The 113,369-nt window shown below is 63.6% G+C and carries 102 protein-coding genes (1 of these 102 running past the window's edge); 48 read left to right on the top strand and 54 right to left on the bottom strand.

The features are described 5' to 3' along the window. The 3 genes from ACVOLL_RS09360 to ACVOLL_RS09350 all read right to left on the bottom strand — a co-directional run. Positions 1-911: the 5' portion of a DcaP family trimeric outer membrane transporter gene (locus ACVOLL_RS09360; protein ID WP_481512654.1), read on the bottom strand. The gene continues 511 nt to the left of window position 1, outside the view; the window shows 911 of its 1,422 coding nt (coding positions 1-911); its start codon is at positions 909-911; its stop codon lies beyond the left edge, outside the window. A gap of 210 nt (positions 912-1,121) precedes the next feature. Further along, on the bottom strand, positions 1,122-2,243 hold the full coding sequence (locus ACVOLL_RS09355; protein WP_481512653.1) for a metallophosphoesterase: 1,122 nt from the start codon (positions 2,241-2,243) through the stop codon (positions 1,122-1,124). Between the two features lie 97 nt (positions 2,244-2,340). Continuing rightward, positions 2,341-3,774 carry a GGDEF domain-containing protein gene (locus ACVOLL_RS09350; RefSeq protein WP_481512652.1) on the bottom strand — a complete coding sequence of 478 codons (1,434 nt, stop codon included), beginning with the start codon at positions 3,772-3,774 and terminating at the stop codon, positions 2,341-2,343. Between the two features lie 139 nt (positions 3,775-3,913). Between ACVOLL_RS09350 and ACVOLL_RS09345 the strand changes: the two genes are divergently transcribed. The 3 genes from ACVOLL_RS09345 to ACVOLL_RS09335 all read left to right on the top strand — a co-directional run bounded on the left by ACVOLL_RS09345 (position 3,914) and on the right by ACVOLL_RS09335 (position 6,616). Continuing rightward, the gene (locus ACVOLL_RS09345; RefSeq protein WP_481512651.1) at positions 3,914-4,711 is read left to right on the top strand and encodes a prolipoprotein diacylglyceryl transferase family protein; all 798 of its coding nucleotides are present in this window, start codon (positions 3,914-3,916) and stop codon (positions 4,709-4,711) included. Between the two features lie 24 nt (positions 4,712-4,735). Beyond that, the gene (gene dsbG / locus ACVOLL_RS09340; RefSeq protein ID WP_481507609.1) at positions 4,736-5,542 is read left to right on the top strand and encodes a thiol:disulfide interchange protein DsbG; all 807 of its coding nucleotides are present in this window, start codon (positions 4,736-4,738) and stop codon (positions 5,540-5,542) included. A gap of 93 nt (positions 5,543-5,635) precedes the next feature. After that, a complete protein-coding gene (locus tag ACVOLL_RS09335) occupies positions 5,636-6,616 on the top strand; it encodes a cation diffusion facilitator family transporter (RefSeq protein WP_481512650.1) in 981 nt (326 codons plus the stop codon). A gap of 242 nt (positions 6,617-6,858) precedes the next feature. Here ACVOLL_RS09335 and ACVOLL_RS09330 read toward each other — a convergent pair whose 3' ends face one another. Continuing rightward, a complete protein-coding gene (locus tag ACVOLL_RS09330) occupies positions 6,859-8,922 on the bottom strand; it encodes a 3-hydroxyacyl-CoA dehydrogenase NAD-binding domain-containing protein (protein ID WP_481512649.1) in 2,064 nt (687 codons plus the stop codon). Positions 8,923-9,158: 236 nt separating this feature from the next. Between ACVOLL_RS09330 and rpoE the strand changes: the two genes are divergently transcribed. The 9 genes from rpoE (at position 9,159) to recO (ending at position 18,125) form a co-directional block, all read left to right on the top strand. Then, on the top strand, positions 9,159-9,779 hold the full coding sequence (gene rpoE / locus ACVOLL_RS09325) for an RNA polymerase sigma factor RpoE (RefSeq protein ID WP_313170618.1): 621 nt from the start codon (positions 9,159-9,161) through the stop codon (positions 9,777-9,779). Beyond that, positions 9,776-10,672 carry a sigma-E factor negative regulatory protein gene (locus ACVOLL_RS09320; RefSeq protein WP_481512648.1) on the top strand — a complete coding sequence of 299 codons (897 nt, stop codon included), beginning with the start codon at positions 9,776-9,778 and terminating at the stop codon, positions 10,670-10,672. The genes rpoE and ACVOLL_RS09320 overlap by 4 nt, the downstream gene beginning before the upstream one ends. 128 nt (positions 10,673-10,800) lie before the next feature. Then, positions 10,801-12,321, top strand: a complete 1,521-nt coding sequence (locus ACVOLL_RS09315) for a DegQ family serine endoprotease (protein WP_481512647.1) — start codon at positions 10,801-10,803, stop codon at positions 12,319-12,321. 159 nt (positions 12,322-12,480) lie between these two features. After that, complete coding sequence (gene lepA / locus ACVOLL_RS09310) at positions 12,481-14,271, top strand: translation elongation factor 4 (RefSeq protein WP_282269647.1); 1,791 nt, start codon at positions 12,481-12,483, stop codon at positions 14,269-14,271. A gap of 111 nt (positions 14,272-14,382) precedes the next feature. Beyond that, positions 14,383-15,186 (top strand): signal peptidase I, encoded by an 804-nt coding sequence (lepB, locus tag ACVOLL_RS09305; protein WP_481508334.1) that lies wholly within the window; start codon positions 14,383-14,385, stop codon positions 15,184-15,186. Positions 15,187-15,215: 29 nt separating this feature from the next. Continuing rightward, positions 15,216-15,593 (top strand): DUF4845 domain-containing protein, encoded by a 378-nt coding sequence (locus ACVOLL_RS09300; protein WP_481512646.1) that lies wholly within the window; start codon positions 15,216-15,218, stop codon positions 15,591-15,593. Further along, on the top strand, positions 15,586-16,260 hold the full coding sequence (rnc, locus tag ACVOLL_RS09295) for a ribonuclease III (protein WP_481512645.1): 675 nt from the start codon (positions 15,586-15,588) through the stop codon (positions 16,258-16,260). The genes ACVOLL_RS09300 and rnc overlap by 8 nt, the downstream gene beginning before the upstream one ends. Beyond that, complete coding sequence (era, locus tag ACVOLL_RS09290; protein WP_481512644.1) at positions 16,257-17,159, top strand: GTPase Era; 903 nt, start codon at positions 16,257-16,259, stop codon at positions 17,157-17,159. Before rnc ends, era begins: the two co-directional genes overlap by 4 nt. Positions 17,160-17,402: 243 nt before the next feature. Continuing rightward, positions 17,403-18,125, top strand: a complete 723-nt coding sequence (gene recO / locus ACVOLL_RS09285; protein WP_481512643.1) for a DNA repair protein RecO — start codon at positions 17,403-17,405, stop codon at positions 18,123-18,125. Positions 18,126-18,244: 119 nt separating this feature from the next. Here recO and ACVOLL_RS09280 read toward each other — a convergent pair whose 3' ends face one another. Next, positions 18,245-18,958 (bottom strand): Hpt domain-containing response regulator, encoded by a 714-nt coding sequence (locus ACVOLL_RS09280; protein WP_481512642.1) that lies wholly within the window; start codon positions 18,956-18,958, stop codon positions 18,245-18,247. Positions 18,959-19,083: 125 nt separating this feature from the next. Here ACVOLL_RS09280 and rlmD point away from each other — a divergent pair, with 125 nt between their 5' ends. The 9 genes from rlmD (at position 19,084) to ACVOLL_RS09235 (ending at position 27,547) form a co-directional block, all read left to right on the top strand. Further along, complete coding sequence (gene rlmD / locus ACVOLL_RS09275; RefSeq protein WP_481512641.1) at positions 19,084-20,424, top strand: 23S rRNA (uracil(1939)-C(5))-methyltransferase RlmD; 1,341 nt, start codon at positions 19,084-19,086, stop codon at positions 20,422-20,424. A gap of 3 nt (positions 20,425-20,427) precedes the next feature. Further along, on the top strand, positions 20,428-20,913 hold the full coding sequence (locus tag ACVOLL_RS09270; protein ID WP_481512640.1) for a CYTH domain-containing protein: 486 nt from the start codon (positions 20,428-20,430) through the stop codon (positions 20,911-20,913). Between the two features lie 138 nt (positions 20,914-21,051). Continuing rightward, entirely contained in the window at positions 21,052-21,747 is a 696-nt protein-coding gene (locus ACVOLL_RS09265; protein ID WP_481512639.1) for a DsbA family oxidoreductase, read from the top strand. A 79-nt stretch (positions 21,748-21,826) separates the two neighbouring features. Beyond that, a complete protein-coding gene (gene nagZ / locus ACVOLL_RS09260) occupies positions 21,827-22,834 on the top strand; it encodes a beta-N-acetylhexosaminidase (protein ID WP_481512638.1) in 1,008 nt (335 codons plus the stop codon). Continuing rightward, complete coding sequence (locus ACVOLL_RS09255) at positions 22,834-23,385, top strand: hypoxanthine-guanine phosphoribosyltransferase (RefSeq protein WP_481512637.1); 552 nt, start codon at positions 22,834-22,836, stop codon at positions 23,383-23,385. The genes nagZ and ACVOLL_RS09255 overlap by 1 nt, the downstream gene beginning before the upstream one ends. Positions 23,386-23,486: 101 nt before the next feature. Then, positions 23,487-24,233 carry an S-methyl-5'-thioinosine phosphorylase gene (locus ACVOLL_RS09250; protein ID WP_481512636.1) on the top strand — a complete coding sequence of 249 codons (747 nt, stop codon included), beginning with the start codon at positions 23,487-23,489 and terminating at the stop codon, positions 24,231-24,233. A gap of 90 nt (positions 24,234-24,323) precedes the next feature. Further along, the gene (cspE, locus tag ACVOLL_RS09245) at positions 24,324-24,530 is read left to right on the top strand and encodes a transcription antiterminator/RNA stability regulator CspE (RefSeq protein WP_481512635.1); all 207 of its coding nucleotides are present in this window, start codon (positions 24,324-24,326) and stop codon (positions 24,528-24,530) included. 75 nt (positions 24,531-24,605) lie between these two features. Then, complete coding sequence (locus ACVOLL_RS09240) at positions 24,606-25,844, top strand: FAD-dependent oxidoreductase (protein ID WP_481512634.1); 1,239 nt, start codon at positions 24,606-24,608, stop codon at positions 25,842-25,844. Positions 25,845-25,906: 62 nt separating this feature from the next. Next, the gene (locus ACVOLL_RS09235) at positions 25,907-27,547 is read left to right on the top strand and encodes an acyl-CoA dehydrogenase family protein (RefSeq protein WP_481512633.1); all 1,641 of its coding nucleotides are present in this window, start codon (positions 25,907-25,909) and stop codon (positions 27,545-27,547) included. Here the strand turns inward: ACVOLL_RS09235 and ACVOLL_RS09230 are convergent, their stop codons facing one another. From ACVOLL_RS09230 to ACVOLL_RS09215, 4 genes are all read right to left on the bottom strand, one after another. After that, positions 27,548-29,245: a diguanylate cyclase gene (locus tag ACVOLL_RS09230; protein ID WP_481512632.1), complete on the bottom strand. Its 1,698-nt coding sequence runs from the start codon at positions 29,243-29,245 to the stop codon at positions 27,548-27,550. A 159-nt stretch (positions 29,246-29,404) separates the two neighbouring features. After that, positions 29,405-29,800 carry a hypothetical protein gene (locus ACVOLL_RS09225; protein WP_481512631.1) on the bottom strand — a complete coding sequence of 132 codons (396 nt, stop codon included), beginning with the start codon at positions 29,798-29,800 and terminating at the stop codon, positions 29,405-29,407. 342 nt (positions 29,801-30,142) lie between these two features. Further along, complete coding sequence (locus ACVOLL_RS09220) at positions 30,143-30,484, bottom strand: hypothetical protein (RefSeq protein WP_481512630.1); 342 nt, start codon at positions 30,482-30,484, stop codon at positions 30,143-30,145. Positions 30,485-30,605: 121 nt separating this feature from the next. Then, the gene (locus ACVOLL_RS09215) at positions 30,606-31,781 is read right to left on the bottom strand and encodes a thiolase family protein (RefSeq protein ID WP_481512629.1); all 1,176 of its coding nucleotides are present in this window, start codon (positions 31,779-31,781) and stop codon (positions 30,606-30,608) included. Between the two features lie 192 nt (positions 31,782-31,973). Here ACVOLL_RS09215 and ACVOLL_RS09210 point away from each other — a divergent pair, with 192 nt between their 5' ends. Beyond that, on the top strand, positions 31,974-34,823 hold the full coding sequence (locus ACVOLL_RS09210; protein WP_481512661.1) for a S8 family serine peptidase: 2,850 nt from the start codon (positions 31,974-31,976) through the stop codon (positions 34,821-34,823). Positions 34,824-34,902: 79 nt separating this feature from the next. On the opposite strand, the gene ACVOLL_RS09205 is transcribed toward ACVOLL_RS09210, so the two are convergent. Further along, positions 34,903-36,000 carry a Glu/Leu/Phe/Val dehydrogenase dimerization domain-containing protein gene (locus tag ACVOLL_RS09205; RefSeq protein ID WP_481512628.1) on the bottom strand — a complete coding sequence of 366 codons (1,098 nt, stop codon included), beginning with the start codon at positions 35,998-36,000 and terminating at the stop codon, positions 34,903-34,905. 303 nt (positions 36,001-36,303) lie between these two features. On the opposite strand from ACVOLL_RS09205, the gene ACVOLL_RS09200 reads away from it, so the two are divergent. After that, complete coding sequence (locus ACVOLL_RS09200; protein WP_481512627.1) at positions 36,304-39,819, top strand: methylmalonyl-CoA mutase family protein; 3,516 nt, start codon at positions 36,304-36,306, stop codon at positions 39,817-39,819. Between the two features lie 270 nt (positions 39,820-40,089). Continuing rightward, positions 40,090-41,130 (top strand): S66 peptidase family protein, encoded by a 1,041-nt coding sequence (locus ACVOLL_RS09195; protein ID WP_481512626.1) that lies wholly within the window; start codon positions 40,090-40,092, stop codon positions 41,128-41,130. Between the two features lie 49 nt (positions 41,131-41,179). Here ACVOLL_RS09195 and ACVOLL_RS09190 read toward each other — a convergent pair whose 3' ends face one another. Then, on the bottom strand, positions 41,180-42,154 hold the full coding sequence (locus ACVOLL_RS09190) for a hypothetical protein (protein ID WP_481512625.1): 975 nt from the start codon (positions 42,152-42,154) through the stop codon (positions 41,180-41,182). 270 nt (positions 42,155-42,424) lie between these two features. Here ACVOLL_RS09190 and ACVOLL_RS09185 point away from each other — a divergent pair, with 270 nt between their 5' ends. Together ACVOLL_RS09185 and ACVOLL_RS09180 are read left to right on the top strand one after the other, a co-directional pair. Further along, on the top strand, positions 42,425-43,375 hold the full coding sequence (locus ACVOLL_RS09185; protein ID WP_481512624.1) for an MBL fold metallo-hydrolase: 951 nt from the start codon (positions 42,425-42,427) through the stop codon (positions 43,373-43,375). A 48-nt stretch (positions 43,376-43,423) separates the two neighbouring features. Further along, positions 43,424-43,774, top strand: coding sequence for a hypothetical protein (locus tag ACVOLL_RS09180; protein ID WP_481512623.1), 351 nt, complete (start codon positions 43,424-43,426; stop codon positions 43,772-43,774). A gap of 168 nt (positions 43,775-43,942) precedes the next feature. On the opposite strand, the gene ACVOLL_RS09175 is transcribed toward ACVOLL_RS09180, so the two are convergent. Further along, positions 43,943-44,833: a diguanylate cyclase domain-containing protein gene (locus tag ACVOLL_RS09175; protein ID WP_481512622.1), complete on the bottom strand. Its 891-nt coding sequence runs from the start codon at positions 44,831-44,833 to the stop codon at positions 43,943-43,945. A gap of 368 nt (positions 44,834-45,201) precedes the next feature. Here ACVOLL_RS09175 and ACVOLL_RS09170 point away from each other — a divergent pair, with 368 nt between their 5' ends. The 3 genes from ACVOLL_RS09170 (at position 45,202) to ACVOLL_RS09160 (ending at position 48,164) form a co-directional block, all read left to right on the top strand. Next, a complete protein-coding gene (locus ACVOLL_RS09170) occupies positions 45,202-46,086 on the top strand; it encodes an acyltransferase (protein ID WP_481512621.1) in 885 nt (294 codons plus the stop codon). 176 nt (positions 46,087-46,262) lie between these two features. Then, positions 46,263-47,186, top strand: coding sequence for a M14 family metallopeptidase (locus tag ACVOLL_RS09165; RefSeq protein WP_481512620.1), 924 nt, complete (start codon positions 46,263-46,265; stop codon positions 47,184-47,186). 225 nt (positions 47,187-47,411) lie between these two features. Beyond that, positions 47,412-48,164 carry a transporter gene (locus ACVOLL_RS09160; RefSeq protein ID WP_481512619.1) on the top strand — a complete coding sequence of 251 codons (753 nt, stop codon included), beginning with the start codon at positions 47,412-47,414 and terminating at the stop codon, positions 48,162-48,164. Positions 48,165-48,173: 9 nt separating this feature from the next. On the opposite strand, the gene phaZ7 is transcribed toward ACVOLL_RS09160, so the two are convergent. Next, on the bottom strand, positions 48,174-49,313 hold the full coding sequence (gene phaZ7 / locus ACVOLL_RS09155) for an extracellular native short-chain-length polyhydroxyalkanoate depolymerase PhaZ7 (protein ID WP_481512618.1): 1,140 nt from the start codon (positions 49,311-49,313) through the stop codon (positions 48,174-48,176). 106 nt (positions 49,314-49,419) lie between these two features. Further along, a complete protein-coding gene (locus ACVOLL_RS09150) occupies positions 49,420-50,325 on the bottom strand; it encodes a LysR family transcriptional regulator ArgP (protein WP_481512617.1) in 906 nt (301 codons plus the stop codon). A 135-nt stretch (positions 50,326-50,460) separates the two neighbouring features. Here ACVOLL_RS09150 and ACVOLL_RS09145 point away from each other — a divergent pair, with 135 nt between their 5' ends. Next, positions 50,461-51,096 carry a LysE/ArgO family amino acid transporter gene (locus ACVOLL_RS09145; RefSeq protein WP_481508366.1) on the top strand — a complete coding sequence of 212 codons (636 nt, stop codon included), beginning with the start codon at positions 50,461-50,463 and terminating at the stop codon, positions 51,094-51,096. Positions 51,097-51,168: 72 nt separating this feature from the next. Here ACVOLL_RS09145 and ACVOLL_RS09140 read toward each other — a convergent pair whose 3' ends face one another. Further along, positions 51,169-53,904 (bottom strand): bifunctional diguanylate cyclase/phosphodiesterase, encoded by a 2,736-nt coding sequence (locus tag ACVOLL_RS09140; RefSeq protein WP_481512616.1) that lies wholly within the window; start codon positions 53,902-53,904, stop codon positions 51,169-51,171. Between the two features lie 291 nt (positions 53,905-54,195). Next, the gene (locus ACVOLL_RS09135; protein WP_481512615.1) at positions 54,196-55,014 is read right to left on the bottom strand and encodes a carboxylesterase family protein; all 819 of its coding nucleotides are present in this window, start codon (positions 55,012-55,014) and stop codon (positions 54,196-54,198) included. Positions 55,015-55,099: 85 nt separating this feature from the next. Here ACVOLL_RS09135 and ACVOLL_RS09130 point away from each other — a divergent pair, with 85 nt between their 5' ends. Next, positions 55,100-55,390 carry a hypothetical protein gene (locus ACVOLL_RS09130; RefSeq protein WP_481512614.1) on the top strand — a complete coding sequence of 97 codons (291 nt, stop codon included), beginning with the start codon at positions 55,100-55,102 and terminating at the stop codon, positions 55,388-55,390. Positions 55,391-55,497: 107 nt separating this feature from the next. Here the strand turns inward: ACVOLL_RS09130 and ACVOLL_RS09125 are convergent, their stop codons facing one another. From ACVOLL_RS09125 to ACVOLL_RS09055, 15 genes are all read right to left on the bottom strand, one after another. Beyond that, a complete protein-coding gene (locus tag ACVOLL_RS09125) occupies positions 55,498-56,436 on the bottom strand; it encodes a SphA family protein (RefSeq protein ID WP_481512613.1) in 939 nt (312 codons plus the stop codon). An 88-nt stretch (positions 56,437-56,524) separates the two neighbouring features. After that, positions 56,525-57,829, bottom strand: a complete 1,305-nt coding sequence (locus ACVOLL_RS09120; protein WP_481512612.1) for an MFS transporter — start codon at positions 57,827-57,829, stop codon at positions 56,525-56,527. Positions 57,830-58,096: 267 nt separating this feature from the next. Next, positions 58,097-59,815 (bottom strand): thiamine pyrophosphate-binding protein, encoded by a 1,719-nt coding sequence (locus ACVOLL_RS09115; RefSeq protein ID WP_481512611.1) that lies wholly within the window; start codon positions 59,813-59,815, stop codon positions 58,097-58,099. Further along, positions 59,812-61,296, bottom strand: a complete 1,485-nt coding sequence (locus ACVOLL_RS09110) for an aldehyde dehydrogenase (RefSeq protein ID WP_481512610.1) — start codon at positions 61,294-61,296, stop codon at positions 59,812-59,814. The genes ACVOLL_RS09115 and ACVOLL_RS09110 overlap by 4 nt, the downstream gene beginning before the upstream one ends. Further along, a complete protein-coding gene (locus ACVOLL_RS09105) occupies positions 61,293-62,099 on the bottom strand; it encodes an aspartate dehydrogenase (RefSeq protein ID WP_481512609.1) in 807 nt (268 codons plus the stop codon). Before ACVOLL_RS09105 ends, ACVOLL_RS09110 begins: the two co-directional genes overlap by 4 nt. A 97-nt stretch (positions 62,100-62,196) precedes the next feature. Continuing rightward, complete coding sequence (locus ACVOLL_RS09100; protein WP_481512608.1) at positions 62,197-62,991, bottom strand: SDR family oxidoreductase; 795 nt, start codon at positions 62,989-62,991, stop codon at positions 62,197-62,199. Further along, a complete protein-coding gene (locus ACVOLL_RS09095) occupies positions 62,988-63,851 on the bottom strand; it encodes an alpha/beta fold hydrolase (protein WP_481512607.1) in 864 nt (287 codons plus the stop codon). Before ACVOLL_RS09095 ends, ACVOLL_RS09100 begins: the two co-directional genes overlap by 4 nt. A gap of 11 nt (positions 63,852-63,862) precedes the next feature. Then, positions 63,863-64,387 (bottom strand): cupin domain-containing protein, encoded by a 525-nt coding sequence (locus ACVOLL_RS09090; protein ID WP_481512606.1) that lies wholly within the window; start codon positions 64,385-64,387, stop codon positions 63,863-63,865. A gap of 150 nt (positions 64,388-64,537) precedes the next feature. Then, complete coding sequence (locus tag ACVOLL_RS09085; RefSeq protein WP_481512605.1) at positions 64,538-65,743, bottom strand: NAD(P)/FAD-dependent oxidoreductase; 1,206 nt, start codon at positions 65,741-65,743, stop codon at positions 64,538-64,540. Beyond that, positions 65,740-66,693, bottom strand: coding sequence for a VOC family protein (locus ACVOLL_RS09080; protein ID WP_481512604.1), 954 nt, complete (start codon positions 66,691-66,693; stop codon positions 65,740-65,742). Before ACVOLL_RS09080 ends, ACVOLL_RS09085 begins: the two co-directional genes overlap by 4 nt. 97 nt (positions 66,694-66,790) lie before the next feature. Then, positions 66,791-67,585, bottom strand: coding sequence for an IclR family transcriptional regulator (locus tag ACVOLL_RS09075; protein WP_481512603.1), 795 nt, complete (start codon positions 67,583-67,585; stop codon positions 66,791-66,793). Positions 67,586-67,598: 13 nt separating this feature from the next. Beyond that, positions 67,599-68,363, bottom strand: a complete 765-nt coding sequence (locus tag ACVOLL_RS09070) for an SDR family oxidoreductase (protein ID WP_481512602.1) — start codon at positions 68,361-68,363, stop codon at positions 67,599-67,601. Continuing rightward, positions 68,360-69,406, bottom strand: a complete 1,047-nt coding sequence (locus tag ACVOLL_RS09065) for a Rieske 2Fe-2S domain-containing protein (protein WP_481512601.1) — start codon at positions 69,404-69,406, stop codon at positions 68,360-68,362. The genes ACVOLL_RS09070 and ACVOLL_RS09065 overlap by 4 nt, the downstream gene beginning before the upstream one ends. A 40-nt stretch (positions 69,407-69,446) precedes the next feature. Beyond that, positions 69,447-69,755: a recombinase-like helix-turn-helix domain-containing protein gene (locus ACVOLL_RS09060; protein ID WP_481512600.1), complete on the bottom strand. Its 309-nt coding sequence runs from the start codon at positions 69,753-69,755 to the stop codon at positions 69,447-69,449. After that, entirely contained in the window at positions 69,752-70,090 is a 339-nt protein-coding gene (locus tag ACVOLL_RS09055) for a Rieske (2Fe-2S) protein (protein WP_481512599.1), read from the bottom strand. The genes ACVOLL_RS09060 and ACVOLL_RS09055 overlap by 4 nt, the downstream gene beginning before the upstream one ends. 637 nt (positions 70,091-70,727) lie before the next feature. On the opposite strand from ACVOLL_RS09055, the gene ACVOLL_RS09050 reads away from it, so the two are divergent. Next, a complete protein-coding gene (locus ACVOLL_RS09050; protein ID WP_481512598.1) occupies positions 70,728-71,786 on the top strand; it encodes an HDOD domain-containing protein in 1,059 nt (352 codons plus the stop codon). A gap of 88 nt (positions 71,787-71,874) precedes the next feature. Here ACVOLL_RS09050 and ACVOLL_RS09045 read toward each other — a convergent pair whose 3' ends face one another. Further along, on the bottom strand, positions 71,875-73,446 hold the full coding sequence (locus ACVOLL_RS09045) for a phospholipase D family protein (RefSeq protein ID WP_481512597.1): 1,572 nt from the start codon (positions 73,444-73,446) through the stop codon (positions 71,875-71,877). A gap of 123 nt (positions 73,447-73,569) precedes the next feature. On the opposite strand from ACVOLL_RS09045, the gene sstT reads away from it, so the two are divergent. The 3 genes from sstT to ACVOLL_RS09030 are packed head-to-tail and all read left to right on the top strand — an operon-like array spanning position 73,570 to position 75,802. Beyond that, complete coding sequence (sstT, locus tag ACVOLL_RS09040; RefSeq protein ID WP_481512596.1) at positions 73,570-74,775, top strand: serine/threonine transporter SstT; 1,206 nt, start codon at positions 73,570-73,572, stop codon at positions 74,773-74,775. Continuing rightward, on the top strand, positions 74,775-75,503 hold the full coding sequence (locus ACVOLL_RS09035; protein WP_481512595.1) for an AzlC family ABC transporter permease: 729 nt from the start codon (positions 74,775-74,777) through the stop codon (positions 75,501-75,503). The genes sstT and ACVOLL_RS09035 overlap by 1 nt, the downstream gene beginning before the upstream one ends. After that, the gene (locus ACVOLL_RS09030; protein WP_481512594.1) at positions 75,500-75,802 is read left to right on the top strand and encodes an AzlD domain-containing protein; all 303 of its coding nucleotides are present in this window, start codon (positions 75,500-75,502) and stop codon (positions 75,800-75,802) included. Before ACVOLL_RS09035 ends, ACVOLL_RS09030 begins: the two co-directional genes overlap by 4 nt. Before the next feature lie 183 nt (positions 75,803-75,985). Here the strand turns inward: ACVOLL_RS09030 and ACVOLL_RS09025 are convergent, their stop codons facing one another. Next, positions 75,986-76,696 carry an rRNA pseudouridine synthase gene (locus tag ACVOLL_RS09025; protein ID WP_481512593.1) on the bottom strand — a complete coding sequence of 237 codons (711 nt, stop codon included), beginning with the start codon at positions 76,694-76,696 and terminating at the stop codon, positions 75,986-75,988. Between the two features lie 67 nt (positions 76,697-76,763). Continuing rightward, positions 76,764-77,261, bottom strand: coding sequence for a M48 metallopeptidase family protein (locus tag ACVOLL_RS09020; protein ID WP_481512660.1), 498 nt, complete (start codon positions 77,259-77,261; stop codon positions 76,764-76,766). Positions 77,262-77,330: 69 nt separating this feature from the next. Here ACVOLL_RS09020 and ACVOLL_RS09015 point away from each other — a divergent pair, with 69 nt between their 5' ends. Next, entirely contained in the window at positions 77,331-77,885 is a 555-nt protein-coding gene (locus tag ACVOLL_RS09015; protein WP_481512592.1) for a DUF2058 domain-containing protein, read from the top strand. 161 nt (positions 77,886-78,046) lie between these two features. After that, a complete protein-coding gene (locus tag ACVOLL_RS09010) occupies positions 78,047-78,310 on the top strand; it encodes a DksA/TraR family C4-type zinc finger protein (RefSeq protein ID WP_282265397.1) in 264 nt (87 codons plus the stop codon). Positions 78,311-78,586: 276 nt separating this feature from the next. Here the strand turns inward: ACVOLL_RS09010 and ACVOLL_RS09005 are convergent, their stop codons facing one another. From ACVOLL_RS09005 to ACVOLL_RS08995, 3 genes are all read right to left on the bottom strand, one after another. After that, positions 78,587-79,105 (bottom strand): GNAT family N-acetyltransferase, encoded by a 519-nt coding sequence (locus ACVOLL_RS09005; RefSeq protein WP_481512591.1) that lies wholly within the window; start codon positions 79,103-79,105, stop codon positions 78,587-78,589. 92 nt (positions 79,106-79,197) lie between these two features. After that, positions 79,198-80,457: a sugar transporter gene (locus ACVOLL_RS09000; protein WP_481512590.1), complete on the bottom strand. Its 1,260-nt coding sequence runs from the start codon at positions 80,455-80,457 to the stop codon at positions 79,198-79,200. Positions 80,458-80,900: 443 nt separating this feature from the next. Then, positions 80,901-81,482, bottom strand: coding sequence for a mechanosensitive ion channel domain-containing protein (locus tag ACVOLL_RS08995; protein WP_481512589.1), 582 nt, complete (start codon positions 81,480-81,482; stop codon positions 80,901-80,903). Positions 81,483-81,719: 237 nt separating this feature from the next. Here ACVOLL_RS08995 and ACVOLL_RS08990 point away from each other — a divergent pair, with 237 nt between their 5' ends. Genes ACVOLL_RS08990 through ACVOLL_RS08980 form a run of 3 tightly spaced genes read left to right on the top strand, consistent with a single transcriptional unit; the run spans position 81,720 to position 83,745 of the window. Further along, complete coding sequence (locus tag ACVOLL_RS08990) at positions 81,720-82,292, top strand: RNA polymerase sigma factor (RefSeq protein WP_481512659.1); 573 nt, start codon at positions 81,720-81,722, stop codon at positions 82,290-82,292. Then, positions 82,292-82,843, top strand: a complete 552-nt coding sequence (locus ACVOLL_RS08985) for a hypothetical protein (protein WP_481512588.1) — start codon at positions 82,292-82,294, stop codon at positions 82,841-82,843. Before ACVOLL_RS08990 ends, ACVOLL_RS08985 begins: the two co-directional genes overlap by 1 nt. An 11-nt stretch (positions 82,844-82,854) precedes the next feature. After that, on the top strand, positions 82,855-83,745 hold the full coding sequence (locus ACVOLL_RS08980) for a DUF4097 family beta strand repeat-containing protein (protein WP_481512587.1): 891 nt from the start codon (positions 82,855-82,857) through the stop codon (positions 83,743-83,745). Positions 83,746-83,878: 133 nt separating this feature from the next. On the opposite strand, the gene ACVOLL_RS08975 is transcribed toward ACVOLL_RS08980, so the two are convergent. Continuing rightward, a complete protein-coding gene (locus tag ACVOLL_RS08975; protein WP_481512586.1) occupies positions 83,879-85,267 on the bottom strand; it encodes an Hsp70 family protein in 1,389 nt (462 codons plus the stop codon). 358 nt (positions 85,268-85,625) lie between these two features. Here ACVOLL_RS08975 and ACVOLL_RS08970 point away from each other — a divergent pair, with 358 nt between their 5' ends. After that, positions 85,626-85,958, top strand: a complete 333-nt coding sequence (locus ACVOLL_RS08970) for a zinc ribbon domain-containing protein YjdM (protein WP_481512585.1) — start codon at positions 85,626-85,628, stop codon at positions 85,956-85,958. A 38-nt stretch (positions 85,959-85,996) separates the two neighbouring features. On the opposite strand, the gene ACVOLL_RS08965 is transcribed toward ACVOLL_RS08970, so the two are convergent. Beyond that, positions 85,997-87,097: a tetratricopeptide repeat protein gene (locus tag ACVOLL_RS08965; RefSeq protein ID WP_481512584.1), complete on the bottom strand. Its 1,101-nt coding sequence runs from the start codon at positions 87,095-87,097 to the stop codon at positions 85,997-85,999. 276 nt (positions 87,098-87,373) lie between these two features. Here ACVOLL_RS08965 and thpR point away from each other — a divergent pair, with 276 nt between their 5' ends. From thpR to ACVOLL_RS08945, 4 genes are all read left to right on the top strand, one after another. Continuing rightward, the gene (thpR, locus tag ACVOLL_RS08960; protein ID WP_481512583.1) at positions 87,374-87,961 is read left to right on the top strand and encodes an RNA 2',3'-cyclic phosphodiesterase; all 588 of its coding nucleotides are present in this window, start codon (positions 87,374-87,376) and stop codon (positions 87,959-87,961) included. A gap of 97 nt (positions 87,962-88,058) precedes the next feature. After that, positions 88,059-88,658 (top strand): HD domain-containing protein, encoded by a 600-nt coding sequence (locus ACVOLL_RS08955; protein WP_481512582.1) that lies wholly within the window; start codon positions 88,059-88,061, stop codon positions 88,656-88,658. A gap of 62 nt (positions 88,659-88,720) precedes the next feature. Next, on the top strand, positions 88,721-88,918 hold the full coding sequence (locus ACVOLL_RS08950) for an oxidoreductase-like domain-containing protein (RefSeq protein ID WP_481512581.1): 198 nt from the start codon (positions 88,721-88,723) through the stop codon (positions 88,916-88,918). Between the two features lie 69 nt (positions 88,919-88,987). After that, positions 88,988-90,328, top strand: coding sequence for a virulence factor family protein (locus tag ACVOLL_RS08945; protein ID WP_481512580.1), 1,341 nt, complete (start codon positions 88,988-88,990; stop codon positions 90,326-90,328). A gap of 93 nt (positions 90,329-90,421) precedes the next feature. On the opposite strand, the gene mprF is transcribed toward ACVOLL_RS08945, so the two are convergent. Further along, on the bottom strand, positions 90,422-92,974 hold the full coding sequence (gene mprF / locus ACVOLL_RS08940) for a bifunctional lysylphosphatidylglycerol flippase/synthetase MprF (RefSeq protein WP_481512579.1): 2,553 nt from the start codon (positions 92,972-92,974) through the stop codon (positions 90,422-90,424). Positions 92,975-93,135: 161 nt separating this feature from the next. Here mprF and ACVOLL_RS08935 point away from each other — a divergent pair, with 161 nt between their 5' ends. From ACVOLL_RS08935 to ACVOLL_RS08925, 3 genes are all read left to right on the top strand, one after another. After that, positions 93,136-93,825: a DUF998 domain-containing protein gene (locus tag ACVOLL_RS08935; protein ID WP_481512578.1), complete on the top strand. Its 690-nt coding sequence runs from the start codon at positions 93,136-93,138 to the stop codon at positions 93,823-93,825. Continuing rightward, positions 93,825-94,172: a RidA family protein gene (locus ACVOLL_RS08930; protein ID WP_303749463.1), complete on the top strand. Its 348-nt coding sequence runs from the start codon at positions 93,825-93,827 to the stop codon at positions 94,170-94,172. Before ACVOLL_RS08935 ends, ACVOLL_RS08930 begins: the two co-directional genes overlap by 1 nt. 101 nt (positions 94,173-94,273) lie before the next feature. Next, entirely contained in the window at positions 94,274-94,798 is a 525-nt protein-coding gene (locus ACVOLL_RS08925) for a hypothetical protein (protein ID WP_481512577.1), read from the top strand. A 154-nt stretch (positions 94,799-94,952) separates the two neighbouring features. Here ACVOLL_RS08925 and rnfB read toward each other — a convergent pair whose 3' ends face one another. The 14 genes from rnfB to trxA all read right to left on the bottom strand — a co-directional run bounded on the left by rnfB (position 94,953) and on the right by trxA (position 113,129). Then, positions 94,953-95,441 (bottom strand): Rnf electron transport complex subunit RnfB, encoded by a 489-nt coding sequence (gene rnfB, locus ACVOLL_RS08920; protein ID WP_481512576.1) that lies wholly within the window; start codon positions 95,439-95,441, stop codon positions 94,953-94,955. Positions 95,442-95,496: 55 nt separating this feature from the next. Beyond that, positions 95,497-96,087, bottom strand: coding sequence for an HAD family hydrolase (locus ACVOLL_RS08915; protein ID WP_481512575.1), 591 nt, complete (start codon positions 96,085-96,087; stop codon positions 95,497-95,499). A gap of 169 nt (positions 96,088-96,256) precedes the next feature. Next, a complete protein-coding gene (metG, locus tag ACVOLL_RS08910) occupies positions 96,257-98,335 on the bottom strand; it encodes a methionine--tRNA ligase (protein ID WP_481512574.1) in 2,079 nt (692 codons plus the stop codon). A 218-nt stretch (positions 98,336-98,553) separates the two neighbouring features. Then, the gene (locus tag ACVOLL_RS08905) at positions 98,554-99,000 is read right to left on the bottom strand and encodes a DUF2147 domain-containing protein (RefSeq protein WP_057627123.1); all 447 of its coding nucleotides are present in this window, start codon (positions 98,998-99,000) and stop codon (positions 98,554-98,556) included. 230 nt (positions 99,001-99,230) lie between these two features. Further along, positions 99,231-102,812: an ABC transporter permease/M1 family aminopeptidase gene (locus ACVOLL_RS08900; RefSeq protein ID WP_481512573.1), complete on the bottom strand. Its 3,582-nt coding sequence runs from the start codon at positions 102,810-102,812 to the stop codon at positions 99,231-99,233. A gap of 11 nt (positions 102,813-102,823) precedes the next feature. Further along, positions 102,824-103,717: an ABC transporter ATP-binding protein gene (locus ACVOLL_RS08895; RefSeq protein ID WP_481512572.1), complete on the bottom strand. Its 894-nt coding sequence runs from the start codon at positions 103,715-103,717 to the stop codon at positions 102,824-102,826. Positions 103,718-103,990: 273 nt separating this feature from the next. Then, the gene (gene gloA2, locus ACVOLL_RS08890) at positions 103,991-104,386 is read right to left on the bottom strand and encodes an SMU1112c/YaeR family gloxylase I-like metalloprotein (RefSeq protein WP_481512571.1); all 396 of its coding nucleotides are present in this window, start codon (positions 104,384-104,386) and stop codon (positions 103,991-103,993) included. Then, entirely contained in the window at positions 104,383-105,453 is a 1,071-nt protein-coding gene (locus tag ACVOLL_RS08885; RefSeq protein WP_481512570.1) for a serine hydrolase domain-containing protein, read from the bottom strand. Before ACVOLL_RS08885 ends, gloA2 begins: the two co-directional genes overlap by 4 nt. A gap of 20 nt (positions 105,454-105,473) precedes the next feature. Continuing rightward, complete coding sequence (locus ACVOLL_RS08880; RefSeq protein ID WP_481512569.1) at positions 105,474-107,375, bottom strand: DUF885 domain-containing protein; 1,902 nt, start codon at positions 107,373-107,375, stop codon at positions 105,474-105,476. Positions 107,376-107,521: 146 nt separating this feature from the next. Further along, complete coding sequence (locus ACVOLL_RS08875) at positions 107,522-108,199, bottom strand: DUF502 domain-containing protein (RefSeq protein ID WP_481512568.1); 678 nt, start codon at positions 108,197-108,199, stop codon at positions 107,522-107,524. Between the two features lie 91 nt (positions 108,200-108,290). Further along, a complete protein-coding gene (locus ACVOLL_RS08870) occupies positions 108,291-108,752 on the bottom strand; it encodes a DUF4442 domain-containing protein (protein ID WP_481512567.1) in 462 nt (153 codons plus the stop codon). A gap of 58 nt (positions 108,753-108,810) precedes the next feature. Beyond that, positions 108,811-110,454, bottom strand: coding sequence for a CHASE2 domain-containing protein (locus ACVOLL_RS08865; RefSeq protein WP_481512566.1), 1,644 nt, complete (start codon positions 110,452-110,454; stop codon positions 108,811-108,813). Then, positions 110,451-112,103, bottom strand: a complete 1,653-nt coding sequence (locus ACVOLL_RS08860; protein ID WP_481512565.1) for a FecR family protein — start codon at positions 112,101-112,103, stop codon at positions 110,451-110,453. Before ACVOLL_RS08860 ends, ACVOLL_RS08865 begins: the two co-directional genes overlap by 4 nt. Positions 112,104-112,265: 162 nt before the next feature. Next, positions 112,266-113,129: a thioredoxin gene (trxA, locus tag ACVOLL_RS08855; protein ID WP_481512564.1), complete on the bottom strand. Its 864-nt coding sequence runs from the start codon at positions 113,127-113,129 to the stop codon at positions 112,266-112,268. Between the last annotated feature and the right edge of the window lie 240 nt (positions 113,130-113,369).

Genomic DNA, 113,369 nt, shown 5'->3' with positions numbered 1-113,369 from the left:
TCGCGCTCCATGCGTGCGACCAGGCTGACGTCGGGCAGGTGCTCTGTCTTGCTGTCGTTGTCGCCGGTGTTGGCTAGCTGCGAATCGGGGTTCTCAGCCGCCACGGTCAAACTGTTGCCCTTGCCCAGCGCGAAGCTGTGGTGGATGCCGGCGACCAATAGATAACCGGCCGCACCGGGACCGGCGAAGTCCAAGGTGTCTGGCAGCGAATCGGCATCCATGAAGGTGGAATAGCCATAGCCGGCATAGGTATTGCCCAGTTGGCCGTAGGCGTGGCGCAGGCGGAACTCGTAGCTGTCGCTGCTGCCGAAGAAGTCGTTCTCCAGGTAGAAGCGCAGCTTGCCGTGTGTGGTGGGGCGCCGTGCTTCGAAGCTGAAGCGGGTCTGTTTGGCGTGCATGCCGAAATGCGAGACATCGCGGTGCGGGCTGTCGACAGGAATCGAGGATGTGATGAACTGCTCGGTATCACCGGCGGCGCGCCGATCTGCAATGGCGTCTAGTTTTGCGTAGCCGCCGAGTCGGATCATTGTCTCGGTGCCTGGGATTGCGATGAATCCTTTCAGTTCCGGGTCGGTCGGCGAAGGCGCGTTGTCCAGACGTGAGGCAGCAGTTGAAGGATCAGCGACCGAATCACGCGCCGGGAGTATGGTCTGTGCGGTGATTGCTTTGCCGGTGCCGGTAGCTGCCGTATCCAGGTGGGAAGTCGCGGCGGGCGGTGGCCGAAGCGGTGGAGGTTTCGGGGCGGGACTTGCTTGTCCTTGCTCCAGTGCATCCAACCGCGCGTTGAGCGTTTGCAGATGCTGCTGTGCCTGCGCGATCTCCGCCCGCAATGCGGCAACGGAGTCCTGCGCGCCTGCTGCGCCGGGTAGCAGCGCAAGTGGCAGCAATGTGGCCAGCGTCAGTGGTTTCATCGCCTGTTCCGTGGAGAAGAAAGCGCCACTCACGGCCGGGACAGATCCCCGCCGCGATTCACCTTGTCGCTTGCGTGGCGACACGCTGACTGCCCCCTCAGGCCTGCGTGAAACCTGCCTATTTACCATCGTTGAAATCAGGTTATGACTACGTGAATTTAGGATGAAACCTAGTGTCATAAACAGTGATTTCTGATAGCTGAAAGGGCTTCAGTCTTCGCGATCCAGCTGGCCTGTTTCCAGCGGCACCCGCGTGCCATCCAGCAACCCGCGGCTGAGCTTGCCGTTCTCGATGAACAGCAACTCACCGCTCTCGCCGTCCTTGATGCTGCTGTCGATGGCGATGATGCGATCGCCGTGGAAGCTGGTGACGTGTGGCATCGAGGTATGTCCTACGACGATGCGCTTGAGTCCGAGCTGGTCGAGCACGCCTTGCACACCGGCGGTATCCAGCTGGCCGTTGAAATAGCCGCGGTACCAGATGGGGCTGGTCTTGCCGTCGTATAGTGGTGCGGTGGCCGGGTCTGCTTTCACTTCTGCCTTGGGCCGGCCCAACGAGGCCTGATACGCGGCGTTGGTGGTTGTTGGATCGAGTGCGAGTTGCAGTGCCTCGGGTGAGATGCCGCCATGCAGGAACAAGGTATCGCCGATGCGCAGCAGCACCGGGCGCGTGCGCAGCCACTGCCCGATCACCGAATCGGCACCATACAGTTGCGGATAGCTGCGGCCGAGCAGCTGGGCGCTGCGCAGGTACTTGGGATTGACGTAACGCAGGTCGTCGTACAGCACCATGGTTTCGTGGTTGCCGAGCACGAAGTGGACTGCGCCACCAGCCTGCGCGGCCTGCTGCTGCAGGCTGTAGAGCAGCCAGAATGCTTCGGTGACCTGCGGGCCACGGTCGAATACATCGCCGGCAATGACCAGCGTGTCCTGACCCAGTGCCCAGTTGTCGTCGCCGTCGATCACGCTGTTGGCGCGCAGCAAGCGGCGCAGCAGATCGTACTGGCCATGGATGTCGGAGACGGCGACGATGCGCGGCACCGCGGGCAGTACGGCACTAGCCGGCGTGGCGAGTGGAGCCATGTGCAGCGGGTGCGGGTAGCCGCACTCTGATGCGATGACAGGGGCGATATCGCGCCTAGCCTTCAACTTCCGCGAAACCACCCGGTCGTCACAGATCCATTGCGCTTGCAGTCGCTTGCCATCGCGGAACACATAGGGACCATCGGCTTGCACATGCTCGGCTGGCTGCGGAACCTCGCGGGCGCTGGCATCCAGCACGGGCAGGGCGCTGCACAGCAGCAGGATGAGCAGGGCGCGGATGATGGGCATGGCAGGCTTCCGAAGACGGGTGGCCGGGTGCACCCGTCTGCAGACTATGCCGTCGCCGCCGCCGCGGCATGTGCTATCGGTTGGTGCTGTCTGCCGCTCAGTCGCGGCGCAATGCGTTGCGGCCCGGTGCGCTGGGCAAGGCATCGCTGCCCAGTACAACGCGATTGCGGCCCTGCTTCTTGGCCTGGTACATGGCGGCGTCGGCGCGTGCCATCACCCGCTCGTAGTCCGGGTGGCCGTCATACAGGGCGACGCCGATGCTGGCGCTGATGGGCAGGAGCTGGCCATCTGCGAGGGTGACCGGCGTATCGACCAGGCGCCGACACAGGCCATCGGCGATCACCATGGCCTGGCGTTCCTCCACCGCCACCAGCACGACCACGAATTCTTCGCCGCCGTAGCGGAATACGTAGTCGCTGCCACGGGTGAACTGGCTGAGGATGCCGGCGACATGTTGCAGGGCGCGATCACCGGCTTCGTGGCCGTGCTCGTCGTTGATGGCCTTGAAGTGATCCAGGTCCAGCAGCAGCACGGCAAAGCTGTCGCCGGACTTTTCCGCCAGCTCGATTTCGCGGCGCAGCACGGTGGGCAGGAAACGGCGGTTGAGCAGGTTGGTCAAGGCATCGCAGCCGGCATCCAGTTCACCGATGCGCTCGAACAACATGCCAAGCAAGGTGCGGATCTGGCTGACCTTGGAGCGCACGTCCTGCAGTTGCGCCGAGCGCGCGGCCGGGTCGCTGTCCTGCTGCAGGGTGTGTTGCAGTAGCTGGTCGACTTCGTGGATCAGGCCGGAGATCTGTCGTGTCTCCGAGCTTTCGCCAAAGCTGGGAATGCCCTTGTGGTTGAACCAAAGACCGAACTCAGAACGTGCCAGGGTCTGGAAGCTGCCCAGATCGCCCTGTGCCGCAAGGGCGTAGAGGAGGGTGTTTTCCCAATCCAGCAACAGCGCACGCTGGCGTTCGCGCTCGGTGCCAACGTTCTGCACCAGCGAGAACAGCCGGTAGGCGGCATCCGTGCGTGAGGAACGTTCCCGTGCGTTGGAATAGGCCAGTGTCATACCCTCCAGCGCGATGTCGAACGATGCGGTGAGGCTGGCAATGGCGGCATGTGCGGCCTCGCCATGCCCGGCCTGCTCGCCGATCAGCTGGAACAGGCGTTGCTTCAGCACGCGGGTGCCACGGGTAACCAGGTCTACCGGGATGCCCACGCGTGCATGCACATCGCCGATGACGCGTTGGTTGGCGATCAGTTGCTGGACGTCCGCGGGCGTGGCGCGCAGCAGGTCCTTGACCCAGCGCTGCATGGCCGGCTGCAGTCGTACCCGCACCTGGTCATGTGACATCGAGCGTGAGGCACGCGCGTCGTTCATCATGACCTTGTAAAAATGCGCGGCCAGTTCAGCGGCATGCGCGTCGGCCAGGCTCGCGAGGATCTGGCTCGCCTCGACACCGGCGGCGTCGAGGCTGTGTTTCCAGGCATCTGCGAGCGCGCTGCTGTCGGTGTCTGGGGGTGGTGCGGGGACGATGTTCATACGTACGACCGGTAAAGTGCCAAGAGGCAGCCGACTATTATCGGCAGCAACAACAGGTTTTTGAGGACGTTGTGTTGATGGCTGGATTCACTGTTTGTTCAAGTTCACTTGTGCTGGGCACCACTATCGGGATGGCGGAATGGTCAGCGCTGGCCCGTTTCCGTTGATGGCGCTGGTTGCCCTGTTGGCGCTGGCGATTGGCTGGTTCTTCGCGCGCGCATTGGCACCAGCTGCCGATGGAATGCGCAGCCGTGCCGGTGCGGTGGTTCTGGATGCGTTTCTGCTGGGCTTGCTGGGCGCACGTATGGGGCATGTGGCGATGCATGCTGGCGACTATCTCGCGCAGCCGCTGTCCATCATCCGTCTGGGTGATGGCGGCTATTCGATCTGGGCCGGCCTGCTGGTCGCCGCCGCCTACGCGCTGTGGAAGACCCGCCAACGCATCCTGCGCAAGCCGGTGCTGCTGGGTCTGGCCGCTGGCGCGGCGTTCTGGGCAATTGGCGGGATGGCATTGTTCGCATTGCAGCGATCGTCCATTCCGTTGCCGGATGCGGTGCTGGTTGACATGCAGGACAAGCCTGCGCCGCTGGCTGCATTTGCCGGCAAGCCAACCGTGATCAATCTGTGGGCGACTTGGTGTGGCCCGTGTCGCCGCGAAATGCCGGTGCTGGCGCAGGCGCAGCAGGCGCATCCGCAGGTACAGTTCGTGTTCGCCAATCAGGGCGAGACCCGCGATGAAGTCGCTGACTATCTGCGCGCCGAGAACATGCAGTTGGGCAACGTGCTGCTGGATGCCGAGTCGCAGGTGATGCAGCAAACCGGCGCGCGTGCATTGCCGACAACGCTGTTCTTTGGCGCCGATGGCCGGTTGCGCAATGTGCACATGGGCGAGCTGTCGCGCGCCACCTTGGAAGCGCGTCTGCGCGAAATGCAATAACCCCTTTACTGAAAGAGACATACGATGATGCGTTCCCGTTCGATGTTGCTGTTGTTGTCCGCCATGACGCTGACGCCGTTGGCCTGCGCGCAGACCGCCACCGCCCCGGCGGCTACTGCGGCCAAGCCGGCCGCGGCCAATGAGCCGGCGGTAGTGAAGACCCTGCGTTCGCAGGGCGTGGAGTTCATGGGCACGTTCGAGACGCCGGTTGGACTGACCGGCTATGCCGGCGTCGCTGGCCAGCGTCCGCTGGGCGTGTATGTGTCCAAGGATGGTGAGTACGCGGTGGTTGGTACCCTGGTCAACGCCAAGGGTGAGGATGTCAGCGCCGCCAAGCTCAAGGAGCTGGTGTCGGGACCGATGGGCCAACAGGCCTGGGCCAAGGTGGAAGCCAGCCATTGGGTGCGCGATGGCAAGGCCGATGCGCCGCGTGTCATCTATTCCTTCAGCGACCCGAACTGCCCGTACTGCAACCGCTTCTGGGAAGCAGCGCAGCCGTGGGTGGCCGCAGGCAAGGTGCAGATCCGGCAGATTCTGGTCGGTGTGATCCGCGAGGACAGTGCCAACAAGGCCGCCGCGATTCTGGGCGCAGCCTCGCCGGAGCAGGCGCTGATCCAGAACGAGCGAGATTTCGCCAAGGGCGGCATCAAGCCGCTGGCGACGGTGCCGGCGGCGGTGCAGGCCAAGCTGCGTGCCAATGAGGCCTTGATGCTGGATCTGGGCTTCCAGGGCACGCCGGGTATCCTGTTCAAGGATGCCGACGGCACGGTGCAGATGCGTTCGGGCATGCCGCAGGGCGATGACATGCAGACGGTGCTCGGCCCGCGCTGATCACTGAACCGGCCGGCGGCGATGTAATAGTCTCCGCCGCCACTGGCTGACTAAGCTGGCCCCCGCTTTAAGGAGCTAGTAGAGGAGCCAGCCATGAGTCACGACCACAACCATCTGCCCAGCGAAATCCGCCACGAAAAACCACTGTGGTGGGCGCTGGGCCTGACCACCGCCTATCTGGTGGTGGAAGTCATTGGCGCGTTCTGGACCAACAGCCTGGCGCTGTTGTCCGATGCCGCGCACATGGCGACTGATGCCATCGGGCTGATGATCGCCTTGACCGCCGTTCGCCTGAGCCGGCGTCCGCCCGACGCCAAGCGCACCTACGGCTATGCGCGGTTGGAAGCGCTTGGTGCGGTAGCCAATGGCCTGCTGCTGTTCGGCGTAGGCATCTACATCCTGTTCGAGGCCGTGCAGCGCTTCCAGCAGCCGCAGGCGATCGCCTCCACGGGCATGATGTGGGTGGCCGCGTTTGGACTGGTGGTGAACCTGATCGCGATGCGCCTGCTCAGCGCGGGCAGCGGCGAGAGCTTGAACGTCAAAGGCGCCTACCTGGAAGTGTGGAGCGACATGCTCGGCTCGGTGGCAGTGATTGCCGGCGGCCTGATCATCCACTTCACCGGTTGGACCCTGGTGGATCCGATCCTGGCCGTGCTGATCGGCCTGTGGGTGCTGCCGCGCACCTGGGTGCTGCTACGCGATGCGATCAACGTGTTGCTGGAAGGTGTGCCCAAGGGCGTGGTGTTGGCCGATATCGAGGCGGCGCTACGTGGCCATGCCGGTGTAGCCGGTATCCATGATCTGCATGTATGGGCGCTGGCATCGAGCACGCCGGCCTTGACCGTGCACGTGGTGATGCAGGATGGCCTGGCGCCGGATGTACTGCGTCGACAGCTGGCGGACCTGCTGCACGAGCGGTTTGATATCGACCATGTGACGGTGCAGGTTGAAGCGGATCACTGCGGCGATGATTGTGCCGACAAGAAGGCGGCTGGCGGTGACCACGATCACGATCATGAAGGTCATGCTCATGGGCCGGATGATCAAGGTCACCATGGGCATGTGCACCGCTAGATGTCCGGTGGCTTTTCGGCATTGTAGGAGCGGCGTAAGCCGCGAAGCTGAGGCTGCTGAAATCACCGGAATCACGGCAATCTGATTGATCTGTGGCTTCACGGCTTACGCCGCTCCTACAGAGTGGGGGCTCAGGTATTTTCTGTAAGGCCACTGCCGAGCATGGCTCGGCACTACAGAACAGATTGAACGAAAAACGGAGCCTTTCGGCTCCGTTTTTCATTCAATCAACCATCAAAAATTCAAACCACCGGCTCACGCAGTTCCGGCATCTCCCAGCCCTTGCGCGGTGCGAAGCGGTCGCCATGGCGTGCCTGCAAAGTCTTCAGTTTCTCAACCAATACGTCTACACCAGTCGCACGGATATGCTGGATCGGGCCGCCGCGGAACGGGGCGAAACCGGTGCCGAAGATCACCCCTGCATCAAGCAGGTCGGCATCGGCGACAACGCCGTCGTGCAGGCAGGCCACGGCCTCGTTGAGCAGCGGCAGGATCAAGCGGTCTTCCAGATCCGACGGCGGCTGGTAGTCCTTGGCCACTTCCGGCTTCACCGCGCGACCGTTCTCCCACTTGTAGATGCCCTGGCCGTCCTTCTTGCCGCGCTTGTTCGGCTCGACGGTCGCCAGTGCGGCCGGGATCTGCAGGCCGAGGAAGGGGGCCAACTCCTTGCCCACGCCTGCGGCCACGTCCAGGCCAACCGTATCCAGCAACTCGATCGGGCCCATCGGCATGCCGAACTTGACCGCCACCTTGTCGATCACCGGGCCGGGGATGCCTTCGGCATACGCGGTGGCGGCTTCCAGCATGTACGGGAACAGTACGCGGTTGACCAGGAAGCCGGGCGTGCCGGCCACCGGCACCGGGAACTTGCCCAATGCCTTGCAGAACGCAGCCAGACGCTTCTCGGTTTCCGGCGCCATGCCGTCGTGGTGGATGATCTCCACCAGCGGCATCTGCGCGACCGGATTGAAGTAATGCAGGCCGGCAAACTGTGCCGGACGCTGGATGTGATCACGCAGCTCGATCAGCGGGATCGAGGAGGTGTTGGTGGTCAGCAGCGCATCGGCCTTCATCTTCGGCTCCAGCGTCTGGTACAGCGCACGCTTGGCTTCCGGGTTCTCGATGATGGCTTCGATCACCAGGTCGGCATCGGCAACGCCGTCACCGGCCAGATCGGCCTTCAGTCGTGCGGCCACTTCCGGGCGCTTGCTCTCATCGCGCACCTTTTTGTCGAACAGCGCCTGCGCGCGGGTCATGGCCGGGTCGATGAAACGCTGCTCGCGGTCCTGCAGGGTCACGTTGAAGCCCTTGTAGGCCGCCCAGGCAGCAATATCGCCGCCCATCACGCCGGCACCGACCACGTGCACATGCTTGATGCCCGAGTCCTTGCCGCCCAGGCCCTTGAGCCGTTCGGTCAGGAAGAAGATGCGGATCAGGTTGCGCGCGGTCGGGCTGCTGGCCAGCTTGACCACGGCGCGGCGCTCGGCGTCCAGGCGCTTCTGGATCGGGCTGCCGCCGGTACGCTCCCAGGTGCTGATCAGCGCGTAGGGCGCCGGGTACTGGTCCTTCTTGGCCTTGCGCGCGACCTGCTTGGCCATCTGCGGGGCGAGGATCTTGCGGGCCAGGAAGGTATTGGTGGCCCAGGCAGTGGCGCGCTGCTTGAACGGGCGGGTCACCCCGGTCTGCAGCAGCGCGATGGCCGCATCGACCAGCACCGCCGGGGCGGCGACCTTGTCCACCAGGCCGATTGCACGCGCGGCCGAGGCCGACAAAGTGCGGCCGGTCAGCATCATGTCCATCGCCGCCGGCGCACCGACCAGCTGTGGCAGGCGTGCACTGCCGCCCCAGCCCGGGAAGATGCCCAGCTGGGTCTCGGGCAGGCCGATGCGGGTGGATTGATCGTTGGAGGCCACGCGGTAGCGGCAGGCCAGCGCCAGCTCGGTGCCACCGCCCAGGCAGTGGCCGTGGATCGCTGCGACGGTCGGGCAGGGCAGTTCGGCCAGCTTCTGGTAGACGCTCTGGCCGCGGCGAATGGCGTCATTGACGGTGCCGCGGCGGTCGAACTCCTGGAATTCCTTCAGGTCGGCGCCAGCGATGAAGCCGGCCGCCTTGGTCGAGCGCACCACCACGCCCTTGGGCGGGTCGATGGCCAGGCGCTCGACGATGTCGCCCAGTTCCAGCAGCACGTCCTGCGACATGGCATTGACCGGGCTGTCCTTGCGGTCGAGGCTGAGCACTGCCACGCCATCCTCGCGCAGCTCGGTTTGCCAATGATTGAAGCGGAGCCCGTCGAAGCCTGAGAGCATGGGACGTTCCATCCGGTTGTGTATGGAGAAGACCGCTATGATCCAGAGGTTGTTTCCCTGCCGTCAAATCCCAATGTCTGGAATTGCGTTGGGCTTATCTGGTCAGCGCCCCTGCAGGTTAGCCGAACGGGAGTTAAAAGCTGGTGCGGTGCCGCTGGGACAGGGTGCTGAACTTTTGCCGCGAACAGCGGTCTTAATGCCCGACGTCGGTTGGGCTGACAGGAGTGCGGCCCGTTATGGCCGAGGTTGAAACACCGCAGGAGCTGGACCTGGAACTGGTCCGGCGTGTGCAGCGCGGCGAAAGCGCAGCGTTCGATGTGTTGGTACGCAAGTACCAGCATCGGATCATCGCGTTGATCGGGCGCTACATCGCCGACTGGAGTGAGTGTCAGGACGTGGCCCAGGACACTTTCGTGCGCGCTTACCGTGCGCTCGGGAATTTCCGTGGCGACGCCCAGTTCTATACCTGGTTGCATCGGATCGCAGTGAATACCGCAAAAAACTATCTGGCAGCACACAACCGGCGCCCCCCCACCGACGACATCGAGATCGGTGACGCCGAGCAGTTCGACAGTGGGGTCCGCTTGCGCGACAACGACACGCCCGAGCGTGAGTTGATGCGCCAGGAACTGGAACAGACCGTGATGAAGGCGGTTGATGCGTTGCCCGAAGAGCTGCGCTCAGCCATTACGTTGCGAGAGGTGGAAGGCATGAGTTACGAGGATATCGCGCAGAAAATGGGATGCCCGATCGGCACGGTGCGGTCGCGGATCTTCCGTGCCCGCGAGGCCATCGACGCACAGTTGCGTCCCTTGCTGGATACCCCCAGCGCTACCCGTGAACGGAGTCGCGTATGAACCCGCAAGACCGTAACCCGGTGTCGGCCGGTGCTGCGCCGGACAAATTTGAACTGCACTATCGCCAGCAGCTGTCGGCGCTGGTGGATGGCGAGCTGGCTGCCGATGAGGCGCGCTTCATGCTGCGTCGGCTGGAACACGACAGCGAGCTTTCGGCCTGCCAGGAGCGCTGGCAGGTCCTGGGTGATGTGATGCGCGGCCAGGCCTGTGCACCGGCGCCCCTGGATTTCAGTGCACGGGTCCGTCAAGCGGTGGACGCCGATGCTCGCCAGAATGGACCGGTGCTTGCCGCGCCCGCCCCACAACGCGCAGCCCGAACTGGCTGGCGGCGTTGGGGCGGCGGTGCCGCTCTGGCTGCCTCGGTGGCTGCGGTGGCCTTGTTCATGGCCCGTGAGCAGTTGCCGGAAACGAATGCACCCACCCCGGTCATCGCGACCACGGCGGAAGTTGCTCCGGCACCTGTGCTGCCCTCGGCACCCACCACAGCTGATGCTGGCAATGTTGCCGGTTTGGTTGCAGCGGCGCCTGCGGTCGCCGCAGCGGTGACCCGTCGTCAGGACGCCAGCGCCCGCCGCGGCAGCGCGACCCGCACCCAGCAGGCAGCGCGGGCTGGTACTGCCCGTATGGCCGAGCCGCAGCGGGCGATTGCCTCCGCTCCGGTACTGCCGGCGACCCCGGCGCTGCGCCCGGACCCGTTTGCCACCGGCAATGGTGTACTGCATGCGCGGCCGTGGCCACGCTCGTCGGTGGCACCGTCGCTGTCGCAGGGGGCGCTTAACGCAAGTTTCCCTGCACAAGAGCAGGGCGGGGCGACGTTCTACCCGTTTGAACCACGCATGCCGGCACAGGGCGCCGACGATGCCGAGTCGCGCAGGCTGTTGCCGCGTCAGTGAGTGTTGCTTGCCGGTCGTCCGCCTCTGGGCGACCGGTTCTCCCCGGATTCCAGGTTTGTGCGCTGTGGTTGGGCGTACCGGGCTTGGCTGTTTTTACCCGCTTTGACTGAATTGGAGGCTCGAAGCTGATGACCCCACGTATCCAAAACAAGGTGTTTGGCCTGCTGGCGATGACCCTGCCGCTGGTCGCCTGTGCGCAGAGCCCGGCCCCGAATACCCCGGCCGAACAGGTCGCTGCTACCCGTGCCGCGCCCGCGCCGCAGTTGGTGCAGGGCCTGCCTGACTTCACCCAGCTGGTCGACCAGGTCGGCCCGGGCGTGGTCAAGGTCGATACCGTGATCGGCGCGCGGCGCAATCCGCGCGCTGCCCAGCAGGGCCCGGACATGGACCAGATGCCGGAGTTCTTCCGCCGCTTCTTCGGTCCGGATTTCCAGATGCCGGGGCCGGGCCAGCAAGGGCCGGACAGCGGCCCGCGTGGGCGCAGCATGGGTTCGGGCTTCATCATCTCCAATGATGGCTATGTGCTGACCAACCACCACGTCATCGACGGTGCCGAGTCGGTCAAGATCACCTTGAGTGATCGCCGCGAGTTCACCGCCAAGGTGGTCGGCAGCGATGCCCAGTACGACGTGGCGTTGCTGAAGGTCGAAGGCCGCAACCTGCCGACCGTGCGGGTGGGCGACTCCAATACGCTCAAGCCGGGCCAGTGGGTGGTAGCGATCGGCTCGCCGTTTGGCCTGGACCATTCGGTTACCGCCGGCATCGTCAGTGCGCTTGGCCGCAATACCGGTGGTAACGAGCAGCGCTATGTGCCGTTCATCCAGACCGACGTGGCGATCAACCAGGGCAACTCCGGCGGTCCTTTGCTGAATACGCGCGGTGAAGTGGTCGGCATCAACTCCCAGATTTTCTCCGCCTCTGGCGGCTACATGGGTATCAGTTTCGCGATCCCGATTGATCTGGCGATGAATGCGGTCGAGCAGATCAAGAAGACCGGCAAGGTCAGCCGCGGCCAGTTGGGTGTGATGGTCGGTGCGGTTACTGCCGATGCCGCCGAAGGCCTGAAGCTGCCGGATAGCCGTGGTGCGCTGGTCAATGAGATGGTGGCCGATAGTGCTGCCGCCAAGGCCGGGATCGAGGTGGGCGATGTTATCCGCTCGGTCAATGGCACCCAGATCAATGATGCCAGCGAGCTGCCGCCGATGATTGGTGCGATGGCGCCGGGCAGCAGGGTGCGGATGGGGATCATCCGTGAAGGCAAGCCGCGTGAGATCACTGTGACCCTGAATGAGCTGGCTGAGGATGCGGCGCGGCCGGGCAACACTGCCGCCGCTGGCGATGATGCCAAGCCGCAGGCCGGTGCCAACGCCTTGCTGGGGCTGGAAGTGGCCGATCTGACCGCCGCCGAGCGTCGTCAGCTCGGCCTGGAGTCGGGCGAAGGCGTGCGTATCACCGGCGTCAACAGCCGGTCCGGCCGTGAGGCGCGTCTGGCCCCGGGCATGGTGGTGTTGCAGGTCGGGCGCGCCCCGGTGGGTAGCGTTGCCGCCCTGAACCGGGAGCTGGCTGGCTACAAGAAGGGAGACGTGGTCATGCTGCTGGTCCGCGCCGGCGCCAACAGCGCCTTCGTCCCGGTTCGCGCTGGCGAATAAGTCCGTCAGGCCTTGTGATAGCAACGGGAGCCGCCTTCGGGCGGCTCCTTTCGTTCAGCTGCCGGCCAAACCCTGTGCGGGGCTTGGCTCCGGCATGCGATAATGGCCCGTTATCCTGACGACGCAGCGCCGCCGCCGCCACCTATGTCACATGATTCGATGCGGATGATCCGCAACTTCTCCATCATTGCCCACGTTGACCACGGTAAGTCCACCCTGGCCGACCGCATCATCCAGTTGTGTGGCGGCTTGACCGCGCGCGAAATGGAAGCGCAGGTCCTGGACAACAACCCGATCGAGCGTGAGCGTGGCATCACGATCAAGTCGCAGTCGGTGTCGGTGCCGTATACGGCCCGCAACGGCCAGACCTACTTCCTGAACTTCATCGACACCCCCGGCCACGTCGACTTCTCCTATGAAGTCAGCCGCTCGCTGGCCGCCTGCGAAGGCGCGCTGCTGGTGGTCGATGCGGCCCAGGGCGTGGAAGCGCAGTCGGTTGCCAACTGCTACACGGCCATCGAGCAGGGCCTGGAAGTGGTGCCGGTGCTGAACAAGATCGACCTGCCCACCGCCGACATCGACCGTGCCAAGGCCGAGATCGAGGCGGTGATCGGCATCGATGCCTCCGACGCGGTTGCGGTCAGCGCCAAGACCGGCCTGAACATGGAGGAGGTGCTGGAAGCCATCGTGCACCGCATCCCGCCGCCGGCCGACCGTGGCAGTGACAAGCTGCAGGCGCTGATCATCGACTCCTGGTTCGACAACTACCTGGGCGTGGTCTCGCTGGTGCGCGTGATGCAGGGCCAGATCAAGGCCGGCGACAAGATCCAGGTCATGTCCACCGGTCGTTGGCATCTGGTCGACAAGGTCGGCGTCTTCACCCCCAAGCGTAAGGAAATGCCTGCGCTGCGTGCCGGTGAAGTGGGTTGGATCAACGCCAGCATCAAGGACGTGCACGGTGCGCCGGTCGGCGACACCCTGACCCTGCAGGCCGATCCGGCTTCCGAGCCGCTGCCCGGCTTCCAGGAAATGCAGCCGCGCGTGTTCGCCGGCCTGTTCCCGGTCGATGCCGAGGACTACCCTGACCTGCGCGAAGCCCTCGACAAGCTGCGCCTGAACGACGCCGCGCTGCGCTTCGAGCCGGAAAGCTCCGAGGCGATGGGCTTCGGCTTCCGTTGCGGCTTCCTCGGCATGCTGCACATGGAAATCGTGCAGGAACGCCTGGAGCGCGAGTACAACCTCGACCTGATCAGCACCGCACCGACGGTGATCTACGAGGTGCTCAAGAGCGACGGGACCATCGTGATGATGGACAACCCGGCCAAGCTGCCACCGGTCAACCAGGTGGAAGAAATCCGCGAGCCGATCATCCGCGCCAACATCCTCACCCCCGAGGAATACATCGGCAGCATCATCAAGCTGTGCGAAGAGAAGCGCGGCAGCCAGATCGGCATCAACTACATGGGCAGCCAGGTGCAGATCAGCTATGAGCTGCCGATGGCCGAAGTGGTGCTGGACTTCTTCGACAAGCTCAAGTCGGTCAGCCGTGGCTACGCCTCGCTTGAGTACCACTTCGTGCGCTTCGATGCCGGCCCGTTCGTGCGCCTGGACGTGCTGATCAACGGTGACAAGGTTGACGCCCTGTCGCTGATCGCCCACCGCAGCCATGCCGATCGCCGTGGCCGCGAGCTGTGCGAGAAGATGAAGGACCTGATTCCCCGGCAGATGTTCGACGTGGCCATCCAGGCCGCGATCGGCGCGCAGATCATCGCCCGTACCACGGTCAAGGCCATGCGCAAGAACGTGCTGGCCAAGTGCTATGGTGGCGACGTTTCGCGTAAGAAGAAGCTGTTGGAGAAGCAGAAGGAAGGCAAGAAGCGCATGAAGCAGGTGGGCCGCGTGGAGATCCCACAGGAAGCCTTCCTTGCTGTGCTGCAGATGGACAAGTAACAGTTATTGGGGATTCGGGATGCGGCATTCGGGATTCGCCAGAGCGGCATGCGCTTTGGCTGTTGCGAATATCCAATCCCGAATCCCGAATCTCATTCCGAAGGAACATGAATGAAATGGTTTGAAATCATCCTGGTTGTGCTGACTCTGGGCTCGGGCCTGGTGGTGCTGCTGGACAAGCTGTACCTGCGCAAGCGCCGTGCCGAGAAGGCCAGCCTGCTGGACAGCGAAGAGCCGGCGGTAGTGGATTACTCGCGCGCGTTCTTCCCGGTGCTGGCGGTGGTGTTGATCCTGCGCAGCTTCGTGGCCGAGCCGTACAAGATCCCCTCCAGCTCGATGATGCCCAACCTGTTGATCGGCGATTTCATCCTGGTCAACAAGTTCTCCTACGGCTTCCGTCTGCCGATCACCAATACCAAGATCATCCCGGTGGCCGAGCCCAAGCGCGGTGACGTGGTGGTGTTCAAGCCGCCGCATGCACCGGACCAGAACTGGATCAAGCGCGTGATCGGCCTGCCGGGCGACCGCATCGGCTTCCACGGTGACACCTTGTCGATCAACGGCGTGCCGATGGTCTACGAAGACCGTGGCGAGTACGTTGGCAAGGGCCCGGGCGCGGAAATGACTGGCGCCTCGCTGTTGACCGAGCAGCTGCCGGGTCGCAGTCACACCGTGCTGGAATTGCTGGGTCGTGCCGACCCGCGGGGCCAGGGCGACTGGGTGGTGCCGGAAGGTCAGTACTTCGTGATGGGTGACAATCGCGACAACAGCGAGGACAGTCGCTTCTGGACCCAGACCCACTTCCTGCCGGAAGAGAATCTGCGTGGCAAGGCGTTCCTGATCTGGCTGAACTGTGAAGGCTGGTTCTGCAAGGGTAGTTTCGAACCGTCGCGTATCGGGGCGGGCATTCAGTGAGTGGACAACGCGTGTCTGGGGAGATCGCAATGAAGCACAAGCAAGCAGGTATGACGCTGACCTCGTTTCTCGTGGTATTGGCGGTAGTGGGCTTTGCGCTGTTTATCGGCATGAAGCTGTTCCCGATGTACCAGGAGTATTACTCCGTGCGCTCGGCGCTCAAGAGCATCGCTGCAGAGCCCGGGTCGGGCAGTCTCGAGCCAGCCAAGGTGCAGGAGTTGTTCTTCAAGCGCATGGACATGAACTATGCCGACGACGTGAAGCCGGGTGACCTGAAGATCGAACGCACTGACGGTGGTCTGCGTATGGTTGTCAGTTACGAAGTGCGTCGCGAAATGATCGGCAACCTCGATGTGGTGGGCAAGTTCAACGCATCCCAGGATTTGAACCGGACCGGTAGTGAATAGAACGTTCCAACGGGGTGACCTGATCGGTCACTCATTCAAGGATCAGGGTTTGCTGAAGCAGGCCCTGACCCATCGCAGTGCCGGTGCGCCGCACAACGAGCGCCTGGAGTTCCTTGGCGACAGCATCGTCAACATGCTGATCGCCGAAGCACTTTTCACACGCTGGCCGAAGGCTGACGAAGGCGCGCTCACGCGTGCCCGCTCGGCCTTGGTTTGCGAGGCTGCGCTGGCGGTTATCGCACGCGCCTTGGAGCTGGGCGACCGCTTGACGCTGGGTCCAGGCGAAATGAAGTCCGGCGGCCATCGCCGCGACTCGATCCTCGCCGACACCTTCGAGGCCGTGGTTGCCGCCATTTACCTGGACGCCGGTTTCGAAGCCTGCCGCGAGCGGATAATGCCGTGGTTCGAGGCCTCGCTGTCGGCGGTGCCGGTGGGCAAGCCCGAGAAAGACCCCAAGACACGCCTGCAGGAATGGTTGCAGGCCCGGCAGAAGACCCTGCCGGTATACGAGCTGGTATCGGAGACCGGCGACGACCACGCCAAGCACTTCCATGTGCGCTGTTGCGTGGCTGACCCTGCCGTAAGTACCGAAGGCGAAGGCACTTCGCGACGGCTGGCCGAACAACAGGCGGCAGCCGCCGCAATAGAGCAATTGGATTCCAAGTGAACGACACCTCCTCTCATCGCTGTGGCAGCGTCGCGGTCATTGGCCGCCCCAACGTTGGCAAATCGACCCTGACCAACGCCCTGGTCGGCGCCAAGGTCAGCATTGTCTCCAACCGTCCGCAGACCACCCGCCACCGGCTGCTTGGCATCGCCACCTACCCGGAAGGGCAGCTGGTGCTGGTTGATACCCCCGGCCTGCATCGCCAGCAGAAGCGCGCGATGAACCGGGTGATGAACCGCGCTGCGCGTGCCTCGCTGGAAGGCGTGGACGTTGGTCTGCTGGTGATCGAAGCCGGTCGCTGGGACGAAGAAGACACCCTCGCGTTCAACGTGCTGAGCGATGCAGGCGTGCCGGTGGTACTGATCGTCAATAAGGTTGACCGGATGAAGGACAAGGGTGCGCTGCTGCCGTTCCTGCAGGAGATCACCGTCGGTCGTGAATTCGCCGCAGTTCATCCGATCTCGGCGCTGAAGCGCAATGGTCTGGACGCGCTGGTGCGTGACCTTATCGGTTTGGTGCCGGAAGGCCCGCCCATGTTCGGCGAAGATGAAATCACCGACCGCAGCCAGCGCTTCCTCGCCGGTGAGCTGGTCCGCGAGCAGTTGATGCGCCAGCTTGGCGAAGAACTGCCGTACGCCACCACCGTGGAAATCGAACGCTTTGCCGAAGATGGTGCACTGCTGCGTATCGGCGCGGTGATCTGGGTCGAGCGCGAAGGCCAGAAGGCGATTGTCATTGGCAAGGGTGGCACCCGCCTGAAGGAAATCGGCGCCAAGGCGCGTCTGCAGATGGAGCGTCTGTTCGGTGCCAAGGTGTTCCTGGAAACCTGGGTGCGCGTACGTGAAGGCTGGTCCGATGACGAGGCCGCACTGAAGGCCTTCGGTTACGGCGAGCAGTAAGCTTTTCAGCCGGGAATCGGGAGTGGGGAATCGGGAATGGAAACTGCCTGGTTCTGCCGCGATTTGCGATTTCCGGCTGTTTTCTGGCCGCTTGACAGGTCAGGTTGTGCGATGAAGAGCGATGCTGCGACGACGATAAGTCGTCGCGTTAGCCGGCCGCCAGGGAGCCTGACGAAGGCCGGCTGGATCACGGTCGCGGGCTGTTCCGACTCCCGATTCTCCATTCCCGATTCCCAGCCTTAGATGCGCATCGAAGACCAGCCCGCTTACGTGCTGCATGCCCGGCCTTGGCGCGAGACCAGCCTGCTGGTCGAGGTGCTGAGTCTGGAGCATGGCCGCCTCGGCCTGCTTGCGCGTGGTGTGCAGGGGCCGAAGAAGCAGGCGTTGCGTGCAGCCTTGCAGCCACTGCAGGCGATTCGCTTTGACGCGCAGCAAACCGGTGAGTTGGCGCAACTGCGCCGCGCCGAAAGCCAGGACGTGGCGCCGCGTCTACACGGCCACGCGATGCTGGCCGGCTTCTATATCAACGAACTGGTGATGCGCTTGACGCCGCGGCAGGACCCGTTGCCGGAGCTGTACGTGGCTTACGGAGAGTTGCGCGGGCAGCTTGATCAGGCCGATACGTTGGCTTGGTCACTGCGGCGCTTCGAGCGTGACCTGCTTGACGCATTGGGCTTTGGCTTCGACTGGAGTTGTGGCGCCGATGGCGAGCCGATCGATCCGGCAGCGCGTTATCGTCTGGATCCGCTGCAGGGGCCGCTTCGTCTGTTGAGTGAGCGCAACAATGAGCGGCGCGCGCTGGCCACCGGCAGCGCGTTGCTGGCATTGGCCGAGGATCAACAGCCCGACAGCAGCGATGTCGCCAGCCTGCGTCTGCAGATGCGTGCAGTGCTGCTGCACCATCTTGGTGGTCGTGGGCTCAAATCCTGGGAAATGCTGGGCGAACTGGCCCGTTCGCAGCCGTAGTGCCGAGCCATGCTCGGCAGCGGCCGCATGCAGAATCCAACCATGTAGTGCCGAGCCATGCTCGGCAGAGGCTCTACCGGGGAAGCCTGTTGCCGAGCATGGCTCGGCACTACATCTGATCAGCGCAGCAGGGCGCTGACAGCGCTGCCGAATTGTTGCCGCGCCTGCATCGATGCCGGATCGTGATTCAGCTGACGCACTGCAACCGCCAAGCGCGAGGCACCAACAAAACCACAGCTGGCCTGCAGTTTGTGCAGCTGTGCATGCAGGGCTTTGTCGTCATGTTCTTCAAGTGCATGGCTGACCGCATCGCGGGTGCCGGGTAACTCGGACAGGAACAGTTCGCGCAGTGCACGTACATGCGCCTGCTGCCCGTTCAAGGCATTCATTGCGGCGGATTCGTCCCAATCCAGGGCGGCCTCGGCAATGTTGCCATCGGTTTTTGCCGTGGACTTGCTCAGCGCACGGCGCACGCTTTTGAGCAGCGCATCGCGACTGATCGGTTTGACCAGGGTTTCGTGGAAACCGGCCTGCTGCAGCGTCGTCTGTATTTCCTGGCTGGTATCTGCGGTATGCGCCAGTGCAATGGTGTGCGGATGGCGTTCACGCAGGCTACGCAGCAGGTTGGCACCGTTGCCGTCAGGCAGGTTCACATCAAGCAACCACAGGTCGTAGGTTCCGCTCTGTGCCAAGCGCAGCGCGCTGGCGCATGATTCGGCGATATCGACCTTGGCCGGTAGCGATTCCAGTACAAACTGGAAGAAGCCCTGGCTGGTCATGTCGTCCTCGACCAACAACAGGCGCGGCAGGTTTCCTTGGTGATGCGTATTCATCTGCTGCCTCCATGTCAGCTACACCCCGCATATTAGCGATGGCGCGGCGATCTGCAAGCCATCGGGGGTGTTCATGTTGAGCATCTGCGACAATGGCCGCCCTTTTGCCCGCAGCCTGTTGCCACGTGGCCCGATCCAGATCCCCCCGCATAGACAAGACCCCGTTCCAGACCGACATCCTCGACCTGAGCCATGACGGCCGTGGCGTTGCCCGGCGCGAAGGCGAGGGTGGCAAGGTCACCTTCATCAGCGGCGCGCTGCCGCAGGAAACGGTGATGGCCGAGCAGACCGGCAAAAGCCGTCATTTCGATGAAGCCAAGACGGTTGAAGTGCTCAAGGCGTCGCCGCACCGCGTCGAGCCGCGCTGCCCGCATTTCGGCGTGTGTGCTGGTTGCGTGCTGCAGCACCTGGAAGAGTCGCAGCAGATCGTGGCCAAGCAGCAGGTGCTGACCGACAACCTGACCCGCATCGGCCACGTCAGCCCGGGCGAGGTGTTGCCGGCGCTGGTGGGCGACAGCTGGGGCTATCGCCGCAAGGGCCGCTTCTCGGTACGCCGCGTCGAGAAGAAGGACAAGACGCTGGTTGGCTTCCGCGAACTGGATCCGCGCTTTGTCGCCGATCTGTCGCAGTGCCTGACGGTGATCCCGGAGATCGGCAGCAAGGTGGGCGTACTGTCCACCTTCATCGAGACGCTGGACGGCAAGCGCGACATCCCACAGATCGAATTCATCGCTGGTGATGCGGCCATCGCCCTGACCGTGCGCCATCTGCAGCCGCTCAGTGACGCTGACAAGCAGGCATGGATCGCATTCGGGCAGGAGCATGGCTTTGCCATCTACCTGCAGTCCGGCGGCCTGCACACCGTGGCGCCGCTGTGGCCGGCCGAAGGCGTCGCGCTGTCGTTCGCGCTGCCGCAGTGGGATGTGGAGCTGGCGTTCCGTCCGCTGGACTTCATCCAGGTCAATGCCAAGCTCAACCAGCAGATGATCGCGCATGCGCTGACCTTGCTGGACCCACAGCCGGATGAGCGAGTGCTCGACTTGTTCTGTGGACTGGGCAACTTCACCCTGCCGCTGGCGCGCAGCGTGCGCGAAGTGGTGGGCGTGGAAGGCGAGGCCGGACTGGTCGCACGCGCCAAGGAAAACGCCGAGCGCAATGGCCTGGCCAACGCCGAGTTTTACGCCGCCGACCTGACTTTGGATCAAAGCGAAGCACCGTGGATGAAGCAGGGCTTTGACAAGCTGCTGCTCGACCCGCCGCGTTCGGGTGCGATCGATGTGCTCAAGCAGTTGCCGCTGGAGCAGTTCAAGCGCATCGTCTATGTGAGCTGCCACCCGGGTTCGCTGGCACGCGATGCCGGTTACCTGGTCAACGAGCGTGGCTTCACCCTGGTCTCGGCCGGTGCGATGGACATGTTCCCGCACACCGCGCACGTTGAGAGCATTGCCGTATTCGAGAAGAGGTAAGCGGTGGGTATCGAGATCGAACGCAAGTTCCTCGTCACCAGCGATGGCTGGCGTGCTGCTGCGCACGCCGTCATCCCCATGGCGCAGGGCTATATCAACGATACGGCGGCGATGGACAGTGGCGCGCAGAAGGCTTCGGTGCGGGTCCGCATCCAGGGCGAAGATGCTTACCTGAACATCAAGTCGCGCGAGCTCGGCCACACCCGTCAGGAGTTTGAGTACCCGGTGCCGGTGAACGAGGCGCGTGAGCTGCTGGCGCTGTGCGTTGGCGGCCTGATCGACAAGCGCCGGCATCTGGTCCAGCACGGCGGGCTGCTGTGGGAAGTTGATGAGTTCCTCGGCGACAACGCCGGACTGGTAGTGGCCGAAGTGGAGCTGGAGAGCGCCGATCAGGTGTTCGCCAAGCCCGATTGGGCCGGTACCGAAGTGACCGACGAGTTGCGTTATTACAATCTGGCCTTGGCATCGAAACCGTACAGCCAGTGGTGAAGTGCCCGTAGTGCCGAGCCATGCTCGGCAGAGGCTTCACAAGCAAACCCGGTAGTGCCGAGCCCTGCTCGGCAGAGGCATTACCGGTAAAGCTTCAGCCGAGCATGGCTCGGCACTACATTGATATTAGGAACCCTCATGCGCATCGATATCTGGTCCGACGTGGTCTGCCCTTGGTGCTGGATTGGCAAGCACCGCTTCCAGCGCGGTCTTGAGTTGCTGGGCGCCGACGCGCCTGAGATCGAGGTGCGCTGGCATCCGTTCCTGCTTGATCCGGACGCCGGTACCACCCCGGTGCCGTTGTTGGAGGCCTACGCTGCCAAGTTCGGCGGCGCTGAACGCACCAAGCAGATGCTGGCGCAGACCCAGAGCGCAGCCCAGGCCGAAGGCCTGCCGATGGATTTCGGCAAGGGCCAGGTCAAGGTCAGCACCTTGCTGGCGCACCGGCTGATGTGGCTGGCAGGTCAGTACGGGGTGCAGGAGCAGGTCGGTGAGGCGTTGTTCCGTGCGCACTTCGCCGAAGGCCGCAACCTGGCCGATCCACAGGTGCTGATTGCTGCCGCCGCGGCGGGCGAGATCCCGGCCGAGCGCGTGCAGGCGATGCTGGCCTCGGACGAAGGTCTGGCCCAGGTCCAGGCCGGCATCGGCCAGGCCCAGGCGCTGGGTATCCAGTCGGTGCCGACCTTCGTGATCAACGGCCAGTACGCGGTGCAGGGCGGACAGCCGGCAGAAGTGTTTGCCGACGTATTGCGGAAGATCGCCGCCGAGCAGGCGCCGCAGGGCGCTGCCAGCCCGGATGAACAGGCCTGTGGCCCGGATGGCTGCAGCGTCTGAACGCAGGCTCTGACGCGGCGAGCGCCATCTGCGACAATATTCCGCTACGCCGCAGTCTGCGGTGGATTGGAGTCCTTGCATGCTTTTGATCGGCGTTGCCGGCACCGAACTGACTGCCCAGGAGCGTGACTGGCTGCAGCACGACGCCGTGGCCGGGGTGGTGCTGTTCAAGCGCAACTTCGCTTCGCGGGCGCAGGTAGTCGAGCTGACCGCGGCGATCCGCGCTGCCACCGCACGCCTGCTGTTGATCAGCGTGGACCAGGAAGGCGGGCGGGTGCAGCGCTTCCGCGAGGGCTATGCAGATCTGCCGCCGCTGGAAGGCTTCGGCAAGCTGTATGCGAGCGACCCGGACGGCGCCCTGGCCCTGGCCGAGCAGCACGCTTGGCTGATGGCCAGTGAAATCCGCGCCAGCGGCCTGGACCTGAGCTTCGCTCCGGTGGTGGACGTGGGCCATGGCAACCTGGCCATCGGCAACCGTGCCTTTGGCGAAGACCCGCAGGTCGTCGCCGCCTTGACCGCTGCCTATGTGCGCGGCATGCATTCGGTCGGCATGGCCGCCACGCTCAAGCATTTCCCCGGCCATGGCACGGTCCGTGAGGACACCCATGTGGACACCGCGGTCGACCCGCGGCCTCTGGCCGAAATTGAAGCCCACGACCTGATACCGTTCCGGGCCGGCATCGCTGCTGGCGCCGATGCGGTGATGATGGCGCACGTCATCTACCCGCAGGTGGCGCCGGAACCGGCAGGCTACTCGCCGCGCTGGATCAACCAGATCCTGCGTGAGCAGATGGGCTTCCGGGGCGTCGTGTTCTCCGACGACATCGGCATGGCGGCCTCCTTCGCCGCCGGTGGGGTCAAGGCCCGCGTCGATGCGCACCTGGATGCCGGCTGCGACGTGGTGCTGGTCTGCCACCCTGAGCTGGTCGAAGAATCACTGCAGGCCGTGACCGGCCGCAGCTTGAATACCGCCGCCCTGTTGAGCCTGATCGGCCGCGGGGCGATGGGCTGGGGCGGCCTGCTGGCCGATGCCCGCCATACTGATACCCGTAATCATCTGTTTGAAAACCTTGGAAGAACCGCCTGATGTCCAAACTCACTCTTGAACAAGCCGTGGCCCAGGCCGACCTGCTGGTCGACCGTCCCACCATCGACACCGCCATCGCCGGCATCGCCGACGCCATCGCGCGTGACTACAAGGGCGAAGTGCCGGTGTTCATCTCGATCATGAACGGTGCGCTGCCGTTCGCCGGCCAACTGGCATTGGAACTGGGCGCGCGCGGTCAGGACGCGCAGTTCGACTACATGCAGGCCTCGCGCTATCACGGCGAGACCGGCGGCGAGCTGGTCTGGAAGCACCGCCCGGTGTCGGCCCTGTTCGGCCGCCGGGTGATTCTGGTCGACGACATCCTGGATGAAGGCTTCACCCTGCAGGGCGTGCGCGAATGGTGCCTGGAGCAGGGCGCAACCGACGTGCGCATCGCCGTGCTGACGGTCAAGCAGCACGACCGTGCGCTGCCGGGCGTCAAGGCCGACTATGCCGGCATCGACCTGCCGGACCGCTTCGTGTTCGGCTTCGGCATGGACGTCAACGAATCGCTGCGTTCGCTGCCGGCCATCTACGCAATGAAGCAGTAATACCGGCGGCCGATGCTTGCCATCGGCTTTCGGTCTGATCGCGGCTGGGCCACGCCAAGGGCGTGGCTTGCGCGTGCCCAACGAGAACATCAGGAATGAGCATGGAACCTATCGCCCTGGCCGTTATTGGCGGCACCGGCGTGTACAAGCTGGCCGCGCTGGACGATGTCCAGACCCACGAGGTGGAAACCGCCTACGGCGCCCCTTCCGGCCCGGTCCGGGTTGGCCTGTTGAACGGCCAGCGCGTGGCGTTTCTGGCCCGGCATGGCGAAGGCCATTCGATCCCGCCGCACAAGATCAACTACCGCGCCAACCTGGCCGCGCTCAAGCAGCTGGGCGCAACCCGGGTGCTGGCCTTGAACACGGTGGGCGGCATTGGTGAGGACTTCGGCCCGCGCGTACTGGCCTGCCCGGACCAGCTGATCGACTACACCTGGGGTCGGATTTCCACCCTCAGCGAGGAAGAGGGCAGCGAGGTCCTGCATGTGGATTTCGGCCATCCCTACACCCCGTCGTTCCGCGCCAAGGTGCTGGCGGCGGCCAAGGCCAAGGGCGTGGCGATGCAGGATGGCGGCTGCTACGGGGCCACCCAGGGCCCGCGTCTGGAAACCAATGCCGAAATCGCCCGGATGCGCCGTGATGGCTGCGATCTGGTCGGCATGACCGGCATGCCCGAGGCCGGGCTGGCGCGCGAGTTGGGGCTGGAATACGCCTGCCTGGCGATTGTTGCCAATTGGGCGGCTGGCTGCGGCGACGCCGCGGAGATCACCATGGCCGAGGTTTTGGCCAATGTGGAAGCAGCTTCGTCTGGTTTGCCGACTTTGGTGGGTGAATTGGCGCGGGGGTGATTGTCATCCCGGCTTAAGGTTTGCATACTCCGCCAGTACGCCTCATTCAGCGTGCATCAATCCATTCATCGAACAAGGTCTCGCATCACCATGCCGAACGGTACCGTCAAGTGGTTCAACGACGCCAAGGGATTTGGCTTCATCTCACCGGAGGACGGCAGCGCCGATGTCTTCGCGCACTTCTCTGCGATCAATTCCAAGGGCTTCCGCAGCCTGCAGGAAGGCCAGCGCGTCAGCTATGACGTGACCCAGGGCCCGAAGGGTGCCCAGGCTTCGAACATCATGCCGGTCGAGTGATCGACCCGCCTGTGCGGAAAAGCCCCGCCTAGGCGGGGTTTTTTTTGGGCTGTGGTCGGCCAGGGAGGGACTGTAATGATCAAGACACTGGATATCGCCATCGTTGGCTACGGCACCGCCGGGCAGGCGCTGGCGGTGCTGCTGTCGCGCGACGGGCACCGGGTGCAGGTGTTCGAGCAGGCCGCAACGCCGGGCCCCGTAGGTGCGGGTTTCCTGCTGCAGCCCAGTGGTTTGCAGACGCTGTGGCAGATGCAGCTGATGCCGCAGGTGCTGGAGCACGGCGCGGTGGTGCGCCGCCTGTACGGCGAGACGCCTTGCGGGCGCGCGGTGATGGACATGACCTACGCCGGGCTGGACGCACGCCTATGTGGTGTGGGCATGCAGCGCGGGGCATTGTTCTCGCTGCTGGATGCGGCCTGGGATGCGGGCCCGTCGCTGCACGTGGATAGCCGCATCAGCGCCATCGACGACACGCTGCAGCGCGTACAGGACCAGCACGGGCATTGGCATGGACCGTTTGATCTGGTGATCGCCACTGATGGTTCGGGTTCCGGCCTGCGCGCGCAGGTGCAGGGCACCAAGCTGGATCGCGTTTACCCCTGGGGCGCGCTGTGGTGCCTGTTGCCGCGCGGTGATTGGCAGCATGGCGACGAGCTCCGCCAGCGCTATGTGGCCGCGCGCAAAATGATAGGTCTGTTGCCGGTGGGCAGCCGCCCCGGCGACAGCGAGCAGCGCCTGAGCTTCTTCTGGAGCCTGCCGCGCGATGGCTTCCAGGCCTGGGAGCGTGACGGACTGGAGCCGTGGCTGGATGAGATCGCCACGCTATGGCCGGAAGCGCGCGAGCGCCTGGCCGGGGTCAGCGTGCAGACGCAGCTGGCCCGCGCCAGCTACCGCGATGCGGTGATGGACCGCTGGTACCGCGGCCGCCTGGTGTTGGCCGGTGACGCGGCGCACTCGATGAGCCCGCAGCTGGGGCAGGGCGTCAACATGGCATTGATGGATGCGATGGCACTGCGCGATGCCTTGCGCGCGGAGCAGAGCATTGATGCCGCATTGGCGCGTTACCAGCACCAGCGCAAGGCGCATGTATGGCTGTACCAGTTCTGGAGCCGCTGGCTGACGCCGATCTTCCAATCCGATCACGATTGGATCGCCAATGGCCGGGACCTGCTGTTCAAGCCCATGGGGCGTATGCCTGGCGGGCGCGGGCATATGCTGCGTGTGCTCAGTGGCACCCAGCACGGCCTGTTTGGCAAGTTGGCGCTGCAGGATGAATTCATTGCAGCGCTGGCCGAGGTCGCGCAGAAGCGCTGAGCAGTGCGCGGGCAGCGCGCGCTTGCGGCAGAATCAAGGGCGGTCCTCCCCGAGTCGCCGCCATGCTGCCGCAGCCGCCTCCGTTTGAAACCCACGTCGTCGACAACCAGCCGCCGCCGTTCGCCGAGCGTGATCTGTGGCAGGACGATCTGGCCTTGCAGCAGTGTGTGCAACGCGAAGGCGCGCAAGCCTTCGCGGAGGCAGTGCAGCACTACGGGGTACTGGCCGGTGGCGAGCTGTACCGGATCGGCTTTGATGCCAACCGCCAGCGACCGCTGTTGCGTACCCACGATGCGCACGGCAACCGGATCGACACAGTTGATTTCCATCCTGCCTACCATCGGCTCATGGCCACGGCGAAAACCCGTGGCGTGGCCGGGTTGTCCTGGCGTTCGGCGCAGCCCGGCGCGCATGTGGCGCGCGCAGCGCTGAGCTATCTGCATCACCAGGCCGAAGCTGGCACCAGTTGCCCGCTGACCATGACCCATGCCGCCGTGCCGGTGCTGCGCCAGGAGCCTGCGCTGGCCGAATGGGCCAACAAGGCAGCAGCGCCGTTCTATGACGCGCGCGATCTGCCCATCGGTGACAAGCCGGGCATCACCGTCGGCATGGGCATGACCGAGAAGCAGGGCGGCTCCGATGTGCGCAGCAACACGACCATGGCGACACCGTTGGCGGGCGAGGGCGAGTACAGCCTGATTGGGCACAAATGGTTTTTCTCCGCGCCGATGTCCGATGGCTGGCTGGTGCTGGCGCAGGCACCTGGTGGATTGAGCTGCTTTTTGATGCCGCGGCGACTGGCCTGCGGGCGACGCAACAACTTCCATCTGATGCGCCTGAAGGACAAGCTCGGCGACTGGGCCAATGCCTCCAGCGAGGTGGAGTTCTGCGGCGCCTGGGCGCGCCGTGTTGGCGAAGAAGGACGCGGCGTGGCCACCATCATCGAGATGGTGATGCTGACCCGGCTGGATTGCATGCTGGGCTCGGCCGCGCAGATGCGCATGGCCTTGGCGCAGGCGCTGCATCATGCGCGGCACCGGCGCAGCTTTGGCAAGTTCCTGGTCGAGCATCCGTTGATGGCGAATGTGCTGAGTGATCTTGCAATCGAATCGGAGGCTGCGACTACCTTGGCGATGCGCGTGGCGCGCGCCGTCGATGGCGCGCCGCAGGATGCACATGAAGCTGCCTTCGCACGGATCGGCACGGCCATCGGCAAGTTCTGGATATGCAAGCGTGCAGCAGGCTTCGTCAACGAAGCGCAGGAATGCCTGGGCGGTGCTGGTTATGTGGAAGAGTCGATGTTGCCGCGGTTGTACCGGCAGGCGCCGCTGAACTCGATCTGGGAAGGCAGCGGTAACGTGCAGTGCCTGGATGTGCTGCGTGCCTTGCAGCGCGAGCCAGAAACGCGTGTGGCCTTGCTGGCCGAGCTGCAGCAGGTCGCGGGCCGCAACGATGGCTATGATCGCGCACTGTCGGCGGTATCGGGCCAGTTGCAAGGGGCCGAATTCGCCCAAGCCGATGCGCGCACGCTGGTCAGCGATATAGCGGTGTTGTTGCAGGCAGCGGCGTTGCTGCGCGCAGACAGCCCGCTGGCAGCGTTGTATGTGCAATCACGCCTGCCGCGTGCGGCCGGCGTCTACGGCGTGCTGCAGGCAACAGCGCCGTTTGCGGGCATTTTGACGCGCGCCTTGCCGCAGGCCTGATCAGCCGGCGCCATCCAATGCCGGGTCGAAACGCAGCACCTGGTTGCGGCCGCTGCGCTTGGCCCGGTACAGCGCGGCATCGGCCTTGCGCAGGAGAGTGAGGCCAGCCACGCCATCAACCGGATACGTCGCCACGCCCAGCGAGATGGTGATCGGCGGCAGCGTCTTGCCGGAGAACGGCACGCTCATCTGCGACAGGGCAAGACGCAGCTCCTCGGCCTGACGCAGGGCATTGCTGCTGTCCGACTCGGGCAGGATCACAGTGAACTCTTCGCCGCCATAACGGCATGCGATGTCCTCCCCGCGCAGGCGCGAGCCCAGCAGCTGGCCGATGGCGGCCAGCAAGGCATCGCCGCCGCCGTGACCGTGGGTATCGTTGAACTGCTTGAAGTGATCCACATCCAGCATGATGACCGACAGCGGGAAGTCGCGGCGACCGCAGCGGGCGATTTCCCGGGTCAGCGATTCCTCCAGATAGCGGCGGTTGTACAGGCCGGTCAGCGGGTCGCGGATCGATTGCAGGCGCAGTGACTCGCGCAGGCGCAGATTGCTCAACGCAAGCGACAGCTGCTCCACTGCTGATTCGGCGATGTTCAAGCGTGGCAGCGGGCCGGGGCCGGCACCGGAAAGAAATAGAAAACCAATCTGCGCACCTTGTGCCGACATCGGAATGCAGGCGGTGGCTACGGATTGGCCATGTTCTGGTCGGCTGATATGCGGGCAGCTGGCATCACGCAACAGGTCATCGATGACATGCGGTTGCCCACGCCGTATCGCCCAGCAATCGCTGGGTGGCAGAAATGCGCTGGTTTCCACCAGCGGCTTGCCCCAGCTGACGATGTTCTCGACGCGATCATTGGAGGCGCGCAGCAGATAGACCGAGCCGGCGACATTGGGCATCAATGCTTCCAGCGTACGCGCGCTGATCTCCAGGGCTTCCTCCGGGTTGGCACAGCTCTGCAGCAGGCCGGTATAGCGGCCCAGGGTCTGCAGGTCGGCGCTGGAGCGTTCGATCTGCTCCAGGTTGCCGGCCAGTTGTTGAGTAGCGCTGGCTGCGCGCTTCTCGGCGCGGCTGCGGCGGCGCAGCTCGGACAGCAGGATGCCGTAGACCGATGCGACCACAGCCAAGCCAAAGGGGATGCCGGCAAAGGCAAGCCCTAGTAGCAGGTCCGCACTGCGGCGTGAGCTGGCGGCGCGATCCACCAGCCGGTCGTGTTCTTCCTCGACCATGGTCCGCACCTGTTCGCGGATGGCGCTGGTGGTGCGGAATGCGCTCTGGTTGATTGCCGCACGTGCGGCGTCCAGGCCTTGGCCGTCATAGATATCCACGACATGCTGGATCTGCTGCAGGCGCCGGTTGACCAGCTCATTGAGCTTGATTGCATTGCGTGCCTGGTCGGGGTTGTCGGGGATCGACCTGGACAAGCTGCTCAACAAAAGTGGCAGCCGTTCCACGCTCACCTGGTAGTCAAGCAGATAGGCCTGGCTGCCGGTCAGCAGGTAACCGCGCTCGGCCGATTCGGCATCCAGCACCATCGACTGGATCTCATCAATCCGGCTGATGACTTCGTGGGTATGGGCGACCAGCCGTGCATCGGCGATGAACCTGCGCGCGCCGACGAATACACCGACGCCAATGGCGACGAACACCAGCGCCGAGAATATCAGCGCGAATTTACTACCTGTGTGTTTCCGCATTCCGCCCTTGACTGCATGATCGAGGTGATACGCACGTGCTGCCGCGCGCGTGATCACATGCCTGCCCGGATTGCGTGCATCCGGCCCCCTGTGGCATCACGCATCCAGCGCGAGCGTCACGCAGCGGCCATCGGCATGGCCGCTGCGTGACGAAGTCTATCAATGCTTGGCGGCGTCCGCTTTTTCTCGCGCTTGCTTGGCTGCATCGTGGGCGTGGTCGGCAACCTTCTGTGCCGCGTTCGCGGTAGCGGCGCTGGCATCGGCGGCGGCGTCCTTGGCTGCAACGGAGGCGTCGTCGGCAGCCTTGGTGGTGGCGTCGGCGGCTTTGTCCAGTGCCTGTTGTGATTCGGCGGCGGCACTACGGGTGGCAGCGGCAGCTTGGTTGGCGGCGTCGCGGGTCGCATCTGCGGCGGATTCGGCTGCGTTCTTGGCTGCGTCGGCGGCATGGTCTGCAGCAGCGGCTGCGTCCTGCTTGGCCTGCTCGGCGTTACGGTCATTGCAGCCAGCCAACGCCAGCACCAGGCCTGCGGTCAGTACGGGGACAAACAGCTTCATTGCACTCTCCTTAGTTGGACCAATGTGGTCACCCTAGAGGGCGGCGTATTCAGATCACGTCAAGACCAGATCACACGGGGGATGCGCTCAAGGAGCTCAGGGCCTTGGCATGGTCAGCGCGGTGATGGGTGGCTGCGCCGCCCGTATCCGCTCATCCCGGCTTGCAGGTAGCCGCAGGAGGCATGCTTGCGGATCAGCGTGTTGTGCTCAGTGCGTAGGGCAGTAGGGGCGGGTTGAGGCTTGTTTGCAGCAATCCGTGGCATTGCTGGAGCAAAGGCCGCCCATAAGAAAAGCCGCTGGCGAACCAGCGGCTTTTCAAGACCAGCTTGGAAGCAGAAGTTATTACTTCTTGGCTTCTTCAGCAGCGTCCTTGGCCTGTGCAGCAACGTCTTCAGCAGCCTTGGCAGCGTCGGTAGCGGTGGCAGCAGCAGCGTCGGTGGTGGCAGCAGCAGCGGCGCCAGCAGCCTGGCCAGCAGCGTCAGCAGCGGTGGCGGCGGTGTCGGCAGCAGCCTGGGCAGCGTCAGCGGTAGCAGCGCCAGCGGTGGCAGCAGCGTCAGCAGCGCCCTGGGCTTCGGTTGCAGCGGTGTCAGCGGCAGCGGCGGCGTCAGCAGCCTGCTCCTGCTTCGAGCAGGCGGTCAGGGCCAGACCCAGGGTCATTGCGATCAGCAGCTTGTTGATGCTCATTTGTGAATCCTCGTCGTGAAATTAGGCAACGCGCCATTGCGCGCCGGGAACATGATGACAAGCCCATTTTGACTGTCAAGCGGTCCCGCATTCAGGTTTGGAAATATCTGAAATTTTCCAATTAAATCAATTCAATGGCGATGGCAGTTGCTTCGCCGCCGCCGATGCAGAGCGACGCAACGCCACGCTTGAGGCCGCGTGTGCGCAAGGCGTTTACCAGCGTAACCACCAAGCGGGCGCCAGAAGCACCGATGGGATGGCCCAATGCGCAGGCACCACCATTGACGTTGATCTTGGCGTGTGGAATGCCCAGTTCACGAATCGGCGCCATCGCCACCACGGCGAACGCTTCGTTGATCTCGAACAGGTCGACGTCGGCGATGGCCCAGCCAGCCTTTTCAAGGACCTTGCTGATCGCTCCGATCGGTGCGGTGGTGAACCATTCCGGTTCCTGCGAGTGGGTGGCATGGGCGGCAATGCGGGCCAGCGGCTGCACGCCGCGTTTGGCAGCATCGTCGGCGGACAGCAGTACCAGCGCGGCGGCGCCGTCGGAAATGCTGGAAGAACTGGCGGCGGTGACGCTGCCATCCTTCTTGAAGGCCGGGCGCAGGGTCGGGATCTTGCTGATGTCCGACTTGCCCGGCTGTTCGTCCTGGTTGAACTCGACCTCGCCCTTGCGGGTGGCAACCTTCACCGCAACGATTTCGTCGTTGAACGCGCCATTGGCCTGGGCGGCCTGCGCGCGGGTCACCGATTCAATCGCGTAGGCGTCCTGCTCTTCACGGGTGAAGCCGAACTTGGCCACGGTGGCCTCGGCGAACACGCCCATGGACTGGCCGTCATAGGGATTGGTCAGGCCGTCCCATGCCATGTGGTCCACTGCCTGGAAGTTTCCGTAGCGGTTGCCGGTACGCGAGTTGGGCAGCATGTGCGGGGCGTTGGACATGGACTCCATGCCGCCGGCAACCACGATGCTGGCCGAGCCGGCCTTGATCAGGTCATGGCCGAGCATGATGGCTTTCATGCCGGAGCCGCAGACCTTGTTAAGCGTGGTGGCACCGGTGCTGGTCGGCAGGCCGGCGGCGAGCGCGGCCTGGCGGGCGGGCGCCTGACCAAGGTTGGCCGGCAGCACGCAGCCCATGATGACCTCGGACACGTCCGTGGCGGGGATGCCGGACTGCGCCATGGCGGCGCTGATGGCAGTGGCGCCCAGGGTCGGGGTGGGGACGCCGTTGAACTGGCCAAGGAAGGAGCCAATGGCGGTACGCTTGGCGGCGGCGATGACGATGTCAGACATGAGCAATCTCGGTTATACCTTGCGGCAATTATCGAACGCCTGCGGGATCTGGCACATTGGACCAACGGCACATCCCCACAGGCAGTGGATTGTCGTTGCAGTATAGAAGGTAGCCGGAGCGCTACCGGGATCAGGTAATACCTGAATTGGCAAATCATCCACAGGAAGGGGAGCAAGGGAATGAGTAGTGCAATGGTGAGCAGCAATCTGGTGCGCGGCGTGTTGGCCAGTTCATTGGCGCTGGCGTTGGCAGCCTGCGGCAGTGGTAGTGGGCCCAAATCCGATCCGCCGCCGGTGACCCCGCCGGTCACTCCGCCGCCGACCACACCTCCAGTTACCCCGCCGGTGACCCCGCAGCCTGCGTTTGATGCGCATCTGGCATTGACCAATACGCCGGCTGCGCAGGCCATGGGCCTGACCGGTGCGGGATATCGCATCGGCGTGATCGACTCCGGGGTGATGCGTAACCATCCGGCGCTGGCCGGGCGGGTGCTGGTCAACCGAAACTACGTCAGTTCGACCCAGAACAATCTGTCGGTGGACGATGTGGTTGGGCATGGCACCACCGTGGCGCAGTTGGCCGCTGGGGCACCCACTGGGCAATGGCCGGGCGGCATCGCGCCGGGCGCGCAGATACTGTCGGCGCGCATCATTGCCGACAAAGCACCAACCGATGATGGCTCCGGCAAGGGCAACGAGGTGACCGGCGCGCTGGGTATGGCCTCGATCCATGCGGACCTGATCCGCGATGGCATGCGCATCATGAATAATTCCTGGGGCGGCTTGTACTGGACCCGGCCGAACGTAACGGCGGAGATTGCCAACGAGTACCGTCCTTTCATCAACAACAACGATGGGCTGGTGGTGTTCGCCACCGGTAACGAATCAAAGTCCAATCCTTCCGACATGGCCGCGTTGCCGAGCAAGGCTGGCGACCCTGGCAGCTATCCGGCGGCCGACCTGGAGCGTGGCTGGTTGGCAGTTGCGGCCCTGGATACGGCCAAGCCGACGGCGTTGGCGTCCTATTCCAACGCCTGCGGCGTTGCCAAGAATTACTGTCTGGTGGCACCGGGTACCGCAGCGTTTGTTGGCCATAACAGCACGGCCAACAACCTGTCGTATTACTACGGCAGTGGCACCTCCTATGCGGCGCCCCTGGTATCGGGCGCGGCAGCGCTGGTGTGGCAGGCGTTCCCCTACTTCAACAATGACCTGGTCCGGCAGACCCTGCTGGGGACTGCGACCGACCTGGGTGAAGCCGGGCCGGATGCGGTGTTCGGCTATGGCCTGCTCAATGTCGGCAAGGCGGTGAAGGGGCCGGGCAAGGCTGATTGGGGGGATATCAAGGTCAATGTGAGTCAGCTCGGGCTCAATTCGGTATGGAGCAATCCGATCAGCGGTGCCGGCGGCCTGGTGAAATCCGGCAGCGGATCGTTGGGCTTGTCGGCTGCCAATACCTATGCCGGTGCCACCCGTATCCAGCAGGGCACGCTTGCGCTGCGTGACGGCGGCTCAATCCGTTCGAATGTCAGCATCGATGCGCAGTCCAATCCTTCGGCTGCGGCACTGCAGTTCATGGCGGGCACCACACGCGTGGTGGGCAACGTGGACAATGGTGCCAGCGTGATCGTGCTCAGCAATGAGGGCTCGGCAACGATCGAGGGCAACTATGTGCAGCGCCCGGGCGCACGCTTGATGGTTGCGCTCGGTTCCAATGCCTTGCAGGTCACAGGAACCGCGAGCCTGGATGGCGGGGTGATGGTCAGTGGCGCGGTCACCGGTTACGTGCCGCAGGACGGCCGGCGGCAGGACCTGTTGCATGCAGGTGGCGGTGTCAGCGGACAGTTTGCTACGCCGGCTACTGGTGGTACAGGCGTCACCCTGGTGGACGTCAAGTATGGCTATGACGCCAACAATGCCTGGCTGCAGCTGGATCGGGTAAGTGTCACTGCGATGGCAACTACGGCGAGCGTCGGCTTGCGCGCAATGTCGGCAGCGCAGCGGGTGGAGCAGGCGTTCGAACTGCTGGATACCGATGCCGGTCTGCAGGCCACGGCGTTCGGCTCGGCAGCGGCATCGGTGCAGGGCGTTGGCGGTGGCTTTGCCGGCTTGGCCCAGAGCCTGGAGAGTCTGTCCGGGCAAGCCCATGCCACCGCCACGGCGATGACTTTCGACAGCATCGACATGAGCCGGCGCGCCCTTTCCAGCCAGTTTGCCGAAGGCGGTACGCGGCCGGCGGCCAGTGGCGTGTGGATGCGCAACCTCGGTGGCGGTGGGCAGGGCGGTTATCTGGGCAGTGACTACAGCGTTGGCGGTTGGATGATGGGCGGCGAAACCGCGTTGTCAGGCAATGCCGTGCTGGGCTTCGCGTTCGGCGAAACCCGTGCCAATACCAGTGGCGGTCCAGCTCAGGATCGCGGCCGCGACCGCCAGACCCAGTCGCAGCTCTACGCTGGTTGGCAGCGCGGTGATGCCTATGTGCTGGGCCAGGCCGGGTTCGGCCAGTACCAGCGTGAGCTGGATCGCGGTTTGTTGCTGGGTTCCGAGCGCGCCGGGGTGCACGCGCGTTACAGCGGTAACTTCCTGTCCAGCAGCATCGAGACCGGTTATCGGCTCGGCCATGGCAAGGCGCAGCTGACACCGTATCTGGGCGCGGATTACACGCGTATCGAAGGTGGCGCGTTCAACGAGCAGGGCGGCTATGGCTTCGGCCTGCGCGCCGATGACTGGAGCAGCAGTCGCGTGCAGGCCTTGGCCGGCTTGCGCGGCCAGTACCTGTGGAAGCGGGTGGCATTCAATGGTTATGCCGAATGGCAGCAGGCATTGGGTGGCAATGGCCTGAGCCTGGATGCCAGCTTTGTCGGCGTGGACGCCTGGGCACCGATTGCCGGCTTGCAGCCGTCGCGTTCAGGCGGCTTGTTTGGCTTGTCGGTGGAGTCGTGGCTGGCCCGCAATACCCGCTTGTCGCTGGGCTATGACCAGCGCTTCGGCCCGCGTGGTGACAACCGGCAGGTATCCCTGCGTCTGCAGCAGGCGTTCTGATCTGGCAGCCGTTGTAGATGGATGAAAAGCAGAAGGCGGGCGAGATGATCGCCCGCCTTCTGTGTTTTTGCCGCCGGGCTTACTCGCCGCGCAAGCGGTTCATGCGCGGGGTTGCGCGGCCCATCGGCATCTTCAGCTTGCCGATCGCTTCCAGCCGGCTTTCGGCGATGCGGTCGGCCGCGCGCTGCGGCGACACGTCATCGCGCTCGGACTGGTCGAAGATCTTGCCGAGGTTGTGATAGATGCTGCGGATCAGGCGCATCGCGCGCTCACGGTTGTAGCCGTCGATCTCCAACGACACATTCATCACGCCACCGGCATTGACTGCATAGTCCGGTGCCCACAGCACGCCGCGTTTGTACAGCTCATCGCCCACGGCATGGCTGGCCAGCTGGTTGTTGGCGGTGCCGCAGATGACCTTGGCCTTGAGCCGCTCCAGCGTGCTCATGTCGATGGCGCCTTCCATCGCGCAGGGCGCGAACACGTCGGCGGCGACGTCGTAGATGGCATCGGGCTTGACCGCCTCGCAACCGTATTCAGCGACGGCCTTCTGCACCAGCACCGGGTCCAGGTCGGTGACGTAAAGCTTGGCGCCGCGCTCGCGCAGCAGCTTCACCAGTTCCATGCCGATATGGCCCAGACCCTGCACGGCGATGCTGAGTTTGCCGATTTCCTCGTGGCCGAACTTGCGCTTGACCGAGGCCATCAGCGCCTGCAATGCGCCATAAGCGGTAAACGGAGCCGGGTCGCCGGAGCCGCCATGGACCTGGTGCACGCCGGTGACGAAGCCGGTTTCCAGATAGATGTTTTCCATGTCGTTGACGTCGGTGCCGACGTCCTCGGCGGTGATGTAGCGGCCAGCCAGTGCCTCGACCTGACGGCCGAAGGCGCGGAACAGCACTTCACTTTTGGCGGTCTTGGGGTCGCCGATGATCACTGCCTTGCCGCCACCCACATTCAGCCCGGCCAGGGCGTTCTTGTAGGTCATGGTGCGGCTCAGGCGCAGGACGTCGCGCAGCGCGTCATCGGTGTTGGCGTAGGGGCGCATGCGCACACCGCCCAGGGCCGGCCCTAGGGTGGTGTTGTGGATGGCGATGATGGCTTTCAGGCCGGCATCGCGGTTCTGGCAGAACAGGACCTGCTCATGGCCGGAGGTCTCGAGGGTGTCGAACAACATGCAGGCTCCGATGGCGTGTTTGCCACAACGTCAGTGATCGTGTGGCCAAATGGCTGGCCGGAAAACAAAAAATGCGACTTCGTCGGGGCAATGACGGGTCGCGGATGCGCCATTCTAATCCATTCCCGCTAGGGGAGTGTTCAGGCTGGGCTACCCGCGTTGGCACCTCACTTTGCCGGAAACGGTGGCCAGTGGAGCTATCGATAGCGCAAACCGGCAAAAGGTCACGCTGCGCTGCAACCTGACCTGCGGGGGCAGCGGTTCTATGATCGGTTGCAATAGAAACCGGATGTTGCACGGCCCATGAGTACCCCCGCCTCCCAGCTCCCGCAAGCGCAGCCTGAAACCACCCCGCTGCGCTTCGTCACCGCCGCCAGCCTGTTCGATGGCCACGATGCGGCGATCAACATCATGCGCCGCCTTATCCAGGCGCAGGGCGCGGAGGTGATCCACCTCGGCCACAACCGCAGTGTGGAGGATGTAGTGCGCGCGGCATTGCAGGAGGACGCTGATGCCATCGCGCTGTCGTCCTACCAGGGCGGGCACGTGGAGTACTTCAAATACATGGTCGACATGCTGCGCGAACGCGGCGCGGGCCATATCAAGGTATTCGGCGGTGGTGGCGGCACCATCACCCCGGAGGAAATCCGTGAGCTGCAGGCCTATGGCGTGGAGCGTATCTACCACCCCAACGACGGCATGAAGATGGGGCTGGTGGAGATGATCGAGGATGTGGTGGCGCGTGCTGGCAAGGCCCGCGAAGCTGCTGCCCGTGAAGTGCACGCACAGGCACCTTCGATCGAGGATGAGATCGGCATTGGTCGGGTGCTCTCGCAGCTGGAGGACGGCAATCACGGTGAGGCCGAGCTCGGCTCACTGCGCAAGCAGTGGCAGCTGGCTGCCGGCAAGACGCCGGTGATCGGCATTACCGGCACCGGTGGCGCCGGCAAGTCCTCGGTCACCGACGAACTGCTCAACCGCTTCCTGGCGAGTTTCCCGCAGATGCGCATCGCGGTGATTTCAGTCGACCCTACCCGTCGCCGCACTGGCGGTGCATTGCTGGGTGACCGCATCCGCATGAATTCGCTGCGTTCCAAACGCGTCTACATGCGTTCGATGGCGACCCGTCGCCAGCATGCAGCGATCAATACCGTGCTGCGCGATTGCATTGGCTTCCTGAAGTCGCTGCACTTCGATCTGGTGATCGTCGAGACCGCCGGCATCGGCCAGAGTGATTCGGAGATCGTCGATCTGGTCGACTTCCCGATGTACGTGATGACCAGTGACTTCGGCGCACCCAGCCAGCTGGAAAAGATCGACATGCTCGATTACGCCGAGCTGGTGGTGCTGAACAAGTTCGACAAGCGCGGTGCCGAAGACGCGCTGCGCGATGTACGCAAACAATGGAAGCGCAACCGCGTCGCCTTCACCATGAAGGACGAGGACGTGCCGGTATACCCGACCATTGCCAGCCAGTTCAATGATCCGGGCATCAGCTGGATGTTCGCCAACCTGTGCCGTCTGCTGCGCGAGAGGGCCAAGGCAGACGCTGGCCTGCAGCCGCAGATCGACACCACTCTGAAGGAACCGCGTGCCACGGTGCTGATCCCGGGCAGTCGCGTGCGCTACCTGGCCGAGATTGCCGAGCAGGGCCGCGGCATCAATGCCCGCATCGAATCGCAGGCAGAAGTGGCCGAGCGTGCACAGAGCCTTTGGCAGGCGCTGAAGGAGCTGGGGGATGCAGCGCAGCCGGGTGCCTTGGACCTGTACGCAGGTGATGCGCTCACCGATGCAGGCGTCGACAACAGCATCCGCACCCTGCGTCAGCGTTACAACGACGCGGTGCAGTCGCTGGATTCGGAGGCCCTGCGCCTGCTGCGTGAGTGGCCGGCACGGCTGAAGTCGATCACCGATCCGGTCAACGAGTACCAGGTGCGCGGCAAGACCATCCGCGTCGAGAACTACCGCGAATCGCTCAGCCACCAGCAGATCCCCAAGATCGCCGCGCCCACTTACCGCAGCTGGGGCGAGCTGCTGGTGTTCCTGCAGAAGGAAAACCTGCCGGGTTCCTACCCGTATACGGGTGGCGTCTACCCGTATCGCCGCAGCGGCGAGGATCCGATCCGCATGTTTGCCGGTGAAGGCACGCCCGAGCGTACCAACCGTCGCTTCCACTACCTGAGCGTTGGCCAGCCGGCTGCGCGTCTGTCCACTGCCTTCGACAGCGTCACCCTGTATGGCGAAGACCCTGCACCGCGCCCGGACATCTACGGCAAGATCGGTAATTCCGGCGTCAACATCCCAACGCTGGACGACATGAAGAAGCTGTACTCCGGCTTCGACCTGTGTGCGCCGACCACCTCGGTGTCGATGACCATCAATGGTCCGGCACCGATGATCCTGGCGATGTTCATGAACACTGCCATCGACCAGCAGATCGAGAAGTACCTGCAGGAAGACCCCGCGCGCTGGGCCGAAGCGGAGCAGAAGATTGCGAAGATCTTCGAAGGCCGCAGCCGCCCGCAGTATCACGGTGAATTGCCGCCGACCAATAGTGGCCTCGGCTTGGCCCTGCTTGGCGTTACCGGCGATCAACTGGTGGACGCCGACACCTATGCGCGGATCAAGGCAGAAACGCTGTCCACCGTGCGCGGCACGGTGCAGGCCGACATTCTCAAGGAAGACCAGGCGCAGAACACCTGCATCTTCTCCACCGAGTTTGCGTTGCGGATGATGGGTGATATCCAGCAGTACTTCGTTGACCATAAGGTGCGCAATTTCTACTCGGTGTCGATCTCCGGCTATCACATCGCGGAGGCCGGCGCGAACCCGATCAGCCAGCTGGCCTTCACCCTGTCCAATGGTTTCACCATCGTCGAGTACTACCTGGCGCGTGGGATGAAGATCGATGACTTCGCGCCCAACCTGTCGTTCTTCTTCTCCAACGGCATGGACCCGGAGTACACGGTGATCGGCCGTGTGGCTCGCCGCATCTGGGCGCGTGCAATGCGTGAGCGCTACGGCGCCAACGAGCGCAGCCAGATGATGAAGTACCACATCCAGACCTCGGGTCGCTCGCTGCACGCGCAGGAAATCCAGTTCAACGATATCCGCACCACGCTGCAGGCGCTGTACGCGCTGTTCGACAACTGCAACAGCCTGCACACCAACGCCTATGACGAGGCAATCACCACGCCGACCGAGGAGAGCGTGCGCCGCGCGGTGGCGATCCAGATGATCATCAACAAGGAGCTGGGGCTGAATTTCTGCGAGAACCCGTGGCAGGGCAGCTTCATCGTCGACAAGCTCACCGATATCGTCGAGGAGGCGGTGTACAAGGAATTCGAGGCGATCAGCGAGCGTGGCGGTGTGCTTGGCGCGATGGACACCATGTACCAGCGCGGCAAGATCCAGGAAGAGTCGCTGTACTACGAGCACAAGAAGCACGACGGCAGTCTGCCGCTGGTCGGCGTCAACATGTTCCTGCCCAAGGAACACGCCGGCGAAGTGGCGACCGAGATCGAACTGATCCGTTCGACCGAGGAAGAGAAGGGCCAGCAGATCGAGAACGTGCATACCTGGCAGCGCAATCGCAACGCCTTGGCACCGGCGGGCGAGACCTCGCATGCGCATGAGGTCGAAGGCGCAGTGGCGGATGGCGAAGTGCACGACGGTCACGGCCTGGGCTACCTGCAGAAGACCGCACGCGACCGCCGTAACGTGTTCGAAGCGCTGATCGAAGCGGTGAAGACGCACAGTCTCGGCCAGATCAGCCACGCCCTGTACGACGTGGGCGGTGAGTACCGCCGCAATATGTAAGGTAGTGCCGAGCCATGCTCGGCAGGGGCCTTCCAAGCGAACCCCAACCTGTAGCGCCGAGCCATGCTCGGCAGTGGCGTTCCAAGCGAACCCCAACCTGTAGCGCCGAGCCATGCTCGGCAGTGGCGTTCCAAGCGAACCCCAACCTGTAGTGCCGAGCCATGCTCGGTAGAGGCCTCACTGGTACAGCCCCAGCCGAGCATGGCTCGGCTCTACAGGTGTTGCTGCGCGCTGTTACCCTTGGGCGACATCCCCGCAACAGGCAGCAACATGGATCGACGTCGTTTTATCGGTGGCACAGCACTGGCGGCGGCCTTGCCGCTTATCGGCATGCAAGGCGCGATGGCTGCCACGCGCGGGCAGCTGCTGGCAGCGGGCCTCAACAAGGGCGATACGGTCGGCCTGGTCAGTCCGTCCTCAGCCAGCAGCGAGCGGCTCAGCCTGCAGCTGGCGCGTGAGGCGATGGAAGCGTTGGGTTTTGTGGTCAAGACCGGCGCGCACTACGCCGCGCGCCATGGCCATCTGGCCGGCACCGATGCCGAGCGTGCCGGTGACCTCAATGCCATGTTCGGTGACAAGCAGGTCAAAGCCATCATCTGTGTGCGCGGCGGCTCCGGTGCAGCACGACTATTGCCGCTGCTCGACTACGACCGGATCCGCGCCAATCCAAAGGTGCTGCTCGGCTATTCGGACATCACCGCGCTGCATTGCGCGATCCAGGCCAAGACCGGCCTGGTGACCTTCCACGGCCAGATCGGTGCAGGCAGCTGGAACCGCTTCAACGTCGATCAGTTCGACCGGCTGTTTTTCCAGCGCGAGCTGCTGCAGTACCAGAACCGCAGCGAAAATGATGACGAACTGGTACCGCGCGAGAACCGCACGCTGACCATCCGTGGCGGCAAGGCGCAAGGCGAATTGATCGGCGGCAACCTGACCGTGCTCACCGCGCTGGCCGGCTCGCCTTATCTGCCGGATTTCGCCGGCAAGATCCTGTTCCTGGAGGACGTCGCCGAAGCACCGTATCGCATCGACCGCATGTTCAGCACCTTGAAACTGATGGGGGCACTGGACAAGATCGCCGGTTTCATCTTCGGTGAGTGCACCGATTGTTCGCCGGGCGACGGCTACGGTTCCTTGACCCTGGACCAGATCTTCGACGACTACATCCTGCCGTTGAAGATCCCCGCCTACCGCGGCGCGATGATTGGCCACATCAAGGAGCAGTTCATCGTGCCGGTCGGCGGCAAGGTCGAGATGGATGCCGACGTCGGAACCTTCCGTCTGCTGGCGCCAGTGCTGAGCAGGGCGTGATGTGCGCGACGACGTTGCGCGGTGCGTTCACGTCGTCATTGCGCTGGGCTTACTCTTCTTCGTCGCCCTGCGTATCCTCGTCTTCATCTTCATCCTCGGGCGACAGCCACCAGGCATGACCGTCCTCGCGCAGCGGCTGCGGACACTCGCGGGTTTCGATCGCGTCCAGGTGACGGCCGCTGCCGCCGGCGACCCAATCCTTCAACAGCTTCTCGACGGATAGCCGGCTCTGTGCCGCAACGCCGAGGTTGCGCTCACGCTGCCACGCCGTGTCTTCATCCGGCTTCGTGGCATGGCTGTGCGGCGCGCCGTAACTGCAACGCAGGCAGTAGTGGCGGATGCTGCGGGTCCAATCCTCGGCATAGCCGATGCCGGGTGCGCTGGCGCGTAGCAATGCGTCGATGTCGTCGGCGCTGTCCGCGCGCACGAACACCACGAAGGTCTGGAACTCGGACGGCTGCAGTCGCTCCAGTTCGTTGAACACATGCACCTCGCGCTCGCCATCGAAGCGTGCGCCGGTGGGGGCGCCGTCATGCAGCACGATGTCACCGAAGCGGTGGCCGCTTTCCGGCAGTGGCACGTTGAGGATGCGTGCGCGCACCGGGTCGATACGGCGCATGAACACCGTCTCGCCGGTGCTCCAGGGATTCAAACGCACCACGGCGACGCCGAAGTCTCCATCGATGGGGCCGTCACCCTCGGGCAGGGTGATATTGCAGGCGGCCCATAGCTCGCGCACTGTCGTCCATTGGCCAAGGCCGGTCGCCGCAATGGCGGCGTTCCAGTGATGGGCCTGGCTGAACTCTTCCGCCAGTTCAATCGCACGCAGGTTGTCGCGTAGCGAGCCGGTCCACTCCATCTGGTACTTCAGCGCCAGCCCGCGCATGTAGTGATAGAACGGGTTGTCTGGGTGGTGTTGCAGCAGCAGGTCGAAGTTCTGCGTGGCGCTTTGCAGTTCGCCTTCGTCAACTGCGGCGTAAGCATTGTTGTGGACGCTTTCAAGATCGGGCTGTTCGATTGTCATTGCGCGCGGAAAGATTGGGGGATGGAGGATGATCGCATGCGGACTGTGTCTCCGAGTCGGACATACAGCCATGTGATCGATATACCGAATGGTTGTCAGCGCGGGCTGGGCGCGGTCCGCCGTTTTGTAGAGCTACTCGTTAACATGCCAATAACAGGATTCTTGCCAGCATTGGCGCCGAAGCGTGGTCATGTGGCGTTGTCTGGATGCACCGCGCACAGTGAAACCCCGTCTTTGGTTTTCTGGAGCAGCGCAATGAGCAGCAGAAGCATGCGGTACACAACATCGGCAGCAGTGTTGGCCCTGACGGTGGCGTTGGCAGGCTGCGGGAAGCAGTCGACAGCCGATGGCCCCGCAGCGACGGCTCCGACGGTAGCGACGCCAGCAACGGATGATCTCCCGCAAACCGCCAAACAGGTGCTCAAGGTTGAGGTGTTCAACCCGGGCGACAGCGGCATCTTCGCGGTGTCTTCCGAACTGCTCACGGGTGCGACTGACGCGGTACTGGTCGATGCGCAGTTCTCCACCGCTGATGCGGCCAAACTGGTCGAGATGATCAAGGCATCGGGCAAGAAGCTGACCACGATTTACGTCAGCCATGGTGATCCGGACTACTACTTCGGCCTGGAGACGCTGCACGCCGCATTCCCCGATGCACAGATCCTGGCTACCCCGCAGACCATCGCGCACATCCAGGCCAGCAAGGATGAGAAGCTGAAGATATGGGGGCCGCAGCTGGGCGCGAATGCGCCCAGGCAGTTGCTGGTGCCTTCACCCTTGCAGGGCAACAGCCTGCAGTTGGAGGGGCAGGAGTTACAGGTGATCGGCCTGGACGGAGCGAGCCCGCAGCGCACGGCTTTGTGGGTGCCGTCGATCAAGGCGGTGATGGGCGGGGTGCTGGTGGACGCCGGCTCGCATGTGTTCATGGCCGATACGCAGACGCCGCAGTCGCATCAGGATTGGCTGGCCGCGCTGCAGCAGATCAAGGACCTGGCGCCGGCGCGGGTGATTCCCGGTCACTATGCGGAAGGTGCACCACAGGATCTGGCGGCCGTGGAGTTCACCGCCAACTACATTCGCGCCTTCGATGAGGAAGCTGCGAAGGCCAAGGACTCGAACGCGTTGATTGCAGCAATGAAGCAGCACTACCCGGGCCTGCAGGGCGAAGCATCGTTGGAGCTCAGTGCCAAGGTTGCCAAGGGCGAAATGCCCTGGAAGTAGTCGCGCAGTGCAGAATGGGCGTCATATCAATCGTCAAGGAGGATCATTGTGAAAAATCGCTTTCTTGCTGTTCTCTTCATCAGCGTCCTGGTTACAGGTATCGCCTACGCCAAGGAACCCATTCGCGTGGATGCGTCTTCGGATGCTGCAGCTGAATCCAGCTGGAAAAGAATGACGGAATCGGCCACTCCTGCAAAAAGGCAGAAGCTGATGGTGGCCATGGTTCAGATCAATCTGGCCGGTGTGAACTCGGCATACGACCTGGTGGCTAATCCCGAGTTGCAGAGCTTTGGCATCGCCAGGGTAAAAGACAAGGTTGCCAACCTGAATGCTGACGAGATCATTGAGTTGGGAAATCGCACTCCCGGCGTCCAGGTTCAGGTCCAGTCGGTCCAATAAGGCCTGGTGACGTATTCAAGCAGAACCGATCCCGTAGATGGACCTGGTTCTGGGGAAGGCACGCTTGCTGCAAGTCATATTTCTGTCCCGGCCGGATGGCAGCTGGGATGTGGCGTGGTCTTCTTTGCCTTGGGCGCGCTGTCTTCCGCAAGGGAAGCGCCACCTGGATCAGGAAATTGGGTTGGAGGCGCGATCCGCAGCGGAGTTGGCAAGGCGTTTCTTCGCCTTCGCTGCATACATGGCGGCATCGGCGTGGCGCAGCAGCGCATCGGCGTCGGCACCATCGGCGGGGAAGCAGGCCACGCCGACGCTGGCGTCGATCTGCGGGGTATCGCTGCCAAGGCTCTGCAGCAGGGCCAGCCGCGCACGCAGGGCTGTGGCGATATTCAGGGCATCGCTGGGGCTGGCGCAGGCTGGCAGCACGGCGACGAATTCGTCGCCGCCAACACGGGCAATCAGGTCGTTCTGGCGCAGGCCGTCGCGCAACTGGCGGGCGGCATCGCGCAGGAGGCGATCGCCGGCTTCGTGCCCATAGCGGTCGTTGGCGGCCTTGAAACCGTCCAGGTCGATGTAGAGCAGTGCCAGCCCGCTGCCATCGCGTCCCGCGCGTTCCAGTGCCGCTTCCAGCTCGCGGCGCAGGTGGTAACGGTTGGGCAGGCCGGTCAATGCGTCGTGGCTGGCCAGGTGCTCCAACTGTCGTTCGATGCCACGCAGGGCGGTTACCTCATGGCCGACGCCGATGCGGATGCCGTATTCCGGCAGCCATTTGGCCGACCATTGGATGTCGACCACGCTGCCATCCTTGCGGATGTAGCGGTTGCGGAAGTTGGAGCGTGGCCGGCCAGCCATCACGTCCAGTGCCGACTGCTCGGTGGCGGCGCGGTCCTCCGGATGCACCAGATCCATGATCTGCCGGCCTTTGGCCTCGGCGGGGGTGTAACCGAAGATGGTCTCGAAAGCGGCATTGACCATCAGCAGCTCGCCATCGGGGGCAACCATGCATACCGCGTCGGGCAGCAGATCCAGGACTTCTCCGAGCAGGGGCAACTTGAAGGGCATGTGGAAACACAACAAATACGAAGGCTGGGATTATGCCGTGTCCAGATTACCGCGTATGTCGGGGCTTAGCCCACGCAGGCGGGCGGCTGGCCGCTGCGCTACCAAGGGGCTGAAGGTGGCCGACGCAGGGTCCGGGATTGAGGAGTTAGCAGCCGGTTCGCGATAGTTGGGAAGGTGTACGGATACTTGCCCGCGGGCACCCGCATCAGCGGGCTCCCTGGCTGGTCCAGCTGTGAAAATATCAGGGATTACCGCTAGTTGGCCGTCGCTGTCGGGCATTATTGAGGCACCTCAGATAGATCCTGAAGCAACGGTTTTGCTACCCTGTGCTTCTTTGGGTTCTGGGGTCGCCCCCCACGGTTATTTCCATGGTGTGGTTGCGTGTGGCTCTGATTCTCCCGTTGATCGTGATCAATACGCTGGCCCATTGCCTGCCGTTGTTCGTGGTCGCGCTGTTCAAGGCGGTGCTGCCGCTGGAGTCGGTGCGCCGGGCCTGCAATCCGCTGCTGACCGGTCTGGCCGAAAGCTGGATCGCAGTGAACAGCGCCATGATCCATGCATTCACCGCCACCCGGGTTACGGTCAGTGGTACCGAGGGCTTGGAGCGCGACGGGCACTACCTGGTGCTGGCTAATCACCAGAGCTGGGTGGACATCCTGGTGCTGCAGAAAGTGTTCAACCGGCGCATCCCGCTGCTGCGTTTCTTCCTGAAGCGCTCGCTGTTCTGGGTGCCGGTGCTGGGCCTGGCCTGGTGGGCCTTGGATTTCCCGTTCATGGGTCGCTATAACCGCAAGCAGATCGCCAAGAACCCGGAGCTGGGTCGGCGCGACATGGAAGTGACCCGCAAGGCCTGCGAGAAATTCGCCAGCATTCCGGTATCGGTGATGAACTTCGTTGAAGGCACCCGTTTCACGGCTGCCAAGCACGCATCGCAGAGCTCCCCGTTCAAGCATCTGCTCAAGCCCAAGTCCGGCGGCGTGGCCTTTGTACTCGATGCAATGGGCAAGGGTCTGTATGCCTTGCTCGATGTGACAATCGTCTATCCCAAGGGCATCCCCTCGATGATGGATCTGATGGCCAATCGCTTGCCGGAAGTGAAGGTGCTGGTACGCAAGCTGCCCATCCCTGCCGAATTCATCGGCCGCAACTACCAGGAAGATCGCAACTTCCGCGCCCAGTTCCAGCAATGGATGAATGGCTTGTGGTTGCAGAAGGACGCGGACATCGCGCGCCTGCTCGAAAACAAGGGCTGATTGATCCCGGGCGGTTTTGCAGAAGTTGCTCGGTTTTGTAGGAGCGGCGTAAGCCGCGAAGCTGACACTGCTGAAGTACAGGCATTCAAGCAGGCTTGGGATGCGCCAGCTTCGCGGCTTACGCCGCTCCTACGGTGTAAAGTGCGCGCCAACATCCGTATTGAAGAGACCTGCGCATGAGCATTGATGCCGCTTTCTATCCCATTGGTACCCCCGGCCAGGCCTGGGGTGCGCCGGAGCGCGCGCAATGGCTGGCCCAGCAGCATGTGCAGCGCAGCTATGCCAAAGAAGTGCTGGTTAAGATCGACGCGTTGCGCGAGCGCTTTGAGGTGACGCAGTACGGCGAGCTGGACTATCCGTCGGGCCGCTATCCGCTGTTTGCGATCCGCAGCCAGAACTGGGACGAGGCGTTGCCGGTGATGTTGGTCACCGGTGGCGTGCATGGCTATGAAACCAGTGGCGTGCAGGGCGCGCTGCAGTTCGTCGATCAGCATGCGCAGCGCTACGCCGGCCGATGCAACCTGCTGGTTGCGCCTTGCGTCAGTCCGTGGGGCTATGAGCGCATCCAGCGTTGGAATGCGCTGGCACTGGACCCGAACCGCTCCTTCGTGGACAAGAGCCCGGCGCAGGAATCGGCCGCGCTGATGGCGCTGGTTGCTCCCATGCTGGGCAATGTGGTGATGCATATCGACCTGCACGAAACCACCGATACCGACGAAACCGAGTTCCGTCCAGCGCTGGCCGCGCGCGACGGCAAACCGTTCGAACCGGGCGAGATCCCTGACGGCTTCTATCTGGTGGACGACACCGAGAATCGCCAACCGCAGTTCCAGCAGGCGGTGAATGCCGAAGTGGCCAAGGTGACCCATCTGGCCCCGGCTGACGAGCGCGGCGAGATCATTGGATCGACGGTAGTGGCTGAAGGCGTCATCGAATACCCGCTCAAGGCCCTGGGCCTGTGCGCCAGTGTCAGCGGTGCGCGCTATACGACCACCACCGAGGTCTATCCGGACAGCGCCAAGGCGACCCCGCAGCAGTGCAACGACGCCCAGGTTGCGGCGGTTATCGGTGCCTTGGATTACGCGCTGGTGCATCGCTGAGGTTTTGGAACCGCAGGTTTGATGAAAGCCCATCCGGCGCAAACGGGTGGGCTTTTCATTTTTCCTTCGCCACCGACCAAAGGAACTGACCCGGAGCAACCGCACCCGGGAAGCACGTAGTGCAATAGCCCCAACCGGCCAGCGCGCATCGTTGCGACCGATGCATGCCGGTGGCGCCCATGATCTTTCACATCGCCACCCAGCCACGTATGGAACATGGCGGACATGAAAACCTCGTCTCTGCTGCTTGCAGTGCTCGCCTTGGCCAGTTATCAGGCCCATGCCGAAGACCCGCCGGAGTTCGACCGACCGGGTATTGGCTTCTCCACCAGTACGGTAGGCAAGGGCGTGTTTGTCTGGGAACAGGGCCTGCCCGATGCCAGCCGTGATCGTAGTGATGGGCTTACCACCACTACATGGACCATGGACACGCTGTTGCGCTTTGGCGTCGCCGATGCGCTGGAACTGCAACTGGGCGCGGACAGTTGGAGCGGGCTACGTGTACGCGGTGACGGCGTTCGGGTGCAGGACAGCGGTGGCGGTGACGGCAGCGTGGCACTCAAGTGGGCACCACCACTGGCCAACGAGGAACTGTCAGTGGCATTCAAAGCAGAGGCCAGCCTGCCTTGGGGCAGGGCGCCGCTGGGTGATGCGGGGCACGATTACGACTTGGGCATGACGGTGGCATGGGCGCTGCCGCGCGACAGCAGCCTGGCGTTCTACATCGACCGGCAATGGGGCGATGGCGGCAGAGGCTGGTTGCTTTCGCCCAGTTACGGGTTTGCCTTGCGGCCGCAGCTGTCGGCCTATGTCGAAGCCGGCTATGGCACCGGCGCGCAGTACATGCGTGCGGCAGGTGCCGGTGTGACCTGGATGGTGAGTCCGCACGTGCAGCTGGATGCATCCTTCCTGCGCGGGCTGGATGCCGACACCACCGATTGGCAAGGCGGCGTCGGCGTATCGATGTATTTCGATTGAGAACGCGGTTCAGCGATTGACCGCAGGGCCGTACACGCCGCTGTAGCCGGCTGCGCAATTGCTGGTGCAGTCGCTGGTGAGCATGTTGCGAACGATCAGCCCAGCATTGTTCTTCGAGCGGAAATGGCCGACGCCGCTGCTGGTGTCACCTCCGCCGAAGTTGTAAGGGCTGCCGTCGCTCCAATCCCAGTCGAAGCTGTAAGCGCTGCTGCCTGCGCCGATGTCGACTTGCGCGTAGACATTGGTGGCGCTGTTGAACAGTGCGCCATCGGCGCAGCCGGCGCTGTAGCTGGTGGTGAAGCAATGCACCTGGTCACGCGAGCCGGCGGTGATGGTGTAGAAGCGGATGCCGGTGTACGTGGCAGGGAAAGTGCGCAGGCTGCCGCTGCCACTGCCGGTCCAGCGGTTGTAGCCGTAGTAGGCAACGCCGGTGCTCGGGTACAGGCCGAAGGTGTAGTAGTTGTACGGGAAGACATAGGCCTCGGCGTTGCAGGTGGGCGCCAGGGTCGATTGATAACCGGTGCTGCGGCAGGTCTGCAGGCCGCGTAATCCGCCAGCGATGTTGATGAAGCGGCGCACGCTGCTCTGGTTGGCGTTGTACTTGATCGAGGCCAGGGCCATGGTCGAACCCAATGAGTGGGTGACGATGTCGACCTGGCTTTTACCCGTGTAGGCCTTGACCTTGTCGATGAAGGTCTTGAGCGTCTGATAGGTGGCCGGTGCGTGGTAGTTGTACTGCGGCGCGGCGCGCTCGCTGGCGCTGAGGTAGGTGATGCCGAACAGTTCGCAGTCGTTATAGCCGGCAGCCTTCAGTTCGGCATAGATCGAGCGCGGCGGGGTGCTGTAGCCGGCCACCGCGCCGGCTGGCATGTCGAAGCTGATGGCGCTGTCGCCGTTACCGGGAATGAATATCACCGGGGTTTTGGTCGCGGTGCAGCTGCCACCGCCAAAGCCGCCTTGGCCGACACCGGGATTGAACCCGCCAGCGTATTGGTTGGCAGCGCCGGTGCAGGTGTAGCCGTTGTTGCTACCGCACTCCAGGGCCTTGGCGCTGGTTGGTGCCAGCATCAACATGGCGCCGGCCAGCGGCGCGGCCAAGGCGCTGAGCAGCCAGGAAGAAACGACGGGGACAGATCGTGTATTCGACATCTGGCTGCTCCGGTAGGTGTGCGTTGCTATCAACGCAGCATCCGCCCGTGCCGCCGCCGCAGGCAGTGTCCTTTAGGGAAACTTGCAGTGCAGCACGGGCTCGGGGCTATTTGCGTTTGCGTATCAAACTGGTCGACGCCTGCAGGATGGCGCGGGTCAGCAAGGCCATGGTTTTGACCTCGCCCTTCCAGTGCTGCCAGTACAGCGGCACGTCCTCCCAGGCACGCGCTTTGACGTAGACCAGGCGGCCACTTTCAAGGTGCCGGCGCACCAGCGGCAACGGATTCATGGTCCAGCCCAGTCCGCCCAGGTTGGCATGGACGAAAGCCCGGGTGGAGGGAATCCACCAGGTTGGCGCGTTGTGCGCCTGCTCCACACCGGCCAGGCGCCGGGCGTAGCGGGCCTGCATATCGTCCTTGCGGTTGAACACCAACACCGGTGCCTGCGCCAGCGCCTGTGCGGTCACGCCTTTGGCGAAGTGACGGGCGTGGAACTCGGGGGTACAGGTGGCGGCGTAGCGGATGCTGCCCAGCGCATGGATCTGGCAGCCCTGCACCGGCTCGGACAAGGTGGTGACCGCGCCCATCACCGCGCCCTGGCGCAGCAGGGCAACGGTGTGGTCCTGGTCTTCGGTATGCAGGTCCAGGGTGGTTGAGGTGCTCTGCGAGAACGCCTGCACGGCCTCGGGGAACCAGGTCTCCATGCTGTCGTGATTGACCGCCACCGGGATGCTGGCTCGAGGCAGCTCGGCGTCGCTGAGGCCGATTCGCTCGAAGGCGTCGCGCTCCAGCAGGGCGGTCTGCTCGGCCAGCTGTACCAGCACCTGGCCCTCCAGTGTGGCCTCGGTAGGGATGGTGCGCTTGATCAGCAGTTTGCCGACCCTGTCCTCCAGCGCCTTGATCCGTTGCGATACCGCCGAGGCGGTGACGTTCAGCGATAGCGCCGCGCGCTCGAAGCTGCCTTCGCGGATGACGGCGGCCAGCGCCCGCAATTGGGCATGATCGATGCGCATATTAAGCTCTGCTAATGATGGTTAACGAAGTTTAGCTCTACTTTTCCTTGCTGCATTGCGACAATTGCCGCGTCCGGACGTAACCGGTGGGTTTTCCCGCTACGTCCTTCCCCCCCAGTAACAAGGTTTTTCCTCATGTTTTCGGTTATTTCCGCCCAAGCTGCCGGCAGTGCCTGGCTCAGTGGTGCCGGTATCGGTATCGGTCTGTTCGCCATCGTCGGCGCGCAGAGTGCGTTCATCCTGCGGCAGGGCATCATGCGCCAGCACGTGATTCCGATCATTGCCACCTGCTTCGCCATCGACGCGGTGTTCATCATGGCCAGCGTGGCTGGCCTGCGCCAGCTGACCGCACAGTTGCCGTGGCTGACCACCGTGCTGCTGTGGGGCGGTGTTGCCTTCCTGACCTGGTATGCGGCGCAGTCGGCGCGGCGTGCAGTGGTGGGCGGCGGCGGCATGAACCTGGACGACAACGGCGAGCAGTCGCTGCGCACGGCGCTGATGGCCGCAGCTGGTTTTTCGATCATCAACCCGCATTTCTGGCTGGACATGATGGTGATTGGTTCCATCGCCGACAACTTCGGTGAGTCGCGCATGGCCTTCGCCATCGGCGTGGTCACCGCCAGTGGCGTGTGGCTGACGGTGCAGGGCCTGGGCGCACGGATGCTGGCGCCGTTGTTCACCAAACCGTCCACCTGGCGGATTCTGGATGGCACCATCGCGGTGATTCTGAGCGTGCTGGCCTTGACCCTGGCGATCCGTGGGGTCAACTGAGGTCAGGTTTCTTCCGGACAGGTTGGGCGTGCCCGGGTGATACCCGGGCTACGGGCCCGCATGCGTTCGCGGTTACGTGGCCGGGTTCCAGCGTGCCGGCCACTGGAGGATGAAGTCCTCCACCTTTGCCAACGGCATTGGTCGTCCAAATACATAGCCCTGGCCCTCGGCACAGTGCTCTTCCTTCAGCTGGTCCAGTTGCGCCTGGGTTTCGACACCTTCGATGGTGGTGCTGATGCCCAGTTTTTCGCACAGGTGTGATACCGCGCCGATGATGGCGCTGCCCTGGCTTTGTTCACCCAGGTCGCGGACGAACGACTTGTCGATCTTGACCTTGTCGAACGGGAACGCACGCAGGTAGCCGAGCGAGGAGTAGCCGGTGCCGAAGTCGTCCATCACGATCGATATGCCGGCCATCTTGAGCCGCAGCAGCTGTGCCGATGCCGCCTCGATGTTGGTGATCAGTGCATTCTCGGTGATCTCCAGTTCCAGCCTTGCCGGTGCAAGCCCGGTTGCCGCCAAGACCTGTTCGATGCTTTCTGCCAGATTGGGCTGGGCCAGCTGTGATACCGACAGGTTCACCGCAATCTTCATCCGTTCCGGCCACAGGCTTGCGTCCTGCGCGGCCTGCCGCAGTACCCATGCGCCCAGCGGCAGCATCATCCCGATATCTTCGGCCAAGGTCAGGAACTCACTGGGTTCGAGCAGGCCGCGCTGCGGGTGATTCCAGCGCAGCAGTGCTTCAAAGCCGGCGACCTGGCGCAGGCGCAGATCCACCAATGGCTGGTAGTGCAGCTCAAATTGCTGCAGTTGCAGGGCGGCACGCAACTCGGTCTCCAGCTGCCGACGACGTTGCATGCGGGTGTCCATCTCCGTCTCGAAGAAACGGTAGCAACCGCGGCCCTCGTCCTTGGCCCGGTACAGCGCCAGATCGGCATTGCGCATCAAGGTGTCGGCGGCGTTGGCCTGGCTGTCGATGAGGACGATGCCGACGCTGGTGGTGATGGCGAACTGGTGGTTCTCCAGTTCGATGCTGCGGCTCAGCTCCTCCACCAACCGTGCAGCCAAGGACAATGCTGCTTCGGGCGCGCGGCTCTCGGGTGCCATCAGGATGGCGAATTCGTCGCCACCCAGTCGTGCGACCAGGTCATTGCCGCGTACACAGCCGAGGATGCGCTGTGCGACTTCCTGCAGCAGCCGGTCGCCGGTGGGATGGCCGAGGCTGTCATTGACCTCCTTGAAACGGTCCAGGTCGAGCAGCAGCAGGGCACTGTGGTGGCCGCGGCGTGCGGCGATCAGGGCCTGGTCGAGTTTCTCGAACAACATGTTGCGATTTGGCAGCGAGGTGAGCGGATCGTGCTGTGCCAGGTAGGCAATGCGCGCCTGTGCCTGACGCCGCGCGTCCACGTCCTCCAGCACGCCGGCCCAACTGCTCAGGCTGTGGCCGATGCGGGCGCCGCGTGCGCGCAACCAGCGCCACTTGCCATACAGGTCAAGCACGCGGAACTCCACGTCAAGGGAGGCGGCGTTGGTGGCGGTGAAACTCTGCTCCAATGCGATCTCTATCTGTGGCAGGTCGTCTTCGTTGACCCGTCGCAGCCAACCCTTGCCGAGCGCATGGTCATCGGGTTGCCCGGTCAACTCGCGCCAACCGGTGGCCGAGAGCACCGTTCCATTGCGGTCAGATTGCCAAAGCACCAGTGCGCCGGCTTCGGCGACGGCGCGGTAACGCTGCTCACTGGCTTTGAGGTCACGGGCCAGGTCGCGCGCTTCATCGGCGCTCTTCTTCAATGCATCGACGGTGCCGCTGAGGCTGCTCTGCAGGCTGCGAACTTCGCGGATGCGGGAGGGTTGCGGGTCGGGCAGGGCGGCGACATTGTCTGCGATGCTGTGACTGCGCTGGGCCAAGGCCCGGATTGGCAGCAGGATGCTGCGGGCGATGGCGTTGGCCCAGAGCAGGGCGATCAGCGCGGCGACGATGCCGCCGAAAATAATCCCCAGCAGCGGCTGTTGCCAACGTGCCTGGAAGCTCTGTTGTGGTTCTCCAACCACCAAGGTCCAGCCCGGCGCGGCCTGCAGCCTGTGGAAGGCGAAGATCACCGGGGTGCCTTCCTTGCTGTTGGCGTCGATCAACCCCTGTTGGCCGCCGCTGCGTTGCAGGGCCTCCCAGTCGGGCACCCGCTTGCCGATGTAGTGCTCCGGCGACAGTGATCGCGCTGCAATGACCCCGTTGTTGTCGACTACCGCAGCCAGCAGCTGTTGGTCGCTGCCGCTACCCATGATGCTGGCTATCAGGCGGTTGGAGGGTTGCACCATGGTCAAGACGCGGTCGTCACCGGCACCGCTGAAGGGCAAGGCGATGGCGACTTCCGGGGTATTGGTGCTGGGGTTGGTGAACAGGTCCGAGACCTGCGCCCTGCCTTCGCGGCGTGCGTTGTACAGCAACCCTGACGGCAATGTCCGGGCTTGTTCACTGTCGTCCTGGATCAGCCGGATGTCAGGATTCTCGCGTGCCCATGCTCGCAGCTCAGGGGCGGTTTCCTGCAGCTTCGGTGCCAGCAATGACAACAAGCGTAGCTGGTTGACGTTGTCCTCGATGCCTTGGTCCACCCCGCGGGCCAGGGCGGTGGCGGTTTCCTGCAGGCGTTGCTCGGAGCTGTGGCGGTAGTCGCGGGCGGCGTTCCAGACGGCGAAGGCGCCAATCACCAGCAATGGCAGCAGAGTGGCAAGGATCAGCAGGTGCAGACGGGAATGCAGGCCACGGGTGCGCGCCAAGGTGTGCTGCGCTGCCGATGGGGTAGTTGCCAAGCCTCAGTCTCCGGTTGCCGTTGCGCGGTTAGCAGCCAAACCCGAGTAGCTGCCGCGGGCGGTGTGGCGCTGTTATGGCACGAACCCGGTACGGTTGGAAGCAGGGGGAGGGCCGGGGGCTGATCCCCACTGTCCGATCCTGGCCGTGCAGGGCAAGTGTAGGCAGTCGCAATGTATGCGTGATTGTGGTCACGCTATCGCATCGAGCTGACTACAAGGACCCTCGCATCGTCCGCGAAAGCCTCAAATAGCGCAGATGGAGTCTTACGCCAAGCGAGATCGACGCCGCTGTCATTGGCGCTTTTGACTCAACATCCATTCCCACATCGCGGGGTTGCGATAGGTGGCATCCCAGGCGTTGTGGTGGACGTCCGGGTACTCGGTGTAGCGGAAACCTGCCCCCAACTGCTGGCTGGCAGCAGCGATTGCGCGATCATCGGTAGTCGGCACCAGCGCATCGAGGGCGCCGTGGAATATCCAGGTGGGTACATCGCGCAGGCGGCTGACGGCGCTCTGATAGGGATCGGGAGCGTCGGCCACCTGGTCAACCATCAGTCCGGGGCGGTCGGCACGTGGCGCCCTCAGCGCGCCGCAGATCGGCACCAAAGCGGCGAATTGGCCGGGTCGGGTCAGGGCCAGTTCCCAGCTGCCATAGCCACCCATCGAGATGCCGGTCAGATAGATGCGTTGTGGATCGGCGGCGAACTCCTTGCTGGCCGCGTCTAGAACCGCCAACGCCATGCGTGCGTTGCGGCCACGCCATTCTTCACCCTCAGGCACCTGTGGGAACACCACCAGTGCCGGGAAGCTGTCCATGTTCTGGGTGAGCCAGGGACCAATCCCGGCCAAGGTAGGTTTGAGCCCGTCATCGCCGCGCTCACCGGAGCCGTGCAGGAACAGCACCAGTGGCCGCGCGCCAGGCGAGGTGGCGGTAGTGGCGGGCACAAACACCTGATAACGGAACTGGCGGCCTTCGAAAGCGAGCTGTCGTGCGACGAACTGGCCCTTGGCGGGTGCTGTGCTGGCACTTGAAGGCAGGCTGCTGCAACCCAACAGCAGGCCAAACAGGCAAAGCGATATCAGGACGCGACCCATTGCGACTGGCTCCATGGCAGATGCCACTAGCCTAGCGTGATTGTGCGTATGCCAGAATGTTTCTGGACATGCCGCCGGCCGCGGCTATTGGGAATTTTGCATGAAAAAGCTGGTTGCTATTGCATTGCTGAGCTTGCTGGCGGCATGCAGCCAGGGCCTGAAGGGCACCTGGAGCGACGACATGGGAATGGTGAGTTACACCTTTGACTCCGATGGCGCGGTGGCGGTCAAAATGCTGGGCAAGGTGCAGTCCACCCGCTATAGCCGAGAGGGCAGCACGCTGAAGGTTGCGGTGCCAGGGGCCGAAGCTGAGTCGGTGGAATTCACCGTCAACGAAGATGGCTCCCTGCAAGGCCCGATGGGCGTGCGTCTGCACAAGCAGAAGAAGTGAACGCGCTCCGCGGCGTTGTTGAAACATCGCTGCGGTACAGCTGCGTTGTTTCGCCGCGTCACCTCAGGCCGTGCCGGGCAGCTGCCATCTCCGCGCCTGCAAGAAGATCAGCGCCATACGTAGAGATAGCGCGCCACCACCTGCGAGCCGGCGGCGCGGTTCTTCGCCCAACCTTCGGTGTAGACATTGCCGATGAAACGGTGCGGCCCGCCGCGCCACTGCACGCCAGGGCCGATGCCGAACAGGCGCTCCTTGGAATTGGCCTGTGCGAGCCCATTGATGCGATCGGCGCTGGTCTGCTGCAGGTGATACATGGCCAGCCCCAGGCGCCAGTGCTCGTTCAATGCATGGGACGCGCTGAGGTTGTAGTGCAGCGCCTGCCCGGTTTGAATCCTGTGCACGCGCTCGCCGAAGGCCGCGTGCAGACGCGTCTCTGGATCATTGCTGTTGCCGCTCCACAGATACATGAAGCGACCGCTGATCTCCCAGGCATCACTGCCGCGCCAGGTAAAAGCGTAGTAGGGATTGAAGCTGTAGTAATCAGTGCCTGGATTGACCTTGGCATCGCGGTCGTAGTCGCCAATCGGTAGCGACACCGCCAATGCCAGGCGCGAGTCCAGGCGCTGGCCGAACAGACGCTTGTCGCGCCATTGCACGTAGCCGCCAATGCTGGGGTTGCTGATGCCGCTACCGCTGATATATGCGGGGCCCACGTTCAGATCAAGGTCGAGCAAGGGCACGATGACTTCGGTTCCAAGATTGCCGCCAAACGCTTGCGCGGGGCTGGTATAGGCGTAGTGCAGGCGAGCAATCCACAGTGCGCGATCGTAGTTGATTGGCCGTTTGTCACCTTGCGCGTCATAGTTGCGACTGGCATCGAAGCGGCTGTTGCTGGTCTGGAACATATGGCCAACCCCACCACCCCCGTCCTCAAAGCTGGTTGCGCCAATATTCACGCCGGGCAGGGCAAGATCCAGCGCGTGAGCAGGCGCCACTGTTGTGGCCACCAGCGCTGACAAAAGATGGAAACGGATACGTTGGTGCATGACTCGTGCTCCTTGCGATAAGTGCGCATGCGGATCTTCGTTGGGGCTATCTGTCTGGGGCTTGGCTGCGACGCGCCGGATGGCTGATTCAAATTTCGATGTCGCGCGCCTGCAGGGGCTGCGGTGATCTACCCGCTGCATTGCCGCGTTCACGCAGCCAAAGCACCCAACCACAGATAAAAATGATCATCTGGGTGCCGATCAGTACAGCGAAGCCTGCGCTCAAACTGGCAAGCTGTGACGCGCCGCTAACGGACATGAGCATCATTACCTTGCCCATCGCCAAAGGCATGAAGGCTGAGACCAGGGCGCCGGTGCCGTTGGTTATGCTCATGGCGCTGGCGACGTTCTGCGGCTGCGAGTAGTACTGCACGGTGCTGGGCAGTGGCGGTGTCTGGATGCCGCAGAACACACCGGCAACAACCAGCCACAGGACGGCCATGTATTTGTCGCTCACATTGAGGGCAGCCAGCACGGCGACGGCAACGCCAATACTACCTACCACGAAGATCAGCGGTACCTGCCGACGCGGAATGCGGTCGATGATGAAGCCGCTGATCAGGACGCCGATGATCATCGCGTACTGTGGCAGCGAACCCAGCCAACCCATTTCGCGCAAGGCAAAGCCACGAGCCTCCTTGAGATAGGTTGGCAGCCAGCTGACGCTGCCCCATAGATACGCTAGATAGGCGGCGGTCAACACGGTGATCATCAGCAGATAGCGTGTCTGCAGCGCACCGCTGAATATCTCGCGCACCTGCGCGACCATCGCGCCGACCGAGGCGGGACGCTGCTGGTAAACCGCCAGCTTTGGCATGTGGATATAGGCAAGTACCAGCGGTAGTCCGATCAGCAGGTTGATCAGGCCCAGCACGTGGAAGGAGCCTTGCCAGTCGAGGCTGGCGATCAGACTGCTGATCAGTGGCATGCCGATAGCCAGGCCAAGGCCCGTGCCCATGTTGACCAGCGAGTTGGGCTTGCCGTTCTCGTGGCCTTCAAAATAGGCCTTGATGTAGGACGAGGCCAAGCCGAACAAGGGGCCTTCGGAGACGCCGAGCAATACCCTTGAAACCAACAGCATGGCGTAGCTGTCGAAAGCTGGCGAGATGATGGTGACGCTTCCCCATAGGATCAAGCCAAGTATCAAGCTGCGCCTTACCCCGAGCAGCGCGGCGCAGAACGGTGTCAGCACAAAGGCTGACAAGCCATAGCCAACCATGAAGGCAGTACTCAGCGCAGCCTGGCTGGCCCGGTCTTCGGCAGTCATGCCAAAGTGCTGCAGGAAATGCGCATCGGTAACCATCAATGCGATGTTCATGCGGTCGATGAAAGAAATGGCAACGATCACCAACAAGGTGATCACGCCAAACCAGCGTGCGCTACGAGGTTGCATCACACTTCTCCTTTGCGTTGATTGCAGATGCGGCACGGCGGCAGAGCAGCGGGGGCTGTCGCGTTGTTGGAAAAAACCAGGGAGTTCAGGCGCGCCGCCGTAGCGACTGCAACGCTGCGTTGACCACGTTGGGGCGGCAGTCGTGCGTTGCCTTGGTGACACTGGAACATCCTTGTTCCGGCAGCGCCTGCGGGCAGCACGCCAGTTGCGGTGGCGTGCTGTAATGCCGGGAGCGCCTTCAGCGAAAATCGGTGCTGCGGGGGGCGTTCAGTACAGCTTTTTCTGCGGTGGACCAGCGAAGTGCAACGGCCCGATCGCATCCATGTTTACCTCCACCAACGCTGGACCGGGATGTGCAACCGCCGCCTGCAGCACGGCATCGAAGTTCCTGGCGTCATCCAGCTTCCAGGCCGGCATGCCCATCGCGCCGGCCAGCGCATGGAAGTCCGGTGCGTGCAACTGGTTGTAGTACTGGCGGTCACCGAAATACTTCTGCTGGATACCGCGCATCACCCCGTAGCCACCGTCGTTCATTACCAGGAACACCATGTCCAGCTGCTCCTGCACCGCGGTGGCCAGTTCGCCGATATTGAGCATCAGGCCACCATCACCGATCAGTGCCAGCACCTTGCGCTGCGGATTGGCGATGGCGCAGCCAATGGCGGTAGGCAGGGCCAGGCCGATCGCACCGGCCAACGAATGGATGTTCTGCAGTGGCTGCTGGAAGTTGAGCAGGCGGCTGCCCCAGGTGCTGCCGGACATGGTGATATCGCGGACGAAGATGCCGTCGTCGGGCAGCGCACTGCGGACTGCGTCCGACAGCACTGCATAGGGACCGAGCTGCTCACGTAGTGCGTACTCGGCGGCAATGGTTGCCGAGCAGACGTCGCGGTCGCGCAGCGGGTCGCGCTTGGGCGTGCCCTGCAGGGCGTTGGCCAGCTGGCTCAGTATCAGTGCGCAATCGCCCAGCACGAACGCATCCATCGGATAGCTGCGATTGCAGGCTGCAGGGTCGATATCGATCTGCACGCGCTGGGCGGTGAGGGGCAGGCTGTAGGTGGCGGTTTCGTTGCTGCGCAGGCGTGAGCCGGCCACGATCAATAGATCGCTTTCGGCCAGCAGCCGGGCGACTTCGGTGGCGTTGTGGAACGCGCGCAGGCTACGTGGGTGGCTATCCGGCAGAATGCCGCGGCCGTGCGTACTTGAGACGACTGGTATGCCGAGGTCGGCCAGACGCAGCACCGCGTCCGTTGCGCCGATGGCGCCGCCACCCACCCACAGCATGGGCCGTTGCGCGTGCTGCAGGCGGTCGGCCAAGGCTGCCGCCGCCGCACCATCGAATGTGAGCGGGGGAACTGGCAGGCGTTGGATCGCACATGGCAATTCGATCCTGGCGGCCTGCACGTCGATGGGGATTTCGATGCTGACCGGACCAGCTGGCGCGCGCATCGCCTCCTGGATGGCTCGCTGGGTGATGGCCACCGCCTGTTCCGGATGCAGAATGCGGAATGCAGCTTTGGAGCAACCACGCAGCAGGCTCATCTGATCTCGGGTTTCGTGGATGAAGCTGGCATCCCGGTCCAGGTACTCACGTTCCACCTGGCCGGTGATATGCAGTAGTGGTGTGCCTGCATTGAGCGCTTCCATCAATGCCCCAGCGGCGTTGCCGGCACCGGCGCCGGTACTGGTCAGTGCCACACCCAGCCCGCTGTGGCGGCCATGCCCGTCGGCCATCGCCGCGGCGCCGGCTTCGCCGCGCGCAGCGACGAAGCGGATCTTGCCGCGACGACCGATGGCGTCGGCTACCGGCAGATTGTGGATGGAGATGACGCCGTACACGGCGCTCACCTCATGTGCTTCCAGTACTCGCACGATGGCTTCGGCGACGGTCACACGCTCATCCGTGCGTGGATGTGCTGTCGCCGGCTGTGCCGGATTCTGTACGGAAGGCTTGATCTGCTCGATTGTCGTGGCTTCGCTGTTCATTGGCTCCATCCCATTGGGCTAGCTTCCAGCCCCAGATAAATGCTCTTCTGTTGCATGTATGCGAGCAGGCCTTGGCGGCCCTTCTCGCGGCCCAGTCCGCTCTCCTTGAAACCGCCGAATGGCGTGGAGATGGAGAACTTCTTGTAGGTGTTGACCCACACCGTGCCTACTTCCAGGCGTGCGGCCAGGCGCAGAGCGCGGCGGTAATCGCCGGTCCAGATGCCTGCGGCAAGACCGTAGATGCTGTCGTTGGCTTGCGCGACCAGCGCGTCCTCGTCGTCGAAGGGCAGGGCGACAAGAACTGGCCCGAATATCTCCTCGCGGCAGGCGCGCGCCTGTGGCGGCAGATCTTCGATCAACGTTGGCAGGTAGTAGCTGCCTGCAGCCAGAGCCTCATCAGTGGGGGCGCTGCCGCCGAAGCGCAGGCGGCCACCTTCGGCCAGCGCTGATTCGACATAGCTGGCTACGCTGTCGCGATGGGCGTGGTTGATCAGCGGGCCGATATGGATGCCGTCCTGCTCGGGATGGCCGACGCGCAGAGCACAGGCCACCTGTTGCAGGCGTTGAATGAAAGCATCGTAGCAGGCACGGTGTACAAACAATCGCGAACCAGCGATGCAGGCCTGCCCCGCGGAACTGTAGATGCCGTAGGCCACGCCTTGCACGGCCAGTTCGATGTCGGCGTCGTCCAGCACGATGGTGGGCGATTTTCCGCCCAGCTCAAGCGAGGTTGGGATCAGCTTGTCGGCAGCGACGTGCGCCAGGTGGCGGCCGGTAGTGGTACCGCCGGTAAAGGAAATCTTGCGCACCAGTGGGTGCCGCGCGATGGCTTCGCCGATGATTGAGCCGCGCCCGGGCAGAATGCTGAGCAAGCCGGGCGGTAGACCGGCCTGTTCAAACAGTCTGGCCAACGCCAGTGCTGCCAACGGTGTTGCTTCGGCGGGTTTGAGTACTACTGCATTGCCGGCGGCCAAGGCTGGTGCGATCTTCTGCATCTCGCTGGCGATGGGCGAGTTCCACGGGGTAATCGCGCCAACCACACCGATGGGCTCGTAGCTGCTGAAGGTCATGAAATCCGGGCTGCGCGGTGCGGGCAGTTCGCCATCCATGGTTTCGCAGACGGCACCGAAGTAGCGCGCGGTTGCAGCTGCGCTGTCCACCAGCGCGCGGCTTTCGCTCAAGGGCTTGCCGTTGTCGCGGGTCTGCAGCTGAGCCAGCGGTTCGCGATGTGCATCTATCAGATCGGCGACGCGGTACAGAACCGCAGCGCGCTGGTGCGCGGGCAGATTGCGCCATGCGGGGTCACGCCAGGCGCGATCCGCTGCAGTGACTGCTAGTTCCACATCGTTCAGGTCGGCCGCATGCAATTCTGCAGTTACGCTCTGGTCAGCAGGAAACAGCGAGTACATCAAGGCGCCGCCGCCTTTGCGCCACTGTCCACCAACGGCAATATCGCTTTCAATCAACGCTAGGCTGGTCATGCCACCGGCTCCAACAATTGCCGGCAGGCACGTACAGCACTGAGCGCGGCCAGCATCGAGGTTTTGGGGTTGCTGGGCAGGGGGTGCGCAGCAAGCTCGATGGTCATTTCTCCGAACGCGCCGCGCGCATGGATACGATGGGTGTTGCGGCGGGTATGTGGATCCACCATCAACACAACGCGGGTAGCGTCCAGGCCCATGCCGTTGAGGGCGATGGTGGCGGCGACGTTTGCATTGGCCGGGAATGCACGGGCTGCCTCACCGGCAGTGCCCTCGAAGAACGCGGTCGTCTCGGCCACTGTATCGAGATCGATCATCTGCTCGGCCGCCGAGCCGCGCCAGCTGTCCGGACTCTTGCGCGAAATGTAGATCACTTCATCCAGGCCGGCCTCACGCGCCGCGGCAAGCCCGTCCATGCCCGCCACGGCACCGGAGAGAAGCTGCAATGTCGCGCCGCCTTGGTTGGCGGCATGTTGCAGTTGCCGGTACAGCGCGGCATCGGCCAGCGCGCCGACTGAGACCACGGCCAGTCGCCAGCCGCGTCGCAGTGCTGGAACGCCATGCTCGGACAAAGCTGCATGACCGGCGCACTCCAACACCAGATCCGGTGTTGCATCGAGTTGGGTGATGTCGCTTAGTAGTGCGATGCCCCACGCAGCGAAGTCAGTAGCCAGCGCAGCGTGAAATTCCTTGGGCACGATCACCCAGCTGACCTGCACGCCATCGGGCAGGCGTGCGACGACTTCACGCGCCATGGCGCCGTAGCCGATCAGCAGAATGCGTCTATTGCAGGTGCGGGTCATTGCGGCGGAGCTCCTTCAATTCCAGATGTGATATCGGGCAACGTGGAAGTACGATGCGGCCACGCTGCCGGTGAGCGCGGTGCGGGGTTGGGCGCTTTCAGAGCTGGCGGTTGAAGCCACCAGACACATCAATGCAACTGCCGGTGGTGTACGAGGCCAGCGGCGAAGCAAGAAAGAGCAGGGCGCGCGCTGGCTCGTGCGGGCGCCCCATGCGCCCCATCGGAATGCCTCGTCGGGCGGCGACGCGAGCGGTCCAGTCGTTCCAGTCCTGGTCGGTATCACTGCGCTGTTCAAAGCGCCGCCGCCACTGCCCGGATTCGACCATCCCAAGCAGGATGGAGTTGACCCGGATGCCCTTGCTGATCAGTTCCTGGGCCAGCGAATGGGTCAGGTTGAGCAGGGCGGCGCGCGCTGCGGAGGTGGCGATCATATGCGGCTCGGGCTGCAGTGCAAGCAGCGAGTTGACGCAGGTGACAGAGGCGCAGTCACTGACCTCCAACAGCGGCAGAAAGGCCTGCAGGGGATGCAGCACACCAAATAGCTTGAGCCTGGTTTCGTCGAGCCAGTCCTGCTCGGTGGTGTCGGCCAGCGATGCCACACGGCCTTGGCCGGCGTTGTTGATCAACATGTCTGCACCGCCGAAGCGGGTAAGGACGAGCGCGGCGAATTCGTCCATCTCGGTGCGGTCGAGCACATCGCAGGCATGGCTGAACATTTGTGCGTCAGGAAACTCTTGACGCAGCGCATGTTCGGCCTGTTTCAGACGCGTCGCATCGCGGCCGCAGAACGCAACGCGTGCGCTGTGCGAGAGCAGCAGGCGTACTGTTTCAAGGCCAATGCCGGAGGAGCCTCCGGTGACTACGGCTATGCGTTCCTGCACTTCAAATTTCATGGCGTTCCTTTCGCGGTGTGCAGGTTACGAGCTGCGTCCAGCACGCTCTTGGCAAAGGATGCGGGCGCGTCGAGGTAGCTGGCGTGCCCAGCACCTGGCAGCAATCGCAGTGGTGCTTGGATCCGCAGTGCCAGCGCACTGACATCCGCCGGTGGGGTGATGGTGTCAAGATCACCGCTGACGACGCGGGTAGGGCCGTGCCACTTTGGCAGGTAGCGCCAGATGTCATCGCTGGCCAGCATCGCGCAGGCTTGTTCAAAGCCGGTCGGGCGCAGTCGTCGCATGGCGGCCTGCACGGCCTGCAGTGCTTCGCTGGAAGGATGCGGGCGCAGCAGGGCATGCGCGCGCTGCTGAGCGTACTGCTCCGGACCCAAGGTGGTGAGACGCTGCGCCCGCTCGGTGCGGGCCCGCTCGCGTTCGGCTGCAGCAGCGCGTGCATAGCCTTGCGCCGGGTCGGCGAGCAGCAGCAGGTGAACATGTTGCGGATAGGCCGCTGCATAGGCGGCGGCCATCATCGCGCCAAGCGAATGCCCAACCAGCACGAACCGCTGCAGTCCGAGCGCGCTTGCCAATCCATGCAGGGCATTGGCATAGTGGCTTGCACTGGGCTGTGCCTCGGCCAGCGCGTCGCTGTCACCGTAGCCGGGCGCGTCCCAGGCGATGACTCTCACCCGTTGCATAAGCAGCGTTGACAGCAACTCCCAGGAACCCGCACCTGAGCCGATGCCGTGCAACAGCACCACCGCCGGCCCGCTGCCGCATTCGCGATAGGCGATCTTGCGCCCGGCGACGATATGGAAGCGCTCTGACCAGTTGGATGGGAGGAGCGGCGGTGCGGTGCAAGCGGCTGTGGTTGTCACGGGTGCCGGCCTCAGTTGCGCTTGATCTTGGATAGCGGGTGATCCGCCGGGTAGGTCGGAGTGCGTGGTTTTGCCGAGCCCAGCATCACGCACATCAGGGCTTCCTCCTGGCCATGATTGAACAGGCCCCGGTAGATGCCGGGCGGGATCGAGATCAGATCGCGTTCGCCCAGTTCGGTTTCGAAGCGCTCTCCGTTTTCCTCCAGGGTCAGCAGAATCTTGCCGCGCAGAATGAAGAACACTTCCTCCACATCGTCATGCAGATGCAGGGGACCCTCGCATTGGGCAGGAAGCACCATGGTGGAAAAGGTGAAGCCCTCGGCGGGGACAGTGTTGTTGTCCACGCCTACGCCGGTGGCGCCGGTGCCCATGTAGCGCATCTGTGCGCGCCGATACTTGGGGTCGAAATCGGCTTGGAATTTCAGCGCATCCCAGTCATAGCTCCGGCTCTGATAACGGGCAATGCGCGACTGCATGCGCTCATCGAGGCTGGGTGGGATGCTGGGTGCGTGCACTGCGGCGTGTTGCTCACTCATTGTTGACCTCCAGGTCATTCAACAAACGGGGCCGGCGTTGCTGCCGGCGGGAACATGCATGCAATCTGCCGGCCATCACTGCCGGGTACAGCCTTCCGTGCCCGCTCCATGGCGGACAATTGCGGTCCTGCACAGGCGCTCGCGCGGGTGCTAGCGCAAGCTCATCAAGTCGAAGCAGGGATCGGCCAGCGCGGCAGGATCAAGCTGCCGAGCCGCCGCCATCCAGCGCCTTCCAAGTTTGATTGCGCGCGCATCACCGAATGCCACCATGTGCTGCAGGCGCGCTTGCTGGTCGAGTTGGAAAAAGATGTCGCGCCCGTCTTCCGCTGCGCGATGCACGCGTTGGTTGTGCTCTGAATGCAGGCCTAGAATCTGGATGTTGACACCGTGCTGGTCGGACCACAGCCAAGGTACGTCCTTATAGTCGACCTCCAGGCCAAGCATGCCGCGCGCCGAGGCCATGCCCTGATTCTGCGCATTGGCCCAGGACTGCACGCATAGCCCGTGGACCGGATGTTGGGCAACGTCGCCGGCGGCGTAGATGGCTGGGTCGCTGGTACGTCCGCTACCGTCGACGACGATGCCCTGGCCCAGCTGCAAACCGGCGGCCTGCGCAAGCTCGGTATTGAGCTGGGCACCGGCGCCAACCAGCACTGTGTCATACAGCGCATCATCGGCGCCGCTGCTTATCAGGACACCATCTTTGGCCTGCGCCAAGCCCAGCTCGCCGCAATCCATGCGAAGTTGGATGCCTCGCTCCTGATGCATTGAACCCAGCCTGGCGGCTACGTCGGCGCCAATGCTGCGGCCACAGAGGCTCGGGCCGCGCTCGTAGACCACGACGTCAACGCCTTGGCTGCGTGCAAGTGCTGCCACTTCCAAGCCAATCCAGCCGCCACCAACCACCGCCAGACGACGACAGTTGGCCAGTCGCTGTCGCAGAGTGAGCGCATCATCAACGTTGCGCAGCAGGAGTACGCCTTCGATCTGCGTCCAAGCCGGATCTGGCAATCGCGGGCGGCTTCCGGTGGCGATCAGAAGTCGGTCGTAGACCAGGGTTGCACCGTCATCCAACGTCACTTGTCGTCGCTGCCGGTCGATGGCGCAGGCGCGTCGTGGTCGCTGCCAGTCGATGTTGAGCGCCGCCACCACGTCCGCCGGAAACAGACACAGGTGGTCGGGTTCGCGGGCACCGCTGAGTACTTCTTTGGACAGTGGTGGGCGCTCGTAGAAGTCATGCGCCTCATCGGCGACTACGCACAAGGCGTGGTCATAGCCAAGCTCGCGCAGGGTCTTTGCTGCCCAGCCAGCGGCCTGGCCGCCACCGATGATGACGATGTTGCGCACGCTGGTCATGCTGTTGGCACCTGCTGCTCGCGCAGTTGACGGCGGGTGCTGGCGTCAATGCCACCTTCCACCGCCCACTCGGTGAATGATTCCACGGAGTGCTCCAGCTCGCGGGGCTTCCATGCTTCGGTGAGGTGGTCCTCGTTGGTATAGAACTCAAACGCGCCACCGGCAGGGCTGCGCACATACCAGAAGTACGCGGAGGAAATCGGATGCCGGCCCGGACCGAGGAAGGTGGCCCAACCGGCGCGGCTCATCGCCAGCCCGCCGCCGAACACCTCCTGGATGTCGCGTACGGTGAAGGCGACGTGGTTCAAACCACGTGGCTTGCCGGGGCGGTGCAGCAGGAACAGATTGTGATGGCCAGCGCGTGCAGCAACGCGAAGAAAAACACCGCGGCCGACATAGCGGTCGGATACGTGGAAGCCAAGCTTCTCGCGATAGAAGCGTTCCACCGGTTCCAGTTCATCGACAAAAAACACCGCATGGCCGATGCCGATGGGCGTGGCGCAGTCGTATACCGGGCTGGGCTGATCGACCCGGCGTGCATCGCCCCATTGGTTGATCGGCGGGGACGGGGGCAGTTCAACCGGGCGTTGACGGCTGAGCTGGAATCGAAGCGTCATGCCATTGGGATCACGGCAGCTGACGCTTTCGGCGTCCACTGCATAACCAGGTTGATCGGCCAACGACTGCGCCAGTTGCTGCAGCGCCTGTGCCGAAGCCACCCCCCAGGTGACACGACGCAGGGTTGAGCCCGCCTCGATGGCGGCGGGCAGGCGCGGATCGGACAGTGGGTATAGCGTCAGCCGGGAGCCGTTCAAGGTTTCCACGCTGCATGTGCCGCTGATGCTGCGCTCGGCCGGCGCGGGGCTCAGACCGAAATCAGAGACAAAGCGCGCGCAGGCAGCAAGGTCCTCAACACCGAATTCGAACTCTTCAATACCGACTATCTGCATGACTACCGTTCCATGGGTGGTGGCGGGGGCGGTGAAGCCTGGTGCAACAAGCAAACAGCGACAGCAAGGGACAAGTGTCCTGCGCGTACCAGTGCGATCAGGAGGCGTGCAGGAATGCTTCGATCTCGCGCGCGGCTTTCTCGACCTGTGCGCTCAGCGACGTTTTCAGGTCCGCCGGCAGTACCGAGCGCGGAACCATCACGCTGATCGAAGCCAGGACGTTGCCGTCCCGGTCGCGTAGCGGGTAAGCCACGGCCGAGACGCCGGGTTGGTAGAACGATTCACTGATCGCATGACCGCGCGCACTGTCGCCATCCAGCAGCTCGATCAGATCCTGCGGCGTTTTTGGCCCCTGTTCGGACGTGTGTGCGAAAGCCGGTTCCGGGTAGAGAGAACTCAGCTCCTGCTCGGGCATCGTCATCAACAGCACGCGGCCTATGGCGGTGCAATGGGCGGGTAGACGCGTGCCGACGCTGACGCCTGCCGGTAGTTCGCCGATCGCGCTGGCGCGCGCCACGTACACCACGTCGCGTCCATCCAGCACGCACAGGTGCGCCGAGTAGCTGGTGGTATCGCGCAGCCGCTGAATGATGGGTTGCCCGATCTGCACGATGTCCATCGAGGACAGGTAGTCAAACCCCAGTCGCAGAATGCTGATGCCCAAGCTGTAACCGCCACTGGCGCTGTTGCGATTCAAGAAGCGCATCTGTTCCAGTGTCTGCACGGTACGATAGGCCGAGGCTTTGGGCATGCCGGTGCGCTGGCAGACCTGCGTGAAGCTCAGCTCGTCACGTTGCTGTCCAAACAACAGCAACATGTTCAGGCCTTTTTCCAGTGCCGGTACCATGTAGCGGTTTGGTTCCTTTACCGGTGTTGCTTGGGGCGTTGACATATCCGTCTTCCCTTTAGTTGAAGACAAAGCCGCCATTGACGGGCAGGGTCTGCCCGCTGACGAAATCCGACAGGCCCGACAGCAGGTACACCACCGTGCCGTCGATGTCGGCGGGGTATTGCGCCCGTTGCAGGGTGCGTCCGTTCGCGTACAGGGCATGGCGCTCGGCAGGAACGTATTCGGTGGCTTCGCATTGAGTCAGCCCCGGTGCGATGGCGTTGACGCAGATGCCATCGGCACCCAGTTCACGGGCCATCGAGCGGGTCATTGCCAGCACTGCGCCCTTGCTGGCTACATAGGCCAGCAAACGCGGTGCGCCCCACAAGGCCGTATCAGAGGCCAGCATGACGATCTTGCCGTGGCTTGCCGCACGCAGGTGCGGCAGGGCGGCGCGGCTGACGAGCCAGGTGCCACGCACATTGACCTGCAGCGTCCGGTCCCAGACCTCCGGTGCCAGTTCGTCCATCATCGGTCCCCCAATGCCGGTAGCAATGGCGGCGTTGTTCACCAGTCCGTCGATGCCTCCCATCAGTCGTGCCGCGTCGGCCACTGCTGCGTCCACTGCTGCCGGATCGGCCAGGTCAATCCGCACCGCATCTGCCTGTGCGCCTTCGTCGTGCAGGCGTTGCAAAGCACAGCTGGTGTCGAGGATGTCGGCGATCACCACCCGCGCGCCGGCGCGGGCGATGGCCGAGGCAAAGCTCAGGCCCAGGCCGCGTGCAGCACCGGTTACCAGTACTTTGCGGCCGGCCAGCAAGTGTGGCGCGGACTGGCTCATGCCTGCACGGCCTCATTTGCCGCTGCCGCTGGTGCAGCGCGCTGCTCTATCTGGCGCTCAGCCATCTTCTGCATCATCCGCCGTACCCGGGTCAGGCCTGCATCGTGGGCATAGAGGAACTCCTGGCCGCGTGCGTCTGGGGCGAGGTTTTCCAGAATTACCCGGTCTTGTTCCAGGACATCCCAGTGCAGCTGCTCCAGGCGGGTGCGGTACATGAAGCGCCATACATCACGCTGCCAGCCCTGCACCTTGCGGATACGCCAGAAGAAAACGCGGCAATTGTCGTCATCCACCGGCACCGCCATGCCGACGATCCAGAACGGACCGCCCGGACCAAACTGCGGACGGTACGGAATGGACAGGCGCAGCCAGAATGCGCCGCTATGGCCGAACTCGACCCAGTCAAAATTGACCCCGCGTTGGCCGGTCTTTTCGAAGATGAAGCCGGTATCGGTGGGTACCACCTGCATCTCGGCGCTGCGGTCACCTTCGGCCATGGAGTGCGAGGCGGCATGCAGATAGGCGCCGTGCATCGGGTCCATCACATTGTCGATGGCAAATTCGTAGCCGCACTGCCATGCCGCGGTACATAGGAAGTTGCTGTATTGGGCGTGGTCTTCCAACTCCACAGGCAGGCTCAAAGGCGGTACTTCCGCCTTGGGATCAAGGGCGAAGTAGAGAAATACAGCGCCGTGCCTTTCCTGAACTGGATAGCTGCGCAGGCATCGGCTGCCAACCAATGGACAGGCGCTTACCGCGGGTACGTCCTTGACAACGCCGCTGCCGTCCACTTCGACGCCGTGGTACCAACAGGCGACGCGATCGCCAAGATTCCAACCCATCGACAGGCGAGCGCCGCGATGTGGGCAGCGGTCCTCCAGTGCGTGCAGACGACCTTCGTGATCACGCCACAGCACGATGTTCTCACCCAAGCGGGTGATGCCAAGTGGCGCATTGGACACCTCCCAGCTGGCTACCACCGGATACCACAGTTCGCGCAGGCCTTGACGCAGGTGCGCTTCAATCTCTGTCTTCCTTGCCATCAATGCTCCCTCCCAGGATGCGTTGTGTGTGGTCGCCGGATCAGTAGCCGAGGGCGGCAATGGATTTGTGAAACGAAACTTCGGTCCATGCCCTGCCACCGTGGTCGTAGACGCCGATCGCATTGAGCTGGTTGACCACGCTGGCGACATCGTCAGCACCATTTGCAAAGGCTTGCTCCAATGCCTTCACCAGGCGCTGTTCGTGCTCGGTGGGCGCCCGGTTGCGGGTCTGCCAGACGATGTTGCGGAACTGCCCCGGCTGCTCGATGGAGCCGGCCCCGGGATCATTGGTGGGTACAGGCTTCTGCCATTGCTTGAGATGCGGGTTGAAATCCAGTTGTGCGTTCATGCCACCTCCTCCAATCCCGTTTCGATCCTGGATGTATCGATCTGTACTTCGTCACCCTGTATCCGCAGCGGGTAGGTGAGCAGGTCGCGGCCACCGGGTTCGCGCAGGCAACGGCCGCTACGGATGTCGAACACCGCCTCGTGCAGCGGGCATTCCACTTTTCCATCCTCGACAAACCCCTGGCTGAGCAGGGCGTAGGCATGAGGACAGACATCTTCAATGGCGTAGTAGTTGTCATCGACCAGGAAAATGCCGATTTCCTTGCCGGCTACCTTGGCCGCATAGGGGTATTCGCCACGCACCTGTGACTTCGTACAAATAGTTTTCCAGTTCATGTTGCTCTGTCCGCTCATGGGTGGTGAGGGTGAGGTTTTATATTTGAAACTAAATCTCATTACAGAAACTACAATTCAACATAGCAGTACCAAGGTCGTTCGCAATCAGGAAATCTGCCATTTACATGTGCTGTTATTCACAGATTTGATGTTTGATCCGGCATATTCATGAATTGCTCCTTGGTAAGTCAGGTGGCGTTAGTTTGTGAATATCCATTTAGTTTAACTGGTGAAACTTTGGCGCATTCCACCTGGTGACTTCGTGGCCTTTCAGCTGTGAACGGCGGCGTCTTCGCGCGTCCATTGCGCTCCCTGCTGCTGCGGGGTGTGCAGGTGGTTACTTATCGATGGATATTCGAGGAGCGGTGTGGCGTTGTATATGGATATGTATAGTTGTTGGTGGGCCGGGTGGATCTGGTGGTTTGATTAAGTATTCAGCTCTTAGTTTGAATATAGGGGGCGATCTCTCAGGCTTTCTTTGGGATTTGTCCTAAAAGTCCAGGGGTGGCGCAGAAACTGGAGTGGGCTTGGCAGTGTTGGTGTATTCATCAATGCGACGACAGGGGTGGCGCTAAAGAAATTCGAGTGGCGGCCGATATACCGGGCAGCTTTCCGTGCGGGCCACTTTGTTTTTGTCATGGTGATTATCTCGGCAGTTTTTGCAGCAATAGTTGCCGGTGGCCTGGTCTGGCTCTGGCAGCGGCGCAATGGCGATGCGGCACGTCCGCAACGGCGGCTCCGTGTGCCGCCGTCGGCTAGTGCAGCGACAATCGAGGAAGCTGTGGTCGTCGTCAGCGTTGGCGACCTGCAGCGGCGCTTCCTGCTCAGCGCGCTGGGTGCTGCCGATACGCCGGCCGATGCGCTACGCGTGCAGCGTGCGGTGGTGGACGACGTGGTGGTGGCGTTGAGTCGCGCGGACCTGTCCTCGCGCTACACGCCGCGGCGACCGAACCTGCTGCCGCAGCTGATCCAAAGCGTGAATGACAGTGCGGCCTCGTCGCGCTCCATCGCCCGAATCATTGGTAGCGACGCGGTACTGGCGGCAACGCTGTTGCGTATTGCCAACAGTTCCCTGTATCGCCTGCAGCGGCAGGATATCCAAAGCATCGAGCGGGCGGTGACGTTGATCGGCAACGATGGCATCCGCCAGATCATTTCCGCTGCGTTGGTGCAGCCGGTCATGGAGTCGGCCAGCGGCGTTGATGCCGAATTCGCGCGCTTGCTTTGGGAGTACACCTTGCGGGTATCGCTGGCCGCTGCCGACCACGCGCGCAGCGTGGAACGCGAGGATGGCTTCGCTGCACAGCTGGCTGGTCTGCTGCTGGGGCTAAGTGCGGCCATGGCAATGCAGGCTGCTGCCGATGTGTTGGCGCGGCCGCCGTTGCGGGCACGTGAGCCGGGCACGTTGCTGGAAGTGTTGGAGCGCTGCAGCGCGCCGACCGCGATACGGATTGCCGGCCATTGGAAACTGTCGGCACCCATCGTGCAGGCACTCAAGCAGGTGGAGATGCCCGCTGCTACGGGTTTGGGGCGCTCGTTGCAGATCGGGCAGCTGGCCGCCAGCGCAGCGATGCTGCATGCACAAGGCCTGATGAGCGAGGCAGAGGCCAATGCGGTGTTCGCCAGCCAGATGCCTGAGCATGTGGCGGTGTGGCTGTGGAAGCGGATGACGCAGGCGGACGGCACACTGGAGTGACGTAGCTGGTAGCATCGGGACGCGGCGCGGGCCGCGTCTGCATCTGGATATCGACTGGAAGACCGTCCCGCAATGCGGACTGCACAGGTTAGAGCTGTGACTCCAGTGGCAACCAGCTGATCATCTGGGTGCTGGCGCGCTGCATCAGTCCGGTGTCCGGTTCAGTGCGCAGGCTGATGGGCGGCGTGCTGGCACGGTCCAACCAGCGCAATTCGTGGTCCCTGTTCAAATACACCCAGTAACTCAACTCGGCGCTGGACAGGCGCAGGTATTCCTCACGCAGGCGTGCGGCCAGCACCGGGTCATCGAACAGCGCGCCCATTTCAGTATTGAGGTAGGCCGAGCGTGGGTCGAGGTTGAACGAGCCGACGAAGCCTCGACGATCATCTACCACGAAGGCCTTGGTATGCAGGCTGGCACCGCTGCTGCCGAACGTGGATGCCCGCTCGATGTGTCCACGGGCTTTGAGTTCGTACAGCTGCACGCCGCCGGCCAGCAGCGGGCGGCGGTAGTGCATGTAACCGCTGTGCACGGCGGGTACGTCGTTGGCTGCCAGCGAGTTGGTGATGATGCCGACCTGCACGCCGCTTTGGACTTGCTGGATCAGGCCCTTGGTGCCGACCGCGCCGGGTACGAAGTAGGGCGAGATCAACAGTGATTTGTGCTCGGCGCTGCTCAGTACCTCGACCAGCCGGGTGACCAGCCATTGGCTGCTGTCGCCGCCGCTGGGCTTGCGCGGCGGGTCGGAGCGGATCCTTACGCCGTCGGTCCAATGCAGGTTCAGTTGCTTGCTGAGGTAGGCATCGGTGAAATGCGCACGCACGCGCTGCAGATACGGCGCGGCTTCCTGTTGGCGTGCGTCCAGCTCGGCCTGGCTGATGAAGTTGGCCATCTGCTGGTCGGTGCTTTGGTGCAGGGCGGCGATCGGCACCACCGCATCGCTGTTCCAGAAGTCGTCGAAGATGCTGCTGGCATCGTTGGCGACCGGGCCGGCCAGCAGCAGATCGAGATCGCGGAAGTTCACGTCCGGGCGGGCGTCGAAGTATTCGGCGCCGATATTGCGGCCACCGACAATGGCCACGCGGCCGTCGGCGATCCATGCCTTGTTGTGCATGCGGTGGTTGATGCTGAAAACCCGCTGCACCATCTCCACCAGGCGCCAAAGCCCGTCGCGGTTGCGGAACGGGTTGTACAGGCGGATTTCGATGTTGGGGTGGTTGTCCAGTGCCAGCATCTGCGGGTCCAGCCCGGCGGCATTCATGTCGTCCAGCAGCAGGCGCACGCGTACGCCGCGCTCGGCTGCCTGCTGGACGTCATGGGCAAGCAGGTGGCCGAGCAGATCGTCGTGCCACATGTAGTACTGCAGGTCCAGGCTGCGTCCGGCCTGGCGGGTGATGATGGAGCGCGCGGCGTAGGCCTCGAGCCCGTCAGACAGGTACACCGCGCCGCTTTTGCCCGGGTGCTCGGCCAGCAAGGGCTGCAGTTGGCGGTCGATCAGGGTCTGCTGCGCCTGCACTGGCAGGGCTTGCGAAGGCGCGCCGACTGCCTTCGGGGTGAGGTGGTCACCCAGCAGCAGGCCGCTGCCTATCAGTAGCAGCACAACAGCCAGCAGATAGGCCAGGAACCGCAGCAGGCGTTTGGGACGATGCTTGTTTTCCATGCGCGCATCCTAGCCGTGTTCGTGGCCCGGCGGCAGTTTGTCCTGATTCCATGACGTTCCGGGGGTGCGGGGAACGCCCCCAGTGGGCGAGAATCGGGGTTTGCGTTTGCCGCGAGCCCTGTAATGACCGAACGTTCTTCCTCTTTCCGAGCGCCCAGTCTGGTGCTGCAGATTGTCTTCGGCCTGATCGCCGGCATCGTGCTGGCGATGCTCTGGCCAGCCGGGGCGACTGCCGTTGGCCTGCTCGGTACGGTATTCATTTCCGCGCTGAAGGCGGTGGCGCCGATCCTGGTGCTGGTACTGGTCACGGCCTCCATCGCCAATCATCAGCAGGGGCAGAAAACTCATATCCGGATGATTCTGTTCCTGTACGTGATCGGCACCCTGGCCGCGGCCATGGTTGGCGTGGCAGCCAGTTTCCTGTTCCCCAGCACGTTGACGCTGAAGGCCGCCGAGACCGGCATGAGCGCGCCGGGCGGTATTGGCGAGGTGCTCAAGACCTTGCTGATGCAGATCGTCGACAACCCGGTGCACGCGCTACTCAACGCGAACTACATCGGTTTGCTGGCATGGGCGGTGGGCCTGGGGCTGGCGCTACGCCATGCCAGCCAAGCCACGCGCACCCTGGTCAGCGATTTTTCCAACGCGGTCACCTGGGTGGTTCGGCTGGTGATCAAGCTGGCGCCGCTGGGCGTGTTCGGTATCGTTGCTTCCTTGTTGGCCGAGTCTGGTCTGGGCGCGTTGACGGACTACCTGCATCTGCTGGCGGTGCTGATTGGCGCGATGCTGTTCATGGCCTTCGTCGGCAATCCGCTGATCGTGGCAGTGGTTACCCGCCGCAATCCCTATCCGCTGGTGTTGCGCTGCCTGCGTGAGAGCGGCATCACCGCGTTCTTCACCCGTTCCTCGGCGGCCAATATTCCGGTCAACATGGAGTTGTGCCGCAAGCTTGGCCTGCATGAGGACACCTATTCGGTGGCGGTGCCGCTGGGCGCGACCATCAACATGGCCGGTGCGGCGATCACCATTTCGGTACTGACCCTGGCGGCAGTACATACCTTGGGTTATGCGGTGGACCTGCCAACGGCGCTGCTGCTCAGCGTGGTTGCCGCGGTTGGTGCCTGCGGCGCGTCCGGCGTGCCGGGCGGTTCGCTGTTGCTGATTCCGTTGGCCTGTGGCCTGTTCGGCATTCCCAATGAGATCGCCATGCAGGTGGTCGGGGTCGGTTTCATTGTCGGCGTGGTGCAGGACTCGGCAGAAACCGCCTTGAACTCGTCCACCGACGTGGTGTTTGTCGCGGCGGCCGAACAAGCGCGCGGACGCGCCTGATGGCTGTGGCCGAGCGCATCACGCCAGCGGTACGCATCGGCATTTCGATAGCGATTGCGACTGGCCTGTATGGCATTTCGTTTGGTGCGCTGGCGGTGGCATCGGGTTTCAGCGTGGCGCAGACCGCCGCGCTGAGCCTGTTGATGTTCACCGGTGGCTCGCAATTCGCCTTCATCGGCGTGATTGGTGCCGGCGGTGCAGGTGCGGCTGCGTTCGGCGCCGCCACCTTGCTGGGCATCCGCAACGCGGTGTATGGCGCGCAGATCAGCCGCATGCTGCGCCCGCGTGGCTGGCTGAAGCCGCTGGCGGCGCAGGTCACCATCGATGAATCGGCGGCCACTGCGGCTAGCCAGACGGAGCCGCAGGAACAGCGCCGCGGCTTTTGGGTGGCGGGGCTGGGCGTTTATCTGTGCTGGAACCTGTTCACCCTGCTCGGCGCATTGCTTGGCGATGCGTTGGGTGACCCGCGCCAGTGGGGCTTGGATGGTGCGGCTGTGGCGGCCTTCCTGGGGTTGCTGTGGCCGCGACTGCGTTCACGCGAGCCAGTAGCGATTGCCGTGGTCTGTGCGTTGGTGACGGTGCTGGCGCTGCCGTGGGTACCGCCGGGTGTGCCGATTCTTTTGGCTGCTGCGGTGGCCGCGGTTTGGGGTTGGTTTGGCAGCGGCCCGGCGGATGAAGGGCTGGAGCCTGACGTTGCGCCCAAGGTCGAGCAGGAGTCGGCACCATGACGCTGTGGGCGTGGATCGTGATGGGCTGCGTTGCAGCTTGGGTGATCAAGTTCGCTGGTTATCTGGTGCCGGTGCGCTGGCTGGAGTCGCCGCGCATGAACCGCGTGGCCGGCTGCCTGACGATAGGTCTGCTGGCCTCGTTGACCGCGATGAACACAGTGTCGGCCGGGCAGGGGCTGGCCTTCGATGCGCGTATTGGCGCGTTGTTGGCTGCAGCGATAGCGTTGATGTTGCGGCTGCCGTTTCTGCTGGTGGTGATTATTGGTGCGACGGCAGCGGCGGTAATCCGATTGCTATGAACGCAGTTGGCGGTTGTGGGAGCGGCGTCAGCCGCGAAGCCGGTGAACCGTCCGCGCGCTGATCGCCCGCAGCTGCACCATTGTGCGATGCCGTTTTGTGGGGTGGCCGGATGTATTGCCAGCTTCGCGGCTTACGCCGCTCCCACAAAACGGGCGCTCCCGTAAAAACGAAAGGGCCTTGGCCTAGAACTTCTGGTCAGCAGCCAGATAACGCCACTGGCCTTCGGGCATCTTGCTCAGGCCGATGCGGCCGATGCGCAGGCGACGGATCTGTTCGGCCTTCAGGCCGACCTGGCTGCACATGAACTGCAATTGCCCTGGACGCACGTCCTTGATCGCGAAACGCAGGCGCTGTTCGCTCTGCCAGCTGATCTTGGCCTGCGGCAGGCTGCGGCCTTCATAGATCAGGCCATGGGTGAGTCTGGGCATCGCCCACGGGGTGGGTTCGCCGCTGACTTCCACCACGAACTCCTGCTCCAGGCTGTAGCCGGATTCCTGCAGGTGGCGGCGCACACGCCAGTCCTGGGTCATGACCACCAAACCGCTGGCGGCATCGTCCAGCGGCATCAGGTAGTCCAGACGCTGGAAGTGACGGCGTAGCGGACGGATGCCGGAAGCGTCGTCGGCAAAACGGTTTTCGTCGGCCAGTAGCGCGAACAACTGCTCGGCCGTACAGCCGGCCGGCTTGTTGATCAGGAAGGTGGCGGCTTCAGCGGCTTCGGTGCTGCCTTCGGCGGCCAGGGTGATGATTTCCTCGCTGACCATGGTCTGCGGGGTTTCCACCACCACGCCATCGACGCTGATCCAGCCGCCTTCGATGTACTGCTGGGCCTGCGAGCGCGAGCACTGCAGCTGCGCGGCAACGCGCTTGTCGAGACGGATAGGGGTGGTCATGGCGGCTTATGGGTTCTACGAAGGGCGGGGAGTGTAGCGCTGTGGCGGGAGCCGGGCGATGGGCGGCTCAGCCGGGTTCATGTTCCAAGGCGGTCAGGTACAGGCGCAGATCGAACTCCAGCTGGTGGTAATCCGGCTCCATATGCAGGCATAGCTGGTAGAAGGCCTTGTTGTGGTCGGCTTCTTTGATATGCGCCAGCTCATGCACCACGATCATCCGCAGGAACTCGGCCGGGGCCTCGCGGAAAACACTGGCAATGCGGATCTCGCGGCTGGCCTTGAGTTTGCCGCCATGGTTGCGGGAAATGGCGGTATGCGTGCCCAGGGCGTGTTTCACCACCTGCAGTTTGCCGTCGTACAGCACCTTGCCCAGCGGCACCGATTGGCGCAGGTGGCGCTCCTTGATCGCCTGCACGTAGTCGTAGAGCTGGCGGTCGTTGCGCACCGGATTGGGCTCGGCGTAGCGCTTGCGCACCGTTTCGCCCAGCTTGCCCGCGTCCAGCAGCTCGCGGGCGCGCTGCTGCAGGTGTTCGGGATAGCCATTCAGGTATTTCAGCGGAAGCATGGGCATTTGGGCAGGACCGGGCAGGCCGCTATGATGGCAGCCTCGGCAACAGAACCATGAACAACGACGATGGCAAAGGGTAATCCACTGCAGGAACAGCTGCTCAAGGCTGGCCTGGTGAAGAAATCGCAGGTCTCGCAGGTGGCCCGTGAGCAGGTCAAGGCGCGCCACGGCAAAGGTCCGGTCAACGCCACCGAAAGCCAGCGCGAGGCCGATCGCGCCCGTGCCGAAAAGGCCGAGAAAGACCGCCAACTGGCCGCCGAGCACAACGCCCAGCGGCGCGCCGACGAGCTGCGCGCGCAGGCCCGGCAGATCATCGCCGACCGCAAGCTGCCGCGTGCCGGCGAGCTGGAATACCGTTTCAACGACGGCGCAGTGATCCGCACGATGCTGGTCACCGAGGCGCTGCGTACCCAACTGGCCAATGGTGCGCTGGTGATCGCCCGTCACGGTGACAGTTTCGAACTGCTGCCGCGCATGGCGGCTGAGAAGGTGCGCGAACGTGACGCCAGCCTGATCGTGCTCGACCACGGCCAGAGTGCGGACACGCCGATTTCCACCGGCAATGCCGAGGACGATGCGTACTACGCCCAGTTCCAGGTGCCTGACGACCTGATGTGGTGAACGCTGTGCTCGCGCGGCTTGGCGCGGGCCGACGCCTGCAGTGAGCGGGTAGCCCTCCACTGGCGGATCTTGTTCAGGCAGCTGTACGCCTGGCCGCCAGGTCTTGAATTGTGTCCACGGAGGCGGCAGTTTGCCTATGTTGCTGTATGTGGAGGCTGGACATGGCTACCGGTTGGGCGGGCGATACCGCCGTTCAGGATCAGATTGATGCCACCGTCGAGGACGCGATCAAGCGTGCGCGCAGCCGCATGCCGAGCGGCCCGGGGCTGGAACATTGCGAAGAATGTGATGCGCCGATTCCCGAGGCGCGCCGCAAGGCCGTGCCCGGAGTGAGGCTGTGCATCGCCTGCCAGCAGGCGCAGGACGAGGACGAAGCGTTTGCCGGCTATAACCGGCGCGGTAGCAAGGATAGCCAATTGCGCTAGGAACGATGGCTGTGTCTGTGCCTGTTGTGGTCGTCGCTGTGGTTTGTGGCTTTGGCTGTTGTTTTAGCCCTGCTCTTGCTCGTCATCCTCGCGAAGGCGGGGATCGCTCTGCATTTGCTTGCGCTTTGGAGTTACGCGGTAATTCCGGTCCGAATCAATGCTGAAGGCCAAGGCGGAAGCCAGAGCCAGAGCGATCCCCGCCTTCGCGAGGATGACGGCAGAAAAGCAAAAGCCCTAAAGGCAAAGCCCAAAGCCCAAAGCCCAAAGCCCAAAGCCTCATTCCTTCCCCGGTACCGGCAGAACATCATTCAAGTACTGCTTCTGCACAACCCGCGGCACCAACCTGGGCCGCTCCATCAACACAAAGCGCACGCCCTTGACCGTCTGCGGCGCGGCCTTGCTGACGAAGCCGAACCGCTCATACACCGGTACCGCAATCTCGGATGAGTTGACCGTGTACTCGCGACGTCCATGCACGCGCAGCGCGTGTTCCCACAGCAGGCGGGCAATTCCACGTCTGCGGGTGCTGCGGCTGACAAACAGATGGTGGATATGGCTGTCGCCACGCATGGCGATCATGCCGACCAGCACGCCTGCATCTTCCGCCAGGTAATGCGCGAAGTCCTTGTCCGCCAGCCGTTCGGCAAAGCTGGTCGGGGTCAACGAGGCCAGAAAGGCATGTGCGCTGGCGCCGCTGTCGGCGTCCAGCAGGTGCCGCGCCAACGGGGTGACCAGCGCGCTCAGCGCCTCTGCATCGGCGAGGTTGGCGTCACGCAAAGTGATGTCCTGATCCACGTACTTCCCCCGTAGCGCGCCCCCGGAAGCAGCGGCGTGGACGGAAGCATACCTGCAGCCGCCACGCTGTAAACCTTTGCGCTGGCGGCAGTTCAGTGCGTTGCGCCACCCAGACGGAAACTGCCGCTCCAGCGCAGCATCGCGAACAGGCACCACAGCCAGCCCGCCGTGGCGATCAGGCCGCCGACAAGCCCAATGTGCTGCATGCCCAGCTGCAGGCTGACCTGGCTGCCGATCAACGCGCCGGCGCCAATGCCGATGTTGAAGATGCCGGAGAACAAGGCCATCGCCACATCGGTGGCGTCGGAGGCCAGGTTCAGCACCTTGGACTGCATCGACAAAGCAAAGCTGATCATCGCCACGCCCCACACCGAAACCAGCGCATACAGCAACCAGCTGCTGTGCAGGCCGGTGCGCAGCAACAACAGGCTGGCAGCCAGGGTGCCGATCGCGGTCAGCAGGAAGCCGCGCGGCCAGCGCAGGCCATAGCGCGAGAACAGCAAACTTCCGATGAAACCCATGCCACCGAACAACAGCAATACCAGCGTGGTCACATGCGCATCAAAGCCGCCAATCTTCTGCACGAACGGCTCGATATAGCTGTAGCCGGTGAATTGCGCGGAAATCACCACCATCACCAGCAAGTACAGGGCCATCAAGGCAGGACGACGCAGCAGCAATGGGATGCTGCTGGCCGAGCCGCTGTTGTGGCTGGGCAGGGCAGGTAGCAGGCGCGCGAGCAGCAGCATCACCAGCAAGGCGACGCCGCCGATGGCCATGAAGGTGATGCGCCAGCCCAGCAGTTCACCAACGATGCGGCCCAATGGGATGCCCAGCACCATCGCCACGGACGTGCCGGTTGCCAGCAGCCCCAGCGCCTGCGGGCGTTTGTCCTGCGGCGCCACACGCACCGCCAGCGAGGCGGTGATCGACCAGAACACCGCATGGGCCAGCGCAATGCCAACCCGGCTGGCCATCAGCACCGGATAACTCCAGGCAAAGCCCGAGAGCACATGGCTGGCGATGAACAAGGCAAACACGCCCAGCAACAGTTTGCGACGGTCGAAATTGCGGGTCAGCAGCATGCACGGCAGCGAGGTCAGTGCGACCACCCAGGCGTAGATGGTCAGCATCAGGCCGACGTGCTCGATCGGCTTGCCGAAGTCGGCGCCGATGTCGCTGAGCAGGCCGACCGGGACGAACTCGCTGGTATTGAAGATGAAGGCTGCCAGAGCCAGAGCGATGACGCTGAGCCAACGTTGGCGGTCGGAGCGGGGGTCTTGGCCTTCGGCAACGGCAAAGGCGTCGCCGGCCTGCGGGGCAGGGCAGGGGGTATTGGGAGAGGAGGACATTACGTGCGGGCTTGCGACCGGGCCGGTCGCTCAATACAGATAATTTTCGCACGGGCGGTGTGGACGCGAGCGGAACGCTGTGGATCGGGACGCTGGTGGCGTATCGGTGTTCAGGTGGGTGAGAGTTTTGGTTTTGTCACTTGAACTTGAACTGGCACTGGTTTTGGTTCTGGCTTTGGTTTGTGCTCAAGGCTCATGCTTTACGCCGTCATCCTCGCGAACGCGGGGATGGCGCTTGTTTTTCGCTTTTGCTCTTGCTCTTGCTTGGACTGTTCAAGCGGAGCCAGAGCCAGAGCGATCCCCGCGTTCGCGAGGATGACGAGCCGGGGCGAGAGCAGGGCCAGAGCGATCCCCGCCTTCGCGGGGACGACGAGCTGGGGCAGGGGCAAGAGCCGGAGCGAGCGCCAACGCAACGGCTCTTGCTGACTTCTGACGTCGCCCGCTCAGCCGTCGCCTTGCACGGTGGTCGGCATTGCATCACCACCGCGCCAACGGCGCAGGCCACGCTGGAAGAACAGGCTGTTGGGGATCTGCATCAAGGTGCCTTCGACCGGGCCGCCGACTTCATGCAGGGTGGTGTAGATCAGGTTGATGTCGGTAACCACGCCCTTCAGGCCGGGCTTCTCACCGTTTTCCAGCAGCTCGATCTGGTCGCCCAGACGGAACGGGCGGGTAGTGAAGATCAGGAAGGTGCAGAAGATGTTGGAGAGCACGCTCCAAGCGGCAAAGAACGCCACCGCACCCACTGCCGCAAAGCCAGTGAATGCGGTCCATAGCACGCTGGCCTGTACGTTCAGTGTCTGCAGAATGGCAACCAGGGCCACCGTGCCGATGACGAAGTTGGTCAGCCGCCGGATCGCCATCTCGATTTGCGCCGGCAGTGTGTAGTGGCGGCCTAGCCGGGACAGCAGGCGGCGGGTCAGCAGGCGCAGCAACCAGGCCACGACCAGGATCAGCAGGATGCCCAGGCCGGTGTTGATGGGGTCAATCCATTGCTGCATCGAGGTGGGGAGGTAGTGCTTCATGCGGTTTCCTTGCGGTACGTCGGTGTTTCGGTGCAGTTGAGGCGGCGCGGATGGTCAGCGCCAAACGCGGGGCTACGCGCAGTGACGGGGCTACGCAACCTCGGCAGCACCGGTTTGGCGAGCGCCGATTGTCGGCCAGTGCGGCGTTTGTCGCCAGTCGCAGCGTGTCGGCAGGCCGGATAGGCAAAGAATTGAATCGGGTTTAAACCTTTTGCCTGCTTGCCGCATCCAATGGATATGCTCGACGCCACCGTGACTACCGCCGCCCCTTCACCGCCCGTCGTCGACGACGCTGCGCTGGCCCGTGCCGCCGCAGCTGGTGATACCCGTGCCTACGAACGTATCTACCGGCGCCACTCGCCGCGCCTGTATGCCTTGCTGTGGCGGTTGTGCGGCGGCAACGCGGCGCGTGCCGAGGATGTGCTGCAGGAAACCTTCATCCAGGCCTGGCGCAAGCTGCCGCAGTTCCGATTCGAGAGCGCGCTGGCTACCTGGTTGCATCGGCTGGCGGTGAATACGGCGCTGATGGAGTTGCGCGCGGCAACGTTTGAATCACTGGATATCGGTGACTCGGGGATGGAGCTGTTGGCTGAAATAGCTGATATCCCGCGCTGCCATGCCACTGGCATGGACCTGGAACGCGCGCTGTTGACGCTGCCGCCACGCGCCCGCGCGGTGCTGGTGCTGCACGACATAGAAGGCTGGAAACACCAGGAAATCGCCGTGGAACTGCAGATGGCTGTCGGCAGTTCCAAGGCCCAATTGCATCGTGCGCGCAGTTTGCTGCGCACGCGGCTTGGAGATGCATGATGAATAACCACGACGATGATCACGATGATGCGCTGGCGCAGCGACTGCGCGGCCTGCCATCCGAACGGGTGCCACCGGCGGCAGTCTGGCAGCGTATTGCTGCCCAACTGGAGCAGGTGCCGCGCATCCAGCAGACGGTCGCCGCGCCCGTTCCATCGGTGAAGGCCGTGGTAACCGGACGGACGCGGCGGCAGCGCTGGCCGCGTTATGCCGCTGCAGCGGTGGTTGTGGCGTTGGTTGGCGTGGCCAGCGTGTCGTTGCTGCCGCGACAGCCGGTTGCATCGGTGGCTGTGGAGGAATCCCCCCTGCAGCGTCAGGCCAACAGCATCACCTACCAGTACCGGCAGGCGATGGCGACGATCCCGCAGGAAAACGTGGCCGCCGAGCTGCAGCCGGCACTGCGCGAACTGGATGAAAGCGCCGGCAGCATCCGCAGCGCGATCGCGCAAAGCCCGGACGCCGCATTTTTACTTGGACAGCTGCAGCGCACCTACGCGCTGCGGCTTGAACTCACCCGTAAGGGCGTGAACCCGACCGGACTTCCGACTTGAAGGAGTACTTGATGAAAGCCTGCATCCGCAATCTGATCGCCACAGCGTTGCTGCTGGCCCCGCTGACCAGCGCATTTGCGCAGACCGCGGTCAATCGCAATCTGCCGTTGTCCAGCGGTGGCCGCGTGGAGCTGAGCAATGTGGCCGGTTCAGTCACCGTGCGTGGCTGGGACCGCAACGAAGTGCAGCTTACCGGTTCGCTGGGCGACGGCCAGCGGCTGGAGGTGGAAAGCAGTGCCAACCGGGTGGCATTGAAAGTGGTTTATCCGCAGAACGGCCGCAGCAGTCGTGGCGCGGTGCTGGAGCTGCGCGTGCCACGCGCTGCGCAGCTGCAGACCAGTACCGTCAGCGCGATGGTGGATGTGTCTGATGTGGACCTGCGTCGCCTGCAGAGCAGCACCGTCAGCGGCAACATCACTGCCAATGGCCGTGCTGGTGAAGCCGAGTTGACCACGGTCAGCGGCGCGATCCGCTCGCAGCTGCAGACATCGCGTCTGGAGACCAGAACGGTCAGCGGTGGCATCAATGCGGCCGGTGGCAGTGGTGGTGAGGTCTCGGCCAATACCGTGTCTGGCGGCATCACCTTGGACCTGGCCAAGGTGCAGCGGCTAAATGCCGAGTCGGTATCAGGCAGCCTGGGCGTGCGCAGCGCTGGTTTGCAGCCCGGTGGTCGGGTCAATCTGGAGACGGTGAGTGGCTCGGTTTCACTGAGCCTGCCGGCCAGCACGTCTGCGCAATTGAAGGTCAGCACCTTCAGCGGCAGCATCCGCTCCGACGTAGGCCAGGTGGAGAGCCCGCGCTATGGGCCGGGCAAGAACCTGGACGCGCGGATTGGTGGTGGCGACGGCGATATCTCCATCCAGTCGCATTCGGGTGGCGTGCGGGTGAGTCTGGATCGTTGATTGACTCCCTCCCTTTGCCGCAGGCAAGGGCAGGGTTGGGGAGGGAGGCTTCTGCCCCCTCCCTTTTGCGAAGCAAAGGGGAGGGTTGGGGAGGGGTAAAGCTTTTGGGCTTCTGGATCCCCAGTTTCGCGGCTTACGCCGCTCCCACAGGGGTCACAGCAGCGCCATTTGTTGTTGCCGCCAGCGCCAAGCCCTGCACCACGCCAAATGACGGGTCGCCATGCACCAGCTTGGCAGTTGGGAAGGCCGCTGCTGCCGCTTGCTGGATGTAGCCGGCGCGCGACATGCCGCCGGTCAGGAACACCGCCGCCGGGTCGTGGCCAATATCGGCACGTACCTGCTGCAGCAACGTCTCCAACTCGCCGAGATAACCACCGGCAGCTGCAGTCAGATGCGGCGCATCGATGTCGACCGACAGCCCTGCTTCGATGAAATCCAGCGCGCTGCTGTGGTTGGGCTGGCTGCTCAGGGCGATCTTGCATTGTTCCACCGCGCGGTAAAGACGCGCGGTATTGCCGGTGTCCTGCAGTGCCTGCAGACGCGGGCCATAGGGTAGATCGACGGTATCGTAGTTGTGCTGGCGGAAATCCCGCTGGCGGGTCATGTCCTGCACCATCGCTGCTTCCACATAGTGGTGCGCAGGCACGCGGGTGATGCCGCGGCCGAACAGCGGCATATAGCCGGCCAGGCTCAGCGCCAGGTCGATATCGGTACCGCCACGGGCGATACCCCAGGCGCGGTGGATCTGCGGCGCGGCGCTGCCGCCAACGCTGGCATGGGCGATATCAGTGGTACCGCCGCCGACGTCGACGATCACCGCTTCGTGGCGTTCGCTACTGACCGCGTGGTAATGCATGGCGGCAGCCGCGGGCTCTTCGAGGAAATCCACTTCGTCAAACCCGGCTGCCATCGCCGCGCTGCGCAGGATATCCAGTGCTTGATCGTTGCCGGCCGCGCCAATCGAGCTGCGGAATTGCACTGGCCGACCGAGCAGGGCGCTGCGCACGTTGCTTTGCAGCTGGCGCGAGGCGGTCAGGCGGATGTGTTCGAGGATATGGGTGGCAATACCGGTGATGGTCTGCTTGGCGCGCGGATGCAGGTTGTAGCCCAGCATCGACTTCGGGCTCTGCACCAGATTGCCTTCGTTCTCCTCGAAATAGGCTTCCAGCGCCTCGTCGCCATAGACCGCGTTCTGCAGCAGGGTGGTGGAGCTGCGCGGTTCGCGGATGCGTTCTTCCATCCACTGCCGGCGCACCACGCGGATGGCGTCGCTGCGCAGCTGCTCATGGCTACGCGTGTTGCCGACCGCGCGGGCGTCGCGGCGGCCGGACTCGATCAGGTCATCGACCTGCGCTTCCAATGCCGGGGTCAGCTCGAAGTCATTGGGGTCGCGCATCACCTCGGGGAAGTACACCGTGGTGCGGAATTGCTGGGCCTCACCAAAGCTGACCGGGACTACCTTGCCGTCGATATGGGCGGCGGCGGCCGAGTTGCTGGTGCCAAAGTCGATGCCGAGTTTCATGATGCCTGTGCGTCTAGGGGGTAAATCGGCTGCGCACTTTACTACGCGGCCGGGCGGCTGGCTTCACATCTCAGCCGGGAGCCGTGGTTCGCGGGCGGCAGGCCTGCGTTATGACGGACGACGTCACGATTTGAGGGTGAATGTGCCGCCTGAATGAGTACGGCTGTCGTGATGCTCAGATTGCCGGCCAGGCCACCATGGGACGATTCCTGAACTTCTACCTATCGCTACAGGCGCGCCTGGGCAAGGCCTGTAGGACTTGCGTGCAGCCACTTTCCCGCCGCGCACTCCGCACTGCGGCGAGCAACTGTGACTGAGCGGCTACAATACGGAGTTACTCAATGTACGGGAGTCCCCCATGTCTGTTACTTCCTGCCCGCAGTGTTCGCTGGAAAACGTCTATGCCGATGGCGCGCTGTGGATCTGCGCCGATTGCGGGCATGAATGGACCGTTGGCGAAGCTGCAGAATCCACACTGGTGGTCCGCGATAGCAACGGCAATGTGCTGGTGGCCGGTGACACCGTTACCGTGATCAAGGACCTGAAGGTCAAGGGCTCGTCGATCCCGCTCAAACAGGGCACGGTGATCCGCAACATCCGTCTGGTGGAAGACGATGCGGAGAACATCGAAGGCAACTCGGACAAGATCAAGGGGCTGGTGTTGAAGACCTGCTTCCTGCGCAAGGCCTGAGCCCGGCGTTGTCTGCACAGGCCGCCAGCGGTGCGCGCTCAGCGCGCCGCGTGGCGGCCTTCCAATCTGCGGATTCCATCCAGCTTGCTCTGGTAGATCGCTCTCATAGGATCGCCACCTAGTTCACGTGCGCGTTTCATTTCACGCTCCGCCAGACGGTTGTTGCCGCTCAGAAAATACGCGCGGGCCAGACCGAAGTGGAATTGATGGGCATTTCCATATAGCCGCACCGCTTCGCGGTAATAGTGCGTAGCCAAAGCGTAGTCGCCGTCACGCTCGGCACTGCTGCCCTGCATGAACTGGTAGAACGGATCGCGCTTGCGTACCTGCTCCAGCCGCGTCTGCATCTGTGCCACACGGCGGGTGTCGCCCATGCGCTGGTAAAGCTTGGTGGCGTTGTGCAGGGCCGGGGCGTGGAAGCGGTTGATCGACAGCGCGGTTTCCAGGTCTTTGGCGGCGGCAGTGAGATCGTTTTCGCGCGATTCGAGCACACCCAGATTGCTCCATGCCGGTACAAAGCGCTGATCCATCCGCAAAGCTGCATCAAAGTAGGCGCGTGCGCCGGGGTAATCGTGCGCGGCCAGCTGCTCGGCACCGCGGTTGTTGTAGAAATGGGCCAAGGCGCGGCTGTCATCGATCGGCTGCGGGCCGCGGCGGTCGTACAGCACGTTGCTGTCCAGATCCAGGGTGGCCTGGCGTCCATCCACGCGCATGCCGACATTGACGTGGCCGGCGTTGAAGATCAGCCCCTGGTCCTCATACCAGGACACCACCTGCCCCACTTCCTGCATGCGCGCCTCCAGGCCGATCTCGCGGGCCAGGGCGACAAACAACAGGGTGAAGGAGAGGCAGTTGGCGCGCCGTTGTTGCCAGGTCTCGGCCACGCTCAGGGTGGCCTCGGTATCGTATTTCAGGCCCAGCCCTTCGGGCCGGAATACCAGCTCAACCAGTAGATGCAGGCGTTGTTCGGGGGAGTTGGCGACCTTGATCACCCGCTCCTGCAGCTGCGCGCGTATTTCCGGGGGGATGGCCATCACCTGCTCCGGTGTAGGGACCACAACCGGGGCGGGGGTGGGGGGCGGCGTGGCGACAGCCACGCTGCTGGCGACGAGCAGGACCAACGCATTCCAACCGATCATGGCGATCACCCGGAGTTTGCTGCGGCCTGCCCAGTGTAGGCCTGTTGCGAGGGGATGGAAGCAGGCAGGGGACAAATCCACAGCGGGTGTGGACCAGCCCTGTGCAAACATGTGGATAACTATTGGCAGCCCTTGTGCGGCGTGGCTCGTCAGGCGCTGGCGAAATTTTCGCCATGGCCGGGCCGCGACCGGCGTGGTCTGCTAGTATCCGCGGCCCAAGACAGTAGTGGCCGCCGCAACGGAGCGGGTACGGCAGCCGGCTTTCGATACCAGACCATGACGAAGCAGCTTTCCTCCACCGAGGCCCAGATGACCCTGGGCCTGGGCAGCGACATTCCAACCGAACGCCTGTTCTTCGCGGTGATGCCTGATGCGTTCACTGCTGAGCGGGCGGCCGAGTTGGCCGATGGTCTGCGCGAGGAACATGGCTTGGCCGGGCATCCATTGGCGCCTGAGCGCCTGCACGTCACTTTGCATCACCTGGGCGACTATGCCGGCCTACCGCCAAGCCTGTTGCCCAAGGTGCGGCAGGCGGCAGCGCGGGTGCGCATGCCCGAGTTCGAGGTCTGCTTTGATCAGGTGGGCAGCTTTGCCGGCAGCCGGCAGAACCCGTTCGTGCTGCGCAGTGAGTACGGTGCCGAGCTGTTGAACGGCCTGCACGAGGAACTGGCGCGTTGCCTGCAGGGCGTGGGCGGCAAGCTGGACCCGCGTTTCACCCCGCATATGACCCTGCTATACGACCGCCGCCGCCTGCCGATCCAGCCGGTGCAGCCGTTGCGCTGGTTCGTGCGTGAATTCGTGCTGGTGCGCAGTTTCCTCGGCCAAGGGCGTTACCAGATTGAAGGCCGCTGGCAGCTGGGCTGAGTCTGACCTGCCATCTGCGCGTGCAAGTACTTGGCTGCGGTTTCTTGCGTTTGCTCGCTCCCACGCTTGCTCGACGGCTTCGTGCCAAGATGCGGGCATGAACGACTTGCTGCAGACCCTGCCGCCACCGTTGCTGGCTGAGCTGAAGACCGCTTACGCGCAGCCGCCGCGCGCGTATCACAACTTCGGTCATGTGCAGGCGGTGCTGCAGCACTACCGCGATGTGGCCGCCGGTCCCGGCTGGCGGCAGCCGCTGGAAGTGTTGCTGGCAGTGCTCTACCACGATGCGATCTACGAGGCCGGGCGTGGCGACAACGAGGCGCGTTCGGCACAATTGGCCGCGTCCGGCATCGAGCGTTGGCTACCAGATGCCGAGGTGGATGTGGCGCGGGTGGTGGTGCTGATTGAACTCACCGCGCGCCATGGGAGCCTGAGCGGCGACGGGCTGGATACGGATGCCGCACTGTTTCTGGACAGCGATATGGCGATCCTGGGCGCGCCGGATGCGGTATTCGATGCCTATGACCGTGGTATTGCCGAGGAATACCAGGGCAAGGTGCCGGGCTTCCTGTTCCGGCTCAACCGCCGCCGCTTCCTGAAGAAGGTATTGGCGCAACCGCGCATCTTCTTCAGCGATTTCTTCCATGAACGTTACGACGCAGCGGCGCGCGCAAATCTGCGCCGGGCCACGGCCTGAGCCCGTGCTTTGGCTAAAATAGGGCTTGTCCCATCGCTGATAGGGCCGAACTGGCCGCTGTAATGAACGACCTGCCTGTCCAAGCTTCCGCCACGCCTGATCCCGATCCGCGTCCACAACCACCGGAAGCGCCGGGTCCGAACGAATGCTGTGGCAGCGGTTGCCCGCTGTGTGTGCTGGATCTGTACACCGATGAGTTGCTGGTCTATCGGCAGAGGCTGGCCGAATGGACCGCGCGTCACCCTGAAGCGCAGGCCTGAAGCCACCCTTTCGACATCTTTCCGCCGCCGGTAGGCGTAGGCTTTGCCGGTCACTCTCGAGAACTGTACATGGCACGTGTGATGTGGGGGATGGGGGTGCTGGCGCTGAGCCTGTTGGCGGCACCGGCAATGGCGACCGAGCAGGTCAGCCATGGGAGGTTCGAGCATGTACCGGTATTGTTGCCAAGCACGCCCGCACAACGCGTGGTGCTGTGGTTCGGTGATGCAGGTGCCTCTGCCGGACATCAGGCGCGGCTGCAGGCCCTGCGCGATGACGGCGCGATGGTGGTTGATATCGACACCCGCCATCTGTACCAGGTCTTGGCCAAGGAGGGCGGCAAGTGCGGCTTCTCCGCAGGCGATGTGGAAAATTTTTCGCGCTACGTGCAGGCCTACTATCATGTGCCGACGTATCGGCTGCCTATCCTCGGCGGTGATGGTGCTGGTGCGGCACTGGCCTATGCGGTCGCGACCCAGGCCGATCCGGATGTGTTTGCAGGGCTGCTGACCGAGGGTTTTTGTCCCCATCTGCGCAACGCCACGATGACCTGCGGCGATGCCATCCAGGGCCGCGCGCTGCAGCCACAATCACTACGGTTTCCCTGGTTGAACGCTGCGGCAGGCAAGGGCCAGGCCTGCCCGGCGGCGGCAGTGGCGGCTTTCATTGGTGCCGTGCCCTGGGCACGTGAGTTTGCCCGCACCCGCGAGGGCAGTGCTCTGGCTGGCGAAGTTGCTGCAGCACGCGTGCTCGGCGCACAGCGCGGCGTCAGCCTGCCGGCGGTGCCGCAGGATCTGGACGGTTTGCCGCTGGTGGAGGTGCCGGCAAGCGGGCAGGGCGATACCTTCGCGGTATTTGTATCCGGTGACGGTGGTTGGGCGGGTTTGGACAAGGATGTGGCTGGGGCCTTGGCCGAGGCCGGGATTCCGGTGGTCGGGGTTGATTCGCTGCGTTACTTCTGGAGTGAGCGCACACCGGCAGGCTTTGCGGCCGATCTGGACAGGGTTGCGCGTTACTACGCCAACCAGTGGAAGCGCCCCAGGTTGATGCTGATTGGTTTCTCGCAGGGTGCCGATGTACTGCCCGCAGCTATCAACAAGCTACCGCCGGCTACCGCACAGATGCTGCGGATGACCGCGCTGATGTCGGTGGGTGAAACTGCCGACTATGAGTTCCATGTCAGCAACTGGATATCCAGCGGCGGCGATGATGGTCTGCCGATCGCGCCTGAGATACGGCGCATGGCCGCGGATCGCACGCTGTGCATCTACGGCGCCGATGACGATGACGCGCTGTGCCCAAAGCTGCCGGTTGGCAGCGCGCAGTTGATCAAGCTGCCAGGCGATCATCATTTCGAAGGGGATTACGAAGGCCTGGCCAAGGCGATTTTGCAGCACGTGCAGGGGCCTTGATGCGGGATGCTGTGGGAGCGGTGTCAGTCGCGAAACCGGTGATCTGAAACGATGCCAGCTTCGCGGCTGACGCCGCTCCCACAAACCCCGCATTTACTTTCTGCTTGGATCCAGCGAAATCAGCCGGGTCACATCCAACAACGCAGCCGGCAGATGCACGCCACCCGGTGCGGCCAGATAGCGCGGACGCCATTCCGGTGCGAACTTGGACTTGAAGCGGCGCAGTCCGCTGAAGCCATAGAAGCGCTCACCATGGCGCGCGACCAGATTGGCAAAGCGGTTCCAGCGACCGGCCAGGCGATGTTGGGCCAAGCCAGTCAGTGGTGCCATGCCCAGCGAGAAGCGGGTATAGCCATTGGCCGCGCCCCACAGGAACAGCTCGATGAACAGGAAATCCATCGTGCCCTTGGGCGCATCCGGGCGGTGTCGCATCAGGTCGACTGACAACTCATGCCCGGCTGGGGCCTGCCAGATATTGGCAAACGCCACGATGCGGCCTTCGGCCTCAACCACGGCTACCGGGAAGCGGCCCAGATAATCGGGCTCGAAACTGCCCAGCGAGAACCCCTTCTCTTCGCCGGCTTTTTCGTCCAGCCACGCGTCGGAGATATTGGCCAGCTCGCTCAGCAAGGCTGGTACCTCGCTGGCAGGTGCCAGCCTGAAGCTGAGCCCCAGACGCTTGCCCTTGTTCCATGCCTGCCGCAGGTCAGCGCGTTCGCTGCCTGCAAGGCTGAAATCCTGCAGCGGCACCATCGCTTCTTCACCCAGCTTGACCAGGGTCAGGCCCAGGTCGAGATAGTGTTGCCAGTACTTGTCGCTGGTCTGGTAGAACACCGGGCGCAGGCCAAGCCGGTCGGCTTCTTCGCGGAACTTCCAGATCAGGGCCGCTGCAACCTGGGGTGGCCCGACCGGGTCACCCATTGACACCAGTGAGCCGCCATAGCGTTGCAGCATCACAAACCCATCACCGGCCTCGCTGCGCAGGATCGCCTTGTCGCCGGTCATCGCCAGGCAGGCCTGTGTGTCCTGGGCCAAGGCCAATATTGGCCGCAGCTGCTCGAGCGTGGCCGCGTCCGGCAACGGTAGAGGGTTGCGGGTACTGTGCAGCAGCCGCGCCAGGCCAAACACGATCAGCGCGATACAGACCAGCAACAGGGCGCGCAGGGCGCGTGGTGCGTTGCCGGAAGTAGCGAACTGCCACCACAGTTCGTTCTGGTATTCGACATGGCTGTAGACGAAGAACAGCAGCCACACGGTCGCTACCAGCACCAAGGCGACGTTGCGCAGCCACGGCCACGACCAGGCCTCGTCCAGCAGCGCGCCCTCGCGGTAGAACTCGCGCCGCGCCGCCCATAGCGCCACCGCCACCAATGGCAAGGTCAGGGCCACGGTCAGATGGCCGCCGCGCAGCCAGGCTGGCACTGGCAGGGCGACGCACAACGCCAGTGCCAGCATCCAGGCCGCGTGGCTGCGCCGTTGCAGGCCTTGGCCGATCAACAGCAGCAGCACGCCACCCAGGCTGCCGAGCAGATGCGAGGTTTCCACGATCGGCAGTGGCGCCGGCAGTACGCGGCGGTGCGGCACCGGAAGCGTGCCGTCGATCACCAACAATGCACCAGCAGCGAACACCGCCAGCGCGATCAATTGCGGTAACCATGGCCGGATCACTGACCAGACCGTACCCGCGCCGCTGCGCAGCGGGCGACGCACGCTGGCCAGCGCGGCCAGCAGCGCGGACAGGAACAGCGGCAGCAGGTAGTAGGTGACGCGATAGGCCACAGCAGCAGCAAGGATGGCGGCCGGTTCCACTTGCGGCAGCAGCTTGAGCAGGCTCCATTCGAACACGCCGAGCCCTGCCGGTACGGTGGATACCAGTCCGGCCACCACCGCCACCAGATACAGGCCGACGAAGCCTGTGAAGTTGACCTCGGCCTGTGCCGGCAGCAACACGTAGAACGCCGCAGAAGCCAGGCCCAGCTCGACCACACTCAGTGCGGTGACTTCCAGCACCGTGCGCCGGTCAGGTATCCACATGCGGTGCTGGCCCCAGCCGACGCTGCGGCCATCGCGGCCGACCAATAGCAACATCGCGGCGAAGCCGAGCAGCATGGCAATGCCCAGTGCATGCACCGCAGTGGCCGAGATCGGCAATGCCAGGGCAGCGGCATTGGGCTCCAACAGCAAGGCCAGGCCCAGCAGCAGCCAGGCGCCAAACACGAAGCCCAGGGTGCTCATCAGCACCACCTGGCCGATCTCGACCAGGCTCAGCCCGGCCTGGCCGTAACTGCGCACGCGGATGGCGCCGCCGGTCAGTGCGGCAAAACCCAGCGTCTGCCCGGCGGCATGGGCAAGGAAGGCGGTGATGCCGACGCGGGCAGCGGGTAGCGGATGCTTGGCGCGGCGCAGGCCGATCGCATCAAAGCCGATCAGACAGGCATAGCTGGCCATGCCCAGAAGTGTCGCCACGCCCAGTTGTGACCACGACAAACCACGTATTGCGGTGCGGATCTGGTGATAGCCGTGGTCGCTGAACTCGCCGGCCAATGCATGCAGTGCCATCGCCATGATGGCCAATGTGACGAGGATGGCAGCGATACGGCGCCAACCCGGCGTTGAAGGTTCCGAAGACGTTGAAGGCGCGGTCATGCAGGTGCTGAGGGGTATGCGCTGGCGGTGCGCGGACGCATAAGACTAGCCCTCATGCGTGATGATGGCTGCATGCGTCCGCTGGGTGTTTTCATCGACTTCAGTCGGCGTGGTAGCTGCAGGCGGTCTAGACTTGGCAGTTCAAACGCCGGGGAGCGGGCATGGGCGCAAGTCAGCGCAGTGAAAGCGGGCAATCGGCAGTATCGGCATTGGCGGTAGTGTTGGCGTTGCTGCTGTTCCTGGTCATCGCCATCGGCCTGCAATTTGCCCGGGACGACCTGGACTGGATGCGCGCCACCCTAAGCCTGTATCTGCACGGCCCATATGGTGTCCTGCTGCGCGTCGGGTACTGCCTGCTGGCCTTGGCCATCACTGCGCTTGGCGTGATGCTGCACCGGCAGGCGGACGGGAGTGCGCGACGCGGCTTGCCGCCCAGTCTGTTTGCGGTGGCCGGGCTCGGTTTGGCCAGCGTGGCGATAGGTGACAGCTGGTTGCCGCAGCATGCGCCGCTGCTGGCTCCCTTGCTGCATGGTCTGGCTGCGCAGACTGCCTTCCTGTGTGTGACCGTGGCGATGCTGGTGCAGGCCTGGTGCTTCGGCCGAGATGCACGATGGCAGGGCCTGCATCGCCTGGTTTGGATCTGGGCGTGGCTGGCCTTTGCTGGGCTGTGGCTGCATGTGCTGTGGCGCGACAGTCCGCGCGGATTGGGGCAGAAGCTGGTGATTGCCGCCGTGGTCGGCTGGCTGCTGCTGGTGGCGCTCGCATCCTGGCGTCGTTCACGCAAAGAAACGCCTGAAACTTCCACTTGCCCTCACAATGGCAGCAACCTTCACAACACGGAGTCACCCTGATGATCCAGCGCTTCGATACCGGCCCGCGCATGTCGGAAATGACCATCCACAACGGCGTGGCCTATCTGGCCGGGCAGGTGCCGGAAGATACCAGCGCAGATATCGTTGGCCAGACCGAGCAGGTACTGCAGGCCATCGACGATCTGCTGCGTCTGGCGCCGACCGACAAGACCAAGATCCTGCGCGCCGAGATCTTCCTCGCGGACCTGGCCGATTTCGCCGGCATGAACCAAGCCTGGGACAAGTGGGTACCGCAGGGTGCAACGCCGTCGCGCGCCACCGTGCAGGCCAAGTTGGCCAACCCGGAATGGAAGATCGAGATCGTGATCACCGCGGCTGTGCCGTAAGCAGACGTTACCGCTACAGTTGGTCTGCCCTGGTGTGATCGCATCCGGGCAGATCAAGCCTTGGGGCTGGTGAAGTCTATGCAGGGAGGCAAAGGAAAGGAATGAAAGGCCGTCTGTTGTTCGCGGTGTGCTGTGCCCTGGCAGGCATGGGCGCCACCGTGTCGGTGGCAGCACAGGCACCGCTGTCGAAGCTGATCTATGCGCAAGTACCCGCGCAGCGCATCGAGCCCTCTGAGTATCCGCAGTTCAAGCTGATCGAGGCGGAGCTGCGCAATACGGTACGGCGCCATGGTGACCGCAGCGTCCCCAACCGATTCTGCGCGGTTGGCTACCTGCTCGACCGCGGCACGGTGGAAACGGTGCTGATCTGGGACAACGCGCAATGGTTGATCCGCTGGTGGGGCGGCGATGCGCTGGCTACTTCGGAGGAGCGCTACGCGGTGTCGGCCTCGTTCTCACCGGTTACCGACCTGCGCACGGATCTGGTCGAGGACAACCGGTATCCGTTGGGCACACGCGCGATAGTGCGTGCCGATGCAGAGGCTTTGATTGCGGATTGCCAGGCGCACGGACGGCAGTACACCGTGCCGCCGCTGGCGCCGAAGGGCGAGGATGATGAGTATTGAGGGGGCATTGCAGCTGTTTGTAGGAGCGGCGTAAGCCGCGAAGCTGGCAATGCTTGAGTCGCAGCGTTCAACATGATTCGGAACAGTTGCGCTTGTTCGGTTTGATGCCAGAGGTCGGAATCGCTATCTGCTGGGTCTGTACGAGCTTCGCGGCTTACGCCGCTCCCACAAAGCCGGGGTTCAGGACAGCCTGCAGCTCGATGCAATCCACCGGGCAGGGCGGGATGCACAGCTCGCAGCCGGTGCACAGGTCGGCCAGCACGGTGTGCATGTATTTGGCGCCGCCGACGATGGCATCGACGGGGCAGGCCTGGATGCACTTGGTGCAGCCGATGCAGTCGGCTTCGACGATCACTGCAACCTGCGCCGGTTTGTGCTCACCACGGCTGCGGTCGTAGGGCAGGGCGGCAACACCTAGAAGATGGGCCAGTGCACGCGCGCCAGCGTCGCCACCAGGCGGGCAGTGATCAATTCCTGCGTCGCCAGCGGCCATGGCTTCGGCATAAGGGCGGCAGCCGTCATAACCACACTGACCGCATTGGGTCTGCGGCAGCAGACGGTCGAGGCGCTCGACCAGCGCAGCCGTTCTTTCTCCCGTTGGCAGAAGGTGGCGTGCAGCGTCGGATGAGGGTTGGGTATTCATTGGAGAGTCCTGCTGTTTGCTCTCACCTCAACCTCTCTCCTGGCGGGAGTGGGGCTCAGGTCAAGCATTTGCCGCGGTACCAGCGCTCGTGTGCCAGTGCCAGCATGGCTTTGTCTTCGCTGCTGTCGCCATAGGCGTGGATGCGTTGATAAGTGCCCAGGTCGAAGCGCTGGCGGATCAAGGTCACCTTGCGCGCGCCGCAGTCGCCCTCGGCGTAGCGCCCGGTGAAGCGGTTGTCCTGCACTTCGAGCCGGTTGCAGATCATCTGCAGGCCCTGTTGTTCGCACCAGTGCTGCAGGTACAGATCGAGCGAACCGGACACGACCGCCACGGTGTGGCCCTGCGCCTTGTGCCACCGGATCTGCTCCAGCATCTCCGGGCGCACCATGCCGGGCAGGTGCTCGCGGGCATAGTCGCGTGCCATCTGGCTGACTTCACCGGCATGGCGGCCGGTGAAGACCTGGGCGGTGACACGACGACGCACGCGCTGGGCCGAGATCAGCTTCAGCCGATACGCCAATACCCACGGCCCAACCCGCCACCACCCCTGCGCGCGCTGCTCCGGCGTGGCCACACGACGCAGGAACCGGCTGTAGGTGTCACAGACGGTAATGGTGTGGTCGAAGTCGAAGAGGGCGAGTTGCATGAGTGCCGGGAATGGGTAGTTGGGAGTTGGGAATCGCCAGCGTCGTGATTCCCTTCATCGCTACGGCTTTCGTTCTTCTGCAAACATGGTCGGGCCGGGGAGCTTCGGAAGTGATGAAGCCATGCTGCTGCTTCTACTACTCCCGATTCTCCCTTTCCGATTCCCCGCTTCAGCGAACCGGCATGCCCGGCAATGCGCCGCCATCGGCATCCAGCAGCGCCAGTGCGCCGCCGTCGAAACCAGCCGACAGGATCATGCCCTCGCTCAGGCCGAAGCGCATTTTGCGCGGGGCCAGATTGGCGATGAACACCACGTTGCGGCCAACCAGGGCTTCCGGCTCGGCATAGCTGCCGCGGATGCCGGAGAAGATCTGCCGCTGGCCGAGGTCGCCGGCGTCCAGCAGGAAGCGCAGCAGCTTGTCCGAGCCTTCGACGAAACCGCACTCCAGCACCTTGCCGATACGCAGGTCGAGCTTGGCGAAATCATCGATGCCGATGTACGCGGAAGCTTCACCGTCGGCCTTGGCTTCGGTCTTCACTTCAACCTTGGCGGGCTTTTCAGCCTTGGCCGGCTTGGCTTCTGCTGCAGGCTGGGCGGTGAGGGTGTCCTTGGAAGCGTCGGTCATTGCGTCAATCATCTTGGGGTCGATACGGGTGAACAGCGCCACGTAGGTGGCGATGCTGTGTGCGGTCAGCGGGGTGGTGATGTCGTCCCAGCCGTGGACCGGGGCGTTGAGGAAGCTCTCGGCCTGCAGTGCCGTGGCCGGCAACACCGGCTTGAGGGCAGTGACCAGCACGCGGAACAGGTTCAAGCCCTGGGTGCAGACCGCCTGCAATTCGGCGTCGGCACCCTCTTGCTTGGCGATGACCCACGGCTTGGTGTCATCGATGTACTTGTTCGCTTCGTCGGCCAGCGCCATGGTCAGGCGGATGGCGGCGGCTGCATCGTTACGCTCGTAGGCTTCGCGAATCGGTGCCAGCGCGGTGATGAAGCGATCGTACTGGGCCTGGTCCGGCAGCACGTCGGCGAGCTTGCCGTCGAAGCGCTTGGCGATGAAACCGGCGCAGCGGCTGGCCAGGTTGACGAACTTGCCAACCAGATCGGCGTTCACGCGGGCGGTGAAGTCGCTCAGGTTCAGATCCAGATCGTCGACGCCGCCGGAGGACTTGGCGGCGAAGTAATAGCGCAGCGCTTCCGGTGCCAGGCCGGCATCCAGGTAGGTGCGGGCCATGATGAAGGTGCCGCGCGACTTGCTCATCTTGGCGCCGTCCACGGTCAGGTAGCCGTTGACGTGCAGCTTGGTCGGCGTGCGCAGGCCGCTGCCCTTCAGCACCGCCGGCCAGAACAGGCCGTGGAAGTTGACGATGTCCTTGCCGAGGAAGTGGTGCAGCTCGGTGTTGCTATCTGCGGCGAGTACGGCATCGAAGTCGTCGCCGGTCTTGGCACACAGGTTCTTGAAGCTGGACAGGTAGCCGATCGGCGCGTCCAGCCACACATAGAAGTACTTGCCTGGCGCGCCCGGAATCTCGAAACCGAAGTAAGGCGCGTCACGCGAGATGTCCCACGCGCGCAGGCCGCCCTCGGCATCCAGCCACTCGGCCAGCTTGGCCTTCACGCCCGGCAGGGCCACGTCGCCGGCCAGCCACTCGCGCAGGAACTCCTGGAAGCGGCCGACTTCGAAGAAGTAATGCTCCGAATCGCGCATTTCCGGGGTAGCGCCGGACACCACCGACTTCGGCTCGATCAGGTCGGTCGGACCATAGGTAGCGCCACAGACTTCGCAGTTGTCGCCGTACTGGTCGGGTGACTTGCAGTTCGGGCAGGTGCCCTTGATGTAGCGGTCGGGCAGGAACATGCCCTTGGCCGGGTCGTAGAACTGCGCCACCGAGCGGCGGCTGATATGGCCGGCGGCGTCGAGTTTGGCGTACAGCGCTTCGGTCAGCTCGCGGTTGGTGGTCGAATTGGTCGAGTCGTAGTGGTCAAAATCCACGCCAAAGGCGGCGAAATCGCGCTCATGGCCGGCCTGGATGTTGGCGATGAAGGCTTCGGGGGTTACCCCGGCCTTCTCCGCGGCCAGCATGATCGGCGTGCCGTGGGTGTCATCGGCGCAGACATACCAGACCTTCTCACCCATCATTCGCCGCGCACGCACCCAGATGTCGGCTTGGATGTAACCCACCAGGTGGCCGAGGTGCAGCGGGCCGTTGGCGTAAGGCAGGGCATTGGTGACTAGGGCGTTGCGGGTCATGGCGATGATTTGCGGCAGGGGACCGGGGATTATCGCATGGCCGGAAAGAAGCAGCCCCGGAGGCCGGGGTTGCTGATTCCCTTCTCCCTGCGGGAGAAGGTGGCCCGCAGGGGCGGATGAGGGTACGGGCCCCAAGGCGACCCGACGGAACGAATAGCAAGTTTGCGCCTTACCCTCACCCCAACCCCTCTCCCGGAGGGAGAGGGGCTTCAGGCGACTTACTGGTCGCGCAGCCAGGTTTGGGTGCGGCAGATGAAGGCGATGCAGCCGGACACATCCAGCTTGCGGCCGTTGTCCACCAGCGCGACCTTGGAGCTGTAGGTCTTGCCCTTGGCCGGGTCCAGGATGGTGCCGTTGGCCCACTTGTTGGCGCCGTCCGGGCGGACATTCCAGAGGATGGTCATGCCTTCGATCGGCTTGCCCTTGTTGGCGCCTTCACATTTGTTGCAGAGCGGGTGTGGGCCGTGCTCGGACTGCAACACCTGCAGCACCTTGCCGCTGAGCGTGCCGTTGGCAGCCTGGCTGATCTCGACGATGGACTTCACTCGGCCGGTCTCGTCATCGATGGTGCGCCAGCGGCCCGCTGCGCTGTCACTGGCGCTGGCGGAGAAACCGGCGGCCAGCAGTGGCAGGGCCAGCAACAGGGTTTTGAAAGTCGTACGCATGTGTCCCCTCCCAGGGTGGGTTTGGTCAGCTGCCGGCGGCGCTGTTACGGGCCGAATGTAACCGCATTCGGTCCCGTACGGAATCCGCAGTGCAGCAGATTTTGCGGCCATGTAGTGCCGAGCCATGCTCGGCAGGGGCTTTCACGGTAATGCCTCAGAAGCAGCCCTCACCCCAACCCCTCTCCCGCAGGCGGGAGAGGGGCTTAAGCCGGGCGTCGCTCGCATCTGGCCTACTGCACCGTCACCCGCTTGCGGTTGTCGGCCGAAACCCGGTCGATCAGCTTGTTGTACGGGTCGAAGCCGGCTTCATCGGGCTTCTGGTCGACGGTAACGGTGATGCTCGGGGCAGCGGCGGTGATGTGGTGGCGCTGCAGGTACAGCACCTTCTCATCACGTTCCTTGCCGGAGGCACCCTTGGCGAACACACCAACCTCGATCCAGTCGTCCAGCGTGCCTGCGGTCTCCTTGCCCATGCCGTCGGCGTAGCGCTTGTCGGCGTGCAGCTGCAGGGTCACGTCGTAGCGGCCGTCCGCACGCATCTTCGCGTTGGCCTCGACCACGCGGTTGTCGTAGAAGCTGATCTTCTCGAACAGGTCGGTGATCAGACCCTGCTGCTCGGGCTTGGCTTCGGCGCGGATGAACTCCAGCAGCTCAGCCGAGGTGGTATACGGCGGTTGCTGGAAGGCCTTGGCCTGGATGAAGCGGGACAGGGCGCGGTTCAGTGCTTCCTCACCCATTTCCTCGCGTAGGCGATAGAACACCAGCGAACCCTTCTGGTAGTGGATGTATTGCTGGTTCTCGTTGCGATAGAGCGGTTGTTCCTCGACATCCTCGCCACCGCGGCCAGATAGATATCTGTCCAGTTCATCCTTCAGGAACTGGCGCATGTGGCCGCGTCCGTATTCCTTCTCCATCACCATCAGGGCAGAGTACTGCGATAGTGATTCGGTCAACATCGTTGCGCCTTGGACGTTGGCGCTGATGACCTGATGGGCCCACCATTGGTGCGCGGCTTCGTGCGCGGTTACATAGAAGACATAGTCGACGCTGTCCTTGTCGCGCAGGTCTGCGATGAAGCCTATCGACTCCGAGTAAGGGATCGTATTGGCAAACGCTTGGGCGAAGGTGCCGGTGTAGCTGGGGAACTCGATCACACGGAATTGCTTGTGCTGATATGGGCTGAAGTTTGCCTCGTAGTAGGTGAGTGACTTCTGCACCGCCTCGATCATCCGGTCCACGTTGTACGGATGCTTGGCGTCGTAATAGATTTCGATAGGGATGTTCTTGTACATGCCCTTTTTCACCTGCCAGCGTGCCGACAGATAGGCGTAGAAGTTCAGCATCGGCCGGTCCATGGCGTAGCTGAAGCAGCGACGGCCATCGCGTTCGAACTCCCTCTGCAGGTAACCCGGTGCCAGCGCGATCTGGTCCGGTGCGGTGCAGACGGTGCTGCGGAAATCCAGCCAGTCGGCATCGTTGGAGATGTAGGTATTGGAGCGCGCGGCTTCATCCTCCAGCTTGGGCATGCGCGTGGGTTCACCGAGGTCACGCTTGCGGCGTTCGTTGCGGTCGCTGATCTCCGCGCCGCTGTCATAGCCAAAGGCCGGCAGTACACGGCTGTTGAAGAAGCTGCCGTTGTCGACGATCTGGGTCTGTGCCTGGTCGGAAGTGATGCCGTTGGGGTGGATGTCGACAGTGAAGCGGATATCGCGTTCCTCGCCCGGTGCCATCGGTGCATCCAGGTGATAGATGCGGTAGCCCAGCTCCTCATCGTGGGTGGTCAGTTTGGCGCCGCCCATCTCGATGCTGGCCAGGGTCTTGTCATCGCCCATCGCGACGTGGATGTCGGGGATGGCGGTCGCATGGGTATTGCGCACGCGGTAGACGCCGTCGATGCGCACGGACTGGGTCTCCGGGTGCAGGTCGACGTTGTTGTCGATGGCGATGATGCGCGGCTGCGGCAGGTCCTTGTACTTGCGATAGTCGCGCTCGTAGCGGGCCTGGCGGTCCAGCAGCTGGTCCGGCGAGACAAACTCGTTGCGGACGTTGGTATTCCAGTACAGCCAGCCGCCGCAGGCGATGAAGGCCAGCACTGCCGCCGCCAGGCCGCCTCCCAGCGGGCCACGCAGGCGCTGCTTGGCCAGGCGCAGGCGTTGCCGCCAACCCGAGTCCACGCCGCGCACCCACAGGGCGGCGCACAGCAGCAGCAATACCAGCAGGAACAGCGTCCAGTAGCCCTGGAAGGCCAGCTGCCCGGTCAGGAAGTGACCGTAACCATTCATGTCCGAGTACGGCGCATTCGGCCAGCTGCCGAAGTTGTACAGGTTCTGGGTGTAGTCGAGCATGCCCAGCACCGACTGCCCGATCAGCAACAGGATCAGCAGCGCGTAACCCATGAACTTGTTGTTGCTCAGTACCTGCAGCACCAAGGCCATGCCGCCCATCAGGATGTAGACCCCCGAGTCCAGCGCCAATGTCTTGAAGTACAGCAGCGGCTCGATCTGGGTGTAACCCTTGCTCAGCTGGATGGCGATGGCGGTAACTCCGCCGACCGCTTGGAACGCCAATACCACTGCGATCAGGGTCAGGAATTTGCCCAGCAGTGGCACCCAGTTCGGCACCGGCATGGCATCGCTGATGCCGGCGATGCGCGCGCTCCGCTCACGCCAGACCAGCTCGCCGGCGTAGAACAGCACGATGAAGATCAGTACGAAACTGAAGCTTCCCTGCAGCGCTTCCAGCATCTGCGACGTCACCGGCCAACTGGGTGTGCCGTACATGGTGCGGCGGTGCAAGGCGTTGGGGACGAAGTTGGCCATCGCCAACGCTAGTAGTACCAGGAATGGCACGCTGCGGAAGGTGCTTTTCGCATCGAAGGCAACTTGTCGCAGCAGTTGCTGCCAGCCTGTGCGTGTTGTAAATGCAGGTGTCGTCTTTGGAACGTCGACACTGGTGCTCCTGCGTACGGAGCTGGTCGTGGTTACGGCCTTGTCGCCGCGCTTGCGGCCGGTGCCACTGCGCTCGGTGCGGAACAGCAAGAAGGTTGCGGCATACAAGATGGCGGTGATACCCATCCACATTAGACGGTTTTCCAACAGATACCCGCTGAAAGCGGGCAGGCCCGTATTGCTCTCCTCTGCGGACCAGTAGCGCATCGCCAGTCCTAGAGGGCGCAGGCCGAACGGATCAAGCAGCGCAACGATGTGGCGGTTGTCGACGTCTGCCAGAAGGCTGCCGCTGACGAAGTACAGGACAAAGAACGCTATGACGCCAATGTAAACCCAGAGAATGCTGCGGGTAACTACGGCTAGTAGTGACAGCAATGAGGTCGCGAACAGTAGGTTTGGCACCAGCATGATGCAGAACGACCAAACATACGGTCGCAATGACACGGGGCCGAGTCGGGCGGAATCGATCCATGGCATGAACTGTGCCACGAAGGTGCCGATGGCGATGACCACGTACATCATCAGGCTGGCAAGCAGTGCCGCGCCTATGCGGCCGAGAAGATAATGACGACGTTTGATGGGGCTTGAAAAGATCAACTCGTCTGTATTCAGATCGAAATCGCGAAGCAGGGCGTTGCTGACGAACAACGTTACAACCAACAAACCAAGTATCGAAAATACAGCCAGGAAAAACGCAATAACCGACGGTGCATTGCGGTGCACATTGCCGATGCCACCACCGATCTGGATGGCATCGCTGGAGGCAGCGCCGAAGGCGAGGAGTGCGAACAGTGCTGCAAGCAGCCACAACAACGGGGAGCGCAGCTGCTCACGCAGCTCAAAGCGCAGGAATGCAAGAGTCATGGTCGTCTCCGTCAGGCGGCCTGCGCCTGCAGGCGCAGGCGCTGGAAGTAGACGTCCTCGAGGCCCGGCGCGACCGGTTCGAAGCCTGCTTCAGGGCAGTTGTCGGCGAATACGTGGATTACCGGGTGGCCGCCAACCAGTCGCGTCGACAGCACGGTGAAGCGGCTTTCGTAATCAGGCAGCGCGGTTTTGGCCACCTGCTTGCGCCAGACCTGCGCCTGCAAGGCATTGATGGCCTCGGTGGGGCGCCCGGTCAGCAGCACCTCGCCCTTGTTCATGATGGCCATGGTCGGGCACAGGTCGGTAACGTCCTCGACGATATGCGTGGACAGGATCACCGCCACGTTCTCGCCGATCTCGGCCAGCAAGTTGAGGAAGCGGTTGCGCTCTTCCGGGTCCAGGCCGGCGGTAGGTTCATCGACGATCACCAACTGCGGGTTGCCGAGCAATGCCTGGGCGATACCGAAGCGCTGGCGCATGCCGCCGGAGTAGGTGCCGAGTTTGCGCTTGCGTGCATCCCACAGGTTGACCTGTTGCAGCAGCGCTTCGACCACTTCCTTGCGCTGCTTGCGCGCGGTGAGGCCCTTGAGTACGGCGAAATGGTCGAGCAGATCGAGTGCGCTGACCTTCGGATACACACCGAAATCCTGTGGCAGGTAGCCGAGCTTGCGGCGCAGCGCGTCCTTGTCGCGCAGGATGTCGATGCTGGCGCCATCAGCGGTAGTCAGCGTGGCGCTGCCAGCGTCGGCTTCCTGCAGGGTGGCCAGGGTGCGCATCAGCGAGGACTTGCCGGCGCCATTGGGGCCGAGCAGGCCGAACATGCCGCGAGGGATGTCGAGATCGACGTTCTTCAGTGCGTGTACGCCATTGGCGTAGGTTTTCGACAAGCCACGGATCTGCAGCATGGGGACCGAACCTCTCCTTGGATGATGGCTGTCACATTCAGCTACAGCCGGGCTCCGGGCAATGCGCCGGAAGTCATTAGGTCCAAGGACGTAGGTACGGTCGGGATGTGACCTGATCTTGCGCCCTCCCTTTGGCCGAAGGCCAAGGGGAGGGTTGGGGAGGGGTTGGCTTTATTGCTTCTGACCTTGCTTTGGCTTCGCGGCTTACGCCGCTCCCACAATCTGAGGCGCTGATGTGTTGCCGGGAAAGCCCCTGCCGAGCATGGCTCGGCACTACCGAGCTGGCGTCTCGTAGAGTTCCAGCGGCAGATCGTCGGGGTCGGCGAAGAAGGTGAAGCGGCGGCCGGTGAACTCGTCCACGCGGATTGGTTCGCAGGCAACGCCTTCGTGCTGCAGATGGGCGACCACTTCATCCAGTGCTGCAACGCGGAATGCGAGGTGGCGCAATCCACAGGCTTCAGGCCGGCTGGGGCGTGCGGGAGGATTCGGGAAGGAGAACAGTTCCAGCTGGCTGCCATCGGGCAGGCGCAGGTCCAGCTTCCAGGAGTCACGCTCGCTGCGGTAGTTCTCGGCAATCACTTCCAATCCGAGAATGCGCACATAGAAGTCACGCGAACGTGCGTAGTCTGCTGCAATCACCGCGACATGATGGATGCCAAGCAGGCTCACCGCGCGGCATCCAGCCAGCGCCGTGCGATGTCGATGGCCAGCGCATAGGGTTCGGGTTCGTTGCGGTTGCTCAACACGATCACCGTCAGCTTCTGCTTGGGATAACGCACGATCACATTGCGGAAGCCGATGCTCTCGCCGCTATGCCATAGCGCATCCCCATTGATGCGCCAGCCGAAGCCATAGAACGGCACGTCGGGTTCGCTGGTTTTCGTTGCCGGGCTGAAGGCCAGTTTCAGCGACGTCGCTTTCAACAGGCGCTCGTCGTACAACGCTGCATCCCACTTGGCCAGGTCGTCGATGGAAGAATAGATGCCGCCATCGCCGAGCACGGCACTGGTGGTGCTCTGGTCGGTGCGCTGCCAGCGACCATCGATCAGGCTGTTGCCATAGGTGCGATTTGGCACCTCATCGACGCCGTCCTGATGCGCGTAGGTGTTGCTCATGCCCAGCGGCAGGAAGATGCGCTGGCGCAGGAAGCTGGCGAAGTCGCTGCCCGAGGCCTTGCCAACCACCAGCGCCAGCAAGGCATAGCCGCTGTTGCTGTAGCGGTAGTCGCTGCCCGGCGTGAAGTAAGTCCGGTTCTCTTTCTGCAGCAGCTGCAGCACGTCGGTGTCATGGACCTGACGGGTGTCGACCGGGTCCATCAGGTCTTCGTAGTCGAGCAGGCCGCTGGTGTGACTGAGCAGCTGGCGCAGGGTCATCGTGTCGGCGACTGCCGGCAGGCTGGGCAGCCACTTCTTCAGTGGGTCGTCGATGCCCAGCTTGCCGTCTTCGGCGAGCAGCAGGATTGCCGCGGCGGTGAACTGCTTGCTGACCGAGGCCAGCCGGAAATTGCTGGCCGGAGTAACCGCAGTGCCGTCTTCCAGTACCGCCAGCCCGTAGCTGCGGCGGAACGCGGGCTGGCCATCTTTCAATACCAGCACCGAGGCGCCGGGTACCTGGCCGTCATAGCGTTGCATCAGGCCATCGATGCCCGCATCAGGCGGCGCCAACGGGGCTGCACATGCAAGGCTGGAGCACGCGAACAGGCAGAGCAGGGCGAGTCGGGGTTTCCAGCGTGGCATGGCGGCTCCTTGGCAGGTGATCAGGTTTTCTTGCTGGCGATCCAACGGTCGATCTTGGCTTCAAGGATCTCCAGCGGCATGGAACCGTCCTTGAGGATTTCATGATGGAACTCGCGTGGGTCGAAGCGATCGCCAAGCGCGGCTTTGGCCTTGTCGCGCAGCAGGCGGATCTTGATCTCGCCTACGCGGTAGGCCAGGGTCTGGCCGGGCAAGGCCATGAAGCGCTCGACTTCCGACGCGGCGTCAGCGGCGGGAATATCGGCGTTCTTGACCATGTAGTCGGTGGCCTGCTGGCGGCTCCAGCCGGCGGCATTGAGGCCGGTGTCGGCTACCAGCCGCACGGTGCGCAGCAAGGTGGTCTGCAGATAGCCGAGCTGGTCGTAGGGGTCGTTGTACAGGCCCAGTTCCTGGCCTAGCGACTCGGCGTACAGGCCCCAGCCTTCGACATAGGCAACATCGCCACCGAGGCGGCGGAAGCGTGGCAACGCGGTCAGTTCCTGCTGGGCACCCAACTGGTAGTGATGGCCGGGAATGGCTTCGTGCAGGTATTGCATGGTCACTGCCCAGCGCTTGCGTGAGGGCAGGTCGCTGGTGTTGACGTAGAGCACGCCTGGCTGCTGGCCATCTGCACTGCCCGGCTGGTAGCTGGCGGCGCTGGAGGTGGCGGCGCGCTCGGCTTCGACGGCCTTGATTTCCAGGCTGGCCTTGGGTTGCTCGTTGAACAGGGCCGGTACCACTGCGCTAACCCGACGCCCGGTCTCGGCATAGCGGGCCAACAAGGCGTTGGCGTCGCGGAACACGAATTGGCGGTCATTGCGCATCGCGGTGAAGGCTTTCTGCTGCGAGCCGCGGATCTTGGCTTCCTTCATCACTGCATCGATGCGCGCCTGCAGGTCCTTGACCTCCTGTTCGCCCAGCGCGTGGATCTCGGCCGGCGTGCGTGCCGGCGAGGTGCTGCTGGCGACGTTGTGTGCATACCACGCGCGGCCATTGGGGAGCGCGGCCATGCCATCGGTGCTACGTGCGGCGGCCATGTATTCGGTGGCGATGAAACCGCGCAGCGAGCGGTAGGCCGGCATGATCCGGTTCTCGATCATGCGCTTGTATTCGGCAGTGAGCCTGGCCTTGTCCTCGGCGGAAAATTCCGCCGGCATATTACGGATCGGGCCCCAGAACAGACTTTCTTCTGCCGTAGGTTTGATCACTGCATCCAGCTGCGGCAGTACTTTTTCCATCAATGCGCGGGGCTGTACCACGCCAGCGGCCTTGCCTTCGCGCATGTTGGCGATGGCCTGGTCGAACAACGGTGGAATGCCGAGTGAGCGCTTGGACCAGTTCTCATAATCCTTGACCGTGCGGAACGGCTGCGCGCCGGCACCTGAGCCCAGCACGGCAATGATGCTGGACAGGTTGTAGTACTGGTTGATCGGCAACATCCAGGTCGGGTACTGCTCGCCGGCCAGCGAGACCTGTGCGTCGCGCACGAAGATCTCGTAGCTGAGCAGATCCTGGCCCTGCAGGCCGGTGGCGCCGACGGCTTGGACCTTGCCCAGCCACTCGACCATGAAGTCGTGCGATTGCTGGCGCGAGGCCGAGGACAGGAAGTTGGGTAGCTGGTCGTTGTAGCGCGGATCGCCCTGGAAGGTGGCCTGCAGCGGGTTCAGCCGCATCGAGGCATCCCAGTATTCGTCATAGATGCGATTGAGCTTGGCCGCGTTGTCCTGCTTGATCGGCAGTGGCACCGCTGCCGGTCGGCGCGGGGCCGGGCGCGGGGTGCTGCGCGGCTTGGGCTTGGCGGCGCGGCTTTGAGGCGCTGCCTGGCGCTGGCTTTTCTTTTTGGCCGCGTCGGCAGGGGCCGCAACGGACAGCGTCATGATCGTGGCAATGGCAAGCGCAAGCAGGCGCAACGGGCTGTAAGGCATCAGGTGTTCCGCAAATACATCGACCCGGGAGCTTGCCCGATATCAGCGGAGACGACCAGCCGTGGCGCGGATGAACACGTGCCGGCGATACAGCTCTGGTTGTGCCCCATGCCCTGCGGTGGCTGCCGCAAGGCATGGGATAAGGCTTAGCGGTCGACCGAACGGGTGAATGGCACGCTGTCCGGGGCGACCGCGCCGCCGGAAATGATGAAGCTCATGGCCTGATCCACGGTCCAGTCGGTGGGCGTGAGCAGCTCGACCGGGACGATTTCCAGATAGCCGGAGGTCGGGTTGGGGGTGGTGGGTACATACACGGCGGCCAGTTCGCGGCCGGTGCCCTGTTCCTTGAGTACCCGGGTGACCAGTCCGATGGACTTCATGTCCCGGTGCGGGAAGTCGATCAGCACCACGCGTTGGGTGCTGCCGGGCTTGGTCTGCAGGATGTCCAGCAGCTTCTTGGCGCTGTCATAGATGATGCTGGCCAGCGGAATGCGGCGGATAACCGCACCAAACCAGCGGAGCAGTTGCTGGCCGATCACCCGGCGGCTGAGGATGCCAACCAGCAGGATCACCAGCAAGGTGGCCAGCAGGGCGGTGATGTCCTGCATCCATTCGACCTTGATCCAGCCCAGATAATCCGGGAACGAGGCGGCAATACGCTCGGAAAGCGGCACGATCAGCGGGCTGCTGATGCCCGAGAGCAGGACGAACACGAATTTGACGACCACCCAGGTCAACCAGATCGGCAGCAGGGTCAGCAGGCCGGTGAGGAAAAGACGTTGCAGGGAGGGGCGGGGGGCGGGGGAGACGGCTTCTGGCGACATCCGCGAATTGTATCGTTCGGCTGTCATCCGTATGTGCGCCGCTGAACGCTGGAACGGCTGCGTTCAGAGAAATCTGTGTTGCTGCCGTAGTTCAGTCCGTTCTGCGTGCTTCGGGCTTGAGCCGCACATAGACCTGTTTGCGCACCCGCGCAATGACTTCACCTTGCGCGTCGAGCACATCGTTCTCGAACCAGTGCAGGTATTTGTCGCCGTTGGCGGTGGCGGCCTTGACCTCCTCCAGCGTGGCGTCGTCCAGCCGGAATTCGGTCCACACCACACCACGGCCGGGCTTGAGGAACTCGATGGTGCCGGCCTTGTCCCAGACGAAGTAGCGGCTGCCCATGTTCTGCAGCAGGCACAGCATCCAGAACGGGTCGGTCATCGCGAACAGGCTGCCGCCGAAATGGGTGCGCACGTAGTTCACGTTCCAAGGCCGCTGCCGCAGCTCGACCCGCACGTAACGGTAGTCGGCGCTGATGGCGGTGACGTGGATGCCGGCGAACAGGAACGGAGGCCACAGGTTGATGCCGCGGCGGAACAGGCTGGCTTTCATTGCGGATGCGGACTGACAGGGGAACCGGAGTCTAGCATTCGCAGGCGTATGGAAAGGCTCAGTGCGGCCAGGGCGGGGCGATCCGGTAGCCATCGCGGCCGGCCTGCTTGGCTTGGTAAAGGGCGGTGTCAGCGGCTTCGAACAGGCGTGCCGGGCCGTCGTCGGGGCCGGGCAGCACGCTGCACACGCCGATGGTGACGGTGGTTCGGGTCTTGCTGTGCTGCGCCTTGTCGACCGGGATGCTGAGTTGGCGTACGCGGCTGATCAAGCTCTGCACCAACTGCTCGGCGCCGGCCGGCGGGGTGTCGGGCAGGATCAGGGCGAATTCGTCACCACCGAAGCGCGCGGCAAGGTCGCGCGGACGCCGCGCCATATCGTCGATGGTGCGGCCCAGGTAACGCAGCAGGCGATCGCCGACGTAGTGCCCGTGGCTGTCGTTGCAGCTCTTGAAGTGATCCACATCGATCAGCAGCAGGGTCAGCGGGCGGCCACTACGGCGGGCGGCATCGGTCTCCCGCCGCAGCGTCTCTTCAAAGCGCATGCGGTTGGCCAAGCCGGTGAGGGGGTCACGGTTGGCTTGGCGACGCCAGTAACGCATCTGCCATAGCGTCCAGAACAACAGCATGCCGATGAAGCCAGCGGTCGCTGCAACCGGTGCGAACCATAGGTTGGCGCCATGCAACAGAGCCAGGCTCAGCAACACAGGGGCGGGGATGGCCAGTGCGCCCAGCAGCCAGCGTTGGCGGATGGCAGAGGTGATGCCCAGCGCGCCCAGTGCCACCAGCGCGATGGTGATTGCAGTTTGCAGCAGCGGTGGCAGCGGGCGTATTGCGTTGCCCGCCAGCAGCATCGAAGCGACGTTGGCTTGATACTCGCTGCCACTCATCCAATTGTCGCGCGAGGTCGGGGTGAGCAGGCGAGGGGCGATGCCGCTGGCGGTCATGCCGACAATGACCAGGCGGTCCTTCAGCAGGTCGCTGGGTATCCGGCCCTCAAGCACGTCGATATAGGACATCTGCGGAAAGCTGCCGGGTGGCCCGGCATAGCGCAGTCGCACGTAGTGATCGCGATGCCATTGATAAGGAGAGCCGTTCCGTGGCGCAGGATCGACCATGCCCGGTAACGGCTCGTTGATCCCGGCCAGCGCGGCACCGAGCGCAGGCCAATGTGGCGAGCCGATGCCGGCCTTGAGATAGACACCGCGTGCAACACCGTCACCATCCACTTCGATATCGGTGTGTGCGAGCTTGGCTGCCGCTTTGGCAATGGCGGGTACCGGTAGCAGCTCCTCAGGTACTGCTTCGTCACTGGCCGGTGCGGCCAGTACCGGCAGCACGACCCGCCCATTGCGGCGGATCGCGGCCGCCAAGGCATTGTCCTGGCTGGCGTCCTTGCGATCGGCGTCGGGGAGCATCAGGTCCAGTGCAACACGCTCCACGCCCGCCTGGTGCAGGCGATCCAGCAGCCGCGCATGAACGCTGCGTGGCCACGGCCATTGGCCCAGTTGCTGCAGGCTGCGGTCGTCGATGGCGATGATCGCCAAGCGGGGGTCGGGCGGGTACTCCCAGTTGCCCACCAACAGGTCATAGCTGGCGACATCCTGTTGCCAGAACACCCGCGCATGGCTGAGCCAGCCAACCACCAGCACGCAGCCGAGTACAAACAGCAGCCTTACCTGCCAGCGCGGCCGTAGTGGCCTCATAAGGCGAGCAGCAGCAAGACGCCTGCGCCCACGCCATAGCAGAGCCGGCAGCGCAGCTGGATCTGCTGAGGGGTGGAGAAGGTGCTGGCATAGCCATCGTCTTCGATGCTCTGCACGCGCACATACAGGGTGCCGCCACGCCAGGGTTGCTTGAAAGCGATCTCGGGGGTGTCCACTTGTTCGTCCAGCAGCAGTCGGGAGAAGTCTGCCTTGCGCGAGATCTGCACGCGATAGTGCTGGGCGGCGCTGTCGGCCGGCCAGCGCAGGGTCAGCAGGCCCTTGCGGTCTCTTGCCGAGTCCAGTGGCGTCGCAACGGGCACATCGCTGAGTTGCAGCGGCAATGCCTGGCCGTAGCGGCCCGGGTTGTTGTCGCCATCAATTGAGGCCAGTCGCCAGAAATAGCTCCCAGCCGGTAGTGGGCTGCGGATGCGCAACTGCTGGCCACTGGCCTGTTGTTCGACCAAGGGTTGCAGGAAGTTCGGATCGTCGGCGATCTGCAGCACGCTGCCAGTGGCGCCGGCAACCTTGGCCCATTGGAAGCGGGGCTGCAGCTGATGCACGGTCTGCCCATGCAGCGGCGCCAGCGTCAAGGGTGCGGGAAGGCCTTCGGGCACCAGGAAATCATGCTCGGCATCCAGGCCTTCGACGCCATCGGTGTCGATGGCACGGACCAGCAGGCGCAGCTGGCCGGGCGGCAAGCTCTCGATGCGGATCTGCGGCTCTGTCAGCTCTCGGGCGAACAGGACGACGTCCGGCGTCGCCGCAAGCACTACCTCTACCCGATAACCTCTGGCGGCATTCAGCGGTTGCCAGGCAGCCAGCAACGGCAGTGGCTGCAGCCGTAATTGTGATTCAAGCAGCTGCGGGGCCGGCAGCAGTTGTTGCGGTTGTGTCGGCGCGCTGCCCGCTGCGCGGACCAGGGTTGCATGGCCGCCACCGATCACCCGCTGGCCGGCACGATTTCCAACCTGGACACGCCCCTCGACGACTTCGGTGGCGGCCGGGCTGTCCTCGTCACCGGCGTTTACCCGGAACAAGGTGCCGCGCACGCTGCTGGTCGCGGTCGGCGCGGTGATGATGTAGCGCGATGCCGGCCCGCGCGCTGGCGTTACCTGGTTGCTGCTGCGTCCGCGCTGCAGGCGCATGCGGGTATCCACCATGCCGGTGGCGCCATAGCTGCTGAGCTGGTCCAGCTGCAACAGTGAGTTCTCACGTAGCTGCAGGCGTGAATCATCGGCAAAGCGGAGGGTGACGCTGGCATCGTCGCCGGTCTGCAACTGGCTGCCGATCGGTAGCAGCATGTTGGCCTGCACGGCGCGCGTGCCGTTGACCGGATCGCTCACCTGGGCCTGGCCGCGCGACGCGACCACCCGTGCTGGTGCAGGTTGTACCCGCAGCCAGGCAATAGGGAAGCGCAAGGTCTGACCGGGCGCGAGCCGGTACGGATCGGCGATCCTGTTGTGCGCCTGCAACTGTTGCCACTGCACATCGGCCTTCAGGTAGCGTGCGCCCAAGTCCCACAATGTGTCGCCGGGGCGTGCGCGGTAGTTCCAGTCTTGTGCAGTGGCCAGCGTTGTCCAGCACAGCAACAACGCAGCTACCAGCAACCGCAGGAGGGATGGGCGAACGTCGATGTTTCTCACGGCCACTTTGGCTCCAAAAACGCGTGTCCGTTACGCTGACATCGTGCTGCTTGCAACTTCATCGTCGTGCGATCCAGGGCGCCGTGGCGAGGGCCACGGCAGGATCATCCACGATGAGCTGTGAATTTTCGTGCAATTGACACGCAAATTGAACTGTCTGGCATCAAGTTAAAACAGTAGCGAAGACATCTTCCGGCGGTAGCGACCCACCAGGTCTTCGTCTTCGATCACCCGGAACGCGTCGATCAGCGCTTTCTTGGGCAGGCTGTCGCGGAAGCTGCGGTCGATGCGCAGCATTTCGATGAACTGCTCCAGCGCGGCTTCGTCTTCGCCTGCCAATAGATGGTGGATGCCGAGCAGGTAGCGGGCTTCCAGGTCATTGCCGTCGGCCTGCAGGCGCGCCGCCAATACATTGGTAGCCGGTGCTTCCTGCAACGCGGCGGCAAAGTCCAGGCGCGCGCGCCCGCGAATGGCGCGGTCATCGGTGGCGAGGTTGGCCGGCAAGCCGTCCAGTAGCTGTCCTGCCTCGCTGGTTGCGCCGGTTTTGAGCAGTGCCAGGGCCAGATCGAGCTTGAGCTCGGCCTTGTCCGGCTCAGCGGCAATGGCCTCGCGCAATGCGGCGACTTCGGCCTGTGGGTCCAGCGGCAGCGCCTGGATGTCTTCTTCGACGGCAGCAGCCGGTTCAGCAGGCATGACACCGTGCTGGGTCAGGAACTCGCGCAGCTGGCCCTCGGGCATCGCGCCGGGGAATCCATCAACGATCTGCCCGTCCTTGATCAGGAAGACGGTGGGCACCGAGCGGATCTGGAAGGCGGCAGCGACCTGTTGTTCTTTGTCCACATCGACCTTGGCCAGCTCGAACGCACCGTTGTATTCGCCGGCGAGCTTTTCCAGCAGCGGCCCCAAGCTTTTGCACGGGCCGCACCAGGTGGCCCAGAAATCGACCAGCACCGGGGTCTGCATGGATTTCTGCAGGACTTCGGCTTCGAAGGTTTCGGTGGTGGCCTCGAATACGTGGGGAAGATCGCTCATGGCTGGCTACGTTGCTGTCAGGAATGTCCTTTATGGCGACGGCGGGGCGGGTTCTCAACCTCTGTGGGGTCTGGTGAGATAAACAACAGGTGGGCAGGCTGCAGGGCGGTAGGCGCAAGGCTTCACTGATAGTGCCGTAGTGGCGGACACACCAACCGACAGCGAGAAAACAAGAGGCCACAAAAACCAATAGACCGGGCACAAGAAGAAAAACGCCCCCCAACTACATCCCCAGCCGAG

The sequence above is a fragment of the Stenotrophomonas sp. STEN035 genome, assembly GCF_056759935.1.
The sequence above is the reverse complement of the archived record's forward strand: the minus strand, read 5'-3'. Positions and strand labels throughout refer to the sequence as shown.

What these genes read in the sequence shown, in the direction of transcription:
- ACVOLL_RS09355 (WP_481512653.1), bottom strand. Translation starts at nt 2,243, where the DNA reads ATGCCCATCATCCGCGCCCTGCTCATCCTGCTGCTGTGCAGCGCCCTG.
- ACVOLL_RS09350 (WP_481512652.1), bottom strand. Translation starts at nt 3,774, where the DNA reads ATGAACATCGTCCCCGCACCACCCCCAGACACCGACAGCAGCGCGCTC.
- ACVOLL_RS09345 (WP_481512651.1), top strand. Translation starts at nt 3,914, where the DNA reads ATGGTCAGCGCTGGCCCGTTTCCGTTGATGGCGCTGGTTGCCCTGTTG.
- dsbG (WP_481507609.1), top strand. Translation starts at nt 4,736, where the DNA reads ATGATGCGTTCCCGTTCGATGTTGCTGTTGTTGTCCGCCATGACGCTG.
- ACVOLL_RS09335 (WP_481512650.1), top strand. Translation starts at nt 5,636, where the DNA reads ATGAGTCACGACCACAACCATCTGCCCAGCGAAATCCGCCACGAAAAA.
- ACVOLL_RS09330 (WP_481512649.1), bottom strand. Translation starts at nt 8,922, where the DNA reads ATGCTCTCAGGCTTCGACGGGCTCCGCTTCAATCATTGGCAAACCGAG.
- rpoE (WP_313170618.1), top strand. Translation starts at nt 9,159, where the DNA reads ATGGCCGAGGTTGAAACACCGCAGGAGCTGGACCTGGAACTGGTCCGG.
- ACVOLL_RS09320 (WP_481512648.1), top strand. Translation starts at nt 9,776, where the DNA reads ATGAACCCGCAAGACCGTAACCCGGTGTCGGCCGGTGCTGCGCCGGAC.
- ACVOLL_RS09315 (WP_481512647.1), top strand. Translation starts at nt 10,801, where the DNA reads ATGACCCCACGTATCCAAAACAAGGTGTTTGGCCTGCTGGCGATGACC.
- lepA (WP_282269647.1), top strand. Translation starts at nt 12,481, where the DNA reads ATGCGGATGATCCGCAACTTCTCCATCATTGCCCACGTTGACCACGGT.
- lepB (WP_481508334.1), top strand. Translation starts at nt 14,383, where the DNA reads ATGAAATGGTTTGAAATCATCCTGGTTGTGCTGACTCTGGGCTCGGGC.
- ACVOLL_RS09300 (WP_481512646.1), top strand. Translation starts at nt 15,216, where the DNA reads ATGAAGCACAAGCAAGCAGGTATGACGCTGACCTCGTTTCTCGTGGTA.
- recO (WP_481512643.1), top strand. Translation starts at nt 17,403, where the DNA reads ATGCGCATCGAAGACCAGCCCGCTTACGTGCTGCATGCCCGGCCTTGG.
- ACVOLL_RS09280 (WP_481512642.1), bottom strand. Translation starts at nt 18,958, where the DNA reads ATGAATACGCATCACCAAGGAAACCTGCCGCGCCTGTTGTTGGTCGAG.
- ACVOLL_RS09265 (WP_481512639.1), top strand. Translation starts at nt 21,052, where the DNA reads ATGCGCATCGATATCTGGTCCGACGTGGTCTGCCCTTGGTGCTGGATT.
- nagZ (WP_481512638.1), top strand. Translation starts at nt 21,827, where the DNA reads ATGCTTTTGATCGGCGTTGCCGGCACCGAACTGACTGCCCAGGAGCGT.
- ACVOLL_RS09255 (WP_481512637.1), top strand. Translation starts at nt 22,834, where the DNA reads ATGTCCAAACTCACTCTTGAACAAGCCGTGGCCCAGGCCGACCTGCTG.
- ACVOLL_RS09250 (WP_481512636.1), top strand. Translation starts at nt 23,487, where the DNA reads ATGGAACCTATCGCCCTGGCCGTTATTGGCGGCACCGGCGTGTACAAG.
- cspE (WP_481512635.1), top strand. Translation starts at nt 24,324, where the DNA reads ATGCCGAACGGTACCGTCAAGTGGTTCAACGACGCCAAGGGATTTGGC.
- ACVOLL_RS09240 (WP_481512634.1), top strand. Translation starts at nt 24,606, where the DNA reads ATGATCAAGACACTGGATATCGCCATCGTTGGCTACGGCACCGCCGGG.
- ACVOLL_RS09235 (WP_481512633.1), top strand. Translation starts at nt 25,907, where the DNA reads ATGCTGCCGCAGCCGCCTCCGTTTGAAACCCACGTCGTCGACAACCAG.
- ACVOLL_RS09230 (WP_481512632.1), bottom strand. Translation starts at nt 29,245, where the DNA reads ATGCGGAAACACACAGGTAGTAAATTCGCGCTGATATTCTCGGCGCTG.
- ACVOLL_RS09225 (WP_481512631.1), bottom strand. Translation starts at nt 29,800, where the DNA reads ATGAAGCTGTTTGTCCCCGTACTGACCGCAGGCCTGGTGCTGGCGTTG.
- ACVOLL_RS09220 (WP_481512630.1), bottom strand. Translation starts at nt 30,484, where the DNA reads ATGAGCATCAACAAGCTGCTGATCGCAATGACCCTGGGTCTGGCCCTG.
- ACVOLL_RS09215 (WP_481512629.1), bottom strand. Translation starts at nt 31,781, where the DNA reads ATGTCTGACATCGTCATCGCCGCCGCCAAGCGTACCGCCATTGGCTCC.
- ACVOLL_RS09210 (WP_481512661.1), top strand. Translation starts at nt 31,974, where the DNA reads ATGGTGAGCAGCAATCTGGTGCGCGGCGTGTTGGCCAGTTCATTGGCG.
- ACVOLL_RS09205 (WP_481512628.1), bottom strand. Translation starts at nt 36,000, where the DNA reads ATGTTGTTCGACACCCTCGAGACCTCCGGCCATGAGCAGGTCCTGTTC.
- ACVOLL_RS09200 (WP_481512627.1), top strand. Translation starts at nt 36,304, where the DNA reads ATGAGTACCCCCGCCTCCCAGCTCCCGCAAGCGCAGCCTGAAACCACC.
- ACVOLL_RS09195 (WP_481512626.1), top strand. Translation starts at nt 40,090, where the DNA reads ATGGATCGACGTCGTTTTATCGGTGGCACAGCACTGGCGGCGGCCTTG.
- ACVOLL_RS09190 (WP_481512625.1), bottom strand. Translation starts at nt 42,154, where the DNA reads ATGACAATCGAACAGCCCGATCTTGAAAGCGTCCACAACAATGCTTAC.
- ACVOLL_RS09185 (WP_481512624.1), top strand. Translation starts at nt 42,425, where the DNA reads ATGCGGTACACAACATCGGCAGCAGTGTTGGCCCTGACGGTGGCGTTG.
- ACVOLL_RS09175 (WP_481512622.1), bottom strand. Translation starts at nt 44,833, where the DNA reads ATGCCCTTCAAGTTGCCCCTGCTCGGAGAAGTCCTGGATCTGCTGCCC.
- ACVOLL_RS09170 (WP_481512621.1), top strand. Translation starts at nt 45,202, where the DNA reads ATGGTGTGGTTGCGTGTGGCTCTGATTCTCCCGTTGATCGTGATCAAT.
- ACVOLL_RS09165 (WP_481512620.1), top strand. Translation starts at nt 46,263, where the DNA reads ATGAGCATTGATGCCGCTTTCTATCCCATTGGTACCCCCGGCCAGGCC.
- ACVOLL_RS09160 (WP_481512619.1), top strand. Translation starts at nt 47,412, where the DNA reads ATGAAAACCTCGTCTCTGCTGCTTGCAGTGCTCGCCTTGGCCAGTTAT.
- phaZ7 (WP_481512618.1), bottom strand. Translation starts at nt 49,313, where the DNA reads ATGTCGAATACACGATCTGTCCCCGTCGTTTCTTCCTGGCTGCTCAGC.
- ACVOLL_RS09150 (WP_481512617.1), bottom strand. Translation starts at nt 50,325, where the DNA reads ATGCGCATCGATCATGCCCAATTGCGGGCGCTGGCCGCCGTCATCCGC.
- ACVOLL_RS09145 (WP_481508366.1), top strand. Translation starts at nt 50,461, where the DNA reads ATGTTTTCGGTTATTTCCGCCCAAGCTGCCGGCAGTGCCTGGCTCAGT.
- ACVOLL_RS09135 (WP_481512615.1), bottom strand. Translation starts at nt 55,014, where the DNA reads ATGGAGCCAGTCGCAATGGGTCGCGTCCTGATATCGCTTTGCCTGTTT.
- ACVOLL_RS09130 (WP_481512614.1), top strand. Translation starts at nt 55,100, where the DNA reads ATGAAAAAGCTGGTTGCTATTGCATTGCTGAGCTTGCTGGCGGCATGC.
- ACVOLL_RS09125 (WP_481512613.1), bottom strand. Translation starts at nt 56,436, where the DNA reads ATGCACCAACGTATCCGTTTCCATCTTTTGTCAGCGCTGGTGGCCACA.
- ACVOLL_RS09120 (WP_481512612.1), bottom strand. Translation starts at nt 57,829, where the DNA reads ATGCAACCTCGTAGCGCACGCTGGTTTGGCGTGATCACCTTGTTGGTG.
- ACVOLL_RS09115 (WP_481512611.1), bottom strand. Translation starts at nt 59,815, where the DNA reads ATGAACAGCGAAGCCACGACAATCGAGCAGATCAAGCCTTCCGTACAG.
- ACVOLL_RS09110 (WP_481512610.1), bottom strand. Translation starts at nt 61,296, where the DNA reads ATGACCAGCCTAGCGTTGATTGAAAGCGATATTGCCGTTGGTGGACAG.
- ACVOLL_RS09105 (WP_481512609.1), bottom strand. Translation starts at nt 62,099, where the DNA reads ATGACCCGCACCTGCAATAGACGCATTCTGCTGATCGGCTACGGCGCC.
- ACVOLL_RS09100 (WP_481512608.1), bottom strand. Translation starts at nt 62,991, where the DNA reads ATGAAATTTGAAGTGCAGGAACGCATAGCCGTAGTCACCGGAGGCTCC.
- ACVOLL_RS09090 (WP_481512606.1), bottom strand. Translation starts at nt 64,387, where the DNA reads ATGAGTGAGCAACACGCCGCAGTGCACGCACCCAGCATCCCACCCAGC.
- ACVOLL_RS09085 (WP_481512605.1), bottom strand. Translation starts at nt 65,743, where the DNA reads ATGACCAGCGTGCGCAACATCGTCATCATCGGTGGCGGCCAGGCCGCT.
- ACVOLL_RS09080 (WP_481512604.1), bottom strand. Translation starts at nt 66,693, where the DNA reads ATGCAGATAGTCGGTATTGAAGAGTTCGAATTCGGTGTTGAGGACCTT.
- ACVOLL_RS09075 (WP_481512603.1), bottom strand. Translation starts at nt 67,585, where the DNA reads ATGTCAACGCCCCAAGCAACACCGGTAAAGGAACCAAACCGCTACATG.
- ACVOLL_RS09070 (WP_481512602.1), bottom strand. Translation starts at nt 68,363, where the DNA reads ATGAGCCAGTCCGCGCCACACTTGCTGGCCGGCCGCAAAGTACTGGTA.
- ACVOLL_RS09065 (WP_481512601.1), bottom strand. Translation starts at nt 69,406, where the DNA reads ATGGCAAGGAAGACAGAGATTGAAGCGCACCTGCGTCAAGGCCTGCGC.
- ACVOLL_RS09060 (WP_481512600.1), bottom strand. Translation starts at nt 69,755, where the DNA reads ATGAACGCACAACTGGATTTCAACCCGCATCTCAAGCAATGGCAGAAG.
- ACVOLL_RS09055 (WP_481512599.1), bottom strand. Translation starts at nt 70,090, where the DNA reads ATGAACTGGAAAACTATTTGTACGAAGTCACAGGTGCGTGGCGAATAC.
- ACVOLL_RS09050 (WP_481512598.1), top strand. Translation starts at nt 70,728, where the DNA reads ATGGTGATTATCTCGGCAGTTTTTGCAGCAATAGTTGCCGGTGGCCTG.
- ACVOLL_RS09045 (WP_481512597.1), bottom strand. Translation starts at nt 73,446, where the DNA reads ATGGAAAACAAGCATCGTCCCAAACGCCTGCTGCGGTTCCTGGCCTAT.
- sstT (WP_481512596.1), top strand. Translation starts at nt 73,570, where the DNA reads ATGACCGAACGTTCTTCCTCTTTCCGAGCGCCCAGTCTGGTGCTGCAG.
- ACVOLL_RS09035 (WP_481512595.1), top strand. Translation starts at nt 74,775, where the DNA reads ATGGCTGTGGCCGAGCGCATCACGCCAGCGGTACGCATCGGCATTTCG.
- ACVOLL_RS09030 (WP_481512594.1), top strand. Translation starts at nt 75,500, where the DNA reads ATGACGCTGTGGGCGTGGATCGTGATGGGCTGCGTTGCAGCTTGGGTG.
- ACVOLL_RS09025 (WP_481512593.1), bottom strand. Translation starts at nt 76,696, where the DNA reads ATGACCACCCCTATCCGTCTCGACAAGCGCGTTGCCGCGCAGCTGCAG.
- ACVOLL_RS09020 (WP_481512660.1), bottom strand. Translation starts at nt 77,261, where the DNA reads ATGCTTCCGCTGAAATACCTGAATGGCTATCCCGAACACCTGCAGCAG.
- ACVOLL_RS09015 (WP_481512592.1), top strand. Translation starts at nt 77,331, where the DNA reads ATGGCAAAGGGTAATCCACTGCAGGAACAGCTGCTCAAGGCTGGCCTG.
- ACVOLL_RS09010 (WP_282265397.1), top strand. Translation starts at nt 78,047, where the DNA reads ATGGCTACCGGTTGGGCGGGCGATACCGCCGTTCAGGATCAGATTGAT.
- ACVOLL_RS09000 (WP_481512590.1), bottom strand. Translation starts at nt 80,457, where the DNA reads ATGTCCTCCTCTCCCAATACCCCCTGCCCTGCCCCGCAGGCCGGCGAC.
- ACVOLL_RS08995 (WP_481512589.1), bottom strand. Translation starts at nt 81,482, where the DNA reads ATGAAGCACTACCTCCCCACCTCGATGCAGCAATGGATTGACCCCATC.
- ACVOLL_RS08990 (WP_481512659.1), top strand. Translation starts at nt 81,720, where the DNA reads ATGCTCGACGCCACCGTGACTACCGCCGCCCCTTCACCGCCCGTCGTC.
- ACVOLL_RS08985 (WP_481512588.1), top strand. Translation starts at nt 82,292, where the DNA reads ATGAATAACCACGACGATGATCACGATGATGCGCTGGCGCAGCGACTG.
- ACVOLL_RS08980 (WP_481512587.1), top strand. Translation starts at nt 82,855, where the DNA reads ATGAAAGCCTGCATCCGCAATCTGATCGCCACAGCGTTGCTGCTGGCC.
- ACVOLL_RS08975 (WP_481512586.1), bottom strand. Translation starts at nt 85,267, where the DNA reads ATGAAACTCGGCATCGACTTTGGCACCAGCAACTCGGCCGCCGCCGCC.
- ACVOLL_RS08970 (WP_481512585.1), top strand. Translation starts at nt 85,626, where the DNA reads ATGTCTGTTACTTCCTGCCCGCAGTGTTCGCTGGAAAACGTCTATGCC.
- ACVOLL_RS08965 (WP_481512584.1), bottom strand. Translation starts at nt 87,097, where the DNA reads ATGATCGGTTGGAATGCGTTGGTCCTGCTCGTCGCCAGCAGCGTGGCT.
- thpR (WP_481512583.1), top strand. Translation starts at nt 87,374, where the DNA reads ATGACGAAGCAGCTTTCCTCCACCGAGGCCCAGATGACCCTGGGCCTG.
- ACVOLL_RS08955 (WP_481512582.1), top strand. Translation starts at nt 88,059, where the DNA reads ATGAACGACTTGCTGCAGACCCTGCCGCCACCGTTGCTGGCTGAGCTG.
- ACVOLL_RS08950 (WP_481512581.1), top strand. Translation starts at nt 88,721, where the DNA reads ATGAACGACCTGCCTGTCCAAGCTTCCGCCACGCCTGATCCCGATCCG.
- ACVOLL_RS08945 (WP_481512580.1), top strand. Translation starts at nt 88,988, where the DNA reads ATGGCACGTGTGATGTGGGGGATGGGGGTGCTGGCGCTGAGCCTGTTG.
- mprF (WP_481512579.1), bottom strand. Translation starts at nt 92,974, where the DNA reads ATGACCGCGCCTTCAACGTCTTCGGAACCTTCAACGCCGGGTTGGCGC.
- ACVOLL_RS08935 (WP_481512578.1), top strand. Translation starts at nt 93,136, where the DNA reads ATGGGCGCAAGTCAGCGCAGTGAAAGCGGGCAATCGGCAGTATCGGCA.
- ACVOLL_RS08930 (WP_303749463.1), top strand. Translation starts at nt 93,825, where the DNA reads ATGATCCAGCGCTTCGATACCGGCCCGCGCATGTCGGAAATGACCATC.
- ACVOLL_RS08925 (WP_481512577.1), top strand. Translation starts at nt 94,274, where the DNA reads ATGAAAGGCCGTCTGTTGTTCGCGGTGTGCTGTGCCCTGGCAGGCATG.
- rnfB (WP_481512576.1), bottom strand. Translation starts at nt 95,441, where the DNA reads ATGAATACCCAACCCTCATCCGACGCTGCACGCCACCTTCTGCCAACG.
- ACVOLL_RS08915 (WP_481512575.1), bottom strand. Translation starts at nt 96,087, where the DNA reads ATGCAACTCGCCCTCTTCGACTTCGACCACACCATTACCGTCTGTGAC.
- metG (WP_481512574.1), bottom strand. Translation starts at nt 98,335, where the DNA reads ATGACCCGCAACGCCCTAGTCACCAATGCCCTGCCTTACGCCAACGGC.
- ACVOLL_RS08905 (WP_057627123.1), bottom strand. Translation starts at nt 99,000, where the DNA reads ATGCGTACGACTTTCAAAACCCTGTTGCTGGCCCTGCCACTGCTGGCC.
- ACVOLL_RS08900 (WP_481512573.1), bottom strand. Translation starts at nt 102,812, where the DNA reads ATGACTCTTGCATTCCTGCGCTTTGAGCTGCGTGAGCAGCTGCGCTCC.
- ACVOLL_RS08895 (WP_481512572.1), bottom strand. Translation starts at nt 103,717, where the DNA reads ATGCTGCAGATCCGTGGCTTGTCGAAAACCTACGCCAATGGCGTACAC.
- ACVOLL_RS08885 (WP_481512570.1), bottom strand. Translation starts at nt 105,453, where the DNA reads ATGCCACGCTGGAAACCCCGACTCGCCCTGCTCTGCCTGTTCGCGTGC.
- ACVOLL_RS08880 (WP_481512569.1), bottom strand. Translation starts at nt 107,375, where the DNA reads ATGCCTTACAGCCCGTTGCGCCTGCTTGCGCTTGCCATTGCCACGATC.
- ACVOLL_RS08875 (WP_481512568.1), bottom strand. Translation starts at nt 108,199, where the DNA reads ATGTCGCCAGAAGCCGTCTCCCCCGCCCCCCGCCCCTCCCTGCAACGT.
- ACVOLL_RS08870 (WP_481512567.1), bottom strand. Translation starts at nt 108,752, where the DNA reads ATGAAAGCCAGCCTGTTCCGCCGCGGCATCAACCTGTGGCCTCCGTTC.
- ACVOLL_RS08865 (WP_481512566.1), bottom strand. Translation starts at nt 110,454, where the DNA reads ATGAGGCCACTACGGCCGCGCTGGCAGGTAAGGCTGCTGTTTGTACTC.
- trxA (WP_481512564.1), bottom strand. Translation starts at nt 113,129, where the DNA reads ATGAGCGATCTTCCCCACGTATTCGAGGCCACCACCGAAACCTTCGAA.